Source organism: Chryseosolibacter indicum (assembly GCF_018598585.1).
GTDB classification, from domain to species: Bacteria; Bacteroidota; Bacteroidia; order Cytophagales; family Cyclobacteriaceae; genus Chryseosolibacter; species Chryseosolibacter indicus.
The window spans coordinates 1-115,343 of sequence record NZ_JAHESD010000003.1; the positions used below are offsets into that span (position 1 = coordinate 1).

A 115,343-nucleotide genomic window follows, 5' to 3' on the forward strand; every position below is an offset into this window, starting at 1 on the left:
TCTCCTTTCAGTGCACGGGTTAGGTTTTCTGCCTCACGCGTCATTTGCAGGTTTAGCTTCTGTAGGTTTTCGAGCTGTTCTCTTAAAGCTGAATTCCTGGTAAGGTTATCTTTATGCGTTTCTTCGACACGCTTTTCAAAATCCTGAATTTTTTCGCCCAATGGCTTAAGAAGATCAAAAATATTAGACTTGTTCTGCTCGGTAAACTTCTTGCTCTTCTCTTCGAAAATTTCGTTGGCAAGGTTTTTAAACTGCAAGGTGAACTTATCCTGGATAGACTCAAGTTCTTTCTTCTGGTCCTGTAACTTCTCCTGTAAATTCCTGTAATCTGCTTCTGCGGCAGCGAGCTCGCCATTAAGCTTTAATACTTTTGAATGCTCATTCTCAAGTTGAATTTTAAATTCTGCTATTTGTTGCTGAAGTGTCTTGTTTTTCTCCTGTTCTACAAGTATGGCAGCTATTGAGTTCTGATTAGAGACAGAAAATTTAGATCTAGCAATAATCCATCCCGAAAGTCCTCCGATAAGAGTACCTGCAACCAATAAGATAATTTCCATGTGGCAAAGGTATCCATGCAACTACTTACTGCCAATTGTTTCCGTAAGTGATTATATTTTTCTTGATATTTCTGTTAAGTAAATTAAGTTCTTAAAATGATACTATGAATGTTGTAGGGTTTCAAATGCTTATTTGATAAATTGCCTGTCCGAGAAAAAATTTTGGCAACTTTATGGTAGAAATGATCAATTCAAGCAAAGAGGCGATAGAACTTGAGGAAAGATATGGTGCGCACAACTACCACCCACTTCCTGTTGTGTTAACGAAGGGAGAGGGTGTTTATGTTTGGGATGTAGAGGGTAAACGCTACTATGATTTTCTTTCTGCCTACAGTGCAGTAAACCAGGGCCATTGCCACCCACGTATCATTAGCGCATTGATTGATCAGGCGAAAGAGCTTACGCTTACTTCTCGAGCTTTCTATAATGACAAGTTAGGTATAGCTGAAAAATATATTTGCGATACTTTCGGATACCAGAAAGCACTTTTCATGAATAGTGGTGCAGAAGCCAATGAAACTGCTATTAAGCTCGCCAGAAAATGGGGATACAGGAGAAAAGGAATAAAAGAGAATAAAGCAGTAATTGTAGTAGCGCAGCGCAATTTTCATGGACGCACAACAACAATTATATCCGCTTCTACTGATAGTGCCGCCCGGAAGGACTTTGGTCCTTTTATGCCGGGTTTTGATATTATTAATTATGATGATCTTACTGCCCTTGAAAAAGCATTGTCAAATCCGGATGTGTGTGGTTTATGGATAGAACCAATTCAAGGAGAGGCAGGAGTTTATGTGCCGCAGCAGGGGTACCTGAAAGCTGCGGAAAAGCTTTGTCGCAAGCATAACGTCCTTTTAATGATGGACGAAATTCAGACAGGGCTGGCGCGCACGGGTAAGATGCTTGCATGTGATCATGAAAACGTAAGACCTGATTTGCTCATTCTTGGGAAAGCCCTTTCAGGAGGAACAATGCCTGTTTCCTGTGTACTTGCCGACGATGTGATCATGTTATTATTAAAGCCAGGCGAACATGGTTCTACCTTTGGGGGTAATCCGCTCGCGGCTGCAGTATGCATTGAATCTTTACAGGTAATTAAAGATGAGAATCTTGCGGAAAATGCACATAAGCTTGGCGTGGTGCTTCGTGAGCGTTTACAGAAACTTGCTGAAAAGACAAATCTGATATCGAAAGTGCGAGGCAAGGGTTTGCTGAATGCAATTGTTATTAATGATACCCCCGAAAGTGAAACAGCCTGGAACCTTTGTCTTGGTTTTGCGAAGGAAGGTCTGCTTGCAAAACCTACGCATGGTAATATAATAAGGTTAGCGCCTCCGCTCGTTATTACAGAAGAACAGATTCACGAATGTGCTGATATAATAGAGAAGTGTATACTAGACTTAAAGAAGTAATAGGTGTTTAACTTTACCTGCTATAAATGAAAAATGAGCACCACGTGCTCATTTTTCATTTAGTACTTTCTCTATTCTTACGCCCGCAGCTAATATCCCTTGTAGAGAATCCGTTCGCATAAATTGCTCAAGTCTTAGCCTGTATTTTCCTGTATAAGGAAACTGGTAGTTGTTAATCATCGGAACACGATGATCATAAATATCTCCTAATCCGCTGGTACCTTCTGGCTTTCCGGTTTTTGGGTCAAATAGCGTATGTTCTATAAGTTTTTTATTGAGAACGTTGCCGGTAGAATCTTCAAGGTAATATGTTATAAACAACCTGGAGAAGGGATATGATACGCTGTTCCTGATATTACCATAAATGTTATAAGGAACGTTTTCTTTGATTTCGAACTCGAAAGATGGCTTTACGGCTGTAGGCCATAAGCCGTTATCGAAGTCTTCATTCTTATCATAAACTCTGTTTTTGTCACAGCTCGCCAACAAAGTAACTGTGAAGAGGGTAATCAGTATCGTTCTCATTCCTGGCTTTGTGGTTTATTTGAATTTGGATGAGGCCCATTTCCACCACCTTTTTTCTTCTTCTTTTTCTTCTTCTTCGATTTATTTTTGAACTTCTGATCCATTTTCATCAGGTCGCTGTTCAGTGCCTCAACAGGTGCTTTTTCTTCTGATTCGTCTTTATCAAGGCTTGCTGGCTTTTTGCCTTCCTGGTTCATTCGAAGAATAGCATTAACCCTTTGAATATTTAATGGATGCCATGTATTTTCTTCTCCGTAACCAAACCACATTATCTTACGGAAGATGTCCGTCTTTTGAAGTACGGCGTCGCCCTTTTCCGTAAGTAATGGTCCTTCTACTTTTGGAATATCTTCAAGTGCTTCAATATAAGTTTCAAGCTCATAGTTGAGACAACATTTTAAGCGGCCGCACTGGCCGGAAAGTTTGCTGGGATTTAAAGAGAGATTCTGGTAGCGGGCAGCACTTGTGGCTACGTTTTTAAATTCAGTTAACCATGTAGAACAACAAAGCTCACGACCACAAACTCCTATACCACCCAATCTGCCTGCTTCCTGTCTTAAGCTTATCTGGCGCATTTCTACACGAATCTTAAACTCCCCTGCCAATAGCTTAATCAGTTCGCGGAAGTCAACACGATCATCAGCAGAATAATAAAAAGTTGCTTTTGTATTGTCGGCCTGGTATTCAATATCCGACAGCTTCATGTCAAGCTTAAGATCTCTTATGATTTCGCGGGTACGATATAAAGTCGGTAGTTCACGTTTCTTTACTTCTTCGTACTTCTCAAGATCTTTCTGGTGGGCTATTCTGTAAATCTTTTTGATTTCTTCATTATCCGTGATCTTTTTCTTCTGCATCTGCAGTCTCACGAGTTCACCTTGTAATGATACGTGACCAAGATGGTGACCGTTGGGTACTTCAACAATTACGGCATCGCCGGTTGTTAGATTAAGACCTTCAGTGTTTCTGTAAAAATCCTTCCTTCCGTTCTTAAAACGGACTTCAACGATCTTAAATTTATCTGTAGCTGGCATGTCCATATTAGAAAGCCAGTCGAAAACATTCATTTTATTGCAACCACCCGTGCTGCAGGCACCGTTATTATTACAGCCTGCTACTTTTCCGTTCTTAGTGGTGGTGCCACATGCGCATCCCATTTATGTATTTTTATAGTTCATTAAATCAATTCCTATGTCTTTGCGGAAATACATGCCGTCCCATTGAATCTGTGAAGCTCTTTCGTAAGCAGCTATACGTGCCTCTTCAAGCGACTTCCCTCTTCCTGTAATAGCTAATACTCTCCCGCCATCCGTTACTACACTTTCTGATACCTGTTTCGTTCCTGCATGAAATACTAATGTCTCACTTTTATTACCAAGTCCGTGAATTGCCTTCCCTTTCGAATAGTCGCCTGGGTAACCTCCGCTTACAAGTACTACAGTTACAGCGTATTGAGAATCAATTTCAATCTTCTGAGATTTTAACTCCCCTTTTGCTGTTGCTAAAAGCAATTCTACCAAGTCATTTTTTATTCTCGGCATTACAGCCTCTGTTTCGGGGTCACCCATCCGTGCATTGTATTCAATCACAAAAGGTTCTCCGCCAACATTCATTAGTCCTACGAATATAAAACCTTTATAATCAATTGCCTCACGATTTAAACCTTCAATAGTAGGTTTTACTACCCGGTCCTCTACTTTTTTCATAAAGTCACCGGAGGCGAATACAACAGGTGACACAGCACCCATTCCGCCAGTATTAGGGCCGGTGTCGCCTTCTCCTATACGTTTGTAATCTTTTGCTTCGGGCAGGATTACATAGTCTTTACCATCAGTAAGCACGAAAACAGAAAGCTCGATGCCGTCGAGAAATTCTTCAATTAATACTTTGCTGCTTGCTGCGCCAAACTTCTTATCCAACAGCATTTCTTCAATTACTGCCTTTGCCTCTGTTTGGTTCGCGCTTATAACAACCCCTTTTCCTGCCGCAAGGCCGTCGGCCTTTAAAACGATAGGGGGCTTACAGGTTTTGATATATTCAAATGCAGCCTCAATGTTTTCCGCTGTAAAAGTGGATGCCTTTGCAGTAGGAATTCCGTTACGGAGCATAAACTGCTTCGAGAAATCTTTACTGCCCTCCAGCTGGGCGCCGGTTTTGCCAGGGCCTACAATCAGGATGTTCTTTAGCGATTGGTCGTTCTGAAAATAATCGCGAATGCCATTGACCAGCGGCGCCTCAGGACCCACAATCAATAACTTAATGTCATTATCCTTGCAAAACGATCCTAGCTTCTGAAAGTCATCCATTGCTATAGATACATTTTGGGCAATAAGTGCGGTACCGGCATTTCCTGGTGCAACAAACAATTTGTGGCATAGCGGGCTCTTTTTAAGTTTCCAGGTTAGTGCATGTTCGCGGCCTCCATTGCCGATTAAGAGGATATTCATGTGGTAAAATGAGTTTTTTATGTTTTTGACTCTGCAAATGAGCTGGCTATAGCTGTTTATCCCGCTTGTCGTGAGCTGTTAATACTCATTTAGCATAAGTCAGTATAAGTTGAACCCCAAAGATAACCGCGATTTTGATCTGTGAAAATAACATGTAGGGTTTGGGGGTAATTAAAGGCTGGCAGAAACACAGAAGGAGCCAGATTTGATTCTGACCCCTTCCTGTTTTAAGGTTAATAATCCTTTAATTGGCGTATTCCGATAAGAATTTAATCCGCATTAGGCGTATCTCTTCTTCTGAATAATCAGCGATTGATTCATCATTAAGGGCAGCTTCAAGGCTATCTGTTTCGGCTCCCATGAAGTAATCGTGAATATCATCCTGTTTGCTGCTGTCCATAATCTGATCGATATAGTAGTTCAGATTAAGCTTAGTACCAGAGTAGCAGATGTTTTCTATCTCCGTCAGCAATTCTTCAAATGTAAGCTTGGTAGATTCTGCAATTTCCTCAAGATCTACTTTTCTGTCTATCGCCTGGATGATTGTGATCTTCGTCTTCGATTTGTTAACCGACGACTTTACTATCACTTCACTTGCAGTCTCAATATCATTCTCATCAACATACTTCTTGATTAAATCAAGGAAGTCTTTGCCGAACTTATTTACCTTACCCATACCGACGCCATTCACCTGCGCCATTTCTTCTTTGCTGGTAGGGTAGGTGGTTGCCATCTCCTCTAAAGAAGGATCCTGGAAGATTACATACGGAGGAAGATCTTTTTCCTTTGCAATTTTCTTGCGCAGGTTCTTCAGCATTTCAAAAAGCTTAACATCATAAGCCTTCGTATTGGTATGTGCTTTTTCAATTGACTCTTCTTCTTCGTCTATCTCTGTAGTAAAGTCATGATCACGTGCCAGCTCAATAGAATAAGGGTTCTTCAGGAACTCTTCACCTTTTGCTGTTACTTTAAGAGCGCCAATGTTATCAATGTCCTTTTCGAGGAACTGATAGATGAGTGTCTGACGAATTACTGATTTCCAGAAATCAGCATCTTCATTGCTTCCTTTGCCAAAAACTTCAAGGCCAAAGTGACTGTAGCTTTTAACATACTCGTCTTCGACTCCGCGGATGACATGCACAAGGTGGTTTAACCCAAAGCGTTCATTGGTCTGTTTAGTAGCTTGTATAGCCAGTTGTACGTACTCCATGCCTTCAAAACGCTCACGAGGGTGAACACAGTTGTCGCACATGCCGCAATTCTCCTCTGTGTATTCTTCACCAAAGTAATGAAGTAGTTGTCTTCTTCTGCATACCGGTGACTCTGCATAGTACTCCATTTCTTGAAGAAGGATTCTTGCGTTCTCGCGTTCTTGAACAGGCTTGTCCTTATTAAATTTCTCTAGCTTGTTAAGGTCGTTATGGCTATAGAACATGAGGCAATGGCCTTCAAGTCCATCCCGTCCGCCTCTTCCTGTTTCCTGGTAATATCCTTCAAGAGACTTTGGTACATCGTAGTGAACAACAAAGCGTACATCTGGTTTGTCAATCCCCATTCCGAATGCGATTGTTGCTACAACAATGTCTACTTCTTCATTAAGGAAATCATCCTGGTTCTTCATCCGAACATCAGGATCAAGACCAGCGTGATAAGGAGCAGCTTTAAATCCATTTACATTGAGAAGCTGTGCAATCTCTTCAACCTTCTTTCTGCTTAAGCAGTAGATTATACCTGATTTACCTTTATGTTCCTTCAGGAATTTGACGAGTTGCTTCTTTGTTTCTTTCTTAGGACGAACCTCGTAGTATAAATTCTTTCTGTTGAAGGATGAGATGAATACATCAGCTTCCTCCATCTGCAGGTTTTTCTGGATATCAAGTTGTACCTTAGGTGTAGCAGTTGCAGTGAGTGCAATTACTGGCATATCTCCAAGATTGTGAATCATGGATTTTATTCTTCTATACTCAGGACGAAAGTCGTGACCCCATTCTGAAATACAGTGTGCTTCATCTATTGCTACAAAAGAAACATTTACTTTCTTAAGGAAATCAATTGTCTCGTCTTTATTTAAAGACTCAGGAGCAACGTAAAGTAATTTTACATTGCCATTCATACAATCTTTCTTGAGCTTGGTGATCTCACCTTTGCTCAGGGTCGAGTTAAGAAACCTAGCATTGACTCCGTAAGCATTCATCTGGTCCACCTGATTTTTCATCAGGGCGATCAGGGGAGAAATTACAATGGCAAGACCTGGTTTCATCATAGCAGGTAACTGGTAGCATAAAGACTTACCAGCGCCTGTAGGCATGATTACAAAGGTGTTTTTGCCATCGAGAAGATTACGGATGATAGTTTCCTGATTTCCCCGGAACTGACTGTAACCGAAAATTTCTTTGAGTCTTTCTTTTAGTTTGTCTTTCTCTTCGACCAACATCATTTCTGTTGTGTGTATAATTGTTTTCTAATCTCACGTAGAATGTCTGTGCTATTCCTGCTTTTGAAAATTTCTTGATTTAAAGTCCGATAGTCAACAGCATTCCTCCATCATAAAAACCTAATATTGTATCTTTGTCTGTACACAAAGCTAACTTTGAAAAGGCATTGAATTTACAAAAAAATATTAAAAAAATTGCACGGGCTGTTTTAATAAACGAGGCTCAGGCAATTGAGAATTTAACTCAGTTTATTGACGACGACTTCGAGCGCTGCGTGCAGGAAATATATTCTGCTAAAGGTCGTGTAGTCATAACAGGTGTTGGCAAAAGCGCCATCATAGCCAATAAAATTGTGGCCACCTTAAATTCAACTGGAACACCTTCTATTTTCATGCATGCTGCAGATGCAATACATGGAGATCTGGGCATGGTTCAAAAAGAAGACATTGTAATTTGTATCTCTAAGAGCGGTAACACTTCAGAGATCAAAGTGCTTGTCCCACTTCTCAAACGTAGAGGCGTAAAGCTTGTTGCACTTGTGAGCAATACAAATTCATATTTATCTGAGCAAGCGGATTTCGTGTTGAATGCAACGATTGCAGAAGAAGCGTGTCCTCACAATCTTGCACCTACTACAAGTACTACTGCTCATGTTGCCATGGGCGATGCTCTCGCTGTGTGCTTGCTTGAGCTACGCAATTTCTCTTCCAGTGACTTTGCTGAGTTTCATCCGGGCGGCTCCCTAGGTAAACAATTGTATCTTAAAGTTTCAGATATCTATGTACACCACCAACTTCCTGAAGTATCTCCGGATGCCCCATTAAGGGACGTTATCCTCGAAATTTCTTCAAAACGACTGGGTTGTACCTCTGTTCTAGATGGGAACAAAATTTTACTAGGAATAATTACAGACGGCGATTTAAGAAGAATGCTACAAAAGGGGGAAGACCTTAACAAAATACGCGCTTCAGAAATTATGACAACAAATCCAAAAAGCATTCAAAAGGACGAATATGCGGTAAAAGCGCTTCAGGTTATGCAACAAAACAATATCACTCAACTTGTTGTGATGGATGGGAATAAAGTAGCAGGTTTTATACATTTGCACGACTTACTGAAAGAAGGAATTATATAGAAATATTAAAACTTCATTATAAACATTCTGAGACTTTTATCTTTTGCAAAACGTCATACTATTAATTCGAAATGAATAAAAATTTATATGTTGTGCTCATGGCAGGTGGCGTGGGCGTGCGTTTTTGGCCTTATAGCCGTAATTCAAGACCGAAACAGTTTCTTGATGTTTTAGGAACTGGTAAAACCTTAATCCAATCTACGCTGGAAAGATTTTTACCACTATGCCCCATGGAGAATATCTATGTGGTAACGCACGAAGAACATGCTGCACTGGTGAAACAGCAACTTCCTGAGTTAAGCGATCAGCAAATCCTTGCCGAACCTATGCGAAAAAATACCGCTGCATGTATCGCTTATGCCAGTTATAAAATTTATGAAAAAAATAAGGACGCGATAATTGTTGTTTCTCCCTCTGACCATCTCATCATGAAAGAGAATGAGTTCAGAGATATCATTAAAAAAGCAGTTGATCAGGCTAAAGCACAAGACAAGCTTATTACCTTAGGTATTAAACCCACCAGACCAGAAACTGGTTACGGTTATATTCAATATCATACTGAAAAAAACTTCGCAAAAAAGGTGAAAACCTTCACAGAGAAGCCAGAACTTACATTGGCTAAAAAATTTTTAGAGAGCGGAGATTTCGTTTGGAACGCCGGAATTTTTATCTGGGGTGTTCAGGCAATTGTAAAAGCACTTCAATCTTATACACCTGAAATGGCTGAAGTGTTTGAAGATATTAAGACCAAACTGGGTACTTCAGAAGAGAAGGGAGCAATACAGGCAGCATACCCTCAATGTAAAAGCATATCGATAGATTATGCTGTTATGGAGAAAGCGCAAAACGTCTATGTATGTCTTGGAGACTTCGATTGGTCTGATCTCGGCTCATGGGCTTCTATTCATGAGATCTCTGCAAAAGATGAAAACAACAACGCCATCAGCGCCAATGCCCAGACGTACGATACACGAAACTGCATCATCAGAGGTTCTAATGATAAATTAATTGTAGTACAAGGTTTGAATGGCTACCTCGTGGGTGAGTTTGGTAACGTAGTAATAGTTTGCGAGAAAGATAAAGAAGAACAATTCAGAAGATTCGTGAACGACGTAAAAACAAGACCTAACGCCAACGAATTTATTTAAAGATATATAATTCCAGGTTTTCTATTTTCTCTAATGAGTAGTAATAGAAAACCTGGATTTCCATTTTTACGCTTCTACAGCTTTAGCTTCATTTAATACAAAAGCATTTCCCCAGTCTCTCATAGCTTCGGTAACGGGTAACAACGCTTTGCCTTTATCAGTAAGAAAGTATTCTACTTTTGGAGGAATTTCTGCATAGATCTTTCGCAGAATAATTCCATCATTTTCCAGTTCCCGGAGTTGGGTGGTAAGCATCTGTTTGCTGATGTCTTTCAGCATCATGCTCATTTTTCCGAACCTGTTAATATCGTTATTGATGAGATGAATGATAAGTATCTTCCATTTACCTCCAATAACACTCATAGTTGCTGTAACAGGACAATTAGTAATATTTTCTAAGCTGATTGAACTCATATATTATTGACTATCAGTAATGGTCTGTTTTATCTGACTATATCAGATAAATATAACTACTTACAAATAAAGAACTTACTCTCTACAATTGCAAAGCAAAAACAAACAATGCTTACCATTATGAAAAAGTATGTTATTACAGGATCGATAGGTCACATCAGTAAACCAATTGTTCAAGAGTTAGTAAAACATAACAAAGAAGTTAGTGTGATAACCAGTAACGTTGATCGCCTAGGTGAAATTGAAAAACTTGGAGCGAAAGCCCTTATAGGGTCTGTTCATGATTCTTCTTTTGTTAAAGCTGCCTTTAAAGATGCAGATGTAATCTATACCATGATACCTCCGATATGGCAGACTTCCAACTGGCGTGCTTCACAAGATGAGGTAGCGAAAAATTATGAGGAGGCAATAAAAGCGAGCAGTGCTCAGTACGTTGTAAACCTCAGCAGCATAGGAGCTGATGTTGGAAGTGGTGTTGGCCCGGTTGATGGTGTTGCTGCTTTTGAGAAGAAGTTGAATGCGCTTCCTGTTAAGGTAAAACACCTTCGGCCGTCATACTTCTTTTACAACTTCTTCGCACAGCTAGGCATGACAAAGGGTGCTGGTATACTAGGTGGTAACTTTGGAGATACAGAGAAATTGTTTCTTGTACATACCAATGACATTGCTGAAGCTGCGACGGAAGAACTATTAAATCTGAATTTTAAAGGTAACTCGGTTCGATATGTTATCGGTGATGAACGCAGTGGTGAAGAAATAGCTGATGTATTAGGAAGGGCAGTAGGAAAGCCATTAAAATGGGTTGTGTTTACTGACGAACAACAGAAGCAGGGCCTACTTCACGCTGGTCTCTCTGAAACACACGCAGAAAACTTCACACAAATGGGAAAAGCCATGAGAGAGGGGATCATGCAGGCAGATGCCAGAAGAAACAAACCGGTATTTTCTAAAACAAAGCTTGAAGATTTTGCTAAAGAATTTGCATCGGTCTATAATCAATAGAATAAAAAGGCGGTACTGTCACGTCAGTATCGCCTTTTGTATTTACATAAATAAGTGTTGTTATTTTAATCTGCGTCTTACAACTTCATATACTATAATTCCCGCGGCTACTGAAACGTTTAATGAACCGATCTTTCCCTTCATAGGAATTTTAGCCAGGTCATCTGCGTCTCGCAGCAGCGCATCACTAATGCCATCTTCTTCAGATCCCATAATTAGTGCCACTGGCCCGCTCACATCAATGTGATAAATTTCTTTAGATGCTTTTTCCGTGCAGGCAACAATTTTGATTCCACTATCACGCAGAAGTCTTATTGTTTTTTTAAGATCCTTCTCACGAGCTACAGGCAAATGATTGAGAGCGCCTGCAGAAGTTTTCATAGCATCACTTGTAATTGGCGCGCTACCTTTTTCTCCTATAATGATACCATCAACGCCAGCGCACTCTGCTGTTCTCGCAATAGCACCAAAATTTCTAACATCGGTAATTCTATCCAGTATAATAAAAAGCGGTTCTCTGCCTTCGCTAAAAGCCTTGTCGATTAGATCTTCTACTGATGCATAAGAAACAGAAGACAGCAGGCAAATAACCCCCTGATGATTTTTAGTAGATAACCTTTTTAACTTCTCTGCAGGAACGAACGTGTAAGGTGCCTTTTTCTCTTTGGCTATGTTAATAAGCTCTTTAATTAAGTCGTTAACAAGGCCCGATTGAATCATGATCTTTTCAATCTGTTTACCCGCATGTATAGCTTCAATTACTGCGCGGGTGCCATATATCATATCTGTTTTTTCCATTCTCTAGTGTTGTAGTTTGCTGGCGTAGCGATAAGGTTAGTAGTTAAAATCGGGCATTTCGCCAAAGGTCTACTACTTCATACCAAACTTCCTGAAATTTTTTACTTCTGATTAAAACATAGTTTTCAGGATCAAATAAACTGCTGGACTTAACAAAGTCGAAAGAAACGTTAAAGGCTTCATTCTTGTAACTCCATACTTCGCGATCATGAAACTTTAAGACCTGGTCAGGCACACCAAAGATAATATATATCATCCCTCGGTCTGTCTTCCAGCCCTCTTTATATGAAGTAAAATATTGGTTGGCCAATTCTACTCTTCTAAAATAATTCCTGATAAGTATTTTTGCGCGTTCCGCATCTCCAGTAATGTTCAGTACCGTCCTGTCAAATGCTTTTTTATCGCCATTCGCATTTTCAAGCCTGTCATATTCCTGCTTGGTGCAGATGTAAATAAGAGGTCCTGGTAGATTTTGTATCAAAGAGTAACGCGGGTAATCACTTTCTGATCGTACTGCCAGGCCTTGCGTAGCCAAAGTATCTCTTTGAAAAAGATACAAACCATCTCTATTTAATGAGAAAGTAGCATCCGGTTGAACAGTGAAAACAGAGTCTGATTTCATTTCCCTGGATACCTTCGCCTGTGCTTCTGAAAAGCCAGGTGCAGCAGATGGAAATTTATCGTTATAATAGAATACGTGATAGGGTGAAGCCGTATCCTTTAACGTGACCTGTTGTGTTGGCTTTACAAATTGTTCAGTTACAGGTGCATCCCCTGTTGTTAAATATGTATTTACAGGAAAAGTTTCTTCTAATGATTTGTAAAACAGCCAGGCGCGTTTTAAGGGCTCGTTAATAACGCGTGCGACTAAAATTTTAGGAGCACCTGAAACTGGAAAGGATATTTCGCCATTTATCCCTGTGGTGCTACGTACAGGTTCACTTGAAGTAAATGATAACGCACCTTCAACTTTGCTGCTAAGAGCGTCGCGACCCTGCCATTGAATAGTAAAGTTTTCAATATCATTTGCGTTTGCTGTCTGAAGCTTATAAAGGATCACCCAATTATCGTTTTGTTTTACAGGCTTCAATTGTAAGCTTACTTCAGTATCCGGATTATACAGGTAATTGTAGTTGATATCACGCAAAGCTTGTCCATAAGCCAGGGTGCTAATGAGTAGGAAGGCCACACTTAGACATTTATTCATACTAATTGCAGATTATCGGGCACGAATATCAGGATAAAAGTTTTAATTCAGGAATCCTCTTTACCAAGTAATTGAAATACTATTTTTGCGCCATGGCAAAGATATTCACAACTGAGATTACCAGTGAAAAGATCACTTCTGATAATCCTATTCATCAACGTCTGTTTAAAGCATATGTTGTGGCGAAAGATTATGTTCAGGGCGATGTTTTGGAGGTTGGATGTGGTGAAGGTAGAGGAATAAGCCTGTTGATGGAGCGTGCCAAAAGCTTTACGGCCGTTGATAAGATTAAGCCGGTAATTGATAATTTACAAAAGCAATATCCTTCCGGGAAGTTCATGAGCATGAACATTCCCCCATTATCAGGTCTTGCCGATGATACCTATGATTTTATTGTTAGTTTTCAGGTAATTGAGCACATTGAGAATGATGGGCTATTCCTGAAAGAAATCCACCGTGTTCTCAAGCCAGGTGGTACAGCCCTGCTCACTACGCCTAATCGCAAAATGTCTTTGTCTAGAAATCCCTGGCATGTCCGCGAATACCTCCCGCACGAACTTACTAACCTTGCTTCAAAGTCTTTTAAAGAGGTAGAAATGAAAGGAATCACCGGTAACGAAAAGGTGATGAACTACTACGAGCAAAATAAAAAGTCGGTTGAGAAGTTTACCCGCTGGGACCTTCTCAATCTACAGCACCGGCTGCCTGCCTCTTTGCTGCGTATTCCGTATGAGATCTTAAACCGTTGGAACAGGAATAAACTTCAGACCACCGATAATAAACTGGTGCTCGATATTAAACATGAAGATTATATCGTAGTAGATGATGCCAGCAATGCTTTAGACTTATTATTAGTTGTAAAGAAGTAGAAAGGAATTATTCATCCCACTTCTCATTAACAAACATAATCCAGTTAATGGCGTTATACCTTTCGTGAACAATACCTGCATTTAATGGCAACTCGTATGAGCCATCCAGGTCTGCCTCGCGCAATGCCCAAAGAAGCCGGAATGTTAAATCTGCCTGATCAAGAATTTCAGTTGTAGACCTGATTGTTGCCGAGGTTATAAACCCGGTAGTATCCTGCATAAATGGAGGAAGAAGCGGTATTACCTTGTCGATATTTATTTCACTTACCGGTAATTCCAGTTTATCCGTTTTATCTAGTGCCCAAAGCATAAACCAGATTGCTTCACCCCGCCATAATATTTGTGTTACTTCCGTTTCCGTAAGTTCTTTTTTCTCGAACCATGTTTTCTCCTGTGCTGTGGTGCTTTCCCAAAGTCCTTCTTTTTTAAGAAATAAAATTACGTCCTGCTTCAGGTGGTCCGCCTCAACAATGCAGTTCAGGTAGGTTAGAATTAAAAGTCGTTTTGCTATTTCTTGCGGTGTCCTTAATCTAACAGCACTTTCTTCTTCAAGCGGTGGCAACTGATCAATTAAAGTAATACCCAGACTTCGAAGTATTTGTTCTGTCTTTTCTTTTCTTTCTATGGCAGTCATTAACAGGTTGATCTCCTTTGATTTTTCTAAGGTAGCCATTACCACGGTGTAAAACCAATGATTATTGCCATGCGCTATTGGCGAGTTGAAAGACCTGCGAAATTTCGCTTGAAGGATGTTCAAAGCCACGTTTTGTAGGCAATTATAGTGTTTTGTACTTCTGTAGCTAAAAGTGTATAGGACAACCATCTGTGTAGCTGGCTTGTAGCAAGCGACAACCATGCGATGTTCATTCATTGACCATTCATGATTCGTTCATCAGGCATTCATAAAGCATTCATTGATCGTTCATATTGGTTCATAAACACCCCCTTTTATGAAAGGAACACTAATTCTACAATCCAGCTACACTGAAGCTACCCCTATGGCAGACTTAAAAAACAGGCTGAGGTGACCCATCCATTATTGAAAAAGCAGGCAATCAGTCAATAGAAAAGCAGGTATTTACAGTCGCTACAATAACCATTATTGGTCATTTTCTCTTCAATTCCTTACAGGGATAATCCATTCAGCCACTTAAGGCATAAAATACGGCCATATTTAATAATTTTGTCCATTAACGTTATTACTATGAGAACCCCGCTAATTGCTTTTCTGTGCATTTCGCTATTTCATACATCTTTTGCACAAAAAGCCGACTCATTGCTACTGGTGCAATGGGAGGCTTCTTTAAAGAAATTTAGTGCTGGCAATTACAACGATGCAGCCCTCGGTTTTACACAACTCATTAATTCGGGTTATAGCAATAAAGAAGTTTATGTGAAACGAGGTGTTGCGCTGTATCAGCTCAAACAATTTGATAAAGCAAAGACAGATTTCGATGAGGCTTTAAAAGCACGGATTAATACCGTAGAACTATTCGAATATCGTGGAAATACAAAATATAACCTCGATGATTATTCAGGCGCAGTAGGTGATCTTGAAAAAGCAATATTGATGGGTGCCTCAGCCTATGAGACCCTTGCCAACCTTGGTAATGCAAAATTTAAATTGGAGAACTATAAAGATGCTGTTGCATTTTATGACAAAGCTATAGCTACAGGAAAGGCAGATGCTATTCTCTACAACAACAGGGGTAAGGCAAAGTTTAATCTTCAGGATTATAAAGGATCAGTTCCTGATTTTACCAAAGCGCTTGAGTTAAAGGCTGGATACGAAAAAGCATTAGAAAACCGCGCAGAGGCACGTTATAAAATGCAGGATTGGAAGGGAAGTATTGAAGACTTTGAAAAGATCCTTGCTTCCGGAAAAGCAGACGCTGATGTCTATCAAAAAATAGGAACAGCAAAATATACCTTGAACGATACCAAAGGCGCTGCTGAAGCGCTTGATAAAGCCATACAGAAAGGTGTAAAAGATAAAGACGTGTTTCGTATGCATGGTTTAACTGCGGCACAGTTGAACGATTGTGCTGGTGCAATAAAAAGTCTTACCGCTGCCGCGGGATTAGGAGCATCCGATAAAGACGTTTTTTATCAGCTAGGTGCATGCCAGTATAAGAATAAAGAATATGCGCCGGCTATCGAATCATTAAGCAGGGCCATCAATGCAGGGGCAAATACCAAGGAGGTATTTCTTTATAAAGGTAATGCAGCACTTGCCCAGAAAGATAATGATAACGCTTTACGTGATTTGGAAAAAGCAGTTTCACTCGGTGTTAACGATGTTGAAGTTTTTAAGAGCATTGGTGATATTAAATTTCTAAAGAACGATCTTGCCGGAGCCATAAAAGCGTACGACCAGTCTGTAACACTTGGGGCAAGCGATCCGATTCTGTTCAACAATCGCGGTAAAGCGAAATTTAATCTACAAGATTATAAAGGTTCCATTCCTGATTTCGATAAGGCTTTAGCATTAAAAGCAGATTATGACAAAGCATTGGAAAACAGAGCAGAGGCTAAGTTTAAAATTGAAGATTGGAAAGGTAGCGCTGAAGACTTTGAGAAGCTGATAGCGAAGGGTAGGCCAGAGGTTGAGTTGCAACAGAAAGTAGGCGTAGCAAAATACAAGCTTAAAGATTATAAAGGTGCTGTTGAGTCACTAAATGCTGTGTTGGCCAAAGGCGTAAAAGATAAAGAGGTATTCACCATGTTGGGTATGAGCAACGCCCAATTAGGTAATTGTGTTGATGCTGCCAAGAACTTGTCCAATGCGGTTACCCTGGGTGTTACAGATAAAGATGTGTTCACGCAATTGGGTACCTGCCAGTATAAGAACAAAGAATATCCTTCTGCTATTGAATCGTTAAGCAGAGCGATTAATGCAGGCGTTGCCACAAAAGAGGTTTTCCTGTGCAAAGGAAATGCTGAATACATACAGAAAGATTACGACAACGCTTTGCGCGATCTTGAAAAGGCAGTGTCGTTAGGTGCTGTTGAAGGAGAAGCGTATAAAAACATTGGCGATATCAAGTTTATTAAGAATGATTTTCCAGGTGCCATCAGTAATTACGACAACGCCGTAAAGAATGGTTATAACGATGCCATTGTATTTAATAATCGCGGTAAAGCAAAAGCCAACGGAAAAGATTACCAGGGAGCTGTTTCAGATTATGATAAGGCTATTCAATTAAATGCTTCATACAGCAAAGCATTCTTAAACCGTGGTACTGCAAAATTTGCGCTAAAGGATTACGCATCCACCATTGCCGATCTTGAAAAAGCCAAAGCCACTGAAGGTGAGACTGCTGACGTGTTGAAGATGTTGGGTATTTCTTATTACAATACCAATAAAAAAGCTGAAGCTTCAACCAATCTTGAGAAGGCATTAAGCGCTGGAGAAAAAGATGGTAAGGTAAATTTGTATGCAGGATATCTTCGTTTTGAGAATGCGAAATACAAAGAAGCGGTTCAAGCACTTACGGCAGCCGAAATGGCAGGAGAGAAAGAAGATGAACTTTATCTGAAACGTGGTAAGGCATTCTTCGAAGATAAAAACTATGCTGGTGCTATTATCGATTTAGAAAAGTCGGCAGTAAACAATAAGGCCGATCTTTCTGCTTACGAAGCATTGTCTCTGGCTTACATAAACTCGCAGAAAGAAAAAGAAGCAACACCGCATCTAGAGAAAGCATTTTCACTAAGTACCAAGAATCCTGAAATACTTTTTCAGCTCGGTAACGTGCGCTTCAAACAGAATAATTACAATGGTGCAATAGATGCGTATGACAAAGCAATAGCATCCGGAGCCAACAACGAGATCATTTACAACAACAGGGGTAAAGCCAAGCTTAATGCAGGTATGGTTAAAGAATCTATTCCTGACTTCGATCGTGCATTAGGTATTAAACAAGATTATACACAAGCTTACCGAAACAGAGGCGCAGCAAAATTCAAACTTCAGGCGTATGCTGATGTAATTAATGACCTCGCCATTGTTGTATCGAAGGGAGAGGCGTCTGCTGACGACTACGCTATGCTTGGTACCGCGAGATATAACACCAAAGATTTTACAGGTGCCATTCCTGATCTTACCAAAGCAATAGAAGGCGCTACAAAAAATAACAACGTGTATGTGCTTAGAGGTAATGCCTACTTTGAATTAAAGAATTACGAAAAAGCCCTACCTGATTTCACCAAGGCAATAGAAAGCGGAATTACCTCTGCTGATATGTTATTTAAGAGGGGTGCTACACGGTATTACCTGAAGGATTATAAATCTGCATTACCTGATCTTGATAAAGCCATTGCCTCCGGTTTTAAACAAGCCATTGCATTTGATATGCGTGGCTACTGCAAGTACGACGCGAAGAACTATGCTGAGGCAGTTAACGATTATAACCAGGCGCTTGTGTATGACGATAAGCTCTCAACAGCTTATTTCCACCGAGGTGATGCCAAGTTTGTAACCGATAATATTGCAGGTGCTATTGAAGATTACACCAAGGCAGTAACACTTGGATTAAAAGATGCTGTACTGTTTAATAACAGGGGCAAGGCCTACTTTAAGCAAGAGAATAATGCTGCCGCCATAACCGATTTTACAGAAGCGATTAATAGAAATCCGGAATATCTTAAAGCGTACGACAACAGGGGTCAGGCGTATTTCAAGATCAATAAATATGAAAATGCCATCAATGATTTCAGAATGGTTGAAAGACTTTCTGAAAAGCCAGATGCTGCCTTATATCGCGTTCTTGGCGATGCTTACTACAATACCAAGAAGTTTACACCAGCGCTCGACTATTATGATAAAGTTGTGGCTGCGGGCGTAAAAGACAAAGAGGTATATCTGAGAAGAGGATTAATGCAAATTGAAGTTGAGGAATTTGAGCAAGCCATTGTTGAGTTTGATAACGCATTGAAAGCAGGAGAAAGCAGTGTTCAGCTTTTCCTTAACAAAGGAAGGGCACATCTGGAACTAAATGATACAAAGGCGGCACTTGGTTCCTTAAATAAGGCTCTTGATCTAGATCCTAAAAACATCAATGCCTATTTTAATAGGGGACTTGTGAAAGAAAGTCTTGAAGATTATGAAGGTGCTATTGTTGACTATAACAAAGTGATCAGTGCTAATCCGAACGATGCCGTTGCATACTATAATCGTGCTACCTGCAAGGCAGGAACAGACGACTACGGCGCCGGAGTATCCGACATGGATGAGGCTATTAAACTTGATCCTAAGAATGCATCTTACTACAAGCAAAGAGGGAATTTCTATTACCAGATAAACGAAAAAGAAAAGGCTTGTTTCGATTGGAGAAAGGCAGTTGAGAACGGAGATGCAAAAGCGCGCTTCCAGATTGATAACTACTGCAAGTAATAAGATAATAAAGCAACAGAGCGTAAGACTATTCAATTTATTGCAATGTAAAAGCTTCTGAATTGAATAAGCTTTTTATAAGAGAAGTACATGTTGTCATCTCTTTATCTGTGTAAGTGAGCTATACAAGATTCATCTAAAATGGCCTGTCTTATGAAACTCTTATTCTTACTACTAATAATGGGGAGTTCATCGATCGCCTCTACAGAAAAAGAGATGAAAGGAAGAGTAGTGGGTGTTATAGATGGTAATACGTTGGAGGTTATTGATGACAAAGAAGAAAAGCAGAAGATTGTATTGGCAGGGATTGATTGTCCTGACGCGGGGCAGGAGTATGCAAAGGAAGCAAAAAGATTTTTAGAAAAACTGGTGCTACGTCAGGAGATCACCTTTACAATAGTTGGAAAAGATAGATTGGGAAACAACTTGGCTGTATTAAAAGTTAAAAGAAATGTTGATCCCCGGGTTGAACTACTTAAAGAAGGGCTCGCCTGGACAGCCGAAAGAAATCCACTTCCTGAACTGGAAGCGTACCGGCTTGAAGCCGAAAAAAATCAAAAAGGTTTATGGAAAGAAGAAAATCCCACACCTCCGTGGCTCTATAGGCGACAGCAGTCTATGATGGAAGCAAAAAGTAATTAAAACACGTTGTTCTCTTATTTCAAACCGATTATATAGCTGCTTATCGTGATAATTCAACATCTTGATAAGTTTTACATAATATTTCTATTGCTCAATGGTTATTAAGGTAAAATACTTCTTTAGTTATGCGCTTAGTGGCTGTATTGTTATTCTTGGTTATATCAACTGCTTCTTTCAGTCAGTCTAAAAAGAAGCGAGGAGATGGAGATACAAATGCTCCAAACAGTTTAAATCCATCATTCCCAACAGAGCAATACGCTCCGAAAAAATCGACCAAGAAAAAATCAAAAGGTCCTACCTACGAGTCGGAGCAGCAGTTTTATGAACGTATGGCTCGTCTTGAAAAAACGCGCAAGAAGAATGAGAAGTTAATGGAGAAACCACAGTACAGTAATCCGCTTTACTTCGGTCATAAACGCCCGCCAAAAAAACACAAGGCGGGTAAGCTCAAGTATTGTAAAGAATGTGGCATCAGGCACTAACATCAATAGCAATATCATTGTAATTTCATGCAGTGAATATTGCATCCTATATTGAACATACCAACCTCAGTCCTGTATTATCCATCAGTGACATCGACAAGCTTGTTGAAGAAGCAATACGGTTTTGTGGGCGTATGCGTTCCGCCATTTTGGGTACGCAGAGCCTTTCGCGAACGGGGTAATGCAAAAATTTTTCTCGTCACTGTAGCCGGGTTCCCGCTAGGCTATAACATGACGGAAACTAAGCTTGATGAGATTAAACGTGCAATCGATAACGGGGCCGACGAGATCGATGTTGTTTGGAATCTGACTTCCTTCAAAACAGGTATCCCATGGACTAAAATCGAGATAGCCAAGTGTGCAAAATTAGCACACGATCATGAGCGATTATTGAAAGTAATCATTGAGACTGCTTATCTTTCACCATCAGAAATAGAAGAAGCCTGCAAATTATGTGCAGATGCCGGCGCAGATTTTGTAAAAACTTCCACCGGTATGGCACCTGCAGGCGCAACTGTTGAACATGTTACATTGATGAAGAAAGTACTACCACCATCCGTCGGCATCAAAGCATCCGGCGGTATTCGAACTTTTGATCAGGCAGCGGCGTTAGTAAAAGCAGGTGCCTCCCGGATAGGTTCTTCATCTGGAGTATCTATACTTAACGAGACAACCAACCCTTTAAAATAAACAACATAATGAGCCAGATTCTAGAGCATGTTTTCCCGGTGGAAAACACAATTCCTGAGCAATACGAAATTGCTGAACCGCTCGATCAGCGTGAATACCTGATCAACGGTGAATTAAAAATTTGGAATGGAAACTTAAATCCTGTTGCAAGCCCTGTATTTCTGAAGAAGGGAAATGGATATGAACAAAAGATCATAGGAAGTACACCGCTTCTCACTTCTAAAGAATCACTTGAAGCATTAGATGCCGCGGCAAATGCATACAACCTTGGGCAGGGTCTTTGGCCTACCATGAGCGTGACGGAGAGAATTGAGCATATCGAAAATTTTCTCGCTGCCATGCGCAAGAAAAGAACAGAAGTAGTTAAACTATTGATGTGGGAGATAGGCAAAACACTAAAAGATTCTGAAAAGGAATTCGACAGAACCTGCGACTACATTGTTGATACCATTAAGGCTTATAAAGATCTTGACAGAAACTCAGCAAAGCTTGTAGAAGAGCAAGGCTTCATGGCGCAGATAAGAAGAGTTCCGCTAGGTGTTGCGTTATGTATGGGGCCTTACAATTATCCGCTTAACGAAACGTTTACAACACTTTTCCCTGCATTAATTATGGGAAATACAGTTGTATTTAAGCCTGCAAAATATGGTGTGCTGCTCATACGTCCTTTGCTGGAGGCATTCAGAGATAGTTTCCCTCCTGGTGTAATCAATATCATTTATGGTCGTGGAAGAGAAACCGTTGGTGCTTTAATGGAAAGCGGAAAGATAGATGTATTCGCTTTCATCGGAACCAACAAGGGGGCCAATGACTTAAAGAAACTTCACCCTAAACCACACCGCTTAAAGTCGATCTTAGGGCTTGATGCTAAAAATCCTGCCATCGTATTAGAGGATGCGGATATAAATAATGCAGTAACAGAATGCATTACAGGATCACTTTCTTTCAACGGACAGCGTTGCACTGCCCTTAAGATTGTCTTTGTTCATAAGAGCATTATTGATTCTTTTATTCAGAAATTTAATGCGGAAGTTAAAAAGCTGAAGCCAGGGATGCCCTGGGATTCAGGTGTGGGATTAACACCACTGCCAGAACCAGGAAAGGTAGATTACCTTCGAAATCTTGTAGAAGATGCAAAGAATAATGGTGCAAAGGTAGTAAACGAAGGTGGGGGAGAATACCTTAACTCATTCTTCTACCCTGCGGTACTTTATCCTGTAAATAACAAAATGAAGATTTACTACGAAGAGCAATTCGGTCCGGTTGTGCCAATTGTTGCCTTTGAGAATGATGATGAGCCAATCAATTACGTCGTTAACTCAAACTATGGTCAGCAGGTTAGTGTGTTTGGCACGGATTCAAAAAGGGTAGCAAAATACGTCGATGCATTTGTAAACCAGGTAGGAAGAATTAATCTTAATTCTCAAAGCCAGCGCGGCCCTGATACTTTCCCTTTCAATGGAAGAAAAGATTCGGCCGAAGGAACGCTGTCTGTAGCTGATGCACTTCGCGTATTCTCGATACGTACTTTAGTTGCTACCAAGAATACAGAAGCAAATAAACAAATGCTCGGAACAATTATCCGCAATAGAGAGTCAGCCTTCTTAAGCACGGATTATATTATTTGATATTAATTGTTTTACAGATCCTCTGTTTCTAATAACATGTTAGTGCAACAGAGGATCTTTTATTTTTCACCTCTATGATCAAATCTGTTTCTATACAGGTCACAGGAAAAGTACAAGGTGTTTTCTTTCGTGCGTCAACAAAGGAAAAAGCAGATGAGCTCGGTGCCAAAGGTATTGTTCGCAATGAAGCTGACGGAAGTGTTTATATTGAAGCAGAGGGAGAGGTTCGCGTTGTAGACACCTTTATTGATTGGTGTAAAAAAGGTCCTCCGCGAGCAAAAGTAAATGAATGTCTGGTGAAGGATATACCACTACAGAACTTCAAGGATTTTACTATTCAACGTTAACGATACTGCTGATATCAAGCACCACATTGTAATGATGAAAGGGCTTGTATTGCTGAAAAGGCGAGTCTATTTCAAACTGGATAATATTATTTAGATTAGGAATAGTACAGATTTTATTGCTGGTAACGTCGCTTAATATCACACCCCATTCTGTTACCAATACAACTGCATTAAAATTTACATCCCACATGTTGCCCATGAGGCGCGTTCGTACGCTTATGTCTGGTTGCTTATCTTTTAAATCGATGAGTAATCGCTTAAGCTCCAGAACCGATATTGTATCTTGCTCATGTTTCATTCGGTCGTTACTTAAACGGCGCAAGGTAACCGTTTTCCTTCTAAGATAAACGCATAAACTTTCTCTAATGAGGTGCGGGAATTGTTATTTGTATATTTCCCATTGGTTTTGAGCATTTTTATAATATCCTAAACCGTTACTCATTTCATGTATTTCCTTGCCATCTGAAGTAGTGTAGGTCTTTTTCTCGTACACACCAATTCCGTTATTTTCCATAGTTAAAAAACGGATCAATGCCTGAACGGTCGGTGCTACATCACTCAACCATTGGTCATCCATTTCACGAACAAAAGCCTGACTCATAATTTTCCTTTATTTAAAACTACATCAACGCTAGAAAAATAATTCGAGGAAGGAACCAAAGCAAGATTGAAAAATCAAATGTAAACCAAATCGCAACAAACAGTTTGATTATCCTCTTCCGAATCGCAATATTTGATTCTTAGTACTGTCGTATGCCTGAAACAAAAAACGGGAAGTTCTCTTCTGTTTTCTTAGTCGTAATTCTAACATTAATCTGGGGAACCTCTTTTATACTTATGAAACGAGGTTTAAAAGTTTACTCGGCAGGCGAGGTTGGCGCCATTCGTGTTGTAAGTGCCAGTATATTTCTTCTGCCATTTGCCCTCACACGAATCAAAGAACTTAACAAAGATCACTACTGGAAACTCTTGTTGTCGGGCTTGCTCGGTGTTTTCTTTCCTGCCTTTCTTTTTGCTACAGCTCAAACGAAAATGGATAGTGCAATCACTGGTATTCTCAATAGCCTCACCCCGATTTTTACCATGATCATTAGCGCGATAGTATTCAAGCAGGTTTTTAAAAAACAAGCACTGGTAGGAATTATCATTGGCTTAGCAGGGTCTATCTTACTGATTATATCAAGAACAGGTGGCCAGATTGGCGGTATTAACTTATATGCAATCTTTGTTATCATTGCATGTATTTGTTACGGATCTAACGTCAATTTTATAAAATTCAAGCTTCCTGATTTAAAAGCGCTCACCATCACATCGCTGTCTCTCATGCTTATTGCGCCTTTAGCGCTCATCTATCTTTTTGCTTTTACGCCTTTTACTACAAAGCTGTCCGCTCATCCAGGCGCTGTTGAGGCATTAGGGTTTCTCATTCTTTTGGGCCTCATGAGTACGTCTATAGCCACCATCCTCTTCAACAGACTTATCAAAATAAGCACCCCGCTTTTCGCAAGTTCCATCACTTACCTTATTCCTATTGTTGCGGTTATATGGGGTTTGCTCGATGGCGAACAATTGGCAATGGGGCATTTTATTGGCATGATTGCCATTATTGGGGGTGTTTACATAGCCAATAAAAAATAGAAAAGTACGTTTAGACTGCAAAAACCAAATTCTTTACAGCAATTGAGTGTTAAACTTGTTGGTATTGCTTTTTTTGTAAGCAGCTTATACGCTTTATGTATTTCCCTAAATTCTTTAGGCTATGGCTTTTTTGGCTGGCAGTTCTACTGTCCGGGCCTTCCTTTGCCCAAAAACGGGATACGGTAAGCAAAGACGATTCGGTCCGGGTTAAGTCGGACACAACAAAGGCCGGACAGATCATCAACAATATTAAAGACAGTAAGGTCTCGAAACGCCTAATCAAAACCATCACCAGAAAGCAATCGCGAAATCCTGGTGCAACCATAAAAAGTGAAGAATTCTTTATTCCTTACGAGGGAAAAATCATCAGAAAAATCATTGTCCGTCAGGTAGGTTTCGATAAAACCATTACCGATACAACGCGGAATATCAAAAACACTATTTCAAAGATTGCGAATAAGCTTCACAGTAATTCCAAAGATTGGGTTATCAAAGACCATCTTTTTATTAAAGAAAACCGCCCGGTAAATCCTTACAAGATGGCCGACAATGAGCGTTACATCCGTGATCTCGACTTCATTCTCGATGCCAAGCTCTTTATTGTACCGCTCGACCATACCGATGATTCCGTTGATGTTATTGTAATGACAAGAGATGTCTTCAGTGTCGGCGGTAGCTTCAATCCAAGCGGTCCCACCAAAACACGGTTCAGGCTATATGATGTTAACATGTTTGGCTGGGGCCAGCGCGTGCAATTTACAGGACTGGTTGACGAAGGCAGAAATCCTCCTTTTGGTTATGAATTTCAATATCGCAAGAATAGCATTGGTGGAAGTTTTATTACTGCAACGGGTGGGTACACGCAATTGAACACCGGCAGCAGCTATGGCCGGGAGGAAGAAAAAGCGTACTACCTCAGGCTTGAACGCCCACTGGTTTCTCCGTATACCGAGTTAGCGGGCGGTCTTGAGATAAGTCGCAACTGGTCTAGTAATCTTTATAGCGTCAACGACTCTGTTTTCAGGCAGTACACTTACCTGGTAAAAGACTTTTGGATTGGATATAACATCGGTGCAAGGTCAAACATCAGAGACAGAAACAGGCATTTCATCGCCATTAGAACATTCGATCAGGTTTTTACCAAAAAACCGCTGCAGAATCAGGAGACGTTAAACCCTATCTATAATAACCGCACTTTCGTGCTTGGCGGTGTTACTTTCTTTAAGCAGAACTTCTATACAACCCGTTTCATCTACGGTTTCGGTAGAACGGAAGACGTTCCCTACGGTCATACCATGTCCATGTATTTCGGATGGTCACGAGAATTGGGTTTAGAGAGGCCATACCTTGGATTTGAGGTAAATAAGTCTATTGTCGATAGGCGAGGTCATTTCTATAACGTCAATTTCCGGGGAGGAGGCTACAATAAAAACGGTCTTGAAGATGTATCACTGCTGCTTTCCGGGTCTGTCTTTAGTCGCTTGTTTAGTTATAAAAACTTGCTCATCCGGCAAACCCTCGGTGGCGATATAACTTATGTCTTCAATCAAAAAACTGCGCTTCCGCTGGATATAAATGCCGAATTTGGTTTGCAGGGTTTTAATGTAGATAGCCTGTGGGGTACAAAAAGATTTCATATCAATAGTGAAACGCTTGTCTTCACCCCATTAGAATTCCTCGGCTTTAAAATCGCTCCCTTTACCTATGGCGAAATGGCATTTCTCTCCCCTGAACATAAAGGTCTCTTAAATAGTAAACCGTACTTTGGTTTAGGTGGCGGCTTGAGAACCCGAAACGAAAACCTGGTATTCGGTACAATAGAACTGCGATTTATGTACTACCCAAGATCACTTCCCGATCTTACAAATTTCAAAGTCAGGCTTAGCAGTAACCTGCGTGTTAAGTACAGCGCAACTTTTGTTAAACCACCGTCACTGGTGCAGTATAATTAACGCCATCACTTCAACTCTCAGTAATACCTGTAATGTAAAATCAACCCCTCGAATGCCGTTACATTCAATACCTCATACCTATTTTGCTATATTTGATGGTTACTACCTGCTATGAGAAAAATATTTGTTATCAGTAGTGTAAGTATTACACTGCTCATTATTGTCTGGTCCTTATTCTGGTTGCCTGCATTTGGTTGTCTCGTTATTGTGGCACCCTTTATTGTTATGGGCGTTCAGGATATGGTGCAAACAAAACAATCCATCAGAAGAAACTTTCCCTTGGTAGGAAGGTTGCGTTATGTCTTTGAAGACTTGCGTCCTAAAATTCAGCAGTACTTTGTTGAATCCGATACAGATGGCGTACCCATTAACAGAAACGATCGCTCTGTAATATATCAGCGCGCTAAAAAACAAATCGATACTACACCTTTTGGAACGCAGCTTAACGTATATTCTGAAGGATACGAATGGATGAGCCATTCCATCGTACCTATCGACTTCCATAAAGTTGATCACCATCCGCGTGTTACAGTGGGCAATAAAGATTGCAAACAACCGTACTCAGCAAGTATTCTTAATGTTTCGGCCATGAGCTTTGGCTCGTTAAGTGGTGCAGCCATAGAAGCACTGAATGCCGGGGCTAAGCTGGGAGGCTTTGCGCATAACACTGGCGAAGGTGGCATCAGCCCTCCGCATCTTAAATACGAAGGAGACCTCGTGTGGCAGATCGGAACAGGTTACTTCGGCGCTCGTGATATGGAAGGAAACTTCTCTGATGATGCTTTCAGAAAGAATGCCTTAAGACCTCAGGTGAAAATGATAGAGCTCAAACTCTCACAAGGGGCAAAGCCTGGCCATGGTGGTATTCTTCCTGCTAAGAAGAACACGCCGGAAATCGCAGCCATACGTTTGGTAAAGGCAGGCACTACGGTTTTCTCTCCACCATTTCACAGTGCGTTCTCAACACCCAAAGAGCTCATTCACTTCGTTGCTAGAATGCGAACACTTTCAGATGGCAAGCCCGTCGGCTTTAAACTTTGCGTCGGCAGAAAGAGCGAGTTCATATCCATTTGCAAGGCAATGGTTGAATTAGATATCTATCCCGACTTCATTACTGTAGATGGTGGCGAAGGCGGCACAGGTGCTGCGCCTCCCGAGTTCTCCAACTTCGTAGGTATGCCTTTGCTGGAAGGGCTGGCGTTTGTTGATAACATGCTCAAAGGATTCAACATACGTCATCATATTAAGTTAATCGCATCAGGGAAAATCCTTACGGGATTTCACCTCATCCGTGCAATGGCCCTCGGTGCTGACATGTGCAACAGTGCTCGCGCTATGATGATGGCCCTCGGATGCATTCAGGCGCTGGAGTGTAATAAGAACACATGTCCAACCGGAGTAGCTACACAAGATCTTGAACTGGTAAAAGGTCTGGTTGTTGATGATAAAAAAGTAAGGGTAGCCAACTTTCATAAACACACCATCGAAAGTTTTGTTGAGCTTATGGCCGCTGCAGGTATCGATTCACCAAACAAACTGAATCGCCATCAGATCAACAGGAGAGTATTCATGAACGAGATCAAAACCTTCGAAGAGATCTATCCTTCTATACCACCAGGCTCTATGTTGGGCAGTACTATACCCGATAGATATCAGAAGTCTTACGAGTCTGCTAGCGCTGAAAAGTTTTAAATATTTTTGAACAAATAGTTAGAGAAGGCTTTCCATATGGCAAGCCTTTTTTATTACTTTTGCCAAATACTAAAAAAACCTGTGCTAAGAAAATTCTTTCCATTAGACAAGAATTACATCCTCGAAGAGGCACAACTCTCTTTACAACAATCACTTCTTCAATACCTTGTTGACTTCGTGAAGGTAGAATATCTCCTCCGCCATAATCCTTTGGGTATTGTTGATGAAACAGCACAGAAAATTCAGCAACACACAGGTGAAGATTTCAGACACCTCAACGAGTTCTACCTCACTACCATGGGTATCTTTCGCTATACCTTTTATAGCGATAACCAACTCGAGTTTCTGTTCGATGGATCGGATGACTTTAAGAAGTATCAGCGCGAATGGTCGACACAGTTCAAAAAATGGACAAAGGAGTTTTGTAAACATCCTAACTTCTTAAGAGCAGTGCTCGATCTAACAGTCTTCTATCCAACGGATAGCCCTTTCCTGATGGTTGATAACAGGATGAACGTGTTCATCAGCGAATTCTTTTCTATTAAAATCCACCCTCAGAAGGGCATAGTAAGACGCACAGCCTGAGGCCTACTAGTAAGTAGTTAGTTCCAACTTTATTTTTTACCCATTTCTTTCTTTATCTTCTGCTTTTTCGTATCTTAATAAGCTTCCCGTGCCTTTTCTAGGTATTTACAATTCCGACCTTAAATCTGCGTTAAGCTTGCTGCCCAAAGAGAGCACCGAGAGTCCGGCAAGAGAGGAAAAAGAGTGGAGAAATGAACCAGCTAACCCATCCCTACGGCGCACGAAGGCCTTCCTTGCCTTAAATAAATTATAACTAAAAAGCTTTTGACACTATTTGTCAAAAACCTCATCCATATTGCCTGAAAAACCCAGATATATATGGCTACACTTCAAACAAATACGTTGCTCAAAGGTTTCAGCGGTTCTATAGGCAAATTCGTTATAAAACGGGTAGGCAATAAAACCATACTTACCCATAAACCAAGGCAAACTGGCAAGCAAAGCGAAAAACAAAGGCAGAACAGGTTAAAATTTAAGGCAGCATCAGTCTATGCCAAACACCTTTTGCAAGACCCACAGAAAAAAGCCTATTATTTGAAAAAGGCAAAGAAGCTCAATTTAACGAACGCATATACCGCCGTCATTACCGACTACATGCGTAAAGGTGAAATCAAAGAGATCAGCACCAAATCAAATGCAAAGAAAGGAGGTACAGTAAAGGTTAAGGTGTTTAAAAAGCATTTTGCTATCAATAAGGTTAGCGTTTCTATTTATAATGAACAAGGTAAGTTCGTGGAAACAGGGATGGCCATCCGCAAGGGAATAGATGAATTCTTCTTTACTCCATCAACGACACAAACGCTCTTGAAGGACTATACGGTCAAAGCCATTATTGAAGATCACGGTTTAAATAAAGTAGAAAAGCAAATTACCTTGGCGGGATAAAGAAGTTCTATCTCCGGCGCAAAGCATCACATTTGCGTACAGGTAAAAGCGTGCTTTGGGTACTGCCTTAAGTACCGATTATAGATTGATACTTCATTGAAAGAAAAGTGAACTACGCACTCAGTAGCACGTTGCTGTAGTGCCCTGTTACTTCATCCAGTATGGTTATCACTTCCTCAAAACTATTGGCTTCAACCAATCTTATTCTGAAAGGCTTGAATTCCGGTATACCCCTGAAGTAGTTGGTGTAGTGCTTGCGCATTTCAAAGATACCCAGCCTGTCACCTTTCCATTGTATAGAAAACTCGAGGTGTTTTCTTGCTGCACGCACGCGCTCCGATATCTCAGGAGGAGAGGGGCGCACGCCATGTTTTAAATAATGCTTGATCTCGTTGAAGATCCATGGGTAACCAATAGCAGCTCTGCCAATCATAATGCCATCAACACCATATCTGTTCTTGTATTCTACGGCCTTCTGCGGACTATCAATATCTCCGTTGCCGAAGATAGGTATGTGCATCCTCGGGTTTTCTTTGATCTTCCCGATCAAAGTCCAGTCAGCAGACCCCTTATACATCTGTACCCGGGTTCTCCCGTGAACAGTAAGTGCCTTTATTCCGATATCCTGTAAACGCTCCGCTACTTCAAGAATGTTCTTCGTGTTGTCGTCCCATCCCAGCCTGGTTTTAACCGTAACAGGAAGATGGGTGCACTTCACAATCTCCTCCGTCATCTTCACCATTTTGGGTATATCCTGAAGTAAAGCCGCCCCTGCGCCACGGCACGCAACCGCTTTCACCGGGCACCCATAATTGATATCAATAAGATCAGGATTAACTTCCGTCGCTATCTTGGCCGACTCAACCATGTTTCCAATGTCACCGCCAAAGAGCTGGATACCGATAGGCCGCTCGTATTCAAAAATATCAAGCTTCTGCCTGCTTTTGGCTGCATCCCTGATAAGCCCCTCGGAGGATATAAATTCGGTATACATCAGGTCTGCCCCTCCTTCTTTGCATACTGCCCTGAACGGCGGATCACTCACATCCTCCATCGGAGCCAGCAGCAGCGGAAAATCTCCTAAATCAATATTGCCAATTTTTGCCATATTTGCCCTACTTCTCCCTAATTGGTATCGGAGAAGTTACAAAGTTAGCCATTTCCCCGAACATGCTGGAAAATGAATTGATGAACCGCCGTGAGAGACACCCTGTGATCTCCTTGCTAATGATTTTAATCCTCGTAGGCTTGGGCTTTATTGTTATAGGTCCTATGATCGGTTTTTTCCTGGCCCTGCCCTTCTATTCTGGTAGCATAACTGATATGGTAAATAGCCTTCAAAGTCCTGCCGCCGATCCGGCAATAAAAATACCATTATACATTGTTCAGGCATCGGCTACTTTTTTTGGTTTAATAGTCTGCCCTGCATTGTTCCTTGCAGCCGAACGCAGATCCGTTGTCGACTTCTTTCGTAATTATAAGGTAGACTTTCTTCCTGTTGTTATAACAGTCATTGCTGTTATTGTTTTTATGGCGGTTAACTCTGTATTTATAGAATGGAACGCCAATGTTCATTTTCCGGAGTTCGCTAAAGAATTCGAACAATGGGCGAAAGAAAAAGAAGAACTGGCAGCAGAGATGACTAAGTTTCTCACCAAGTTCGATTCCGTTGGCGAAGTATTGATAGCACTTATCGTTATTGCTGTTATTCCCGCTTTTGGCGAAGAGATCGTATTTCGAGGAATCATCCAGAACCAGCTTTTAAGGGCAACCAACAACATTCATGTTTCCATCTGGTTTGCAGCATTCCTCTTCAGTGCTATTCACTTTCAATTCTTTGGCTTTGTTCCCCGCTTATTACTAGGTGCCTTATTTGGATATTTCTATTATTGGTCGGGTAGTTTGTGGTTTGCTGTTATCGCCCACTTTGTAAACAACGGTTTCTCGGTGCTGGCCATGTACTTTTACCAGCAGGGTACGGTAACTTACGATCTTGAAAGCCCGGAAGCCTTGCCGATCACTGCAATTATTTTTAGCGCTTTACTAACGGTTGCACTACTTTATTATTTTTACAAGTATTTCGAAAACCGACAATCCATCACTCAACTATAACCGTGACAGAAGCTATCCGCAAATACAGTAATCTTACCCAAAGGATTATTACAGGCATCTTAGGTGCAGCAGGTATTATCACAGCAGTTTGCCTTGGACCGTGGACATACTTTGCTGTCTTCTTTATCATCTGCCTGTTCTCGCTGCTAGAGTTTTATAAGCTTGCCGGTCTTGATGGTTTTGTTCCTCAAAAGGCACTGGGTGTCTTCTGCGGCATTCTTGTGTTCACGCTCTCCTTCCTCATAGAGATGCAGATCATCTCATATCGGTATTATTTTCTAATATTCCCCCTCGTAGCATGCGTATACATCGTCAAGCTTTATAAAAAATTCGAGAGAAAGCCTTTTACCAATATTGCATTTACCTTTCTCGGTATTTTCTACGTAGCCATACCCTTTACGCTGTTAAATATTGTTGTCATGGATCAGGGTAACTACAACTTCGAAATAATCTTCGGTTGCCTTTTTATCCTTTGGGCTACTGACACAGGGGCATACTTTGCTGGTTCTTACTTGGGCAAAAGAAAGCTCTTCGAAAGAATTTCCCCTAAAAAGACTTGGGAAGGATTTGTTGGCGGGGCCATTCTCGCGCTCATCTTCGCCTATGGTATTTCAGTATACTTCCATACCCTTTCCCTCTGGCAATGGCTAATAGTAGGAGTAATTATTATTGTGGGAGGTACCTTTGGAGACCTGGTAGAATCTTTATTAAAACGCAGCATAGAAATTAAAGACTCAGGAAGTGCATTGCCAGGCCATGGCGGTTTTCTGGATCGGTTCGATGGTCTGTTAATTTCTGCTCCCTTTATTGTTGCCTATCTCGAAGTTTTCTGATCTTTAGTGTAAGATCGTTTACTTCAATTTATGGCCTTCTATCACCAACTCAACCTTTTTTTTGATAAGAGAAAAGACTACGGAGCCATATTTCTGCGTCTTATTATTGGCTGGCGACTCATAGATGGCACACAGGATAACATCTTGAGCTGGCATAGAATGATTGAATTTAAAGACTTTTTACAGCAACATGGTGTCAGCTATCCCTTAATGGCAGCCTGGGTTTCTGTTTATGCTCAGTTCATTTGTGGTAGCCTCTACATTTTAGGATATCTGACAAGACTTGCAGCTATCATTATGATCATAAACTTCCTGGTGGCCTTATGGCTTGTACATATTGGTACTACTTTTCAACAGTCTTTTGATGCGCTAATGATGTTGTTTGGATCGGTATTCTTTCTTTATTATGGTGCCGGAAAATTATCAATAGATAATCTTCTCGTAATGCAAAAGAAAAATTAGGAATACTATCTTTAGCAGAATTTACTTGCATAAATAAATTAGGTAAAGGATAAAGAACTAGTTTTGCAACCGTTTTAACGTACACTTTTGAAGTTTTAACCAGCGTTATGGCATAAAATTGTTGGTTAATAAAAACTGAGAATATCATCAACTATGGCATACATCGAACCCGCTCCGCTTAAAGACAGAGAAAATCCATTTGAAGCAATGATGTCACGTTTTCATGTGGCATCCCAGATATTAGGATTAGAAGATGAAATCTATAACGTGTTGAAGAATCCGGCCCGCCAGGTTATTGTTTCTTTACCCGTAACTATGGATAACGGAACCATCAAAGTTTTTGAAGGATACCGCGTTATTCACTCTACCATTCTTGGTCCTTCTAAAGGTGGGATCAGGTTTGATCCAAATGTTAACCTGGATGAGGTAAAAGCACTGGCAGCATGGATGACCTGGAAGTGCGCTGTTGTAGATATTCCTTATGGAGGAGCAAAAGGTGGCGTAGCGTGTAACCCACGCGAAATGTCTGCAGGCGAAATAGAACGCTTAATGCGCGCTTATACACAGGCTATGGCCGATGTATTTGGTCCTGATCAGGATATTCCAGCCCCAGATATGGGTACAGGCCCTCGTGAAATGGCCTGGCTGATGGACCAGTACTCAAGAATCCAGGGCATGACTACCCATGCTGTAGTAACTGGTAAACCAGTAGTACTTGGTGGTTCTTTAGGAAGAACAGAAGCCACAGGCCGTGGTGTAATGGTATCTGCCATGGCAGCAATGGAAAAACTAAAGATCAATCCTTATAAGGCACTTTGCGCAGTACAGGGTTTTGGAAACGTCGGTTCATGGGCGGCGCGCTTACTACACGAGCGTGGTTTAATCGTACAGGCTGTTAGCGATATCTCAGGCGCTTACTTCAATGAAAAAGGTCTTGATATAGATGCTGCGATTAAGTACCGCGAAAACAACAAAGGCTCTCTTGAAGGCTTTGGTGGCGCTGAAAAGATTTCCAATGAAGATCTGCTTACCTTACCGGTAGATCTGTTGGTTCCTGCTGCAACGGAAGATGTAATTACAAGCAGTAATGCGCCTAACATTAAAGCAAAGCTTATCGTAGAAGGTGCAAACGGCCCAACATCATCTAAGGCTGATAACATCATCAACGAAAAGGGTATCGTCGTAGTACCGGATATTCTTGCCAACGCCGGTGGTGTAACAGTAAGTTACTTTGAGTGGGTGCAGAACCGCCTGGGTTATAAATGGACTGCCGATCGCGTGAACCGCAGATCTGACAGGATCATGAAAGATGCATTCAGTAATGTCTACAAAATATCACAACAATACAAAGTGCCCATGCGTATCGCTGCCTACATGGTAGCAATCGATAAGGTGGCAAAAACATACAAGTACCGCGGAGGTTATTAATAAACTCCTTGTTAAAAATGGTAAGTGCCAGGAAATTTGAAGATACTCGAATTCCCTGGCACTTGCTGTTTGTAAACCCTTAACCTTAAACTTTTAACCTTTAACAAAACTCAGAACCTCGAACTCAGAACTTCAAACTCAGAACCTCCATCTTCGAACCTCCAACCCACAGTTTCCCAATTGATCTTTCCTGTAGCAACATTGTATTCGCCCTCTTTCAATCAATTCATTACATCATTGTTATTTAGCCTTCAGAATATTTAACTTTACCGTTTAGAAAAATATAATTTTAAAACCTTACCATAGTTTATTGTCATGAAAATCCACCGCGAAGGCCACCTGGTTCTATTTGTTTTACTGCTCGTTCTATTTGGCCTCAATTGGGTTGTATTCTATTACTTTCCGCAGAGTCCGCTGGTACAGAATTCTGCCATTCTGGTTAGTGTGATCTTCTACCTGCTTATACTTCAGTTCTTCCGTAACCCAATATTTCAGATCACGCAAAACACTAAACATGTACTTGCTCCTGCTGATGGTAAAGTCGTTGTTATAGAAGAGACAATAGAGCCTGAACATTTAAAGGATAGACGAAAGCAGGTTTCAATTTTTATGTCGCCTGTTAACGTACACGTTAACCGCATGCCTGTAGGTGGTAAGATCAGTTACTTTAAATATCATCCCGGAAAATATCTTGTAGCATGGCATCCAAAATCAAGTACTGAAAACGAAAGAACAACAGTAGCTGTGAAGACGAATGATGGTGTTGAAATTCTTTTCAGACAAATCGCAGGAGCACTTGCGCGAAGAATTAAGTTTTATGTGAAAGAAGGGATGGAGTTAGAGCAAGGCCAGGAGTTTGGTTTCATTAAGTTCGGCTCACGCGTAGATGTTTTTCTTCCCCTCGATGCAAAAGTCACTGTTAAAATAGGAGATATTACCAAAGGCGGACGAACAATAATTGCTGAGCTTTGATAGTGTAGCACATCCGCAAACTAACATACGTTCTCTTGCTTCCAGTGTTAAATTTTCTTTAACGATTAGCATAGAAAAAATAAGTTTCTTATCTTAGATGAGAAACTTATTTTTTTAACATCCTAACTATCCGCATATCGCATTTATTCTACGCTTAATCACTTTTTAATTTTTTATTTATCTCCTGACTTATGAAGGCGTCTTCAATTAAATTCTCTTCAGCACGTGCTGACTTTTTCTCTACGCTTAATCAGCGTGTGAATGACTATTTCAAAACAAAGAACATCACAAGGTATGCAAATGCTGAAATGAAGTTTAAAACACTTTTCATGTTTGCCTTATACTTCACACCCTATCTGCTTATCATGTCAGGTGCTATTGCAAATATTTGGGTAATGGCAGCATTGTGCGTTGTAATGGGCACAGGTATAGCAGGAATAGGATTATCCGTTATGCACGATGCTAATCATGGCGGATATTCAAATAAAAGTTGGGTAAATAATCTTCTTGGTTATTCCTTAAATCTGGTAGGAGGTAATGCTTTTAATTGGCGTGTACAACACAACGTATTACATCACACTTATACCAATATACACGATCATGATGAAGACATTAGTCCACGTGGCGTTCTTAGAATGTGTCCCCATGGTGAGTGGAAACCGATGCACAAGTTTCAACATGTCTACGCATGGTTCCTTTATGGCTTAATGACACTTGTATGGGTTATTGCCAAAGACTTTGTAAGAATCGTTAAATACCATCGTGAAGGTCTGGTAAAAAAACAAAAAGCAGATATCACAACGGAGTGGTTAATCCTTATTGCGACCAAAGTAATTTACATCGCTTATATTTTTGTATTACCTGTTATGGTACTGGACATCACATGGTGGCAGGCGCTCCTGGGTGTTGTTATCATGCATTATGTTGCTGGTTTTATTCTGGCAGTTATCTTTCAGCCTGCTCACGTTATAGATGGCACTGAGTATCCCCTTCCAAATGATGAAGGAAGAATGGAAAATAGCTGGGCTATACATCAGTTACATACAACTACAAATTTCGCGAATAAGAACAGAATCCTGTCATGGTATGTGGGTGGCTTAAACTACCAGGTGGAGCACCATCTTTTTCCAAACATTTGCCATGTGCACTACAGGGATATTTCATATATCGTAAGACAAACAGCGAATGAATTTGGGTTACCCTATAAATCAGAGCCCACTTTCATTGGTGCATTAAAGTCTCATGCAAAGTTGTTAAAGAAGTTGGGAAGAAAACCTGAGCCGGAACAACATAGTGTTGCCGTTGCAGCATAGAAAGAATCTTCAATCAATGTGACGGACGACTGACTCAAAAGTTACTGACAGTATTCTTTTGAGTCAGTCTCTTTTTACGCAAGGTGTATTATATCAGAAGAATCGTATCCCTACCTTTCCTCCCCACCACATCTTCAAATTAAGATCATTTCCAAAATCCCTGTCTGAGATTATTCGTGGCTCAAAGTCGGTAAATAGTGAAGGGTATAGATCGTAAGTAGTGTCTGTAATGTGACCATTTAAAGTAGCGCCTGCAGTTATAGAAAACCACTTCGTGGCTTGCCAGTCTACTCCAAGGTAGAACTTATTAAGGAGGTTTATCTTTTCAACCTTGTCGCCAATCATAATCTGGTTTGCAGTCAGATCAAAATTTAGATAGAGTTTGTCAGACAGGCGGGGGGCTGTTCCTATACCATATCCAAACGTATATAAGGTTGAATCATCACTAAAGGTATTAGGTCGCGCACCTGCTGTAATAATGTTGTAGAGCTTTCTTACACCAGTGCGAAAAGCAACATTCACATAAAACACTTCATCAGCTGAAATTTCTAGTTTATGATACCCACTTGAAACAAAACTGAGGAGTCCAAATGTTATTCCCTTTACACTGTCAGCAAAATTCAGGAGTCCTACCTGGCTTCCATTGACATGTTTTCCGTAATTAAATAAACCCGAAACCTGAGAGCCTTTTATCGTACGGCCATTGATGTTAAATAGCCCTGCTACCTGCGAACCCCTGGAATTCCTTCCTGTAAAGTTCCATAGTCCTGCTACCTGTGAGCCACTTAAATCGCGTGCTGTAAAATTAAACAAACCTCCAATTTGCGAACCTTTGTGATCATGCGCTGTAGCATTAAAAAGACCTGCTAATTGAAAAGGTCCTGAATCTTTCGTGGCTATGTTATAAAGACCTGCAACCTGTGGTCCCTTGTGATCACCCACAGTAATGTTACCCAACCCCCCAAGATGAAACCCACGGGATGATCCCTTGTTCATGTTAATTAGTCCACCAATGGATATTGTTTCAGAAGAGTTAAAGTTTACGTTGAGAAGCCCGGCAATTTGCACGGCATTTGTAAAACCGTAATTGGTATTAAATAGTCCGGCTATTTGTACACCGTTCACAGTACCGCCAACAACATTGTAAAGTCCTGCTATCTGCCCAAAACGCACGTCTCCTCGGTCTATGTTAAATAAACCTCCCAACTCAAACTTTTGAACGCCTAACGAGTATCCTCCAAGTATGTTAAAAGAGAAGTCGTTGATTACGTTTCCGCTTAAAGCATGATTGGTACCAATAAAAGGAACAAAGGACATTTGCATTGTCCTGTAAATAGTATCCTTGATATTTAATAATTCAGGTCTGTTTGGATTCAAAAGCTTCGGTTTTCTTAAAGCAGAAGCAGGTTGCAGAGAATCTGATTTAGCTAGTTTCTTAGTAAGCAGGAAGTTTAAATTCAGAAACCGTTTTATCTTGGCTTCTACGCTATCAGCCAATGTGGTGATCTTATTTTTATTAACTTTTATCGGAATGTTAAGGAGCCGTTGCCTACCCGAGACTACCGCTATAACAGTGTCACTATAGTTTTCTTTGTTAACAGAAAGTTTAATATCAGTAGAAGGTCTTTTATCAACCTTCAGTTCAAAATAACCATAGGAGTCTGTTATCGTTGAGGTAAGCGTTACAGGGTCATAGATAGTTGCATTTTTAATACGCTCCCCGGTAGCCTCATCAATGACATAACCCGCGAAGGTGTCTTCATCTTTTTTTTTCGAACTACCTTTGGCCTTCGTTAAGATGAGGTACTTCGATCGCACCTTATAGTCTACGGTTCCTTCAAAGATCTCATCCAAAATCTGGCGCACAGTCTGATTTCTGAAGCTGTAGGAGATGGCTCTGTCAGCATCCACCACGGACGTATTATACGAGAAAGTAAACCCGCACTGGTCTGCTATCTTTTTAAGAGCTTCATCAAGTCGCTCCTGGTTAAGTGTAATCGTTACTTTTCGTTCAAGAAATGGCGTGTTGTTTTGCGCCAGGCCCGAATTGATTACCAGAAACAGCGAGAGGAGTAAGAACTGGTATTGCTTCATAATATGTTAATCACCGCATCCCGAGCCTTCCAGTAAAATACTATCACCCGATACTGTCACTGTAGCGCCCAATGTTTCAGCAATAACATGGGCAATCTCATCAATACTCTCGTTGTTAAAGGTTACTGTAAGATGACATTTTTTTAACGCCCCATTCACAAAGATCTTCTTGTTATAAACTGAATTAAGGGTTTCAGTAACGGTGACTAACTCAGTGTCACTAAAGATGAAGAACTTGCTCTTATAAGAAATTGCATTTGGTTCAGGATTTTCTATCGTGAACTCCTTCGTCACTTTGTTATACACACCCTTTCCATTCGCCCTTAGGTAAACACCTGAATCTTTTGGTGAATAAAACATGACTTCACCTTCTTCAACAACAACTTCTATAGTCTTAGAATCAGGATACGCTTTAACATTAAAGGCAGTTCCGATGTCCTTAATAAATACGCCGTCTACTTCTATGATAAACTTCTCGTCGTTTTTGTGTTTGATATTAAAGTAAGCTTCACCGTTCAACTTTACATTGTGTGTATTCTCTTTCTTGTTGAAAGAGTATGCCAGCTTTGTTTCCCGGTTAAGAAATACATTACTGCCGTCTGGCAATGTATCGGTCTCTGTTTCCTTGTCAGTAATAACTTCCAGCGTCTTGGTATTAAATGGCGAGAAGGTACGATAAGCGAAGAAGCCGATACCCAGTGCAATGAGAACGCTCGCAGCTATTTTAAAGATGATACCGAAAGAACTACCTGTTGGCTTCAGTTCTACTACTTTTGTATCACCTGGTTTCTGTAACTTTCCCCGTACTTTATTCCAGGCCGCGTCCGTATCAAACTGTTGCAGTTCTTTGATACTTGCAGCTTTGGTATAAATCGTTGCAATCTGGTTAAAGTATTTCCGGTTAGATTCGTTTTGCGAAATCCATCCTTCAACAAAGCGCGCCTCATCCGCTGTAGCCTCACGTGCCAGGTACTTTCCAATTAAATCGTCAATATCGTTGTATATCTTTTCCACTATTAATTCAAAAGTCCGTTCATTAAAAGGAGAATAATCGGTAAGTAGTCTTTTAACTGCTCCCGCATTATTTTAAGCGCCTTACCCATGTGGTTCTCTACTGTTTTTATTGAGATGTTTAGCTGGGTAGCAATTTCCTGGTATTTAAGCTCTTCAAAACGACTTAATTTAAAAACAAGTCTGCATTGTTCAGGTAGTAAGGATATGGCCTCGTGTATACGGCGTTCAAGCTCGTCAGAAGAAATAGCTTCCGCTACAGCCTCAGATCCGGGATTTGTTAAGGCTAATTCTTCGCCTATATACTTTTGTTTGATCTTTTGATGCTTGATTACATTTAAACAAGCATTGCGTACCATAGCATAAAAGTAAGACTTTGGAGATGTGCGGATATTTAAACCCTCCCGCTTCTCCCAAAACGATAGAAAGGCACTTTGAACAATCTCTTCAGCCTCTTCCTTATCCTGAAGAAACGTGAATGCATAATTGCACAGGGGTTGGTATAATGTCTTAAAATACATCTCAAAAGCTGTTATATCGCCTTCGGCCAGTGCTATTAAAAGGTCTTGCTCGGTTAATTCCACCAACTTTTGAAATTATTGGCGCAATTTACACGGTTTAGGCGTTTTAGATATGACAACCCAAGGGTCTTTTACCCCTATTAAAGAAAAATTAATTTATAAACTGCCCCACCCAAAAGGGGTTTTCCGCTTTTAGACTTAAAAATCCTTCTTTTTTAACTAAAATCTCATTGTTTACAAGTTCTGCTTCACCTTCTGTAACAGATATCCCATTGCCTTTAATTTTAAGATGAGCATTTTCAGGAAACCACTTTTTAAATGCTTCCCTGGCAAAAGACCATTTTACAACACCATTAATTAATGATGCTTCCATCTGATCAGCTATTTCCTCGAGTTCTTCTAAATAGTAAGCAGTATTTTTTGCCCATATATTAACCATATACTGTCGCTGTGAGACAAGAAAATATATGGCGGTTGCAAGTTCTTCAGTTTTGGAAGGTGCTTTTAAAACCTTTACCGGACTTTGATGCCAAAGTTCCTTTTCAAGGTCATTAGGGTTTGCAGTAGAGGTAATAATAACATCCGCTTTAATCCCGCATTGCAGAACGGAGTCTAACTCATCGTGAAGTACAATGATCTGAGGAGCCCATTCAAGGAAATCACCCACCTCATCAATATTCTTTATCGGCGATGCAATTATAAGCGCCGGTTCCTGACCTTCTTTTACAAAATGATGCGATGACATGTTTAAAAATACACTTTCCCCCTAATTCAAAATAATTAAATTGCGGTCAAAGAATTTGTATGCTATCAGCTGAAGAATGTTATAAAATATTTGATCAGAGTATTCTTGATTATCATAAAAAAGACCACGTTGATACCCCAATTAATAATCCTTATCCGCAAGGAAGTTTTGAGGCGCTGTTATATGTAAAAAACTGGATTGATACCGTTCAGTGGCATCTAGAAGACATCATCCGGAAGCCAGATATCAATCCTGTAGAAGGACTTCAGATAAAACGAAGAATAGACAAGTCTAACCAGGATCGCACAGATACCGTTGAACGGATTGATGACTTCTTTCTGGAAGAATTCAAGAACGTTGTACCTAAAGCGGAAGCCAGAATGAATTCAGAAACCCCTGCTTGGTTACTCGATAGAATGAGCATCCTTATGCTGAAGATCTATCACATGAAAGAGCAGACTGAACGCAAAGACGCAAGTGCTGAACACCTGGCAACCTGCAATGCAAAACTTGCTGTCCTTATGGAGCAAAAAAATGACATGCGCCTGGCTTACAACGAGCTAATTGAAGATATCGGAAATGGGTACCGGAAGTTCAAAGTTTACCGGCAGATGAAAATGTATAATGATCCTTCCCTGAATCCAATGCTATACGCCCAACAAAAGGGTAACTGATACCTTAGGTATCGGCGTGTTCATGGTAAAAATTTTTGCTACCTAAACTGTTTCTGTGTCGTTAAAGAAAATTCTCATTGTAAGGTTCTCTGCTATGGGAGATGTGGCCTTGCTGGTGCCGGCAGTAAAGTCACTGACTGCCGCGCATCCTGATGTAGAGGTTACTGTAGTTACACGTCCGAAGTTTGCTCCATTCTTTTATGATCTGGAACGTGTAATCACGTTCCCTGCAGACATCGATTATACCTACACAGGTATCTTTGGAATGCGTGACCTGTTCCGTGCATTGGTTAAAAAGGGCGATTACGATCTGTTTATAGATATGCACAGTAACATTCGTACTGTCATTCTCAGAACCCTTTTTAAAATGTTCGGCACAAGAGTGATTGTTTTTGATAAAGGAAGGAAAGAGAAAAAGGCATGGGCAAGAAAAGACAACAAGATTACAAGGCCTCTGATCCATACTGTAGAGCGTTATCGCCGTGCTTTTGAAAAAGCAGGTTTTCCATTCACACTGCTGAATCCACCTTATTTTTCTTTAAATGATTCTCTGTATGCTGCAGCTTCCGATTGGCTGACACAAAAGAAACTGCAGAAAAATGAGAGATGGATTGGCATTGCTCCGTTTGCAATGCACGTATCCAAAATATGGCCTGTGGAGAACTATGCTGAAGTAATAAGGAACATATTGGAAAGAACGGATGCTAAGTTTTTCATGTTTGGAGGAGGAGAAAAAGAAGTTAGATTCTTTGAGTCACTCCAAAAACAATTTCCGGATAAGATAGTTATTGCAGCAGGTGTGCTTAAACTTCGGCAAGAGATGGCGCTTATGCAGCAACTTGATCTTATGCTTTCGGTGGATTCGTCCAATATGCATCTGGCAACATTGGCTGGTATTCCTGTACTTTCTATTTGGGGAGGTACTCATCCCGACGTAGGTTTTGGTCCTTTCAAAAAGGGTGCTGATAGTGTTATGCAGATTAGCAGAGATGAGTTGCCATGCAGGCCTTGCTCAGTCTATGGAAGAGAAACATGTCCGGTTGGTGGCTTTCCATGCCAGACAAGGATAACTGCAGCAATGGTGGCGCAAAGAATACTAGGAAGATTAAACAATTGATTTTGAATGTCAAATAGAATAGATACAGTAATATTCGATTTAGGTGGAGTTTTAATAGACTGGAACCCCAAATATTTATACAGGAAAATCTTTAAAACTGAGGATGAGGTTGATTGGTTCTTAAATAACGTATGTACAAGTGAATGGAATGATCAGCAAGACGCAGGTCGCTCTTTTGAAGAAGCCACGAAAGAACTGCTCACCAAACATCCTGAGTTTGAAGAGCCTATCACAGCGTGGTACGGGCGTTGGCAGGAGACTATCAGAGGACCAATAACAGAAACCGTTGACATTCTAAGAACCATTAAAGACTCAAAAAAATACAGACTTTATGCTCTCACAAATTGGTCTGCCGAAACCTTTCCATGGGCATTAGAAACGTTCGAGTTTCTGCATTGGTTTGAAGGTATTGTAGTCTCCGGAATAGAGAAAAGCAGAAAGCCTTTCCCAGAATTCTTTCAGATACTTTTTGATCGGTATAGTGTCGACCCTTCTTCTTCCATCTTTATTGATGATAACATAAAGAATATTGAGGGTGCGAATGATATAGGCCTTCCAAATATTCACTTTCATAATCCTCAACAATTAAAGGCAAACCTGAAAGAACTTGGTGTCCTTACCTAGAAGCGAGTAAGGGCAGGGGTCTATCCTGCTGCTATTTCATGGAAGTTGTTTTCGTTGAAATAATTTTCGCTTATCTCCATGATTTTAAGAGCATCAATAGATTCAATAGAATGAATCATTTGCTGGTAATAGTTATTCGGAAGATTAGATAGGTAAATCGTTTTGATTTTATCAGCGTGAGCAAAGGACGTTGTAATCTCTGATTGTAAGCTTCCAATAAAGTGATTTCTCGCAGTGTTCAACTCACTGGTCGAAATGCTGTTTTCCCGCATTCTTTTAAACTCCTTTCGGATTTCGTCAAATGCCAGCGATACATTCTCCTTGTTTACATCAGCTCCAACAACGATAGAACTCTCTTTTTGAAACGGCTGAAGAGAGCAGTAGATACCATAGGTAAGGCCCTTCTCTTCACGGATGTTCTTCATCAGTCTCGATCCGAAATATCCCCCAATTATGTGAGATACAAAAACAGCAGAAGCATAGTCAGGGTGACTCCGTTGAATTGCCTTGCATCCTACTCTTAATGAAGATTGCAAACTTCCTTCCTTCTCAATATGCTGGCGAAAAGGACTTACTGATGTTACAACATGTTCGGTTTTCTCTTCTGCTTTTGTTACAAAGGTTGCAAACTTGCTCTCAATAAGGGAGGTGCTTTCTTCACTGATTTTACCTGAAACAAAAATGCTTATGTTTTTAAAGAAAGTCTGATAGTGCTCCGTCAGTTGCGCTCTCGTAAGGCTATTAACATCATTTTCTTCAATTTCCCTTCCATAAGGGTGTGATTCACCAAAAACGGTTTTCCTAAATGCTTTCGAGGCAATAAAGCTTGTCTTCTCAAGATTAACTTTGAGGTTTTGATTAAAAATTGCTTTGTTCTGGCTTAATTCCTTTTCAGGATATGAAGGTTCCGTAATGATCTCTACTAAAAGATCCAGAACAGGGGCAAGATATTGCGTGAGCCCATAGATGGATATGGATACGAAATCTAAACCGGGATGTATCTCAAGATGAGCTCCATACCGATCAAATATTTGAGCTATTTCAAAACTTCCTTTTTTATTGGTGCCTTTATTTAAAAGGTTTGAAGCAAAATGGGAGCATCCGGTATATTTTTCAAACCATCTTCCAGCTTTAAAGATGAGTTCAACTTTTATTACTTCCTGTTCTCCGCCTGAAATAAAAAATATGTCAATACCGTTAGGTAGTGTTTTTTTTACAGGTTTTAAGAGATCAAAAGAAGTGCTGCGAGCAAATGGTGGAGGTGTTTTCCTGTCAAGCATCTAGTCAGTAATAGATTCTTCTCTTTCTATATCATTTTGCGGAATCAACAACATAATTGTAAACCTTAGCGTCTCAGCTAAAGGATGTTCACGCTTGTTTGTAGGTACTATGTATGCTGCATCAATTCCGAAGTTGTCTCTTCTAAATCCAACTCCTGCTGTGAGGTACTTTCGGTTTCCTTTATCTTTGGCTTCCAGAAAATACCCTAAACGAGCAGCAAAGGTTTGGTTATACCAATATTCAATACCTAAAGATGTCATAACTTCACGAACCTCTTCTTTCACACCATCTGGTGCATCAGTAAATGAACCGAATAACCCGCTGAGTAGGGTTTGGTCCCTGTCCACTGTAGGTACCATAAGTTTGTTAAAATCCAGGAGGAAGGTAAGAGTATTATAAATGTCTAGTTGGGTTGTGTAAGCACCACCTATCCGAAGGTTTGTCGGGAGAAAGTCTTTGTTTGAATTATCAGTGTATGAAAGTTTCGGACCGATGTTCGAAATCTGCGCACCTAGAGAAAGCGTCGAATTTTTAGTGCTATTGGTAAAGGGCTTGGTGTAAAAGACTCCGATATCGGCGGCAGCCGTGTTGCCAGCTTGCGCATCAGAGCCGGTAAAAGCACCGGTAAGATTGGAGTGTATAAATCTTCCTGTTATACCTACGCTCAAGTTTTGTGATAGTAATCTTGAATATGTAACATCAAATGCGGCCTCTTTTGGGTTAAAGTCACCTAAAGAGACATTGGCAACGTCTCTGAAGTTGATCTCACCTAAGTCAAAGTATTTAAACCCTACGGCTATTGCTTCTTCTTTGTTTAATTTATAGAATCCCGTAAGGGAAGAAATCCACATATCATTGATTATTTTTCCTAACCATGGTGTATAGCTTAAGCTTCCCCCGTACTTTCTATCGATGTGAACTAGCTTTCCTGCATTCCAGTATGCTGCATTGGCATCTGGAGAGCTTGCTACCCCGGCATCGCCCAATGCAGCATGGCGTGCATCAGGAGTAATAGCCAAAAAGGGGACTGCTGTGGTAATGGCACGATCCGCTCCTATTAATGTTGCAGGTGTTGGGTTTGGAGGGTTTGTTGGAGGTGTGCTTTGAGAAAAAACCTGACCTGTACAAATTAAAGTCAATAAGGGGAGAAATATGGATCGAAGGTTCATTATTTATTTTTCAAACGCTTAAAGATAATCAATTCAATATAATAAGTTTTGTAACTTGCTCCGATTTGGAACCATTGGTTAACGAACGAACAACCAGGCGTGCTAAGTATAACCCAGCCGGTAGTTTTTTATCCTGATTTCCTGAATTATCCATTTCATACAGATCTACACGATATTGGCTATCAAATACTGGAATTTCTAGGGTTTTTAACAAATTTCCTGTCGGTGCATATATAAATAAGTGTGCCTTGATATCATCTCCAGGGCGATTATGGGTGAAAAATAGAGTGCTTTTAGTATTAAATGGGTTAGGATAATTACCAAATGTTTCAATGCGGATAGATTCTCCGTCAGTTACTATAAAATCAACGGAACTTTGTGCAGGATTATTAAAGACATCCCAAGCTTTAATTGTTATAGTATGCTTTCCTGGTGCCAAATTCTTTATTGGATACCGAAGCCAGCCTGTGGTATAATCATCAGTATTTGATACGAAATAGGAATTAAGTATAAATGTTTCCACATCAATATCGAGGGTTGCTAGAAGTCCATTACCAATCCCATAATCAGAGATGTTAATTCCATGCTCATCAGAAATTTTAGCAACCAGGTAAGTATTTGGTGTTACAATGCCTCCATTAATGAATGTGCTATCTCCCATAAATGCTTTAATTTCAGGAGGGGTATTATCCGTTGTGGTATTTGATTCTGACCCACCAATTTTAAAGGTTTTTGAAGAACCATTGGCGTCTGTGTTATTGGCTGCATCAGATGCGTACAAGCTCAACCTTCCTTCATGTACGGAGTACGATATGTTTTTAGGAAGAAAGAATTCCAAAGTAAAATCGCCATCCCTTACACTTGCCTTTCCTCTGAAAAGAGACGTACGCCACTCTTTAAATTTAAAACCCGTACTTCGCCCTACTGTAACTAACTCTGTTTCTTTATCAAATAGGGTTGCCTCTAAAAGGCCATTGAAGGAGGTTAACTTCTCGCCTGATACATTATCAATCTGCCCTTTTACAATAACCTTAGATAGCGCCTTGAGTGTGTCAGATCCACCTTGCGTTTGTATGGAATTTACTTTTATAGTATTTGGTGGAAGTGCCAATGTAAGGGATGGGTCTGCAAGCAAAGAAAAGTTTCTGTTGAAGACGCCACTCGTGCTGTTGTTTTTGGTATTTCTGAACACCTCTCCCAAGGATGGATAGCCGTTGTTATCTCTCTGGAAGAGCGATTCGTAAAAAGCTTTATTCAGCTCAAAATTAGTTTCCGCATTTACCGGTCTTGTGGTAGTAACCATGCCGATTGCACCTGCTTCTTTTTTTATAACACAAAGCTCAGCGCTGGACCGAATCACAGGATGATCATTACGCCCAAATTCACACGTCGCAGTTACTAAAAACGGATATTGCTTGTTTTCAAGTTTGAGGATAAGTTCATCAGTAAGCACCTGCTCGTCCGCCCATACTCTGTCAGACCCGTGTCCTGTATAGTTTACAATTAACGCACCGCGATCAAAAGCCCTTATAATATCTTCGGACATTTTGGGTGTAATCTCTCCATTAGCGCGAAGTGTCTTTGGGTAAGTACCCATGAAAATCTTCCGCGTATCAAAAGAAGGCTCGAGTGTGCCTATTATTGTTGTAAGATCGTCTGCTTGTTTCTGATGTAAATTGGTGTAATTGTCCTCGCCGTTTCCATCATCGGCAACGAAGACAAGTTCTTTTCTCCAATATCCTAATGTTTTCTTATTCGAATCGTATTGAATGATTTTGTCTACAACATCTCTGGCTTCCTCTATAGTTGTCACAGGTAATCTGCCTACTCCAATATCTAAAGTATGGTCTTGTGCCGGGCTTTCCTGCCATTCACCTTCGTTGTCATCCATAAAAGTGAAGTAATCATCCGATGAGTATGTTTGCAGTGGGTGCAAAGAGTTACGAGACTCATAGGTAGGAACAAAATTGGTATTGTCGTTGGTTATACTTTTATAGTCATACGATCCCTTGCCGAATAAGAGTAGCGCTTTTAGAGTCGCTGTGTTTCTCTTGTAAAGATCGCGAACAAAATCACGTATAGCAGAGACATCTTGCCTGCCTGACGAATACTCGTTATATATCTGTTCAATGGTTACTACATGCACACTCCAATTGCTAAAGCTTTGTCGATGTGCGGCTAGCCTGCTTGCTTCATTAAAGAAGTTTGGATGTGTAACGATAATTAGATTTGGGGTTGATAAACCATGAAGGTTTTGGGGCGGAACTTTTGATTCAAGTTTCGGACCTTCAACATCTGGGGTAAAAGCAATAAACTTCTTTAAATAATCAGTACTTGTTATAAAGTGAGCTGTATTGCTGTTTAGTTGGTAATCCTGTTTTTTCACATTAATGGGGTCGGAAACATCCCAAATAGAAAGACCGGTTTTAGCGTTACCAATCTCAAAGCCTGAAATTGGGTTTTCAATACTGACAGCGGAACTAAAAATAATCTGCTTGTCACTCATTGCAAGTGATCTCTTAAAGCTGACTAAAACAAAGTTCAAAAAACCCTTTGATGTTGCTAAAGGTTTAATGTATCGGTAGTTAATTTCCTGGTCATTCCGGTTTGAAGCTCTTGTCCGCGTTTCGTTAATGGCGAACGTGTCGCGCTTAACCTGACCTTTAAGGCCATATTGAAAATTTGAAGATGGAATAGCTGGAATTAACTGCTCACCTATCTGCGTCCCGTTGACAAAGATCTCGAACGATGAGGTTTGAGCCGATTGGCCCATCACCTCTGAAAGAATTTTTATATCACTGCCGGGGATAATATTTTTTATGGGAAGGCTTAATTTTAAATCTGCTGATACCGCGAAACTCTCTCCATACCACTCTCTTCCTGATTCAAGTATGTTATACAGATCATTTTCATGGTAGTAGTAATCATTAAACTCATTTATGGTGGGAGCGTTAGTATTTAGATTTTCGCTGGTGTGAATGCGCTTACCATCTTTATCGGTAATACAGATAAAGTAAAAATTTTTGTCGCTGTATATATTGTTCTGGTAATGAAAAACTTCTTTCGTGATATCTAGCGTAGCTTTATCAGGTCCTTCAGCATAAAACAAGATGTAGTCTTTACTGTCAAACTTTCCATCTTCTTCTCCTACAACCTGGATGGCAATTTCATTTAAGTCAACTGGCCTTACGGCATTGTTGAGTTGAGGTAACATTCCTCCGCTATTTCCAAAGATGCTGATCTTCTTGGGATTAACGGCGCCGACGTTAAAACCCATGGTCTTTAACTGATTATAGGTTATTTTGTAAACACCGTCTTTCTGAACAGAGACCTTATACCAATTGCCGGAAGCAAGAACTGATTGCGAATATCCTGAATGTGATACAATCAGAAGAGCCAGCAAGCCCAATAGCAGAATGCAATAGTTCCTTTTCACGGTTAAGGTTTCTACGCTTTAATACCCTTTGAAGTTAACGACAAAAGAATGTATAAAATTATGATTAAAGGTATCGCCAGGTTCTGAAGAATAAGGAGTAGTAGTGCTGAAAGGATGAGAAAGATAAATCTTATTTTGTTGTCCTGCCAGCTGAAATTTTTAAACTTAAGCGCAAAGATTTCTATTCTTGACACCAGTAGCAGGGAGAAAACTATTGTAATAATGACCAGTGTAACAGGTTTGAAGAGCCAGCCTCCTACTTTATCCTGAATGAGTGGTAATGAAGAAATAAATAATGTGTTGGCTGGTGTATTTAATCCTTTAAAGGAATCTCTTTGTGTTTCATCTACATTAAAGATTGCTAACCTAAGCGCTGATAGAATTGCAATGAGAAAAGCTACATAAGGAAGTGCAGTGTCAGGGGCAGCTTCGCCGAGTAGTTTATACATTACCAGCGCAGGTAGCACGCCAAAGCTTACTACGTCTGCAAGAGAATCAAGTTCTTTGCCGATTGATGAGGAAACTTTTAACCCTCTTGCTACAAATCCATCAAAAAAATCAAATATGCACGAAGCCCACACAAAATAAGCAGCAGGGATATTTTTGTTTTCAAAAAGTAGAACAATTCCAAAGCATCCGGAGAGAAGGTTGCAGCACGTTAAAAAATTCGGGATATATCTTTTCATCTTAAAAAATGTGTACAGGATTAATTCGAGTAGGTAAGAGCGCAGAATGGATTGGTTCTTTTTTCGAAGCCTATGGTAGTATCTTGCCCGTGACCAGGATAAACCTTTGTTGTGTCGGGTAAGGTAAAGAGTTTTTGATGAATACTTTGTATAAGCGTATCATAATTACCTCCTGGTAAGTCCGTTCTTCCAATGCTATTGTAAAAAAGAACATCTCCTCCTATTAATATTTGTTCCTTTTCATTGAAAAAGGCAATATGGCCGGGTGCATGACCAGGCACAAACAGAACCTTGAGTGATTGATTTCCGAAACTTATAGTATCACCTTCATTTAAAAATCCATCAGCTAATGAGGGCTGGTATTGGTGAAATCCATAAGCTGGCGCGTAAGCTTGTACAGCTTTCAATGTAATCTCGTCTTTCTCATGGATCAGGAGTTTAACTTTGTATTTTTCCTTTACAAAATAGTTACCCAGCACATGGTCGACATGGCAATGGGTGTTAAGTAACATTTTAACGATTAAGCCCTTATGTGCAATAAACTCTTCCAGTTCATATTGCTCGCTTTTGTCATAGCAGCCAGGGTCTATAATGACACACTCCTTTGTTTCGTCATATAAAACGAAAGTATTCTCTTGTAGCGGATTAAATACAAAGGTTTCCAGTTGCATCATCAATTGTTTGTGATCCCAAAAATAGGTTGGTTTTTTTGATCCGGGTAATTTTATTTGATTACAAACTTACTTGTTATTAAGGTTTTGATCTTATCAATTTTGCTATCTGCGAAGTAGCTTGTAAATCGTGAGCGAATATTAACGCCGTTTAATTAACAGCATGAGACAGACGTTATCGGTTGACTACATTATAGTCGGTCAAGGACTGGCGGGTTCAGCTTTAGCTGTTCATTTAATGAAAATGAACAAAAAGTTTGTAATTATAGATGGGCCGACCCCAAATTCAGCTACGCGCGTGGCCGCAGGCCTTTTTAATCCTGTCACCGGTAAAAACCTTGTAAAAACATGGTTAGCTGATAAAATCTTCCCCTACCTGCATACCTTTTATCCCGAGGTGGAGAAAATGACAGGCAAAAAGCTCTTCTATTCAATGCCTCTTTACCGGCCTTTTGTAACAGTTGAAGAGCAAAATGAATGGATGGGGAGAAGTACTGATGAGACGTATAAAGACATTATCGACAAAGTCATAACCAAACCACATTTTACGGGAGTGCATGACCCACTAGGAGGGCTGCTGTTAAAACAATGCGGATTTGTTGATACCCAGGCATTTCTCGAAGGGGTGCGAAACGAAGTGTCATTAAGAAATGGAATCCTTGATGTGACATTTAATCATCAGAATCTTGTAATTCGGGATAATTTGGTGTGCTATGATCACATAGAAGCTCCCTATATTATTTTTTGTGAAGGTGTCAATGTGTCGGCGAATCCATGGTTTGATCGATTGCCGATAAGATCATTAAAAGGGGAGACGCTTACCGTCCGGTGTTTTTTGGAGGAGAATAATTTTATTCTCAATAGAGGTGTTTACCTTGTGCCTATTGAGGATGAGAATGTTTATAGAGTTGGGGCAACCTATAATCTTCAGGATAAGACGCCGACAGTTACGATGGCTGGAAAATTTGAGTTGGAAGAGAAACTAAACGAGCTTGTAGCTGCTCCTTATGAGATTACAGGTCAGGCCTGGGGTTTCAGGCCGACTACGGTAGACAGGCGGCCAATCATGGGGAAGCACCCTTATTATAAATCACTTGTTATTTTTAATGGGTTAGGTACAAAAGGCATTAGTTTGGCACCTTATTTTTCGCAACATCTGATTCAATGCTTAGAAAATGCCACCCCTTTATATAAAGAGGTAGATGTTGCTCGTTATAAATTGTTATATTGAGTTCCCTAATATTTATATGTTTTTCAGAAGAGGAATTTTTACTGCACTTATACTTACTATACTCACTGCTTCTATATCAAAAGGACAATACGCTCAGGAAACTTTTGGGAAGAACAGGATCCAATACCGGCAATTTAACTGGCAATATCTTAGCGGGGAAAACTTTGATGTGTATTACTATGATGCCCGAAAGGTAGTAGCTCAAAACGCTCTCGAATTTCTTGAATCAGAATTTGACCGGATAACTGACCTTATTGGATATCCGCCTTATTTTAAGACAAAAGTATTTATCTATAACTCACTGTCTGATCTGCGGCAGAGTAATGTAGGGCTTAATCGCAACCTGTATACCGTTAATGGCGAAACAGAGTTTATAAAGCCATATGTGGAAGTTGCTAATATGGGAACCGTACAAGAGTTTAAAGAAGAGCTATTGCTTCGTATTTCTGAATTGATGGTTGATGAGATGATGTTTGGTGGCTCTCTCAAGGATATATTCCAAAGTTCTATTCTTATGAATCTGCCTGATTGGTTTATTGATGGGGCTTCATTATATGTAGCGAAAGGTTGGAGTGCTGAGATGGATGATTATATGCGACAGCTAATGAGAACTCGCAAGGCAAAGAAGATCACGAGACTTTCCGATAAAGAAGCCGCTCTTGCAGGACAGTCTGTATGGAATTTTATTGCTGAAAAGTATGGAAAGAGCAGTGTAGGTAACATTCTTAATTATACGCGTATTACGAGAAACGAAGAGAAGAGTATCCAGATTACCTTGGGGGTTAGTTTTAAGCAGTTGATTAATGAGTGGCATAAATACTATGCTGAGCAGGAGAAGAAGGTGTCAGAGTCTTATGTTATTCCATCTGATTCAACTTCTTTTATCCGTCATCAGAATAAAACTACGGTATATACTACAGTAAAGATAAGTCCTGATGGAAAGTACATCGCTTATGCAGAGAATGACCGTGGTCGGTATATTGTAAAGGTACGGTCACTTTCAAGTGGTAGGGAGCGTACAATAATTTCAGGAGGTAGCAAGGTAATTAAGCAACGTGTAGATTACAGGCAGCCTCTAATTAATTGGGCTGATGCCAATACACTCGGCGTTATTGGTGTAAAACATGGAGAGTATGTTTTCTGGCTTTACGATTTAAGTACACGTTCAAAGATACCACGTGAGTTAGACAGATTTAGTAACGTAAGAAGTTTGAATTTCTCTGATAATGGACGGCTGGCCATCTTAAGTGCTGATTTTGAAGGGAGAAATGATTTGTTCCTCGTCAGCTCTCGGAGAGATAGGGTAAGAAGATTAACCAATGATTTGTATGATGATTTGGATCCAAGCTTTATTCCGGGTACGAATAGAATTGTATTTAGTTCAAACAGAACCAGTGATTCATTACGTACAGCCACAACTCCTGAGTTCGCGCAGATGAAGGATACTTATAATCTTTTTGTTTTTGATTTAGATACAACCAAAACTACGGTTGCCAGAGTAACAAATACAGTAAGTAAAGACAGCGAGCCATTGGCTATTGATAATGATAATTTCTATTATCTCAGCGACCAGCGCGGTATTGTGAACTTATTCAAGTACAACCGCACGAACGGAATTTACTCTCAGATCACAAATTTTAGCACAAGCATAATTGGGTACGACATCAATTTCAATAATAACACTTTTGCTTATGTTGCTAATAAAAACATGAAGCAACGTGTTTTTGTAGATCGAGGCTTTAATGCTTCGCGCCAGGTGTTCACACCTGCTACGAGAAGAAAAGAATTGCAGCAGGCAAGGGTAATACGCGAAAAGAGAAAGCAGGAAGAGAATAAGAACATGAGCATCAAAGATCTGCTTAACGCCCGTTTAAAGGAAAGCCAGCAGCAACAGGATACCGCTACCACTCCTTCGACTCCTGTAAAACCACAAGTGCCTGATTCTTTATCAGCGACCCAGCCGGACACAGTAATTACCAATACGAACCCTGTTGATACAACGAAAAACACAGGCGTTGTTAATACCGATAACTATCAGTTTGAAGAGAGCGCCAAAAAGGAGAATGTTGTAAGTACTGATAATTATAAATTTGAGGATGACGTTGTAAAACAAAATCAGCCGAGTGAGTCCTTCCTTACACGTTACATGAAGGCACGTGAAAAGAGTAAGATACTTGGTCCTTTTCCTTATGAAACAAAGTTCAGTGCTGATAACCTTGTAACTTCTCTCGTAATGGATCCCCTTAGAGGCTTAGGGATACTCCTGGAGACGCAGATGAACGACATGCTTGAGAACTATAGATTCAACGGTGGCATAATGACAACGCTTGATTTACGCCAAGGGGATGTGTTTGCTGAGTTTGAATATTTACCTCGCTTTATTGACTTCAGTGCAAGGTTTGATAGGAAGGCGGTACGTTGGGAGACTTATGAGGGTGATAAAGTGTATAAATATACATTACATAGATTGGAGATAGGGGCTTCGTTTCCCTTCACCGATAGGATGCGATTAACTTTCAAGCCATTTGGTCAGATTGCATCTTCAGTAAGTCTCGGCGAGAGACCTTTCCCTTTAAATCCTCCTTCAGCTGATCCAACAAACCATTATTACGGTGGTTTTAAATCAGAACTGGTTTATGATAATTCAGTAAGCACCGGCATGAATTTAATGGAGGGCACACGGGGTAAGATTAGTTTCACCCACACCCAGGGAATCGATAATGCAGAATATAGCTTTAGTCGTGCCTCAATTGACTTACGTCATTATCAGCAGATATATAAAGAAATAGTATTTGCTGTGAGGGGATTTGCAGGAACATTCTTCGGCAACTCGCCTAAGAAATTCTTGCTCGGTGGTATGAATAATTGGTTATTCAATAAAACGTATTATAAGGGTGTTACCAGCGAGGGTCAGGCAAATCCGCTGGGTATAGAAGGAGAAACTCAAGACATTTTGTTTGTAGAGTATGCTACAAATCTTCGCGGCTTTGATTATGGTACTTTATTCGGAAACAGTGCGATGTTATTAAATGCTGAGTTAAGAATTCCGTTGGTGCGCGCCCTTACGAATGGTCCGGTTGCTTCTAACTTTTTCAGGAATCTTCAGTTTGTTGGATTCTATGATATAGGAACAAGCTGGTCCGGTAAGCCTCCTTTTACAGAGGGCACCAGCGTGAGTTATGACGTGATCAATCAGGCACCGTTTAGTGCTAGAATCAAAAATTATCTTAATCCATGGTTGCAGAGCTACGGTGTAGGGGTGAGAACTGTGGTTTTCAGCTACTACCTGAAGTTTGATTTTGCATGGCCTATTGAAGACTATGAGGTTGGTAAACCAAGAGGTTTCCTGACACTCGGATTTGATTTCTGATTATTACAAACATTTTTCGATCTTGCACGCTTTACCAAAAGAAGCACTTAATGATTAAATCTATGACGGGGTTTGGCCAGGTATCAGTTAATGATGGCCAGACTCAAATGCATATTGAAGTTAAAAGCCTTAACTCTAAGTTTCTTGATTTAAACCTCCGCCTTCCTAAAACCTTCTCTGAAAAGGAAATGGAAGTAAGGAACATGATCAGTGAAACACTGGAACGGGGTAAGGTTTCTGTTACAATCGAGTATGAAAGGCTTGCAGATAACTCCATTAAGCATACCTACAACGAATCATTATTTGTAGCTTACTATAATGAGTTGAAGAAACTTGCTGATAGAGTTGTTGCTCCATACGAAGATCTTTTTCAATTAGCGCTTACTTCGCCTGACGTAATCAAGAGTAATTTGAGCGAAGGTGTAAACGAAGAGGCATGGAAGCAAGTCAAAGGACTGTTACAGCAAGCATTGGAGCAATGTGATAAGTTTCGTGTGGATGAAGGCAAGGTATTGGGCAATATGCTTAAGAACTGTTGCATCTCCATTGAACAAAACCTGGATAGTATAAAGCAATTAGATCCTAAAAGGGTAGACAGGATAAGAGAACGTTTAAGGAATAATGTATCTTCTTTTTTAGGTGAAGAAGGTTTTGATCCTAACAGACTCGAGCAGGAGATTATTTTTTACATCGAGAAGCTGGATATAAACGAAGAGAAAGTTAGGCTTAAATCGCATCTTGATTATTTTATCCATGCGCTTAAAGAGCCACAATCGAATGGTAAGAAGCTAGGTTTTATTGCTCAGGAAATAGGAAGGGAGATCAATACCATTGGTTCAAAAGCCAACGACGCTGAAATTCAAAAGCATGTGGTGCTGATGAAGGAAGAGCTTGAGAAGATCAAGGAACAACTTAATAATATTGTATAGGCAGTTGTTGCCTATATAAGTTTTGCCAGGGTGCTGATGTACCTTTCAGGTACTTCTCCTTTTACTGCAGTTTGGTAGTCGGTATAGCTGCAGGGAACAATGCTGTTTCTTGCATAGCGTTCACGGCCATTTGCATAAGGTACTTCCATCCACCATTTTTCGCTTAGCTTACTTTTGTAGAAGGAAATTGTTTCCGGTTCTACAGGCATAGAGACGGTATACTTTAGGAAGTCGTTGCTCTTGAAGTTCGATTCATTTTTCCTGCAATAATATCCTTCGATAAAGTACCAAACCATAGTGGCTACTACAGAAGCGGTTTTCTTGTGTACATCATCAAAGGAAGGGTTGTACTCGTAGAACCCGATAGAGCTGAGCTTTTCATTTAGTCCCGCATACCAACAGATCTGGCACGCTTCTTCTCCTGTTAAACCAAACGGCTGTGCTAATGCATTGCCCGGTGCATCCGAAGAGCGAATTGCTGTGATGTCGAAGGAAAGCATGTCTGCATTTCTGATGGCAGGTTCTATTTCCTGTATGTTGGTTCGTAATTGTCCTATTCGGAATGCTTCAAAGTAGAGCTTTTCAAGCACTGAAACAGACAAAGGATCAATGAGGTAAGACTGATAAGCGAGATGGGTGTAGCTAAAGAGATAGTTGGGCTCGTATAATAATACTTTATGGATATGATGCCTGCTTGGGTTGTTCTCACTTCTGTCTTCAAGATCCAGCATGGCATCAACGTTAAGAAAGCTTACGAGTTTTTCAAGTGTTTCGTAGGCTGCATACTGGCCGTAGTCCAGATCGTGGGAGCCTCCGATTATGAGAGGCAACACGTTATTCTCAAGAAGCATCCGGCACACTTCGCTTAGCCTTACATAGGTCTCATCAAGGTCGTGGCCGGGGTTGAGATTTCCTAGATCTACTATGCGGTAATTTCCTGTCCCCTTTTTTAGCAGATATAGTTTTTTACGGATTTCGTCTGGGCCGTTTGCTGCGTCGTCATTTGCTGCATTTCCCCTTGATTCCTTTACGCCGATTATCGCTATATGAGCTCCTCTATAGTCTGGCATCTTTTCCGTGAAGGCTCTGATGCTTTTGTAAAAACTGGTAGATGAGGAGATGTTATTGTAAACAGATTCGTCTATCGGCGAAAAGAATATTGTTAAATCCATAGCTAATTCTGTGTGAATATAAGTGATGATTTTGAAACGCAGACATCTGATGTAATAATTGACAGTCATAAAATAAAAAGAGGCGTTGTGTGACGCCTCTTTTATTATCGTTGCCGGGATTAACTACCGTGTAAATTTGTAGGCATAGGTAACAGACAACAACCAATCTGCAAATGCAGCGTCACCATGCCTTGGCTGGCCTGTTATTGCTTGAGTTTGTTTATCAGTTAAACTCTGGGTTCTGTTTCTGATAAGGGCTATAGGGAAGTTAACAGCGAAAGAATGTGTTTTATGGGTTAATAATAAGTTCGGTTCTACGGATAAAATATAACCTGGTCTTCTGAAGCCATCACTGTCGCCTATTAAATCTTCAACCGGAATACCTTCAACTCTACCCGCTACTCCAGCTGACAGCATTTCATTGAAAACGTAGTGTCCTCCTATTCGAGCAAAATATTGATCTACTACTGACATGATCGCCTCATTTGCATAAAGTGGATTGAGAGTTTCTCTGAATGTTCTGGTGCCATTGGTATTTCGTGGATTAAACATGTACATCGAGTTTAGATATACATTGAAGCTTCTTCCAAGCATTTTCGAGTAGTTCAATTCAGTAATGATTCCAAGGCCGCCATCTCCAGGTTGAATAGATTGGTCGACTGGTCTTAACTGAGGGCCGTCCACCGTATGGAAATAATCTTTTGTATTGTAGTCACCAGTAGGAAGTTTTAATCCCAGTCCAAAAGTTAAATTGCTTGAGTGACTAAAGTTTAATCCATAATATCCTGTCAGCCGAATATCGCCAATGCCACTTGATTGTGAATGGTATCTATGAACTCTATCATGTTCGTATAGTGAAGAGCGGTCGATGTAAATGTAAGGGATGGCTGCTGCAAAGCTGAAATTCTTATTGTAACGATAGCTGATGCCTGCAATAATGGAGTTATCGTTATTAATTACTTCGGTGTGCTTTTCAAGTCTTTCTTTTTGTTCTTCTTTACCTTTAAAATGACGGAATGATCTGAAGTATCTGTAGTTCAACGAAAACTGCCAGCCGCGTTTCGGCATGGAGTCGTATTCCAAAGAACATGACGACATATTCTTAACAGCAACGCAACCTTGCGCTGAGGCGTGGAGCGAGGCAAAAGATAAAGCAATACACATTGCAAATACGTATAGTAATTTCATAGAAATCGGTTTGGGTAGTTAGTAAATAGTTAAATAGAGTAAGTTATCATTGATCATTATGATCAATGAATTAGTAGTACTAAAAGGAGGAAACCGATCTATGCTTTAGGCGGTGGTGCCAGAACAGATAGAGAAGCAGATATTACTTCTTCATGTGAGAAACTAAAGGTAAGATTTAAACACCATGTGTCTGATGCAATTAATGCAAGATCAGACCCTGATTCAAAGTCTTTAAGAAGTTTGCCGAAAAAGTTAAGGGCTTTCTTTGCGGTCCCTGGAAGGTCGTTGGAAAGGGATACATAGTCAGTCATTGTATCCATCAATTGTTTTTCCTCATGATCTTTATAGCAGATCACGTAAAGTGTATCGTTTTGAAGTTTTTGCTTTACCAGTTGATAGAACTCGCCCTGATGCTCGAATTTACCATGTACCCTTTCAAAACCTCTGGGATGCATGGGGTAGGGGATGGTAAGGGGTATCTTCAATTCAACAGTTTGATCTGCTGAATAGTCCTCCTGATCCAACCTTGAATTAAGTTCAGCATTGGCCTGATAACGAAGTGCCCAAAATACCAGATAATAACCTCCGACATTAAAGAGGAAGATTACCAGAAATAGTATTGAGAAGGACCGTTTCAAACGTTATTGTCTTTATTAGGACGATATTAGAAGATATTTAATGAAAAGTCAAATCGAGAAAATAAAACAGCCCCTTGGGATTAGGGGCTGTCAACTTTAAACTTTACTAACTAAATATTAAGCTACTGAAAGGGAGCGGGTCTGGATATTTGAAAGCGGTATAAAAGCGGCTTTAGGAGCCAGGATGATTCCAACACCTTCAATCTTCGACCAGTGAAGCAACTTCTCTAAAGTTACCTTTCCTACCATGTATTGCTTGCCTTGCGATGCATAGCCAGACTGAAGTTCTTCAAAGTCATTTCCGGTAATAGGTGTGCCTTCATCAAAGCTTACAAACGCTTCTGTGATCAGCTCATTAGAGAAGGTGAGGCCATGTGCCTGTTCAAGCTTCTTGTACTCATAGCTATATTGGTAGGTAAGAGCAGAGATATCTGAAAGCACAGCTGAACCAGTCGGGTAGCTACCCGCTCCTTTTCCGATAAAGACTTGCTTCTCGGCAAAAGCACCTTGCACCTGCACGGCGTTGTATTCATTTCTTACAGACGCCAGAGCATTGGTTGGATCAATAAACTGCGGTGCAACAAATCCAAAGATCTTGTCACCAGATTTAAATGCGCGTGCTACCAGTTTAATGTTGTATCCGTTTTCCCTTGCAAACTTAAGATCAAGATCAGAGATGCGGTCTATGCCGATGTTGATCACATCTTCAGGTTTTACGAATACGCCGAATGTATGTGCTATGGCAATGACTAACTTAAATTTAGGATCATACCCTTTCACATCCAAGCTCGGGTCGCTTTCTGCAAAGCCCAATTCCTGTGCTTGCTTTAAAGCTTCTGTGTAATTTTTATTTTCTTCGAATACTTTAGTAAGAATAAAGTTGGTAGAGCCGTTGAATATACCCTCAATACTTTGAATCAGATCATTGTCATAATACTCTTCAAGATTGCGGATGATGGGAATACTTCCACATACGCTTCCTTCATAAAGCACGGGCTTCCCGTGTTTTTTCTGAAGATTAAATATTTCTTCGAGGTGTTCGGCCAGCATCTTTTTGTTTGCCGTTACTACAGCCTTTCCTTTTTCGAGAGAGGCTTTTAAGATTTCAAATGCAGCGTTGGCATCATCAATCAACTCAACAACAATATCAATATCCAGATCGTTAAGTATTTCATTTTTATCGAAGGTGAAGAAACTGTCTGGAACGGGGCGAGCCTTGTTTTTAGTTTTAACACACACCTTTTTGATCTCGGCTTTTATGCCTTGTGTTTCGTGAAGTACATGGTATAACCCTTGGCCAACACATCCGAATCCAAACACACCTAATTTTAATTTCTTCTTCATATCAGAACTTTAACAGAGACTTTTTTTAAATATTGGTTTATTAACTTTTTGATTTGCTCCAATTCTACAAGAAAGCCATCATGTCCATAAATAGAGGTGATGGCATCAAACTTGGCTTTGGGTATATGTTGAGAAAGATATTTTTGCTCGGCAATAGGGAAAAGAATATCGCTCTCAATACCAATCACCAATGCTTTTGCTTTAATCTTTTTCAATGCTTCATCAGCGCTACCGCGATTTCGGGCAACGTTATGGCTATCCATCAACTTCGATAGTATCCAGTAGGTAAAGGTATTGAAGCGGCTTGCCAGCTTCTCACCCTGGTATTGCTGATAGGTTGACGCGCGGAAGGCATCGATCTTCTCGTTGTTCTTTTCGCTTTGTGTTTCGCCATAAGTGTCGTAGTGGCGATAGGAGATCATGCCAATGGCACGCGCTGCCTTTAAGCCTTCAATGCCGGCACGTGCATCATTTTCTTTCCAGGTAGGATCGGCCTGTATCGCCATACGTTGGGCTTCATTAAAGGCAATACCCCAAGGCGAATGAAAAGCGTTACACGAAATAGGAATGATGTGTTCAAATACTTCCGGTTGAAGGATGGCCCACTCCAGTACCTGTTGCCCGCCAAGCGAACCTCCAACCAACGCATAAACGCGGTCGAAGTTTAATTCCTGACGAAGCAGATCAAATGCCCGCACTACATCACGATGAGTAATGGTTGGGAAATCATGGTAATAAGGCTGACCTGTTTTTGGATTTATTGATAATGGGCCCGTAGAACCATAGCAACCGCCAAGCGTATTGGCACAGATAATAAAATGACGCGACGGATCAAATGGACTATTCCCAGTGAAGAGCTCCTTCCACCAATCCGTGAAGTCAGAATTACCAGTAAGCGCATGACAAATCCAAACTACATTGTCGCGCTCGGGGTTCAATCTTCCCAGTGTGGTATACTTCAGTTGAAAGCCGGGTAACGAGTCGCCGGCCTCCAGAGTGAAGTTGTGATTATAATGAAATGTATGATCTGTTTTCTCCATAATTATTCGTCCTATCCAGGGGTGGAACCAGTAAGACGCGAGTACCTAGGCTACCAATTCTCCTGCAAACACTTTTTCAAATGCTTGGTGAAAGTCTGTTTTAATATCTTCAATGTGTTCTATGCCTACTGACACACGCAACAGATTGGGTAATACCCCTGAGGCTATCTGTTCTTCACTGCTCAATTGCTGATGCGTAGTGGCAGAAGGTTGTATGATAAGTGTTTTTGAATCGCCCAGGTTGGCAAGGTGGCTCACCAGCTTCAGGTTGTCAACTACTTTGGTGGTGTGTTCTTTAGTGCCTTTCAGGGTGAAAGAAAGTACAGCGCCAAAGCCATTACGCAAATACTTTTTCGCAAGCTTATGATAGGTGCTGCTTTCAAGACCCGGGTAGTTAACATTCTCAACTAATGGATGTTTTTCTAACCACTGGGCTAGGGCAAGCGCGTTATCTACCGAGCGCTGAACACGTAGTGATAAGGTTTCTAATCCCTGAAGGAAAAGGAATGAATTGAAAGGACTTAGCGCTGGCCCAAGATCACGAAGACCTTCAACACGGGCACGTATAATGAAGGCGATGTTGGGTAAGCCAAGCGGATTACCTTCGCCAAATACTTCCCAGAATTTTAATCCATGATAACCTTCTGAAGGCTCTGTAAACTGCGGAAACTTGCCATTGTCCCAGTTGTAATTTCCGCCGTCAACAATAACACCGCCAATAGAGTTGCCGTGTCCGCCTATCCATTTGGTGGCAGAAGCTACCACAACGTGTGCTCCATGCTCAAATGGCCTGAAGAGATAGCCTGCAGCGCCAAACGTATTATCTACAATAAGGGGTAGATCATGCTTCTTCGCTAGTGCTGCAATGGCTTCAAAGTCAGGTATGTTAAAGCCCGGGTTACCTATTGTTTCAAGGTAAATAGCTTTTGTTTTTTTGTCGATAAGCTTCTCGAACGATTCAACGCGATCACCTTCGGCAAAGCGTACTTCTATTCCTAATCGTTTAAAAGCAACTTTAAATTGATTGTAAGTGCCACCGTACAGTAGCGAGGTGGATACGAAATTATCACCTGCCTGAAGAATATTGCTCAGGGCAATGAACTGTGCAGCTTGTCCTGATCCTACAGCAAGCGCACCCACGCCTCCTTCAAGTGCTGCAATTCTTTTTTCAAACACATCATTGGTAGGATTCATGATGCGTGAGTAGATGTTGCCAAATTCTTTTAGCGCAAAGAGGTTAGCGCCATGTTCTGAATCTTTAAAAGTAAATGATGTTGTTTGATAGATAGGTACGGCACGTGAACGTGTTGTTGGATCTATTTCCTGGCCTGCGTGTAGCTGTAATGTTTCAAAACGTAAGTTTGACATGATGTTGAATTTTTTAAGTGTGAATGAAATAACTACTGATAGAAAATGACGAGACAGCAAGACCTATGTTGCCCTGTCACAAGGCAGGTCAATACTGTTTGTTGCCGAACGATGAAAGAATCGTTACTTAGCAATCGCAGTTGCAGCAACAACAAGGCATACACATGCACATGTCGTCCTGCTCGCAGCAGATTTCAGACGGGTTAAAGAATTCAGAAGCGAAAGCACATAAGTCATACAGACCTAGTACTACTGACTCGATTGATTCGATGATTTTTTTCATTTATTAATCGGTTTATATATCCTGACCCGGATTTTCCGAGTCAGAGTCAGGATTTAGCACCTTTTCCCGTTCGTGTCGGGAGGGTTGCTAGTGCTTCGCAGAGCCTGTCTCTCAGCACTTCTTTATAAATCGATAAAGCAGGTGTGCTTCTTTCGACTTGATATTACAAACGTAGAGCCTGAAAAGATGGTTTCCAAATCTCAACTAAAATATTTTTTCGAATAAATACCCGCTTACGTTTGTTAGTCAGGGTTTAGGTTTTGGCTCGATGTTCTGGGGTTCTGCGTTATGAGTTAGTTTAGGTTCGCGATGTTGATTAAGCTAAAGGATTTAGACGCTCTTGGAAATACTTATCCTATTTGTCTATTTTACATTATGTATAATTAAAGTCCCTCTTTTATCTTGTTGTGTTACTATGTATATCAACAACAGTGTTTGCAGATAGTGGTGATTCCGTTAATACAACCATTATAAGAAATGGCATTGGTTTAGGTTCTGCCATTGCTGTAACGATATCATGGTCGAGAAACAAATCTATTCTGCTCGCTGTAATTCATGGTATACTGAGCTGGTTCTATGTTATCTACTACGCTGCCGTGAGGGAAAATGAGTAGGGTTATATTATTACTTCTTTCACTACCTCATTCCATGCATAATCTTCGATAGTTGCTTTAATCTTGTAGTTAGGTTTTAATTCAACCGAAGAGGGCATTATAAAGACAAACTCATCTATTCCCTTTCGCATAGCCAAGTTTGTAATAATAGGCTTGTCGCAATCATTACAAACAGTAACACGCACTTTGTTAATCGCGAAGTGTTTCTTAAACACTTTAACCTTAATGGTGTGCTCTGCCTTGCCCTGCTGTTTGCTGGTGTTTATCTCCTTAATCTCGCCCTTACGCTTATAGTCGGTGATCACAGCAGTATAGGCATTGGTTAGATTCAGCTTCTTTGCCTTTTGTAAATAATACGCCTTTTTCTGCGGATCTTTTAAGATTTGCTTTGCGTAGGCAGATGCTGCCTTGAATTTTAGCCTGTTCTGCTTTTGTTTTTCGCTTTGCTTGCCTGTTTTTTTAGGTTTATGCGCCAGGATGGTTCTGTTGCCTACTCGTTTTATTACGAATTTCCCTATAGAACCGCTAAAACCTTCAATTGGTGATTTTACACGTAAGGTTGCCATGATTATCTTTTTCAGACAATATGAGGTAGGTTTTTGACAAGTAGTGTCAAAAGAAATCTCGCCGGAATTTTTTCTTGCCTTCCCATGGCATAAGGACTTACAACAGAATGCTTGCTAAGGCTTAGCTTCGCCATAGGGATAGGCTAACTGGTTCATTTCTCCACTCTTTGTGGACTCTTGCCGGACTCTCGGTGCCCTTGCCGACGGAATTTAAATAGGATTAAGAAAATGGATTTTGGTCCCTGTAAAGGAATATCAGGAAGGAGGTTTAAGATACGAAAAAAGGGGGGAGGAAGGAAGAAGAAGTTGTTGTTATTTTACTGATATAAAGTCCCCTGTTACGCATACTTCTTCATGATCATAATTTGTCCTGCATGGTACAGGTCATGGTGAATGATGCCGTGCAATAGAGCGTAGTATGTGTATTTCTGTGTGCCGTCGGGGATGATGTCTGTAAGTCTTTCTGGTGGGAATGATCTGATTGCTTCTATAAGTTGTTGTTGTGATGCTTCAAGTTTATCAAGTTCATTATTCAAGTCTGTGACGTCAGGAAAGTTTAACTCTGGGGATACTTTGTACGCTGCATTGCCTTTAAGTTTTTCAATCGTAAATATTCTCCAGGCTGTCATGTGTGCGATAAGGGTTATGATGCTGTTGGAAGCAGCGATGCTTTTAGTTGCAAGCTCTGGTGTAAGATCTTTGAGTACTTCTTTTACAGTAGGTCCATGCCATGCGTCACCACTGTAGGTCCTGTTGAGCAGCTGGATGATGTTTTCAATCTCTGTTTTCATAGCGCTGAATTAAATAAAAAATCCTCAGCTCGTTGCTGAGGATTTCTATCAATAATTTATAATGGCGTTCTAATTAAGTAAGCATGCCACCATCTACCTGAAGTACTTGTCCGGTAATATATGACGACATATCTGAAGCAAGGAATACACACGCATCAGCTACATCTTCAGGTCTTCCGCCACGCTTCATGGGAATAGCATCGCGCCAGCTCTGAATTGTTTTCTCATCAAGTTTTTCGGTCATTTCAGTTTCTATGAATCCAGGGGCAATGGCATTGCAGCGTATGCCTCTTGATCCTAACTCAAGGGCAACTGATTTTGTAAAGCCAATGATGCCTGACTTTGAGGCTGCGTAGTTTGCCTGGCCCGCGTTTCCTTTAATACCAACTACGGATGTCATGTTGATGATTGAGCCACCTTTTTGTTTCATCATTGGCTTAGTAGCTGCCTTTACTGTATTGAAACATGACTTAAGGTTTACGTTGATAACACGATCCCAAGCTTCTTCATTCATACGAAGCAGCAGGTTATCCATTGTGATACCGGCGTTGTTAATGAGGATATCAAGGGTGCCGAACTCGGCGATAACATCGTTGATTAGTTTATCTGCCTGAACAAAATCAGAAGCATCAGACCTGAAGCCTTTGGCTTTAATTCCTTTCGCAGCAAGCTCAGCTTCTAATGCCTGGCCTTGTTCTACACTGGATAGATATGTAAAAGCAACATTGGCACCCTGCTCGGCAAATCTGAGGGCAATTGATCTGCCTATACCTTTTGAGGCTCCGGTAACAAGAGCATTTTTTCCCTGGAGTAATTTCATATAATGCAGTAAGAGTATTAAAATAATGGTCTTTTTATAACCTTTTAAAACGGGGCAAAAATAACAATTCATTTGTGAAAACAGCGTAGCAGCATTTGTCGTGGCCCTTTAATTTGTTTTGCATCAGCATTTTAAGTTCCCGAAGGTGTCGAAAAATGTGGTCTTAAATTCGACTTACTTTAAGTAAAGCTTATTTTTTATTACCGATCTGCTTTTATCTTTGGCAGCGAATTTAAAAATCTACACTATGTCAAAATATGATCTGATCGTAATCGGTAGTGGTCCTGGCGGTTATGTAGCAGCCATCCGTGCTTCTCAATTAGGTATGAAGGTAGGTGTTGTTGAAAAAGCGGAAATTGGTGGAATTTGCCTTAACTGGGGATGCATACCTACCAAGGCATTGTTAAAAAGTGCAAATGTTTTTGAATACATAAAACATGCTACGGATTACGGTATAGAAGTAAAAGACTTTAAAGCTGACTTACCTGGAATGGTAAAGCGAAGCCGCGAGGTAGCTGCCAGTAACAGCAAGGGGGTTCAATTTCTTTTCAAGAAGAATAAAATTGATCTTATTGAAGGTTTTGGTAAGCTAAAAAAAGGTGGCAAGGTAGAGGTAGATGCCGCAGGTAAGAAGACTGACTACGAGGCTAAGCATATTATTGTAGCTACAGGTGGAAGGTCGCGCGAGCTTCCTGCTATGAAAATAGATGGAAAGAAGATCATCGGTTACCGCGAGGCGATGGTGCTCGACAAAGCGCCAAAGAAGATGCTTATTGTAGGATCAGGAGCTATTGGTGTTGAGTTTGCGTATTTCTATAATGCAATTGGTACTGAAGTTACTATTGTTGAGTTCCTTCCAAGAATTGTGCCTGTTGAAGATGAAGAAGTATCCAAGACTTTAGAGAAATCTTTCAAGAAGTCTGGCATTAACATCTACACCAACTCAGAAGTAACGAAAGTAGATACATCTGGTGCAGGATGTGTATCAACTGTAAAAACTCCAACTGGTGAAATTAAAATAGAATCCGATATTGTTCTTTCAGCTGTAGGTGTTGCTACAAACCTTGAAGGCATAGGACTTGAAGAAGTGGGAGTGAAAACTGACAGAGGTCGTGTAGTAGTAGATGATTTCTATAAGACAAACGTACCTGGCGTTTATGCGATTGGTGATATTGTAAAAGGCCCTGCATTGGCTCACGTAGCTTCCGCAGAGGGTATTATTTGTGTTGAGAAAATAGCAGGACAAAATCCTCAACCATTGGATTATAACAACATTCCTGGTTGTACGTATTGCTCTCCTGAAATTGCTTCAGTAGGTTATACTGAAGAAGCGGCGAAGAAGGCTGGCTATGAAATTAAAGTAGGGAAGTTTCCTTTTAGTGCATCAGGTAAAGCTAAAGCTGCAGGCGCAACAGATGGCTTTGTAAAAGTTATCTTTGATGCGAAATATGGAGAGTGGTTAGGCGCTCACTTTATTGGTGCTAACGTAACTGAAATGATTGCTGAAGTGGTAGCTGCGCGTAAGCTTGAAACTACAGGTCACGAAATTATAAAGTCTGTTCACCCTCATCCAACCATGAGTGAAGCGATTATGGAAGCAGCAGCTGCTGCTTACGGTGAAGTGATACACTTATAATAGTTATACAATACATTTAAGAGGAAAGCCTCTCGTAATTGCGAGGGGCTTTTTCTTTGGTTAGCGGTTCAATGGTTTAATGTTTTGGGTTCTGTTTTCGGGGTTGTGAAGGTTGAAGGTTAAAAAAAAGCGCATCAGTTAGAAACTGATGCGCTTTCTTGAGATTTGTCTTTTTACTAGTTGTTGGTTTAGAAATCCTGTCTATCAAATCCGCCTCTGCTACTTTGGAAAGCTTGGGCGTGTTTGGTGTAGACATCTTCGATTTTCTTGGCAAGATCGGCTTCTCCGTTAGCATACAATACACGTTGGAGTTCTCCTAGTAACATAAGGTTGATCTGGAATTCGCGACCAAATTCACCTTTGTCTATGTAGTAGGCAGCGGTCTCATCAAAGCGAGGAGACACGGTATTGGCAATTTTAAGTGCCTTGTCTTTCTCGCCAACATCAAAAAGAAGTTCAATCATTCTCACATTAGTGAAATCGTAGCGAATTCCCTTGTCCGGCATCTTAGTCAAGCTATACAATAACACTTCACGCGCTTTTGCTTTGTCTCCTTCTGCTATCAGTGCTTCAGCAACAGAATTCAGACTGCTCCGATGGTTCTGAACAAAGCTTCTGTAATCTTGTGTGTAATAGATGGTAGAGTCATCCAGGTTTCTGAACTGGAATTTCTTCATGATGTTCTCATAAGCTACCGCTGTATTTACAAGCTCCGTTTCGTTGCTAGGGTTGAATACAGGGAGAATTCTGTAAGTGTTACCTTCCTGAACTACGTATCTGCTGAGGTCAACATTAAACTGCGCCAATGATGTGTTGTTGACGTATAGAGGTCTTTCCCAATCTGCAGTAGCAAGTACATCAAGCATGGCAAGATCTTTCTTTTCAAGTCCACCACCTTTAACACGCAGGCGCATTTCAGGTACGATAAGACTGTCGAGGTTTTTAGGAACTATACCGAGTTTTCTCACTTTGTCAACATCTACTTTCAAGATTAGCTCACGTGTTGGAACAACGTTGGCTGTAGGATACATGCGTAGCCCTTTATGATCTTTCTTAACCAGGTCGAGGAACTGCTTCAGATCTACGCTTTTAATTTTTGCATCGTAGAAAGGAAGATAATCGTTTGGCCCACCCTGACGATAATTCTGCGGTGTAAGGGTATATGGAAGTGGTTTCGACTCATACGTCTGGCGCATGGTCTGGTTCACATACCAGTCAGTATTATAATAACTTAATACAATCACGCGCATATCAGTACGCACGCCTTCAACTTCCTGTGAGTACCAGAGCGGGAAAGTATCGTTATCGCCCCCGGTGAACAATACTGCATCAGGAGCACATGACTGTAGATAATTTATTGCTGAGTCAACCGAGAAATACCGTTTAGAGCGATTGTGGTCATCCCATCCGTCTTTTGCCATAAGAATAGGAGCGCTGAGGCACAGAACAGTAGCAATCATACCTGCGGTTTTCAGATTTCCCGTAACTTTCTTCAGCCAATCGGCGAGTGCAATCACGGAAAGCCCGATCCAGAAAGTAAAGGCGTAATAAGATCCTGTATAAATGTAGTCTCGTTCGCGTGGTTCAGTAGGAGGTGAGTTGAGATAAACTACAAGGGCAACTCCTGTGAGGATAAACAGCAAAGTGATTACAACAAAGTTCTTGGTGCTGTTTACAGACTGGTAGAAGATTCCGATAAGGCCCAGTATAAAAGGAATCATAAAGAAGTTGTTTCTTCCCTTGTTCTCGGCCAGTGATGGTGGTAACTTCTCAAACCACTGCGATGGTCTCAGCCAGTCAGCATTCTGAATATCGCTTTCCCTCCCTGCAAAGTTGAACATGAAGTAACGTATATACATCCAGCCGATCTGGTGGGAGATCATAAAAGAGATGTTGTCAGTAAACTTTGGTCTTTCGCCTTCGCGCAAGCCCAAAGTTTCGCGGTATATTTTCTGATGGTCAGGATCAGTACTCCAGATCCTTGGCAGTATAGTTTGTTCTTTAGCATCGTATTTGTAAGAGATTCGTTTATCAGCGATTTCGTATTTGTCTTTCCCTTTAACATATACAACCTCACCTTCATCGTAACCAACAACCTGCGCGGTAAAATACTGACCATATAGTAAAGGCCTACTTCCATATTGCTCACGTTTCAGGTAACGCACAAAGCTCATGATATCAGAAGGATCGTTTTCGTTAATAGGAGGGTTTGCATTTGACCGGATAACCACCATGGCATACGAAGAGTATCCGATAAGGATAAAGGCTGTAGCCAATAAGAAGGTGTTCAAAAGAGGCTTTTGGTTCTGCTGCGAGTAACGAATACCATAAATAAGCGCCCCTAGTAACAGCAGAGCAAAGAAGATGGCTCCTGAACCAAATGGAAGTCCTAATGAATTCACAAAGAAGATCTCAAAGTTTCCTGCCATAGAGGGCAGTCCAGGAATGATAATGCTATTGATAAAGAAGATGATGAGCAGGCTTACAAGCATGGCAGCGATAATGCCCCATTTACCTGGTTCATACTTCTTAAAGTAATATATAAGTGCGAGTGCCGGAATTGTAACGAGGTTGAGCAAGTGAACACCAATGGAGAGACCCATCATGTAGAAGATCAATATTAACCATCGGTTGGCTTTTGATTCATCCTCTATAAGCTCCCACTTCAGCATAGCCCAAACCACAAAAGCAGTGAAGAATGATGACATTGAGTAAACTTCGGCTTCAACAGCGGAGAACCATTGTGAGTCAGAGAAAGTATAGCAAAGTGCGCCGACAATACCTGCTCCCATTAATACCCATGTTTTATCAGGAGTGAGGTCTGTTTCACTTTTTATCTTCATTAGTTTACGCCCAAACAGAACGATAGACCAGAACAGGAACAGGTTGGTGAAGCCTCCGGCAAGTACACTGACGAAGTTGATCCAGTAAGCAACCTGAGAGGTGTCTCCAAAAGAAAGAAATGAAAATAGGCGACCCAGCAGGAGGAAGAAAGGTGCGCCGGGTGGGTGGGGAACCTGTAGTTTGTAGGAAACGGCAATAAATTCACCTGCATCCCAATAGCTTGCTGTAGGTTCCATTGTCAGCCAGTAGGTGATCAAGGCTATTGCGAAGATGATCCAGCCAACGAGGTTGTTAACCTTTTGAAAATTATGGTTCATGATTGGTTTTTATTCGTATAAAAAACTTGAGGCGCGAAAATAATGAGGATTTATCAGATTTAGGTCAGAATTTCATTTAATGGCCGATTCAGCTTGTAAAAAAACGTTTATTTATAAACGGTGATGTAAAACAATAGCCAAAGGGCAAAAAGCAGAATGTAGGAGCATGCAACTATTATCCAGACATATTTTTTATCTTTTTGTGCATAGAAATCAATACCGTTAACAAGTATAATCCAATAAATGACCTCGAATAAATTAAGGGCACGCAATGGATATGCATAACGCTTATCTAACGAATAATAATCAGCAAAGTGCATGAGTGAAAAGGGATAAAACGCACGGATATCGTGGTAGGAAGGATCTGTTTCAATGGTCATAAACCAAACAATCTTCAGGATTTCAGGTATTAAAAACACGAACTCCGCACTGATTACTACACCCCAACATTCTTTATAGGTTACTTTATAGCCAAACATGAAGCATCCTACCCATATTACGAAAGCTATAACTGTAAACTTCCATAGGTAAACTATGGGTATTGATATGTATTTTAGTGTGTTTATCAGTTGAAGAATGCTGCCTTCGGGTTTATCCTGAAGGAATTCAAAAGCTGCAGTTTCATTTTCAATGAATGAAATCTTAATAAAAAGAAGCAACAGGGTTGCAAGGCAAAGTAACAAAAAGAGTAATCTTTTGCTGGCACCAAATAATGATTTAGTTTCGTTTTCAGTAGCAGAGTTTATCACGTTAGTCGTTTTTACATGTATATGACCCAACAATCAGGTAAGGTTTTCAATAATACCAAGATTCAATTTACCTTTCTCAAACCTTCTGTTGTTACTATTGTTGGTTTATTTCTCTTAGTCGTTCCTTTTAAGCTTAAAGCACAGAACGCAATAAAAAAAGATACGACTATTATTCTTTTGTCGGACTTTAGGGTTCAGTTGGAATGTACCCAGGCTTTAAATGACTTGTATAATTTCAAATTTGATAATGCCGAAGCCAAGTTTCGGTCCTTAAAAACGGAGTATGGATGGCATCCATTGCCATATTTTCTAATGGGCCTTATCGAGTGGTGGAAGATCATGCCTAATACCAGCGATAAGTCCCACGATGATACGTTTCTCGTTTACATGGACAGTACCATTAACGTGGCAGAACGGTTATATGACGATTACCCGGCAAACAAGGTAGAGGCGGCTTTTTTTCTTGCGGCGGCTTACGGGTTTAAAGGAAGGTTATATTCCGATGAGGAGAGAAAGCAGTGGCGAAAAGCTGCATCGGCCGGAAAGGATGCGCTTGCTTATCTGGATGAGAGCAGAGGTTATCACAATTTAAGTCCGGAGTTATTATTCGGAGATGCGCTCTATAACTATTTCTCTGTATGGGTACCTGAGAATTATCCCGCACTAAAACCGGTATTGTGGTTTTTTAGAAAGGGAGATAAAGCACTTGGCTTAAAGCAGCTAAAGGAGGTGTCGTATAATGCGTTTTATACGAGAATAGAAGCCATGGTGTGGCTGATGCGCATTCTTAATAGCTACGAGAATGACCAGTTGCAAGCATTTCAGATCAGTAAGTACCTCAATGAAAACTATCCTGATAACCCATTTTTTCACCGTTATTATGCTCGCATGCTTTATTCAATGGGGCGTTTTGGAGAAGCTGAAATGGTTTGTAAGGATATTCTGGCAAGGATAGATAACGGCATGCTTGGGTATGAAGCCACCAGCGGTAGATATGCGGCTTTCTTCCTGGGTCAGATTTATGAGAACAGGAAGAATCTTGAAGAATCAAAAAAATATTACAAGCAGTGTCTTGCCTTCGCAGAACAGATAGATGCTACGGATTCCGGATATTATCTTTACTCCTTAATTTCTCTTGGAGAGATAGCAGAAAAGCAAGGCGACAAAGCTGAAGCAAGAAAGTATTTCAAGCAAGTAAAAGAAAATGCGAATCGCAAGGATGAAGCTTTTAAAGACGCCAAGAAGAGGTTAAAGAAATTGGAAAAAGGAGATTAAATAACTCACCTGTTTGGAGCTTCGTGATCTTATTGTTACACCTGTAGTAATAGTGTTTGTATACGTTGCGGCTTATATAATAAGGCCAGCTGTAACAGATGCACTTACTAAAAGGTATTTTATTCCTGCCCTGACGGTAAGGATCATTGGTGCTCTAGCCTTAGGTATGCTATACCAGTTTTACTATGGTGGTGGGGATACATTTAACTTTCATACCCATGGCAGTCGTCATATATGGGACGCCTTTACAGAATCTCCTCAGAAAGCATTTAAGATGATTTTTGGAAAGACGGGCGATGTAAGCGAGGTCTATAGATATGCTTCTCGTATTCCGTTTTTTAACGATAACAGTTCTTATACTGTTATTCGAATAGCAGCATTTATTGATTTGTTTACCTTTTCAACCTACTCTGCAACTGCGGTCTGCTTTGCTGCTTTTGGTTTTACAGGAAGCTGGATGTTGTTTTTAACGTTTTATAAAGAAAGACCAGAGTTTGTAAAACTTATTGCCATTGCCACGTTGTTTGTTCCATCTGTTTTCTTCTGGGGGTCTGGCCTATTAAAAGATACCATTACCCTCGGGGCACTTGGCATTGCAACCTATAACGTTCAGAAGCTTTTTATACATAAAAGGTTTAGCATTACAGCACTAATCACCCTCATGCTCTCCTTGTATGTTACTTATGCTATAAAAAAATATATTCTTCTGTGCTTTTTGCCTGCTGTTTTACTTTGGGTGTATGCAAGACAACTGGCAAGTATTAAATCAGTAGTTTTAAAAGCCTTGCTGTTACCTTTTATAGGAATTTTTATTGTCGCTTCTGCATATCTTACCATCAGCCAGGTGGGTAAGGATGATCAGCGATACAATCTTCAAAAGCTTGGCAATACCGCTATGGTAACCGCCTATGACATTGCTTATCAGACAGGACGTGATGCAGGGAGTACTTATACCTTAGGTGAGTTAGATGGTTCTTTAGGGAGCATGATACGCCTTGCTCCTCAGGCTATCAATGTTTCTCTTTTCAGGCCGTATTTGTGGGAGGTAAGAAATCCTCTAATGGTAATGTCAGCCATGGAGAGTGTTGCACTTTTGGTATTAACTATTTACGTTTTCTACAAAAGCAAAGGTTTTGTAATCAAGTCACTGCTCAATGCAAATGTGTTGTTTTGTCTTGTGTTTAGCATAACATTCGCATTTGCAGTAGGAATCTCAACCTTTAATTTTGGAACCCTTTCCAGGTATAAGATTCCGCTGCTGCCCTTCTACCTGCTTGCATTAATATTAATTTACGCTCAGGCAAACAAAGAAAGAAAGTTGTTAGTATTTGAAGGTACAGAGTAGCTGCTGATTACTTTTTGTCTTCCTTCTTTTCCGATTCTAAGTCGAAGTGCGCGGTCCTTAATTAGTAACTCAAGATATGTCTTCCATTCATTAGCAGAGGAAGCAAGAAAGCCATCGATTTTGTGATTGATGATTCTGGTATTTACTCCTACAGGGGACGCAATTGTAGGTATTTCCATTGCCATATACTGAAGTGCTTTAAATCCACATTTTCCATTAGACCACTCATCGTCGGGCAAGGGCATAATACCAATATCGAATTGATAAAGGTCTTCGATTTCAGTGTTAATGTTCCATTTTTTGAATACTAATGAATTGAGACTCAGATCAGGAGGTCGATCTGCTATAACAACCGTTCTTATCTGCGGAAATTCATCTTCCAGGATTTTTAACATACGTTCAATTTCTTTCAGGTATTTTAATGTTGAGTGAGAGCCGGTCCAGCCAATGGTAATGGCTTCTGTTGGGTGTTTTTTATAGAGGGAAGGATTATGAAGATTAACAGTGTCTATTGTTGTAGGGTTATAAATAACATTTGGGTTAAACTGCAAGGCGTAGTTACAGAGGTAGTTATTTCCACAGCTCACTTTGTAACTCCATCGACAAATAGAAGAAACCTTACTTCGCCATTTTAGTACTCTAAGAAGGCGAGACTCATTCTTTCTGTCGGTTAACCAAATTGCATCGTCGAAGTCGTAAATAATCTTTCTTCTGAAAAGCCTTGCTATCAGCCATTCAAAAACAGGAGGGCCGACAGGAGTGGCTTCACGATGAATGAAGACAAAATCATATTTAAAGAGGATAAATAAAATGGCAATCCTTTTCATAAAGCCGCTTATGAGCGCGAGTGCTTTTAAATGCACGTTCCCTGGCTTAAAGAAAAGTTGCCAATTTTTATTTGTGAGAAAACTTTGAACCTCATAAGTGATACCTCGTTGGTGAAGAATATTAAAGTACTGTTCGAACCGGAACCGCTGAGAAGGTGACTCTTTTAAGGGATAAGGTACAAGGAAAAGGATTTTCATATTCTTTGACACAAAAGTCGTTATTCTGATTCTATTTTTAAGAATTTAAATCAAAGATGGCAGAAGGTATTGAATATGTTATTGAGTCTTCAAGGCGAAGGATAATAGACTTGAAGGAGATATGGCAATACCGGGAGCTATTCTATTTTTTCACCTGGCGCGATATAAAAGTTAAATACAAGCAAACAGTGCTCGGCGTCATCTGGGTTGTTTTACAGCCGGTATTAACAGTGGCAATCTTTTCCTTGTTCTTTGGGCGTGCTCTCAATGTACCTTCAGCAGGTCTTCCTTATCCTGTTTTTGTTTTTTCCGGACTGTTGTTATGGAACGTGTTCTCGGCTAGTATTAACACTGCCGGAAATAGCATGCTTACACATGCGCCGATTATAAAGAAGATTTATTTTCCAAGAATTATTATTCCTGTATCATCTATACTCGTGGCGCTGGTTGACTTTTGTATTGCATTTATAGTTTTCTTGATGGTATCGGTCTACTATCATGTAAAGGTAGACTTTGTAGAACTTCTTATCTTCTGGCCATCTGCTATATTTCTTATGCTCTCAGGGAGCATAGGCATTAGCTGTTGGCTTGCTGCGCTAAGTGTAAAGTACCGTGACTTTCGTTTTGTAATACCTTTCGTTTTGCAGATAGCCTTATTTGTAAGTCCGGTTATCTATCCTGCCTCTGTAATAGGTAATAGTTTATTAAATTATGTTTTTGCGCTGAACCCTATGTATGGTGCGATTATGTTTTTCAGAGCTCCTATTACATCAACGCCGTTAGAAAATATACTGGTTTTAATAAGCGTGATTTCAACATTGTCTTTTTTGGTGTTAGGGATCTACTATTTCAAAAAAACAGAAGCCTACTTTGCTGATATCTCGTGAAACCTATCCTTGAAATACAAAACATATCAAAGCGCTTCCAGATTAATCATCAGGGCGTGCCTTATCTCAGTTTGAGGGATAAGCTTTCAACACTTTTTAAGCCTGCAGGAAAGAAGGAAGACTTTTGGGCTTTGAGAGATGTATCTTTTGAAGTCTATCCAGGGGAATCAATTGGTATTATAGGTCGAAATGGTGCAGGTAAATCAACACTGCTTAAAATACTTTCAAGAATTACGCCGCCTACCTCAGGACGAATAGTTAGTCGCGGTCGTATAGCGAGCTTGCTAGAAGTAGGCACTGGTTTTCATCAGGAGTTGAGTGGCCGTGAGAATATCTATATGAACGGCTCTATTCTCGGGATGAAGAAGCGCGAGATTGATAAGCAGTTTGACAATATTGTGGATTTTTCAGGAACAGAAAAATTTTTAGATACCCCACTTAAGCATTACTCTAGCGGCATGCAGCTTAGATTGGCATTTGCAGTTGCCGCACATCTAGAACCTGAGATCTTAATCATTGATGAAGTACTGGCAGTAGGAGATGCAGAGTTTCAGAAGAAGTGTTTGGGTAAGATGGAGGACGTGAGTAAGAGTGGCAGGACTATTATTTTTGTTAGTCATAATATGGAGAGTCTCCGGCAACTCTGCACAAGAGGGTTGTTATTAAAAACCGGTGCACTAGAAATTAATAGTGATATTGACTCAGTAGCTACAGCGTATTTAAAAAATAGGGATTCTCGGAGTCAATCAATGTCGTCTGTAAAATCCGGAATCAGTATAGAGGAGATACAAATCTATGATGATGAGGGCCGTTCAATAGAGTCCCTGACAACTTATCAGTCGATAAGAATAGAATGTCATTTCATTAGTAACGTTAATAGGGATGATGTCACTTTTGCTATTTGTTTTGATAACATATACGAAAAGAGAGCCACAACCTTATGGTCTTCTTTTCAAAACAAAAAATATTCTGTTAGTCCTGGAAGGTTTAAAGTAGTGTTTGAAATACCTTCTCTTCATTTGGTACCAGGAGAATATAGTATGGTTTCTTATATAGAAAGCAGGGGAGTAGAGATTGAGAGGATTGATAATCTTAGAAGAACCATAGTGTCGTACGGGGCAAAGGATTTCTCCAGCATTCCGTCAATAGTCCATGGTTCTTATCTTGAAAATTTTACTGTTCAAATAGAGAAAGATGTTAAAGAGTATTATTAATAATGTACGTGGCTTTACGACCTTAAAAACCAATGAGGAATATATAAAGCCTTTTATTAGTCCAGACTACCAACAAATTAACGTTGCAAGACTTAAGCATTTAAATTCTTTAGGTTTAGATCTTGATAATAAATCTGTTTTGGAATTTGGCGCAGGTATTGGTGACCACTCTTTCTTTTATTTAACGAAAAATTGTAAAGTATTCGCGACAGACGGCAGGAAGGAACTTGCCGATTATATATCAAATCGTTTTGGTATTCCTACGGACGTTGTGAATGTAGAGACAGAACTTGAAAAACTTCATTCTTATACACAATATGACATTATTCATTGTTATGGATTGCTGTATCACATCAATAATCCTTCTGTTTTTTTGGAAGCAATTAAAGATAAATCAACAACGCTTTTATTGGAAACTTGCGTTTCTTCTGATGGTGTATTAGAGGGAGAAAATTTTGTTGAAGAAGATTTAGATAATCCTACTCAAGCTGTTTCTGGAGTAGGTTGTAGACCAACACGTTCGTGGATCTTTAATAAACTGAAACAATTATATCCTTTTGTGTACATGCCTATATCGCAGCCTGAGCATCATCAGTTTCCGGTGAATTGGGAAAATTTGAAGGACGAAGGTGGCTATATCAGGGCTGTATTTATAGCTTCTAAGAAAGAGATTGCTTCTCCCATGCTTTCGAGAGAATTTATGAAAAACTATTCTTCCTAAGTTCTAATTTTTTGAAATGAATTTTATAAAAGCTATTAAAGGTATTGTTAGGAAGAATGATGTGGCGCATCCTTCGAAAAATAGTGTGCTTGATAAAATTGACGAACTGTTAAACGAAGAAGTAAATATAATATTTGATATTGGCGCTCATCATGGGAGGTTTGCTGCGCAAATTGCTGCGCGTTTTGCCAGTGCAAAAATATATTGTTTCGAACCTTCTCCTGATTCATTTAAAACGCTAAAGCAAAATCTGAATTTGGAGAAGTTCGCTCTTGTGCAAGCTGCATTGTCAGATTTTACAGGTTTAGCTGATTTCTATATTAACGAATTTGATGAGACTAATTCGTTACTTCCTTCTAAGACTACCTTTAGTGCTATTGATAGATTAACAACAAAGAAAGAAGTAATTAGTGTCAGGGTATCAACAGTAGATGAGTACTGTAGGGAGCAAAATATTAGTGCTCTTGATGTATTAAAAATCGATGTACAAGGGAATACCTTAAAAACACTGCGTGGGGCAGAATATCTCCTGAGGACGAAGAGAATAAAGATTATTTATTGCGAAGTAGAGTTTTTGGAGATATATGAGGGTCAGTCTTTATTTCATGATGTGACTTTATGCCTGCAAAAATTTGGGTACTCTTTGTATTCTCTTTATAATATTCATTATGATATTAATGAGAGGATTTCTTGGGCAGATGCTTTATACTGTATTAATCAAAAATGATTCGGAATATTATCAATAGGATAAAAAAATCCTCAGAACTCAATAGTGGTATAGTTTCACATTCTCAATGTGGCGAAGATCTTATTATCAATTACATTTTTACGCTTAGAGGTGTAGTAAGGCCAAGCTATATCGATATAGGAGCGAATCATCCATATGGTCTTAGTAACACAGCTTTTTTCTATAAAAAGGGAAGTAGGGGGATTAATATAGAGCCAAATCCCGATCTGATTAAATTATTTCATAAATACAGAAGGAAGGATATAAATCTGAATGTAGGGATTGGCAATAGGGACGCAGTGTTGGAATTTTATGTTTTTGAGGATAATACTTTAAGTACGTTTTCTGAGGAAGAGCATTTAAATCTAATTAAAGCTGGTAAAAGACTTAAGGGTAAAATTCAAGTTGAAGTAGTGATGATTAATAGGATAATTGAAAAATATTGTAATAATAGATTTCCTGATCTGTTGTGTGTAGATGTAGAAGGGTGGGATTTTGAAATAATTAAGACAATTGATTTTACTTATACATCACCGAAGGTAGTATGTGTTGAAGCTGCCGAGTATTCTCCTATTGGTGCTGGAGAAAGGCGAACTGATCTGATAAATTACATTGAGAGTAAAGGTTATTATGAATACGCCAATACTAATTTAAACTCTATACTTGTAAGAAAAGATTTTTGGTACAATGTATGAAGGATTCAACTCCTTTTATTTCGGTAATTATTCCTGTCTATAATGGTAAGGCAACACTTGACGGGTGCTTAAATAGTATTGTCCTTCAAACTTTTAAAGAAATTGAAATAATTGTTGTTAACTCCTTATCTACTGACGGAACCGATGAGATAATCGAGTCGTATAAAGAGCGTTTTGATTTTATTACCCATATACAAGAAAAAGATAGCGGAGTGTATGATGCAATGAACAAAGGTGTAGCATGCGCCAAGGGAAGTTATTTCTATTTTCTGGGAAGTGATGATGTTCTATTTTCCCCTACAGTTTTTGAAACTGTGGTTTGTAAAATAACTGAAAAGAATATGCCTGATATTTTATATGGTAACGTTTTACTAGGCGATAGTAACCTCATTCATAATGGTGAGTATAATTTGTGCAAACTTTATGATGTTAATGTTTGTCATCAAAGTATTTTTTACAAAAAGAACATTTTCAATTCATGGCGTTATGATTTACGATACCCTGCCCTTGCTGACTGGTATTTCAACTTCAAATGTTTTACCAATAGGTCGTTAAGTATTGTATATTCTAATGTCCTTGTGTGTAGATATGCGTTAAACGGACTTAGTAGTTTTACTGTCGATCCATTGTATGGGGAGAAGCATGATCTGTTTATTGGTTTAGCTAAAAACTTCTTTTCTCATGAGTACTATAAATTGAAAAAGTATAGTACTGATTCTCGAAGTGTCAAAGGAAAAATAAAAGCGCTTTGCTTTCATATTCTGTACACGTTGTTCTATTTCCATTATAAGTTAAGCAACTGAAAACCATGGATAATTCAGCGTCTGTTTTATTTTATAATGTTTACATTAAGAACAATTGGAGAGAAGTAACAAATAATTTGTTGAAGGATGTTCCACACTCTGACATATATGTTAATGTAACGATTGATTGGTTTGATCTTTACAAGTTGGTTAGTCCATTACTTTTTTTTCGTAAGCATCCTAAAGTTAAAAAGATCTTTGTTACCGTTAATAGCGCCAAATTAGCTGAAGTTCGTGGATTTGTTAAGCTAAAAGAGCGTGTGTCTCTAGGGGATTATAAGGTACTGACTTACATGCATTCAAAAGGCGTTTCTAAACCAAACAACGCAAATGTCAAGGATTGGGTGGAGTTAATGAGATTTTTTATTGTTGATAAGTATGATTTAACCATGGAGGTTTTTAGTAAGGGGTTTGATCTATATGGGGTTAATCTTGGTGTATACAATGTTAGCTCAGAAAAATATGGGCCTTATAAGTTTTCTTCCTTTCATTATTCGGGAAACTTCGTGACAATAAACTTGAACACCTTGAGAGACATGTATTATAGGACCAATGTAGATATGGACTATTTTGGGGTGGAAGCTTTTTGGGGAAAATTAACAAGCGTCGAAAAGGCTTTTAATGCACATGATTCGTCACTGCTGATTTCCAATCACTATAATGAAAGGTATCCTTCCAGTTTTTATAGATAACGTGTTGAAATTCATGTATAACATTTTAAGAAATATAGTGTGGTTATATAGAAGGCTTGTCGGTATTACTAGCGATGATCTTTCAAATAGATATCATAAAAAAAGAAGTAGTCAGTTGATAAATGAATACTTAAGCGTTCATGACAAGAAATTATTACAAATAGGGTGTCAAAGTCATCCTATGGAGGGGTGGTTGAATGTTGATTTGGAGCCAAAAAGCGACTCAGTAGTTTACATGGATGCTACTAAAACTTTTCCTTTTGCTGATAGTACATTCAATTTTATTTTCAGCGAGCATATGATTGAGCACGTAACCTTTAATGAAGGAGGGTTTATGTTATCTGAATGTTATAGAACTTTAAAGCCTGGTGGTAGAATTAGAATCGTTACTCCTGATTTAAAATTCCTTATTGAACTATACAGCACAAGTAAAAGTGAACTCCAAAATAGATATATTTCTTTCAGTAAAAGATACTTTAAAAGTGAAGTTCCGTCAATTGATACTGTTGTTATTAATAATTTTTTTAGGGACTGGGGACATAAATTTATTCATGATGAGAAGTCTTTAAGGCATATTTTAGCTGGGATTGGTTTCACCCATATAGACCGTTTGGAGATTAATGAAAGTAAATCGCCTGAGCTGCGAAATATTGAAAAGCATGGGATTGAAATTACTGAAGAATTTAATCGACTTGAGTCGATTGTTATTGAAGCGGTAAAACCTTAAGCTGGTAACTTAACATGGCGCAAGTTTCAATACTAATCCCAGTGTATAATGCAGAACCTTTTCTGGCTACGGCTATTGAAAGTGTATTGAAGCAGACCTATGAAGATTGGGAGCTTTTGATTCTCGACGACTGTTCGTCAGACAATAGTTACTCCATTGCTTCATCATACAGTCTACTTGATAGTAGAATTACTGTCAGACGTAATGATAGAAACATGGGAATGGTTGCTAATTGGAATTCAGGTATCTCCCAACTTACTGGTGATTTTTTTATAAAGCTTGACGCTGATGATTACTGGCATCCTGAAATGCTAAAGGCTTCATTAGATGTACTGACACAGTATCCGGATGTAGCATTAGTTTTTACAAACTATTGCAATGTGGATAGGGAAGGTAAGGAGATAGATGGAACAAGGAGTGAATTGCCCCTATTTGTGATTGACCAACCTTTTTCGTGTATTCCGCTGGTGAAATTAGGGAGCGCTCATATGTTAAAGTTTCCAATTTTGCGACAAGGTCTTTCTTTGTTAAGGAGGAGTGTTTTTGATAAAGTAGGTGTATATAGTTATCTCTTGAGCAAAGAAACCGAAGCATCATCTGATACAGAGTTTTATTTCCGTGTTGGTTGTCATTACAACTTATACTGCATAAATGCTGTTTATTATTATTATCGGTTGCATACCGATTCTATCAGTAAACGCGATTACATTTCAGGTAAACAGGATTTAAAATTATACGAAGTAAAAACAGCCATTAATGATTATTATTATAAAAATCATGCAATTACTGTAAGAGAATGGAGAGCTAATAAAATTGACACCGATTTTAAGTATAGAACCGCTAGAATAAACGTCTATAGGAATAGTAAAAAGTTCCTCGATTTGATTGGCCTTTTGTTGGATACATTTTTCGAATACCCGGAAAAAACGGTAAGGTTTTATGTACAGAGATTATTGATGAGAGAATAGCACTATGATAAAGGTAGGTATATGTGTTTCTTATGATTGGCAATTATTGAAGAATTCATTGCCACTTATTTATAAATTATCTGATCTTATTTGCTTGTCTTTAGATAAAAATAGAAGAGCTTGGACAGGAAAATCTTATCAATTTGATAACGAATCTTTTTTTCAATTTGTAAAGGATATTGATGTCGATCGCAAACTTATAATTTACGAGGACGATTTTTCTTTGCCTAATAATACCGCGATGGAAAATGATACCCGTCAAAGAAATTTAATGGCTGAAAAATTAGGAAAGGGTGGCTGGCACATACAGATAGATAGTGATGAATATGTTTTAGATTTTCAAAGTTTTGTTCGAATCTTAAAAAGGATAAATACGAATCCGTCAGGTAATGAAAAGCCTTTAAACGTCTGCATATCTTATATTCCATTGATTAAGAAGTTATCTACGGGATACCTATGTGTTGACTTCAAATCAAAGCTACCAGAGATGGGACCTATAGCAACAAATGTTCCTTCTTATGAGCGCGCACGTAATAATGGACATTTTAACATTATCACCTCTCAATATGCTGTACATGATACTTGGGCCAGGTCAGATGATGAACTTTATTTTAAGATTAATAATTGGGGACATTCCAGCGATGAATTAAAAGAAAAAGAAGTTAGGGATAGTTATTATAAACTCTGGAAATCGTTGGACGAGTTTAATTATAAATACATTTCTAATTTTCATCCCGCTGTATCCGATGTATGGCCCGCGTTAAAGTTTGTTCCTTGTAATGATATAAAGGAATTGCTAATAAATTTCAACAAACCGTATTTTCCTCTTCGATCAAGTCAATTACTCTTGAGGAATAATAGAAATGTTGCTCGGCTAAAGGCAGTTCTAAGCAATTTTTTTTAGCTTGAAAAATGGATGTTTCAGTTGTCATTGTAAACTACAATACTTTCGAGTTAACTCGAAATTGTATTCAAAGTATACTGCACCAACAAGCGGCGTCGAATTTCAATTATGAAATTATACTTGTTGATAATGCATCTAATGAAAGGAACCCTGAAGAATTCAAGCAGGTTTTTCCATTTATTACTCTAATTAAAAGTGATAAGAATATAGGGTTTGCAGCAGGAAATAATTTAGGAATAGAACAGGCAAAAGGTGATGCTATCCTTCTTCTTAACAGTGATACCATTCTGGAAAATGATGCGATATCGATTTGTTATGATTATCTAAAAAAGCATAATGAAGTTGCAGTTGTTACTGGCAAATTAATGTATCCTAACGGTGATGTGCAAAGTAACTGTCAAAGATTTCCATCTATAAAATACCAACTTTTTGAAATATTAAGGTTACAGAAAATTTTGAGAAGCAAAGCAGGTCATATCTTGTTTGGATTCTTCTTTGATTATAACACACGTGCATTTCCAGATTGGGTCTGGGGTACTTTTTTCATGTTCCGGAGGAGGATTATAGAACAGTTGCCAGAGAAAAAATTGTCTGATTTGTTTTTTATGTATGGCGAGGATATGCAGTGGTGCATGGAATTTAGGCTCTTAGGTTACGAGATTTGCTTTTTGCCTGATGCTAAAATTATTCATTTGATGGGAGCAAGTGGAGGAGCAAAGAACGAATTAATTAAGCAAAATTTACGAGTGTTTATGAATCTGTATTATTCCAGTTGGAAGAGGATTGTTATTAAGTCACTTAACTTTCTACTTGTAGGCCGTTATGAATTTTAGTGCCAGCGTTATTATTCCTACCTACAACGGAGCAAATAAGATCAAGAATCTCCTGAAGAGCTTGACGCAACAATCTTTGAAGAACTTTGAAGTTATTGTTGTGATTGATGGATCAACGGATTCGACACTTGAAGTCGTCCGTTGTTTTGACGGCGCTTTTTCGAATCTTAAAGTTCTTTCTCAGGAAAACGGTGGAAGATCTGTGGTGCGAAATAGAGGGGCTAAAGAAGCAGCAGCTTCTGTTCTTATTTTTTATGATGATGATATGATTCCAGCACGTGACTCAATTCAAAAGCATTGTGAATTTAATAATTCTTGCATGGGACTGGTATGTGGCGATCAAGCTGAAATATATGATCCCAAAAATAGCGATATTCAGAATTATAAAATTGGGTTAACAAAAAAGTGGACTGATAAGTATAAAGAAGGTTTAAATAGGATGGATTTGCAGAACCTTTTTTTTTCTGCCTCTAATTGTTCGGTAAAAAAAGAGTTATTCTTTAGGCTTGGCGGGTTTGATGAGCGGTTAACAGATGCTGAAGATTTTGATTTTGCCTTTCGTGCAATTGAAAATAACATAGACGTATATTACGATAAGAGTAATAAAGCTGTTCACAATGATTTTATCACAGCCCGAAGTTATGTTAAAAGACAGAGACAATATGTGGCTGCTAATAAGAAATTACTGTTGATTCATCCTGATAGAAAAGGTAAAGTATATACAAAGGCTAATTTTTTTAAGAGGATCATCTATTGGTTTTTTGCTTCATCACATTTGATAAGATTAATAGATGCACGGAATATTTTAATGTGTCTTCCAAAATGGTTTCGTTATAGAATTTATAACATTATTATTCAAAGTTTGTCTTATGAATATCCCAACGTTCCTATATAGATGAAACAAAAAAAACTAGTCTATATCGTTTCTGAGGTAAATAAGTCACTCCATTTCGAATGGATTGCTTCTTCTCTGAAAGAGAATTACCAACTTTTATTTATTTTAATTGGCGCTCCTAAGTCCGAACTAGAGAAATTTTTAAAGAACCAAGATATTGTAACATATTCACTAGCTTATAAAAACAAGATTGATTCTATAAAGGCTTGGATAAAAGTATTTAGGATACTTTTTTTTAACAGACCAGATATTGTTCATACCCATCTTTGGGTTGCAAATTTAGTTGGATTAACAGTGGCGTATATTTTAAGAATTAAGAAGCGAATTTATACCAGGCACCATGCGACTATTCACTATGACTTATATCCTTCTGGGTTAAAATGGGACAAGCTTAATAACTTTCTCGCGACGGATATAATCGCCATATCCAAAAATATAGAATTGATATTAACACAATGGGACAATGCAAAAAGAGACAAAGTAGTGCTGATTCCACATGGTTTTGAAATGTCCTATTTTCAAAATGTCAATATAGATCGTATTGAAGTGATTCGTGAAAAGTATCAACTTAGTAAGGATAGACATCCAATTATAGGAGTGATTTCAAGATTTACTGAATGGAAGGGAATTCAGTTTATTATACCAGCCTACAAAAAAATACTATCCGCATTTCCAGAATCCCAACTTATACTTGCTAATGCACACGGCGATTATGAAGAAGAAATAAATGAGCTCCTTAAAACTCTTCCTTCGTCATCCCATGTAAAGATAAAATTTGAAAATGACCTGGCTGCTTTATATCATGTTTTCGATATTTTCATTCATGTTCCTGTTAATTCGCATGCTGAAGCTTTTGGTCAGATATATGTAGAGTCACTCGCGGTAGGTATTCCAAGTGTTTTTACTTTATCAGGGATTGCTTCGGAGTTCATAAGACATGAAGAAAATGCACTTGTTGTAGACTTCGAAAACGAAGTACAAATCTATGATAGCGTGTATAGGTTAATTGTTGATCAGCGCCTCAGAAAAAAAATTACTACCAATGGACTTAATTCAGTTTCTCAGTTCTCCTTTGAGAAATATACTGATAATTTAAATAAACTGTATTTAGGAGTATGAGTCCTTTGGTGTCTATAATTATTCCAGCTTACAATAGTGAAAGATATATTGCGGATACGCTAGACTCCGTACGATCACAAATAGTAGACAATTATGAAGTTATAGTGGTTGATGATGGTTCAACCGATAATCAGAAGTCTATTATCTTGAATTATGTTAAAGCGGATAATAGATTTAAATACATCTTTCAGAATAATAAGGGAGTTTCTGCTGCACGTAATGCAGGGTATTCAATATCAAAAGGTTTTTATATAGCTTTTCTTGATGCCGATGATGTATGGATGCCCGATAATTTGGGTAAGAAGATCAATAAATTTAAAGAGAACAATTTTGGTCTTGTACATTCTAATGCTTTAATGATAGATGACAAGTCGAATGAGCGAGAAGGAATAATTTTAAAAGGTAAAGAGGGATATCTATTAGATGATTTGTTACTATGGAATGGAACTCAAATTCCTGGACCGAGTAGCATATTAGTTAAGCGAGAGGTATTGGAGGAAGTAGGTTTATTTGATGAGAATTTATCGACCTCTGCAGACCAGGATTTTTTTTTCAGGGTTGCCGCCAAATTTAAGATCGGTAGGGTAAATGAAATCACATGGAAATATAGGTGGCATGATCATAATATGCATAAGAACATTTTGTTGATGGAGCGTGACGTTCAATACGTATATAGAAAGGCTTTAAAGTTGAATTTGTTTAAAACAAATTTCTTTAAGCGTAAGTCTTTCTCCAATATGTATCTGATCTTAGCTGCAAGTTGGGTCGGAGATGGAAAAAATTATTGGAAAGGTGTGTGTTATCTTTTAAAGTCAATAGCAACAAATCCTTTAGTTGTAATTCATATAATTAAAAGAATCTATATTAGAATCGTATCTCGTTAAAATTGATGTTATTAAAGTATGTGTGGTATCACGGGTAGTATTTCGAAGAAGAAGTTAGATAGTGATATCATTATGCATATGACAAATGCATTGATACATCGCGGGCCAGATGCTCAAAATATTTTTATAAATAATTCTGCTACGGTAGCATTAGGTCATACGCGGCTGAGTATAATTGATCTTTCTGCCGGAGCAAATCAGCCATTTAAATCGGGAGATGGAAGATATGTGATTGTTTTTAATGGAGAAATTTATAATTACAAAAGTGTAAAGGCCGAACTAATTAGGGACAATGGAAGTTTAAATTTTAAAACTGAGTCTGACACAGAGGTCATTCTTTACGCTTATGCCAGGTGGGGGAGTAAAATGTGTTCGAAGCTTGAAGGGATGTTCTCTATTGTGATCTATGATAATTTTGAGGAACAGCTTTTTATCTGCCGCGATCGACTTGGTAAGAAACCACTTTACTATTATCACGATTCTTCGTGCTTTGTTTTTTCTTCTGAAATTAAATCTCTTCTCAAGCATCCTGTTGTGAGAAAGAATATTTGTATTGATAAAGAGACAATAGGAACATTTCTTCATTTAGGGTATATCCCTGAACCTTATACAATTTACACAACAATTAAGAAATTCCCTTCCGGACATTTTTCAATATTGAGTAGTAGTGAATTAAGCTTAAAGACAGAGATGTTTTGGGAGGTTGAAAGTGATGTTGTTATAAAGCCGAATGAGTGGAGCGAACAAGCCGCAAAAAAAGCCTTACTAAATTCTCTTGAGGAAGCAGTAGAGAAGAGAATGATTAGTGATGTTCCTCTGGGAGCATTTTTGAGTGGCGGAACGGATTCTTCTTTAATTGTTGCTATTGCGTCAAAATTGTGCAAAGACAAACTTAAAACATTTAGTATAGGTTTTAAGGATCCTAAGTTTAATGAGCAGGAGTATGCTACAAGGGTAGCTAAAAAGCTTAACACAGAACACTATGCATATGAACTTGACGAGCATGAGGCTGTAAATCTCCTTGAAGATTATCTAGTCCATTTTGATGAACCTTTCGCAGATACCTCAGCTGTTCCCACTATGCTTGTTTCTAAGCACGCCAGAAAGGAAGTAAAGGTAGCTTTAACAGGTGATGGAGGGGATGAGTTATTTTCAGGTTATGGTTCCTATGATTGGGCAATGCGGTTGGCAAATCCACTTGTACATTTAGTTCAAAGTCCGCTTGGTACTTTATTTAACGCTATTGGCTCTGATCGATTGAAAAGAGTTTCCCGTATGCTGGAAAATGTAAAGGATCAACAGAGGCAGAGTCATATATTTTCGCAGGAGCAATATTTTTTTTCCGAGAAGGAATTAGTTAGTGAGTTACTTCAGGAATCTACAAAAAGGTTTTATAGAATAAACTATCACTCAAATTTCAAAAGCTTAAATGCTGCTGAAGAACAGGCACTGTTCGATATTAAATATTATCTAAAGGATGATCTTTTGGTAAAGGTTGATCGAGCTTCTATGTACTATGCTTTAGAATGTAGAAGTCCTTTTCTTGATCAAAAAGTAGTTGCGCTTGCATTGGGTCTTCCCTATGGGTTTAAAAGGAAAAATGGTGAGCGTAAATGGATATTAAAAGAATTGCTTAAAGATTTCTTACCTGAGGAATTAGTATACAGGCCTAAGTGGGGATTCAGCATTCCACTGGCGAAATGGATGAAAGGAGAGTTGTCGTACCTATTGGAAAAATATTTGACAAAGGAAGTTATTGAAACGTGTAATGTTGTAAGGTATGAGTATGTTGAGCAGATTAAGAAAGACTTCAAAGGTGGTCATAATTACCTTTATAATCGATTGTGGGTTTTAATTGTTATGCATAAATGGTTAATTGAAAATGGAGTTTGATAATAAATCATCTGTCTTATACTTAACCTATGACGGACTAACAGACCCGCTCGGACAATCACAAATCCTACCTTATTTGTGTGGTCTTTCTAAGGAGGGATATAAGATCACTATTATAAGCTTTGAAAAGAAAGACCGTTTTCATGAAAAATACAACCAAATTAAAAATCTTTGCAATGCGCATAATTTAAATTGGCGGCCATTAAAATATCATAAAGCTCCGCCAGTTCTTTCTACGATTTACGATCTATTAAAACTTAGAATAACTGTAGGTTTTTTCTTAAAACGAAATAACTGTGATATTCTACACTGCCGAAGTTATCCAACATCATTAATTGGATTATGGGCAAAAAGGAAATTTGGTGTAAAATTCATCTTCGATATGAGGGGATTTTGGGCTGATGAACGCGTAGAAGGAGGTTTGTGGAGTTTGAAAAATCCTTTAACTTTTTTGATCTATAAATTTTTTAAGAAGAAGGAGGCGACTTTTTTAAAAGAATGTGATTCGGTTGTTTCACTTACAACTGCCGCAAAAAAGTACTTAGTGAGAGAATTCGATATTCCGGAGCAAAAGATAATTGTAATTCCATGTAGTGTAGACTTAGATCTTTTTGATCCTGCCAAAATATCATCAGTTGAGAAAAGTAATTTACAAAAGAAATTGGGTTTGTCGAGTGATGACTATGTATTGTTATACTTAGGGTCCTTGGGGACATGGTATATGTATAATGAAATGGTTGAGTTTTATGAAGTATTTAAAAAACGTAATCCCAAAGCAAAATTCCTGTTTCTAACGCCTGATCAGGATAAGGTTCAAAGAAGAGATGGTTTTATTGTAGCTACGGTAAACCGGTCAGAAGTACCTTTATACTGTAGTATCGCTCATGCTGCTATCTTTTTTATTAAACCCAGTTTTTCGAAAATGGCATCATCGGCTACAAAGTTAGCGGAAGTGATGGCAATGCGATTGGAAGTTGTTACTAATCCAGGGTGGGGTGATATTGATGAATTTACAAAACACGGGCTTAGCATTTTATTGCATAAAGAAGGAGCAGTTATAGAATTGGGTAATACTAGCCCTTTGGCAATAGATAATAATAGAAATTATATTTTGAACGAAATGTCACTCAAAGGAGCCATTTCTAAATATCTTTCTGTTTATAATACATTGTGTAATAAGAACTAATAATGTGTTGTAATTTGTGAGGTTACTAAATAAGACGACCAAATATATAAACTATAAGGCCTCCAGGTAAAGCGAGTTAACGGCGATCGATGAAGCAATCTCTGATTTCTATTGGTATTATAATTCAATTTTTGGTTCCTTTTGCTCTAAAAGGGCAAAATGTATCGGCGGACTTTGAAATCAAATCAGAGGGTTGTATAGGAGAAACAATACAACCTAGTAACCTGTCTACAGGGGCGGTTTATTATGAATGGGATATTTGCCAGGGAGATCTGCAATTAGTTCCTTCAGGAAACGTGATAGGAAGTGTGTCTGGTACTAGCGTGGCAACCGGAACGGATATAGTTTACAATGAAGGAAAGACATTTGTTTTTATTGCCAGCAGAGATAACCATTCGATAATCAGATTGGAATTGAATGATGATCAAAGTAAGATTATTAGTTCAACAATAATTTCCGGAGTTGCGGGTATAAGCTCTCCTGTTGATATTAAAATTGTCACTGATAATGGTAAGTGGTATGGATTTATCTATAACGAAGGCTTAAATACTATTTGTCGACTAGATTTTGGAAATTCATTAACAAATGTTCCTATCAGTGCTGTACCTATTATTAATTCTAAAACTTCAACCAGTAATCAAGGGCTTGATTTAATAAGGGATGGTGGGTTTTGGTACATTGCCTATACTTTTAATTCAAAAGTTGGTGTCATCAAGCTCAATACAATTGAATCTATACCTTCAGTAGCTGATCAATTTCTTTCCGATAACCTCAGCGGCAATCCATTGGGTGATATTAAGGCAGTTCTTGATGGCGAAAACTTATATGCGTTTACTATTTCTTACGGACAAAATGCTTTATTTAAATTATCATTTGGAAATCAACCTTTAATAGCACCGCAAATAACAGACTTATCATCAAGTCTAATTCCATCGTTAAACTACTATGGCATTGATGTAGGATTTGATGATGGACAATACAACATTTTCACTTCTACACTTCAGGGAAGTATAATAAGAATATTACAAGGTGAGACACTTTCCCAAGCTGTTGTAAAATATGAATCATTAGGGAATCTCGGCGTTTTTACGAATACTGTAAAAAATAGACTAGTAAAGATAAAAGGACAATGGTGCAATTTTAGTATTGATTATACTAATGGTAATTTGTTTAAAGCAACTTTTCCCAATCCTCCTTGTGAAAACCCAATTTTTATCACAGATCAAGTGCCAACATTTGATTTTAAAGATTCTGGTAAAAAAACCATCACCTTATCAGCGTATGATAATAACGGGTGGGTAAGTGAGAAAACTAAATTTTTATCTATCTCTTCCTTACCTGCTCCGGATTTAGCTCTTCCCACTTCTGGTGAATATTGCGTGGGAACTCAAATTGAGTTTTCCTATACAAGTAATCAACTTATTCAACAACAAAGTTGGAACTTTGGCGATGGAACAACCAACAATGCTTCAAGCGTGTCTTACACTTATTTGAATAAAGGAAATTATACAATTAGATTAAATGTTACTGCTGAAAATAATTGTAGTAATGTGATTTGGAGATCCGTTTCGATTTTTGATGCCCCCGCACCTGACTTCACTCTTCCTACAAACAATCCCCTTTGCACAAGTCAACAGCTAATTTTCAATAATACCTCTGCCTATGATCCTGGTTCTTCTCCGCTATGGCAGTGGTTAATAAATGGTGAGCAGGTATCGACTAGTGAAGACCTGAATTATGCCTTAGAGAGTACAGATCCAAAAGAGATAAAACTTGTAGCTTCTATACCAGGTTGTTCATCAGAAACAACTAAAACAATTAATACTATTTACGAAGGTCCTTCTGCAAGCTTCAATCATGTAGGTAATTGCGAAGGAGAAGAAATCAGATTTACAAATACCTCTCACAATGCTCCTGATCAGTTAGTAGATTACCAATGGAATATAGCAGGTGACATAACATCAGATGTTGATCCTGTTCGTGTTTTATTCAATGGTATCTATAATGTATCGCTTACTGCTAAATCTGCTAATGGTTGTGAGAATTTGGTGGTACATGAACTTATTATAAACTCAAACCCCGTAGCCGACTTTAGAATTTTAAATTCGCTGATTTGTAATAACAGTCCTACTGATTTTATAGATCAAACACTCAACCCTGACACACCACTCGCTACATGGAAGTGGAATTTTGGAGATCAGCAGACATCAAATTTGCAAAATCCAAGATACAGCTTTACTAACGCTGGAGATAACATTGTTTCATTGGAAGTAATTGCAGCGTCGGGCTGTAGCAGTAGAATTCAAAAAATCATTAATGTAAAGCCTTCACCAGATTCAGTCTTTATATTTTCGCCTACATGTCGAAATATACCAGTTTCATTTAATGGGCCTGGTGCTTCCAATATTTTGGCGTGGACATGGGAGGTTGCTGATAAAATCTATTCAACGAAGGATGTAACACATACATTTCGCAACCCGGGAGCTTACCTCGCGAAACTAACAACAAAATCAACTAATGGTTGTGAAGGCGTACATACCGAAAACCTGATTGTGCCTGTGCCTTTGGAGCCATCGTACCAGGTAATAAAAAACTGCGTTGATCAGCCTGCTACTTTTAGCGACTTAACATCTGGTGCAGATCCTGTTGTCTCAAGAGAATGGTTAATAAATGAAAACGTTAAGCTAAATGGCAGTTCTGCAAATCATACTTTTAAGAACACAGGACAGCAACAAGTACAATTTACTGTAACAGCAGCCTCTGGATGTACCTACATTTTAAGGAATACTATTGATGTTACTTTGTCTCCTAAAGCATCATTTACAACTACACAAACAATTGGAGCGCCACCTGCTGAGATCGCTTTTACAAACACCTCTCAAAACGCATCTCTAAGTCACTGGATTTTTGGTGATGCGATAGAATCAAATGAAACCTCCCCTTTACATGTATACACAACAATAGGCAATTTCAGAGCAAGATTAAGGTCTTATAATGAGCAGGGCTGCGAAGATTTTGCTGAAAGAAGTATTACAATATCTCCTCCTTCTCCTAACGTTTCAATAAAGGCTATTACCACTACTGAAAATCCTGACGGGACCATGAAGATATTAATTACACTCGATAACGAAGGTAACACCGTGCTTAAAGATCTGCCTGTTGATATTGATGTTTCTGGTAGGCTTAATCTACGTGAAGTAGTTAAAGGACCTATATTGCCCTTGTCGCGTTACAATTTAAGTTTGTCATATGGCCTTCAAAAAACTGGATTAGAGTTCCTCTGCGCTCAAGCAGCGTTGCAGGGAGATGAGGATAGTCAGTTTAATAAGACCTGTATTCAACTAGACACTGATTTAATATTCTTTCCGGCTTTCCCTAATCCAACATCAGAGACGCTTAATGTAGAATGGATTTCAGCCGATGCAAAAAGTATTAAGCTGTCCCTATTTAACGCATTGGGTGTTGAGTTGTCGGGACGAGTGATAGAGTCGAAGAAAGGTTTCAATAGCTTATCGTTTAAGGTTGAAAGTCTTCAAAACGGGATTTATCTCCTTGTATTAAAGGCAAATAACTACCAATCAACCCAGAGAATTCTTATTTCGAAATAAAACTCTGAATAAGTTAGCTGCGGTAAAATTCTTTCTTTTATTTTTGCCCAAATAAAATTTGGTAACTCATTAACTGATACAATAAATATGCTGTCGGGCCTACTAAGATCATGAGTCAAAACACAGACATTTGATTGAAGTAACGAGAGTAAATAAAATTCAAAACGCATGAAATCAAACATTAAGCTAGACGCAACTGATCGTAAGATTCTTGAAATTCTTCAGGCAAATTCAAATATTACCAATGCCCAGTTGGCAAAAGAAATAGGTCTCTCACCAGCGCCTACGTTAGAAAGGGTTAACAAGCTGGAGACCTCGGGAGTGATCAGAAGTTATCATGCTGTTATTGATCCAGCTAGTGTAGGACTTGGCGTAAGTACATTTGTTATGGCAACATTGAAAGGGCATAACAAGGAAAACATCGAGAAGTTTATAAAGGCAATTAAACAAATTGATGAAATAGTAGAGTGCCATCATATTACCGGGGCAGGTGATTTTATACTTAAGATTGTGTGTGCTGATATTTCTGCTTATCAGCAATTAATGCTTGAGAAAGTTTCTAATATAGATGTGGTTGATAGCCTTCAATCTATGGTGATACTTTCAACATTTAAGGATAGCAAGTCAATGCCTATACCTCAATAATAACCATACGACTATGGTAATGGAGAAATCGTTGATACTTGATGCTCCCCAGATAAAGCAAAAGATCCGGAGAATGGCCTTTGAGATTTATGAGCATAATTTCAAAGAAAGAAGTATCGTCATTGCCGGAATTGCGGGTCAGGGCTATGTCTTAGCAAAGTTGCTTGCAAAAGAAGTTGAAGCCATATCTGAAATAAAGATTGTTCTTGTTCAGGTTTGGGTAGACAAAGAAGCCCCTCAACAAAGCGACGTGAAGCTTGACTGCGAGTTAAAGGAGCTTAAAAAGAAGTGTATCATTCTTGTTGACGACGTGTTGAATACGGGGAGAACTTTTGCTTATGGTCTAAAGCCTTTTTTAAATATCGCGGTAAAAAAGATAGAGATCGCGGTATTAGTAAACCGAAGCCATACATTGTTTCCGATTTATCCTCAGTATACCGGTTATGAGTTAGCTACCACACTTACTGAACATGTTGAAGTAGTGCTCGGGAAAGGTAGCGCAGTTTATCTTAAATAATAATAATCCATGTCTGTACATAAAGCCGAGAAAAAGAAGATCACAACGCATCAGTTGCAGGAGATGAAGAACCGGGGCGAGAAGATTGCAATGCTTACTGCTTACGATTATAGCATGGCAAAGATTATTGATGGGGCAGGCATTGATGTGATTCTAGTTGGTGACTCCGCATCTAACGTTATGGCTGGACATGAAACTACACTGCCTATTACTTTAGATCAGATGATTTACCATGCGGCTTCTGTAATAAGGGCAGTAAACCGTGCTTTGGTAATAGTAGATTTGCCATTTGGAACCTACCAAGGGAGCTCTAGTGAAGCACTAAGATCTGCTATCCGTATTATGAAAGAGGCAGGTGCTCACGGCGTAAAACTTGAAGGTGGTAGTGAAATCAGGGAGTCGGTAGAGCGGATTCTAAGCGCAGGAATACCTGTAATGGGCCATTTAGGGTTAACCCCTCAATCTATTTATAAGTTTGGTACCTACTCTGTGCGCGCAAAAGAAGGGGCGGAAGCAGCGAAATTAATAGAAGATGCAAAGCTCTTGAATGATATTGGTTGCTTTGCATTGGTACTTGAAAAAATCCCTGCTGAACTGGCGAAAAGAGTATCAGCATCCATTCAGATACCTACAATAGGAATTGGAGCTGGCCATGATACAGATGGGCAAGTGCTCGTTATGCAGGATATGCTTGGAATTACTAAAGAGTTTCAGCCAAGGTTCTTAAGAAGATACGCAGACCTTCATGCAACTATTACATCGGCAGTTTCTAAATATGTTGCAGATGTAAAAGCTGTAGATTTTCCCAATGACGAAGAGAAGTACTAGTTTTATTAGTGCTCTTATTGATTTGCGTCACATACGGAAATAGGGGTAGCGTCTTCAGCTTCACCAAACCATACAATTCCATACTCTTTGTAAAGACCAACGCCAACAGCTTTCCAGGTAGCCTTTGCCCACATGCCTTCATTGATAATTAGCGGATTGTGTGAAGGGCTCTTTTGCCACCCTTTCAAACCTTCTTCTGCTGTTGCTCCCCTTGAGCTGTAGTAGGCAATTTCATATCCTGCGCTGTTGTAGTCAGCAATTTCCTTTGGCTTATCCCACATGCACTTAGCCTCTTTGTGGTCGTTTGTATAACAGCAAGATGACCATTTTCCTTTCTTTGACCAGCTATGAGGATTGCACTTATTCTCCGGATCGAATTTGTAGTTATTAGCCAGGTCCTTCGCATGGGTTTGCGCTACCAAGCTTAATTTCGCAGAAAGTGGAATAGGAGGCAGGCCTTTTGACTTTCTATAGGCCATCATGATGTCGTATAATTTCTTCTCCTCGGCGCTAACACATAAGTCAGGAGCGCTCAAGGAAGACTTGTTTGCAGTAGTTGATGCTTGGAGAAGAAATAGTATAAAGACCAGGGATATTGATTTCATATCATTTAAGAACAGGCAATAAAACGTTTGTAAGAGATAAAAAGTGCGGTTTCAATAAAAACTTGTTAAAAATGCGCCGACCATTGAAATTTTAAGCTCAGGAATTAAGGAAATTCTTTAATTGTGATCAAATCCTGATTAATTTTCGGGGCTTTTTAAGAAGCATTGTCTTCAAAACCTATAAAAAATTTTAGAAAATGAGCGATCAAAAAATCAGCATCAGCAATGGTAAGTTGGTAGTTCCTGATAATCCAACACTCCCCTTTATTGAAGGTGATGGTACAGGTGTAGACATCTGGCCTGCCTCCAAACACGTTTTCGATTCAGCAGTAGAGAAAGCCTATAAAGGCAAGAAAAAGATAAACTGGAAAGAAGTTTTGGCGGGTGAAAAAGCCTTCAACAAGACCGGGAACTGGTTGCCTGAAGAAACGCTCAATATATTCAAAGAATACCTTGTAGGTATTAAAGGTCCGCTTACAACACCTGTTGGTGGCGGTATCCGTTCTTTAAATGTAGCGCTACGTCAGGAGTTAGATCTTTATGCATGCGTTCGTCCTGTTCGTTGGTTTAAAGGTGTTCCTTCTCCTGTAAAAGAACCACATAAAACGGACATGGTTATCTTCCGCGAAAACACGGAAGATATTTATGCAGGTATCGAGTTCCAGGAAGGTACTGAGGACAACAAAAAGTTTTTAAAGCTTTTTGCTGAAGCTTTTCCTAAGCCTTTCAAAAAAATACGCTTCCCAGAAACCTCAGGTATTGGTATTAAGCCAGTATCTAAAGAAGGTACAGAGCGTTTAGTACGTTCAGCTATTGAATATGCCCTTCAACACAAGAAGCCGAACGTGACTCTGGTTCACAAGGGTAACATTATGAAGTTTACAGAAGGTGGTTTCCGCGATTGGGGATATGCTTTAGCGAAAAATGAATTTGGTGCTAAAGATCTCGATGGCGGACCATGGCAAGTCATTGAAAAGGATGGTCATAAACTAGTCATTAAAGATGCTATTGCAGATGCTTTCCTTCAGCAGATTCTTTTAAGACCAGATGAATATTCAGTAGTAGCTACTCTAAACCTTAACGGTGATTATATTTCTGATGCCCTTGCTGCTATTGTAGGTGGTATTGGTATTGCGCCTGGAGCTAACATCAATTATAAAACCGGTCATGCTATATTTGAAGCAACACATGGTACAGCACCTAAATATGCAGGACAAGATAAAGTTAATCCTGGCTCTGTAATTCTTTCTGGTGTAATGATGTTTGAATACATGGGCTGGCAAGAAGCTGCCGACCTAATAATTAAAGGTTTGGAAAATGCAATTTCGACCAAGAAGGTAACATACGACTTCCACCGTCTTATGGAAGGAGCTACGCTTCTTAAGTGCTCTGAATTTGCAAATGAAATAGTAAAGGGAATGTAAGACCTTTTTGTCTTACCTTAGTAAAAAGAAAGGCTGTCAAACGACAGCCTTTCTTTTTACCATTTTATAAGCTTATACAATAAATTACCCTTTAATGGCTAACATTTTAATAGCCGTAATTGCAGCCTCCTCGCCTTTATTGCCAAGCTTGCCACCAGCACGCTCAAGTGCTTGTTTTTTATTAAGAGTTGTGAGTACGCCAAAAATTGCAGGCTTTTTTGTTTTGATGTTAACTTCTGTAATACCATACGCAACAGCCTGGCAGATATAATCAAAATGAGGTGTGTCACCTTGTATTACACAGCCAAGACATATTACAGCATCAATATCCTTTCTTTCGGCCATCCACAAAGCACCAAGCGTTAATTCGTAACTGCCAGGTACATTCTTTCTTACAATGTTGGTCTTCTTTACACCATGGGCTAATAGAGATTCAACTGCGCCATCGTAAAGCGCTTCTGTAATTTCTTCATTCCATTCGGCAACAATAATGGCAAACCGCTTTCTTGAAAGATTAAGCTTTGTATTGGCCGATCCCGATTTTAAAACTCCTGGCATTTAATATATTATAGGTTGATGAATAAAAAAGGGATAGACAAGCTATCCCTTTTCAATAGTTAATACCTGATTATGAATTTCCTTCTAACCTTGCTTTGAACTTCCTTGCATTTTGGAATTCAGCAGATTGAAAATATTCATTGATGATTTCATCATAAGCCTGTATCGCTTTGTCGTTCTGATTGCTTTTTTCGTAAGCAAGAGCTGCCTTCATTAAATAAGAAGGTGTAAAATATTTGTTAGGTTTATAATCAGCAGCTTTTTGATAGTATTTAGCCGCATCCTCATATTTACCTTCTTCCATATAAGTATCCCCTACTAAGCTATATGCACGCGCCTGCACGAGAAGATCGTTCGAGCTGTAATCCTGAAGATATAAACGTGCTAATTCAAATTTACCTTGTTTAAGATAACATGCGCCAGCATAGTAGTGAGCAAGGTTAGCAGCATCTGTAATGCCGTACTCGTCTATAATATCTCTGAAGCCTAGGTTATTTCCATCGCCGTTAAGGGCAAGATTTAAACTGTCAGACTCGAAGTAGTAGATCGCCTGAAACATTTCGCGCTGTGCTTCAGCGTTCTGATTGTCTTTATAATACTGAAATCCAAAATAGCCGCCAACCAGCAATGCAATAGCGACAGCAACTCCAATAACGGTTTTGGGATTTCTTTCTGCCCAGGTTTCAGCGCCGTGCAATCTGTCTGCAAGTGCCTCAGGACTTTCTAGAATTTCACTTCTGTTTTCTACCTTCTTAGCCATTGTTTTTAAATCAATCCCCAGCTAGTCGGGGAGTGGGCCGCAAAATTACGAATTGTATTGTTCTAATCAAAAACGAAACCCACCCGGTTGGGTGGGTTTTTATAATACTCTTAATCAGTGATGTAAGGATAATCTTGTTGTGCGTAAATATCTTTAAGCGCTTCGGAAGGATCAGGATATTTTGATTCTTCTGCAAACTGCACGCTTTCTTCTACCGCCTGATGCACACGCTGATCGATTGTCTCGATCTCCTGCTCAGTAGCATATTTTTTATCCAAAAGAACTTTCTTCACTACTTCAATTGGATCGCGTTGCTTATATTCTTCTACTTCTTCTTTTGTGCGATATTTAGCAGGGTCAGACATTGAGTGGCCTTTGTAACGATATGTACGGAACTCCAGTAACGAAGGTCCTTCACCATTACGGGCACGTTCTGCGGCTTTAGCTACTGCAATGTGAACCGCCTCAACGCTCATGGCGTCAACTGGCTCAGACGGCATATCGAACGCTTCACCTAATGTATATAATTCAGTTACGTTAGAACTTCTTCTTACAGCTGTACCCATGGCATAACCGTTATTCTCGATTACAAAAATCACCGGCAATTTCCATAACATAGCAAGGTTAAGCGCTTCGTGAAAAGCACCCTGGCGAACAGCACCATCACCCATGTAGCAAATACATAGATTGCCGGTTTTGTTATATTTTTCAGCAAACGCTATCCCTGCACCAAGTGGAATCTGGCCACCTACAATACCGTGGCCTCCAAAAAATCCCTTCTCCTTATCGAAAATGTGCATAGAACCACCTTTGCCTTTAGAAATGCCAGTTTCTTTGGCAAATAATTCAGCCATAACAGCTTTAGGGTCGGTTCCTAAGATAAGCGGGTGAGCATGGTCGCGATAAGCTGTAATCCATTTGTCACCTTTCTGAAGCGCAGAAGCAGCACCAGCCGCGCACGCCTCCTGGCCTATATATAAATGACAAAATCCTTTAATTTTTTGCATTCCATAAAGCTGGCCGGCACGTTCTTCGAACTTTCGCATCAGCTGCATATTCTCATACCAGAACAGATAAGTTTCCTTAGAAAACTCTCCTTTGCCACCTTTTGTGGCCGACTCAGTCTTAGCTTTGGTTGTAGTAGGCATATTCCTAATTTTGAACTGCGAAAATAAACCCCGAACGAACATTCGCCAAACTTTCGATGTAAATAGTGCATGCAAATACAAACACTCCAGCTTATTAACTTTAAAAATTATGCAGAAGCAAGGCTGGACCTATCTGAAAAAATTAACGTTCTGGTTGGGAAAAACGGTAGCGGAAAAACCAATCTACTCGATGCAATTCATTTTTTGTCGCTTACAAAAAGCGCTTTTACATCGGCTGATAACTACTGTATTAAGCAGGGAGAGCAGTTTTTTTCAATAAAAAGTACATTTTCTCGAGGTAATACACATCACGAACTGCTTTGTGCCGTTCAGTCAGGCGCAAAAAAAGTATTTCGTGAAGATGCGAATGACTACCCGAAACTAAGCGATCACATTGGTAAATATCCTGTTGTTTTAATTGCACCAGATGATACCGCTCTTGTAAAAGAGGGTAGCGAGGAGCGGCGAAAGTTCTTCGATAGCATGATAAGCCAGCTAGACAAAGCTTACCTGGAGGCACTTATTCAGTATACCTATGCTATTAAACAGCGAAATAGTTTACTAAAGATGTTTGCCGACACACATTCTTTTGATGGTCTGGCGCTTGAATCATACGACCGCATGCTGGTAAGATCAGGAAACACGCTATATAATAAGCGCGCTGCTTTTGTTGGTGAGTTTGTAACTGTATTTAAAAGGTATTATGATTTTATTGTTGATAATGAGGAGGTGGATTTGCGCTACAACAGCGAATTAAAGAATACCTCTTTCGAGGATGGACTATTAAAGAATAAACAAAGAGACCTTTACCTTCAGCGAACCAGCTTCGGAGTTCACCGCGATGATTATCAGTTTACATTAGGTACCGGAGATCTGAAAAGACTCGGGTCGCAAGGTCAGCAGAAGTCCTTTATTATAGCCCTTAAACTGGCCCAGTTTGAGATTATCAAAAATGCAAAAGGCATTAAGCCCATTCTTTTATTGGATGATATATTTGATAAGTTGGATGACGCAAGAATTGGTAAATTGCTCGAATTAATTAGAAATGAAGAATTTGGTCAGTTATTTATAACCGATGCCCGGCCGGATAGAACAGCGGCATTGTTGGATCAGATTCATGTTTCAGCCACTATGTTTAATGTAGATAACGGATCAATAAGGAAATTATGAGCGGTAGAGATTCGAAAGGAGAGTTTAAATCATTGGGAGATGCCATTCGCGAGTTGTTAAACTCCTACCATCTTACCTCAAAGTTTGATGAGGCCAACCTGATAAACTCGTGGGAGCGGATTGCCGGAAAACCCATCGCCTCCCGCACCAAAAAGATCTTTATACGCAATAAGGTGCTTTTTGTAGAGCTGGATTCACCATCCATGAAACACGATTTCTCCCTCCATAAAAACCAGGTGCTCGAAATCTTTAAAAAAGAGTTTGGTACAGGTATTATTGCTGATATTATAGTAATGTAAGATCCTTCTAAGTCTAATGTAGGTTGGAAGTAGGTTCGATGAACGTTCGGTCTAGGATCGATAAGGGGCCTTTTTATCGATCCTACGTTGTTTTTACGCTGAATCTAGATTGTTTCTTCGATGAATCTATTCCGAAGGTATGAGGTTGGAGCATCGACTTAATCCCCAACATTGTGATTAGGAAGAAGGAAGTATAAACTTCTGGTATCAATGGCTCTGTAAGCATTAGTGAGCCAATCAGCCATTAGTAACCCATCAGAGTGCCTGGGAAATGCCTGCGATTAATCTATGGTATCCTTCGGTCAAAATGCTTCTGACCAAACATCACCGAAGGCGCCCAAGGGGCATCCAGGAAGCAATCTATCGCTATTCTATTGCTCGACAATATGTTAATTTGATTTTGGCAAAAAACAGCTACCGAAGAAAAATCTGAATGGGTATTCAAAATGTAACATTGAAACATTATTTAAAGAGTCAGAGTGGATGCCTTTTACCATCCAGGACCCCGACTTGGATGATTTAGAAAAACTCTTTTTTGAAAGATTTATAAAAATCTAAGAAAATAGATTGCTTATGTTTTGAAAACGTAGAAAAGCGTATAATTTTGCACTCCTGTTTTTCAAGGACGAGTCCTTAAAGCAGGGCAAAGTTCTTCGTTTTATTGAAATTATTGAGGGGGAATACCAAAGCGGCCAACTGGGACAGACTGTAAATCTGTTGTCTTATGACTTCATAGGTTCGAATCCTATTTCCCCCACATATTTCGTTGGAGGTTCAACGTTAAAAGTTATAAACACACTTTGCCATTGAACTTGTAACAAATGAATGCGGGAGTAGCTCAGTTGGTAGAGCGGCAGCCTTCCAAGCTGCAGGTCGCGGGTTCGAACCTCGTCTCCCGCTCTAATAAAATAGTCAATGGTCATCGGTCATTGGGATTGCCATTGACTGACCATTGACTTAAAGCTGTTGTAGCTCAGTGGTAGAGCATCCCGACCTACGTCGGGAAGGTCGATGGGTAACAATACTTAATCTGCCGTTGTAGCTCAGTGGTAGAGCACTTCCTTGGTAAGGAAGAGGTCGACAGTTCAATCCTGTTCAACGGCTCATGGCTGGTGATAAGAAAGTTGATTGATAGCGTGGATCTTCCGACGCATATCGGGAAGGTCGCCAGTTCAATCCTGGCTCTAAAGCGATGAAAGGATGACCAGCTTAGAGAGCGGAAATCAACAGCGAATGTTGACTGGAAGGGTCTGCAACTTAGACTTAGAAAATTTTGAAATAGCCGAATACAGTGCCTAGCGAACACTATTTAGTATCGGCAAATTTCAACGAATAACCCTTATTCGAAAGGCTTACAATGTTTAGGGTGTGCTCTTCTTCTTATACGAAGAAAGACTTGATAGTAAACTCAATTAATAACTATACACTTTAAACTTAACTGGGATTTTCAAATATGGCTAAAGAACAATTCGACCGTTCCAAACCACACGTAAACATTGGAACTATCGGTCACGTTGACCACGGTAAAACTACACTTACCGCTGCTATCACTCAAGTATTAGCGAAAAAAGGTCTTGCTGCTGTTCGTGACTTCTCTTCAATTGACAATGCTCCTGAAGAAAAAGAACGTGGTATTACCATTAACACTTCACACGTAGAATACCAAACTGAGAAACGTCACTATGCTCACGTTGACTGTCCAGGTCACGCTGACTATGTGAAAAACATGGTTACTGGTGCTGCGCAGATGGACGGTGCTATCCTTGTAGTGGCTGCTACTGATGGTCCAATGCCACAAACTCGTGAACACATTCTTCTTGCTCGTCAGGTAGGTGTACCTGCACTTGTTGTGTTCATGAATAAAGTAGACTTAGTTGACGATCCTGAGTTGTTGGATCTTGTAGAAATGGAAGTTCGTGAACTTCTTTCTTCTTATAACTTCCCTGGCGATACAATGCCTGTAATCCGTGGTTCAGCTCTTGGTGGCTTGAATGGCGATGCAAAATGGGTTGCAAAAATTGAGGAACTAATGAATGCAGTTGATGAATTCATTCCAATTCCTGTTCGTCTTGTTGACAAAGATTTCTTGATGCCTGTTGAAGACGTGTTCTCAATCACTGGTCGTGGTACAGTTGCTACTGGCCGTATCGAGCGCGGTGTGATTAAAACTGGTGATCCAGTTCAAATCCTGGGTATGGGTGCTGAAAACCTTACTTCTACTATCACTGGTGTTGAAATGTTCCGTAAGATCCTTGACAGAGGTGAAGCTGGTGATAACGTAGGTCTTCTTCTCCGTGGTATTGAAAAAGAACAAATTAAGAGAGGTATGGTTATTTGTAAACCTAACTCTGTAACTCCTCACGCTAAATTTAAAGCAGAGGTTTACGTTCTTTCGAAAGAAGAAGGTGGTCGTCACACTCCATTCTTTAACAAATACCGTCCTCAGTTCTACTTCCGTACAACTGACGTAACAGGTGAAATTATGCTTCCTGCAGGTGTTGAAATGGTTATGCCTGGTGACAACATCTCAATTGAAGTACAATTGATTAATAAAATCGCTATGGAAAAAGGTCTTCGTTTCGCTATCCGTGAAGGTGGCCGTACCGTAGGATCTGGTCAGGTAACTGAGATTCTTGACTAATATCTAAAAGCTTGAACTAAAAGCAGAAAGCAGGGTAATACCACTTTCTGCTTTTTAGTTTAAATGAGCAGCAACAGGGTGATAATGAAGGAGATAAAAACTTTGTACTTTTTTCATTCTGTTTTTTGCTTTTCAAGCTTTTCCCTTACCTTTGCAGTCCTTTTGGGCTGAGGTATACGGGTGCGGCTCAGGGGATTGAGTAGTTCCCACTAAAGCACTAGAAAAACAGCAAAAACAGGGGTGCAACTCAGTTTCGACAGAACCAGTCAAAAGGAGTTAACCAGATAAAAACAAACGGGTGTAGCTCAATTGGTAGAGTAGCGGTCTCCAAAACCGTTGGCTGGGAGTTCGAGTCTCTCCACCCGTGCAAGAAATCATACCAGGTTAAAAGCCTAGGTAATAAAAAAAGAGATCGATGGAGAAGATAAAAACCTATATCGCAGAAAGCTGGGACGAAATCACTAACAAAGTGACGTGGTCTAAATACAGCGAGCTTCAGGGTAGTGCTATGCTTGTATTAATAGCATCTTCAATTTTTGCGTTGGTTATTGGAGCGATCGATTGGATTTTCAAATCAGGGTTAACTTGGTTTTATAACGAATTTTAATCTTCTGCCGCATGGGTGAATTAAAGTGGTACGTACTCAGAGTCGTTAGCGGCCAGGAAAAGAAAGTTAAGTCTTACCTGGAGACTGAGATCGAACGCTCTAAACTGACGGATTTTATTCCTCAGGTTCTGATCCCATCCGAGAAGGTGTATGAAATGAGAGGTGGTAAGAAAAGGGTAAGAGAAAGAAATTTCTTCCCTGGGTACGTTCTCCTTTCCGCAGATTTAACAAATGGTGAAGCATATCACGCTGTGAATAATATCCCAGGTGTTATTGGCTTCTTGGGTGGTAGCGGAGGTTCTTCTAAAGAACCTGTATCTCTACGTCAATCAGAAGTGAATCGAATTCTTGGTAAGGTTGATGAGATCGACGAACATGAAGTGAAACTTGAGACTCCTTTTATTAAGGGAGAATCTATAAAGGTAATGGATGGTCCTTTCAGCGGGTTTACCGGAACAGTTGAAGAGATCTTTGAAGATAAGAAAAAGCTCAATGTTATGGTTAAAATATTTGGCCGTAACACTCCAGTAGAGTTGAGCTACATGCAAGTAGAAAAGTTAGAATAACGATATTTTTGAGCTAAGCGAATATGGCAAAGGAAGTTACAGGTTATCTGAAATTACAGGTAAAAGGTGGTGCAGCAAACCCTGCTCCTCCAATCGGTCCTGCATTGGGTTCTAAAGGTCTTAACATCATGGACTTTTGTAAGCAGTTCAATGCACGTACACAAGACAAACCAGGTCAGGTGTTACCAGTTTTAATTACTATCTATAATGATAAGTCTTTTGACTTTGTAATTAAGACACCTCCTGCCGCTATTTTGATTCTTGATGCTGCAAAAAAACAAAAAGGCTCTGCTGAACCTAACCGCAATAAAGTAGGATCAATCACCTGGGATCAGGTAAAAACAATTGCTGAAACTAAAATGCCGGATCTTAATGCATTTAAAGTTGAATCTGCAATGAAGATGATTGCAGGTACAGCAAGAAGCATGGGAATTACAATATCAGGTACAGCTCCTTGGGCTAATTAATAGTTACAACAATGGCAAGAATTTCAAAAAACAGAAAAGCTGTTTTAGCAAAATATAACCTGGAGAAACAATACTCTCTGGATGATGCAGCTAAAATGTTGAAAGATATCACTTTCACAAAATTTGACTCATCAGTAGATCTTGATATTCGCTTAGGTGTAGATCCTAAAAAATCAGATCAAATGGTTCGTGGTGTGGTCTCGTTGCCACACGGTATCGGAAAAACTGTACGTGTACTTGTACTTTCCACGCCGGATAAACATCAAGAGGCAAAAGATGCAGGTGCTGATCACGTAGGTTTAGATGATTATATCCAGAAAATTGAACAAGGATGGACAGATATTGATGTTATTATCTGTACACCAACGGTAATGGCAAAAGTGGGTAAACTAGGTAAAGTGCTTGGTCCTCGCGGTTTAATGCCAAACCCTAAATCAGGAACTGTTACGCTTGAAGTTGGTAAAGCTGTTAAAGAAGTAAAAGCAGGTAAAATCGACTTCAAAATTGATAAACAAGGTATCATCCATGTGGGCATTGGAAAAGCTTCCTTCTCGGCTGACAAGATCCGGGACAATGCTGCAGAAATGATCCAAACTGTGGCAAAGCTTAAACCTGCCTCTGCGAAAGGTGCATACTTCAAGAGTATCACTATTTCGACAACAATGAGTCCGGGAGTGGCTGTAGACACTAATTCAATTGCTGGTATTTAAGAAATAGAAACATGACCAGAGAAGAAAAAGCACAGATCATAGACGAACTTGCAGAAAAGTTTGCTAATAACAACCACTTCTATATCACAGATGCTACTGGTTTTACGGTAGCGCAGGTGAATAACTTTAGAAGGCTTTGTTTTAAGAGTGGTATTGAATACCGTGTGTACAAAAACACACTTATTCAAAAAGCACTTGAAAGACAAGATGGAACGGACTTCTCACCTTTATTCAAGACATTGCACGGTTTCTCAGGAGTAATGTTCTCTAAAGAAGTTGGTAATGCTCCTGCTAAAGTAATTGATGAGTTTCGTAAAAAGGTACAAGGCAAACCCGTACTGAAAGGTGCTTCTATAGAAACCGCCCTGTTTATTGGGGATGAGAACCTTCAAACACTTGTTGCGCTTAAATCTAAAAATGAGCTCATCGGTGAAGTTATTTCGTTGCTTCAATCTCCTGCTAAAAATGTTATCTCTGCTCTACAAAGCGGAAAACATACTGTTGCAGGTCTTGTTAAAGCACTCGAAGAACGTGCAAATAAATAATTGTTGAACCCTGAATATTTTAAATTTTACAAAAATGGCTGATATTAAAGCTCTTGGAGATCAACTTGTTGAACTCACCGTTAAAGAAGTTAACGAATTAGCTTCTTATCTTAAAGAAACTTACGGTATCGAACCTGCGGCTGCCGCTGTAGCTGTTGCTGCACCTGGTGCAGGTGGAGCTGGTGGTGGCGCTGCTGCTGCTGAAAAAACTAACTTTGATGTAGTATTGAAAGCACCTGGTGCTAACAAACTTCAAATTGTTAAGTTAGTAAAAGAACTTACTGGTCTTGGCTTGAAAGAAGCTAAAGATATGGTTGATGGTGCTCCTAAGACTATCAAAGAAGGTTTACCTAAAGATGAGGCTGAAAATCTTAAGAAGCAACTTACTGAGGCTGGTGCCGAAGTTGAGTTGAAGTAATCTTCTTAAAGACGAAGAGTACCGTCTAACAGCTTCGGTTAGACCCTGGCTCTGTATCTGGTTAATTTCAGAACAGGCGGGGTCTATCCCTATTTATGCACTTTGGCATATTGTACTCGAACTTTGTAAAGACACATTGTGTTGTGTCTCTGCATGTATATAGGACACAAATTTTTGTGCCACTCATGTCCGGGATTTAGAACCTAAAACGAAACAACCTTGGCAAAGAAGACTAATAATGGTAGAATCGACTTCTCAAGAATTGAGAAGATCCTTGACTACCCTGACTTTCTGGATCTCCAACTCCAGTCATTCAAAGATTTCCTACAAATAGAGACTCCTGCTGAAAAAAGACAAAACGAAGGTCTTTATAAGGTTTTTGCGGAAAATTTCCCTATCAGTGATTCCCGTGAAAACTTTGTTTTGGAGTTTGTTGACTATACTATCGATCCTCCGAAATATGATGTCGATGAGTGCATCGACAGAGGATTAACATTTTCTGTTCCTCTTAAGGCGAAGTTAAGACTTACCTGTAATGATGAGGATAACGAGGACTTCGAAACTATCGAACAGGAAGTGTTCCTTGGCAATATTCCATACATGACAGAGAAAGGTTCGTTTGTGATTAATGGAGCTGAACGCGTTATCGTATCGCAGCTTCACCGTTCTCCAGGTGTGTTCTTTGCTATGAGCAAGCATACCAATGGTACGAAGCTGTATTCAGCACGTATTATTCCTTTCAAAGGATCATGGATTGAATTTGCTACCGATGTGAACGCTGTAATGTATGCGTACATCGACCGTAAAAAGAAATTCCCTGTAACCACGTTGCTGCGTGCGATTGGTTATGGTTCTGATAAAGATATTCTTGATCTCTTTGGATTGTCTGAAGAGGTTGAGGCAAATAAAAATACACTTAAGAAATTCGTAGGCCGTAAGCTAGCTGCGAGGGTGTTGAAAACATGGACTGAAGACTTCGTGGATGAAGATACTGGTGAAGTGGTTTCAATTGACCGTAACGAAGTTCTTTTAGAGCGCGACCATGTAATTGAAGCTGAAGATGTAGATGTAATTCTCGATTCAGGGGTGAAGTCAATTATTCTTCACAGAGATGACATTAACATCACAGATTATAACATCATATTTAACACATTAGCGAAAGATACATCTAACTCTGAAAAAGAGGCAGTTGAATATATCTATCGTCAGCTGAGAAATACTGAAGCTCCCGATGAACAAACAGCTCGCGATATAATTCAGAGCTTGTTCTTCAGCGAAAAGCGTTATGATCTGGGTGAAGTAGGCCGTTACAGAATCAACAAAAAGCTTGGTCTTGACTTAGGTTACGATCAACGCGTGTTGACCAAAGAAGATATCATCCTTATTGTAAAATACTTGATTGGTCTTATCAACTCAAAAGCAGTAGTTGATGATATCGATCACCTTTCTAACAGAAGGGTAAGAACAGTAGGTGAACAGTTATACGCACAATTTGGTGTTGGTCTTGCCCGTATGGCAAGAACTATCAAAGAAAGAATGAACGTTCGCGATAATGAAGACTTTAAGCCTGTTGATCTGATCAACGCGCGTACATTGTCTTCAGTGATCAACTCATTCTTCGGTACCAACCAGCTCTCTCAGTTTATGGATCAAACCAATCCATTGGCCGAGATTACGCACAAGCGCAGAATGTCTGCCCTTGGTCCTGGTGGTCTTTCCAGAGAGCGTGCAGGTTTTGAGGTTCGCGACGTACACTATACGCACTACGGACGTCTTTGTACAATTGAAACTCCGGAAGGTCCAAACATCGGTCTGATCTCTTCACTTTGTGTTCATGCAAAAGTGAATAAGATGGGCTTCATTGAAACTCCTTACAGGAAAGTTGAAGAAGGTAAGGTAAAAGTGAAGGATCCTGTTGTGTTCTTAACGGCAGAAGAAGAAGATACTAACTATATCGCACAGGCAAGTATTCCTATTAAACCTACCGGTGAGTTTATCGACGAGAAGATAAAATCCCGTTACGAAGGTGACTTCCCTGTGGTGGAGCCAAAAGATCTGAAGTACATGGACATTGCTCCTAACCAGATTGTGTCTGTGGCAGCATCGTTAATTCCATTCCTGGAGCATGATGATGCAAACCGTGCGTTGATGGGTTCAAACATGCAACGTCAGGCTGTGCCTTTGATCAGGCCTGAGGCTCCTATTGTAGGAACTGGCCTTGAAAGACAAGTAGCTCTTGACTCACGCGCTCTTATCCTTGCAGAAGGAGACGGTGTTGTTGAGTTTGTTGATGCTAAGAAAATCGTAGTTAAGTATGATGTTACAGATGAGCAACGTCTTGTAAGCTTCGACGACGAATACAAAACCTATAGTCTGGTAAAGTTCAGAAGAACGAACCAGGATACTTGTATAAACTTAACTCCACTGGTAAGAAAAGGGGAGAAACTTGTTAAAGGACAACCTCTTTGCCAGGGATATGCAACACAGAATGGTGAACTGGCGCTTGGTCGTAACCTGCTGGTAGCTTATATGCCGTGGCAGGGGTATAACTTTGAAGATGCTATTGTAATCAGTGAACGCGTTGTTCGTGACGACATCTATACTTCTATTCATATAGAAGAATTTGAACTCGAGGTTCGCGATACGAAACGTGGGGAGGAAGAATTAACTTCTGAAATTCCAAACGTAAGTGAAGAAGCGGTTAAACACCTTGATGAGAATGGTATCATCCGTGTTGGTGCCGAAGTAAAAGAAGGTGACATTCTTATCGGTAAGATTACTCCGAAAGGAGAAACTGATCCGACACCGGAGGAAAAACTTTTGAGAGCAATCTTTGGTGACAAAGCCGGGGATGTGAAGGATGCATCACTTAAGGCGCCTCCATCTTTAAAAGGCGTGGTAATCGACACGAAGCTTTTTTCAAGACCGAAACGTGATAAAGATGTTCGTACCAAGTCTAAGAAAGAGCTCGATGCACTTAAGAATAAGTACAGCAAGCAGCTTACTGATCTTCGTGAAGAAATGATTAAGAAACTTACAACATTGTTAAACGGAAAAACGAGCAATGGTGTAAAGCATAAGTTTGGTGATGAGTTAGTAAGTAAAGGTGTGAAATTCTCTCAAAAGGTGATTGACAACAATCTCTTCCCTGATAAGAATATCTACCGCGATGAAAGCAATTACAATGTTCCTGAAGAAGTGAACTTAATTGCTGACGTGAGCCTTGAAAACTGGACAACCGAAGAGCATACGAATGAGCTTGTTGCTCAGACAGTGAAGAATTACTTGTTAAAGCGTAATACTTATGCTGGTGAATTTAAACGCGAGCGCTTTACGCTTGAAGTTGGTGATGAACTTCCTACAGGAATCGTTCAGCTTGCTAAAGTTTACATTGCTAAGAAGCGTAAATTGAAAGTTGGCGATAAGATGGCAGGTCGTCACGGTAATAAAGGGGTTGTGGCAAGAATTGTTCAGGAACAAGATATGCCGTTCCTTGCTGATGGAACACCGGTTGATATTTGCTTAAACCCGCTTGGTGTACCTTCTCGTATGAACCTGGGGCAGATATATGAAACTGTTCTTGCGTGGGCAGGACATAAGCTAGGTAAGAAATACGCTACGCCAATTTTTGATGGTGCTACACTTGATGATGTACAAACTGAATTGAAAGAAGCTGGTTTGCCAGAGTACGGAAGAACATATCTGTATGACGGATTGACTGGTGAGAAATTCGATCAGCCAGTAACAGTAGGTATGGCTTACATGCTGAAACTTGGTCACCTTGTAGATGATAAAATGCACGCACGTTCAATCGGGCCTTACTCGCTTATCACACAGCAACCGCTTGGTGGTAAAGCACAGTTCGGTGGACAGCGTTTCGGAGAAATGGAGGTTTGGGCAATCGAGGCATTCGGTGCATCTCATATCCTTCAGGAAATACTGACCATTAAGTCCGACGACGTTATAGGTCGTGCTAAAGCATATGAAGCGATTGTTAAAGGGGAGAACATGCGCAAACCAAATATTCCTGAATCATTCAACGTATTGGTTCATGAGTTAAGGGGTCTTGCTCTTGAAATCACAATGGACTAACATTCCATATAGGCAGAAGGTAAACTGGAAACAGTGGCCTTCTGCTGACATTAAACTTGAAACTTGAAAAACCTGAAAACTTAAAATATGTCTTTCAGAAAAAATAAAAAGATTAACAACGACTTCTCTAAAATTACCATCAGCCTTGCTTCTCCTGAATCTATTCTTGAGAGTTCACATGGTGAGGTAACACAGCCAGAAACAATAAACTACAGAACTTACAAGCCTGAGATGGGTGGTTTGTTCTGTGAGCGAATTTTTGGACCAGTTAAGGACTGGGAGTGTCATTGTGGTAAGTATAAGAGAATTCGTTATAAAGGCATTATTTGCGATCGCTGCGGTGTAGAAGTTACTGAGAAGAAGGTTAGACGCGAACGCATGGGCCATATTGAATTGGTTGTACCAGTAGCTCATATCTGGTATTTCCGTTCTCTTCCTAATAAGATCGGTTACCTTTTAGGTTTGCCTACGAAGAAGCTTGATCAGATTATTTATTACGAACGTTATGTAGTTATTCAGCCAGGTATTAAGGAAGAAGACGGAGTTAACCGTCTGGATTTTCTTACTGAAGAAGAGTACCTGGATATCGTTGATAAACTACCCCGCGAAAACCAGTTACTCGATGACAATGATCCTAAAAAATTCATTGCTAAAATGGGTGCTGACGCCCTTGAGATGCTTCTTTCAAGGACACGTTTGGATGAGTTGTCTTACGACTTAAGACACCAGGCAGCTACAGATACATCACAGCAACGTAAGGCGGAAGCTTTAAAGCGTCTGAAAGTTGTTGAGGCCTTCCGCGAAGCTCGTACTCGTATTGAGAACAAACCTGAATGGATGGTTATTAAGATGGTGCCTGTAATTCCTCCAGAATTGCGTCCTCTTGTACCTCTTGATGGTGGTCGTTTCGCTACATCAGATTTGAATGATCTTTATAGACGTGTTATTATCCGTAACAACCGTCTGAAGAGATTAATAGATATTAAAGCGCCCGAAGTAATCTTACGTAACGAAAAACGTATGCTTCAGGAAGCTGTTGACTCTCTGTTTGATAATTCACGTAAAGTGAATGCTGTTCGTTCAGATGGAAACCGTGCATTGAAGTCTTTAAGCGATATGCTTAAAGGTAAGCAAGGACGTTTCCGTCAAAACCTACTCGGTAAAAGGGTTGACTACTCTGGTCGTTCTGTTATCGTAGTTGGTCCTGAGCTTAAGCTTCATGAGTGTGGTTTGCCGAAGGATATGGCAGCTGAGTTGTTCAAGCCATTCATTATCCGTAAGCTTATTGAAAGGGGAATTGTAAAAACAGTTAAGTCTGCAAAGAAAATTGTTGATAGAAAGGATCCTGTAATTTGGGATATTTTGGAAAACGTATTGAAAGGACATCCTGTTCTTTTGAACCGTGCTCCAACGCTTCACAGACTGGGTATACAGGCTTTCCAGCCTAAGTTAATTGAAGGAAAAGCTATTCAGCTTCACCCGCTCGTATGTACTGCGTTTAACGCTGACTTTGACGGTGACCAGATGGCTGTACACGTTCCTCTTGGACAAGAAGCAATTCTTGAAGCTTCAATGCTTATGCTTTCTTCACATAATATCCTTAACCCTGCCAACGGTGCACCTATCACGGTACCATCTCAGGATATGGTGTTGGGACTGTATTACTTAACTAAAGGTAGGAAGTCTACACCTGAGTTTCCTGTAAAAGGAGAAGGAAAGAAATTCTATTCAGCAGAAGAAGTAATTGTGGCTTATAATGAAGGAAAAGTTTCAAAGCATGCAATTATAAAAGTAAGAGTTAAGGTACGGGATAAGAAAACTGGTGACCTTCAGTATAAACAAATTGAAACCGTAGTAGGCCGTGTTCTCTTCAATCAAACTGTTCCTGAAGAAGTAGGTTTTGTGGATGAACTGCTAACTAAGAAGAAGCTTCAGACTATTATCTCTGATGTGTTCAAGCTCGCTGGTTTGTCGAAAACAGCAAAGTTCCTTGATGACATTAAGGATCTTGGTTTCCAGATGGCTTATAAAGGTGGTCTTTCAATGGGTCTTAACGACGTTAAGGTTCCATCAGAAAAAGAGAAGCTTGTAGCTAATGCACAGGAAGAGGTTGATTCTGTATGGAATAACTATATGATGGGTCTTATTACAGATAACGAGCGCTATAATCAGGTGATCGATATCTGGACAAGAACAAATACACTTCTAACCAATACGCTGATGAAGCAATTGGAAGAAGATCAGCAAGGATTTAACTCCATCTACATGATGATGCACTCTGGTGCTCGTGGATCGAGAGAGCAGATCCGTCAGTTAGGTGGTATGCGTGGTTTGATGGCGAAGCCTCAGAAGAACTTAGCAGGTTCTGTTGGTTCTATCATCGAGAACCCTATCCTTTCAAACTTTAAAGAAGGATTGGATGTATTGGAGTACTTTATCTCTACTCATGGCGCACGTAAAGGTCTTGCGGATACTGCCTTGAAGACAGCTGATGCGGGTTACTTAACTCGTAGGTTAGTTGACGTTGCTCATGATTTAGTGGTAACAGAAGAGGATTGTGGTACACTTCGTGGATTGAAAGTAACAGCATTAAAAGATAACGAAGATATCGTTGAGCCGCTTTCTGAAAGAATAGTTGGTCGTGTAACAGTACACGCTGTTTTTGATCCTGTTAATGATGAGTTGATTGTTGACGCTAACGAGGAGATAACTGACGAAATCGCTAAGAAGATCGAAGAGACTGCGATAGAAGAAGTTGAGATTCGTTCGCTTCTTACTTGTGAGTCTAAAATTGGTGGTTGCGCTAAATGTTACGGTAGAAACCTTTCTACTGGTAAAATGGTACAGACAGGTGAGGCAGTAGGTGTTATTGCAGCTCAATCAATTGGCGAACCTGGTACTCAGCTTACACTTCGCACTTTCCACGTGGGTGGTACTGCTTCCAATATTGCAGTTGAAGCAAACATTAAAGCTAAGTTCTCAGGTTTTGTAGAATTTGAAGGTATTCG

The 115,343-nt window shown here is 39.7% G+C and carries 101 protein-coding genes, 4 tRNA genes and 1 riboswitch (1 of these 106 running past the window's edge); of the genes, 68 read left to right on the top strand and 37 right to left on the bottom strand.

Annotated features, from left to right (window positions below; all coding sequences use genetic code 11):
• Positions 1 to 557: DNA recombination protein RmuC (gene rmuC / locus KK060_RS01635; RefSeq protein WP_254151660.1), on the bottom strand; the 557-nt coding region annotated here is incomplete at its 3' end.
• A 173-nt stretch (positions 558 to 730) separates the two neighbouring features.
• Between rmuC and rocD the strand changes: the two genes are divergently transcribed.
• Positions 731 to 1,969, top strand: coding sequence for an ornithine--oxo-acid transaminase (rocD, locus tag KK060_RS01640; RefSeq protein ID WP_302179986.1), 1,239 nt, complete (start codon positions 731 to 733; stop codon positions 1,967 to 1,969).
• A gap of 48 nt (positions 1,970 to 2,017) precedes the next feature.
• Here the strand turns inward: rocD and KK060_RS01645 are convergent, their stop codons facing one another.
• The 4 genes from KK060_RS01645 to recQ form a co-directional block, all read right to left on the bottom strand.
• Positions 2,018 to 2,494: a gliding motility lipoprotein GldH gene (locus KK060_RS01645; protein ID WP_254151661.1), complete on the bottom strand. Its 477-nt coding sequence runs from the start codon at positions 2,492 to 2,494 to the stop codon at positions 2,018 to 2,020.
• The gene (locus KK060_RS01650; protein ID WP_254151662.1) at positions 2,491 to 3,651 is read right to left on the bottom strand and encodes a PSP1 domain-containing protein; all 1,161 of its coding nucleotides are present in this window, start codon (positions 3,649 to 3,651) and stop codon (positions 2,491 to 2,493) included. The genes KK060_RS01645 and KK060_RS01650 overlap by 4 nt, the downstream gene beginning before the upstream one ends.
• On the bottom strand, positions 3,652 to 4,941 hold the full coding sequence (purD, locus tag KK060_RS01655; protein WP_254151663.1) for a phosphoribosylamine--glycine ligase: 1,290 nt from the start codon (positions 4,939 to 4,941) through the stop codon (positions 3,652 to 3,654).
• A gap of 244 nt (positions 4,942 to 5,185) precedes the next feature.
• Positions 5,186 to 7,375: a DNA helicase RecQ gene (recQ, locus tag KK060_RS01660; protein WP_254151891.1), complete on the bottom strand. Its 2,190-nt coding sequence runs from the start codon at positions 7,373 to 7,375 to the stop codon at positions 5,186 to 5,188.
• Positions 7,376 to 7,542: 167 nt separating this feature from the next.
• On the opposite strand from recQ, the gene KK060_RS01665 reads away from it, so the two are divergent.
• Both KK060_RS01665 and KK060_RS01670 read left to right on the top strand, forming a co-directional pair.
• On the top strand, positions 7,543 to 8,511 hold the full coding sequence (locus tag KK060_RS01665; protein WP_254151892.1) for a KpsF/GutQ family sugar-phosphate isomerase: 969 nt from the start codon (positions 7,543 to 7,545) through the stop codon (positions 8,509 to 8,511).
• 71 nt (positions 8,512 to 8,582) lie between these two features.
• On the top strand, positions 8,583 to 9,659 hold the full coding sequence (locus KK060_RS01670; protein WP_254151664.1) for a mannose-1-phosphate guanylyltransferase: 1,077 nt from the start codon (positions 8,583 to 8,585) through the stop codon (positions 9,657 to 9,659).
• A 66-nt stretch (positions 9,660 to 9,725) separates the two neighbouring features.
• Here the strand turns inward: KK060_RS01670 and KK060_RS01675 are convergent, their stop codons facing one another.
• Positions 9,726 to 10,073 carry a winged helix-turn-helix transcriptional regulator gene (locus KK060_RS01675; protein WP_254151665.1) on the bottom strand — a complete coding sequence of 116 codons (348 nt, stop codon included), beginning with the start codon at positions 10,071 to 10,073 and terminating at the stop codon, positions 9,726 to 9,728.
• Between the two features lie 120 nt (positions 10,074 to 10,193).
• Between KK060_RS01675 and KK060_RS01680 the strand changes: the two genes are divergently transcribed.
• The gene (locus tag KK060_RS01680) at positions 10,194 to 11,075 is read left to right on the top strand and encodes an NmrA family NAD(P)-binding protein (protein ID WP_254151666.1); all 882 of its coding nucleotides are present in this window, start codon (positions 10,194 to 10,196) and stop codon (positions 11,073 to 11,075) included.
• 60 nt (positions 11,076 to 11,135) lie between these two features.
• Here the strand turns inward: KK060_RS01680 and rlmB are convergent, their stop codons facing one another.
• Together rlmB and KK060_RS01690 are read right to left on the bottom strand one after the other, a co-directional pair.
• A complete protein-coding gene (gene rlmB, locus KK060_RS01685; RefSeq protein WP_254151667.1) occupies positions 11,136 to 11,873 on the bottom strand; it encodes a 23S rRNA (guanosine(2251)-2'-O)-methyltransferase RlmB in 738 nt (245 codons plus the stop codon).
• A 43-nt stretch (positions 11,874 to 11,916) separates the two neighbouring features.
• Positions 11,917 to 13,080, bottom strand: a complete 1,164-nt coding sequence (locus KK060_RS01690; protein ID WP_254151668.1) for a GWxTD domain-containing protein — start codon at positions 13,078 to 13,080, stop codon at positions 11,917 to 11,919.
• 92 nt (positions 13,081 to 13,172) lie between these two features.
• Between KK060_RS01690 and KK060_RS01695 the strand changes: the two genes are divergently transcribed.
• Positions 13,173 to 13,949, top strand: a complete 777-nt coding sequence (locus KK060_RS01695) for a class I SAM-dependent methyltransferase (RefSeq protein WP_254151669.1) — start codon at positions 13,173 to 13,175, stop codon at positions 13,947 to 13,949.
• 7 nt (positions 13,950 to 13,956) lie between these two features.
• Here the strand turns inward: KK060_RS01695 and KK060_RS01700 are convergent, their stop codons facing one another.
• The gene (locus tag KK060_RS01700) at positions 13,957 to 14,622 is read right to left on the bottom strand and encodes a DUF4272 domain-containing protein (RefSeq protein ID WP_254151670.1); all 666 of its coding nucleotides are present in this window, start codon (positions 14,620 to 14,622) and stop codon (positions 13,957 to 13,959) included.
• Positions 14,623 to 15,153: 531 nt separating this feature from the next.
• Between KK060_RS01700 and KK060_RS01705 the strand changes: the two genes are divergently transcribed.
• From KK060_RS01705 to KK060_RS01730, 6 genes are all read left to right on the top strand, one after another.
• On the top strand, positions 15,154 to 19,344 hold the full coding sequence (locus KK060_RS01705) for a tetratricopeptide repeat protein (protein WP_254151671.1): 4,191 nt from the start codon (positions 15,154 to 15,156) through the stop codon (positions 19,342 to 19,344).
• A 153-nt stretch (positions 19,345 to 19,497) separates the two neighbouring features.
• Positions 19,498 to 19,986, top strand: coding sequence for a thermonuclease family protein (locus KK060_RS01710; RefSeq protein WP_254151672.1), 489 nt, complete (start codon positions 19,498 to 19,500; stop codon positions 19,984 to 19,986).
• 125 nt (positions 19,987 to 20,111) lie between these two features.
• Positions 20,112 to 20,468, top strand: a complete 357-nt coding sequence (locus KK060_RS01715) for a hypothetical protein (protein ID WP_254151673.1) — start codon at positions 20,112 to 20,114, stop codon at positions 20,466 to 20,468.
• 87 nt (positions 20,469 to 20,555) lie between these two features.
• On the top strand, positions 20,556 to 21,158 hold the full coding sequence (gene deoC, locus KK060_RS01720; protein ID WP_367397453.1) for a deoxyribose-phosphate aldolase: 603 nt from the start codon (positions 20,556 to 20,558) through the stop codon (positions 21,156 to 21,158).
• Between the two features lie 8 nt (positions 21,159 to 21,166).
• Positions 21,167 to 22,786 carry an NADP-dependent glyceraldehyde-3-phosphate dehydrogenase gene (locus KK060_RS01725; protein WP_254151674.1) on the top strand — a complete coding sequence of 540 codons (1,620 nt, stop codon included), beginning with the start codon at positions 21,167 to 21,169 and terminating at the stop codon, positions 22,784 to 22,786.
• A 74-nt stretch (positions 22,787 to 22,860) separates the two neighbouring features.
• Entirely contained in the window at positions 22,861 to 23,133 is a 273-nt protein-coding gene (locus tag KK060_RS01730; protein WP_254151675.1) for an acylphosphatase, read from the top strand.
• Here KK060_RS01730 and KK060_RS01735 read toward each other — a convergent pair.
• Together KK060_RS01735 and KK060_RS01740 are read right to left on the bottom strand one after the other, a co-directional pair.
• Positions 23,120 to 23,431: a hypothetical protein gene (locus KK060_RS01735; RefSeq protein WP_254151676.1), complete on the bottom strand. Its 312-nt coding sequence runs from the start codon at positions 23,429 to 23,431 to the stop codon at positions 23,120 to 23,122. The genes KK060_RS01730 and KK060_RS01735 overlap by 14 nt on opposite strands.
• 84 nt (positions 23,432 to 23,515) lie before the next feature.
• A complete protein-coding gene (locus KK060_RS01740) occupies positions 23,516 to 23,734 on the bottom strand; it encodes a hypothetical protein (protein ID WP_254151677.1) in 219 nt (72 codons plus the stop codon).
• 152 nt (positions 23,735 to 23,886) lie between these two features.
• On the opposite strand from KK060_RS01740, the gene KK060_RS01745 reads away from it, so the two are divergent.
• The 5 genes from KK060_RS01745 to KK060_RS01765 all read left to right on the top strand — a co-directional run bounded on the left by KK060_RS01745 (position 23,887) and on the right by KK060_RS01765 (position 29,885).
• Positions 23,887 to 24,771, top strand: a complete 885-nt coding sequence (locus tag KK060_RS01745; protein WP_254151678.1) for a DMT family transporter — start codon at positions 23,887 to 23,889, stop codon at positions 24,769 to 24,771.
• A 95-nt stretch (positions 24,772 to 24,866) separates the two neighbouring features.
• The gene (locus KK060_RS01750; RefSeq protein WP_254151679.1) at positions 24,867 to 26,723 is read left to right on the top strand and encodes a BamA/TamA family outer membrane protein; all 1,857 of its coding nucleotides are present in this window, start codon (positions 24,867 to 24,869) and stop codon (positions 26,721 to 26,723) included.
• Positions 26,724 to 26,834: 111 nt separating this feature from the next.
• Positions 26,835 to 28,415 carry an FMN-binding glutamate synthase family protein gene (locus KK060_RS01755; RefSeq protein ID WP_254151680.1) on the top strand — a complete coding sequence of 527 codons (1,581 nt, stop codon included), beginning with the start codon at positions 26,835 to 26,837 and terminating at the stop codon, positions 28,413 to 28,415.
• 81 nt (positions 28,416 to 28,496) lie between these two features.
• Positions 28,497 to 29,000, top strand: coding sequence for a hypothetical protein (locus KK060_RS01760; protein WP_254151681.1), 504 nt, complete (start codon positions 28,497 to 28,499; stop codon positions 28,998 to 29,000).
• 318 nt (positions 29,001 to 29,318) lie between these two features.
• Positions 29,319 to 29,885 carry a hypothetical protein gene (locus KK060_RS01765; RefSeq protein ID WP_254151682.1) on the top strand — a complete coding sequence of 189 codons (567 nt, stop codon included), beginning with the start codon at positions 29,319 to 29,321 and terminating at the stop codon, positions 29,883 to 29,885.
• A 112-nt stretch (positions 29,886 to 29,997) separates the two neighbouring features.
• On the opposite strand, the gene dusB is transcribed toward KK060_RS01765, so the two are convergent.
• Positions 29,998 to 30,993, bottom strand: coding sequence for a tRNA dihydrouridine synthase DusB (gene dusB, locus KK060_RS01770; protein WP_254151683.1), 996 nt, complete (start codon positions 30,991 to 30,993; stop codon positions 29,998 to 30,000).
• A 119-nt stretch (positions 30,994 to 31,112) separates the two neighbouring features.
• Here dusB and KK060_RS01775 point away from each other — a divergent pair, with 119 nt between their 5' ends.
• The 6 genes from KK060_RS01775 to KK060_RS01800 all read left to right on the top strand — a co-directional run bounded on the left by KK060_RS01775 (position 31,113) and on the right by KK060_RS01800 (position 37,005).
• A complete protein-coding gene (locus KK060_RS01775; RefSeq protein ID WP_254151684.1) occupies positions 31,113 to 31,997 on the top strand; it encodes a CPBP family intramembrane glutamic endopeptidase in 885 nt (294 codons plus the stop codon).
• A gap of 2 nt (positions 31,998 to 31,999) precedes the next feature.
• Positions 32,000 to 32,830, top strand: coding sequence for a phosphatidate cytidylyltransferase (locus KK060_RS01780; protein WP_254151685.1), 831 nt, complete (start codon positions 32,000 to 32,002; stop codon positions 32,828 to 32,830).
• Positions 32,831 to 32,860: 30 nt separating this feature from the next.
• Entirely contained in the window at positions 32,861 to 33,292 is a 432-nt protein-coding gene (locus KK060_RS01785; protein WP_254151686.1) for a DoxX family protein, read from the top strand.
• A 153-nt stretch (positions 33,293 to 33,445) separates the two neighbouring features.
• A complete protein-coding gene (locus KK060_RS01790) occupies positions 33,446 to 34,720 on the top strand; it encodes a Glu/Leu/Phe/Val family dehydrogenase (protein WP_254151687.1) in 1,275 nt (424 codons plus the stop codon).
• Between the two features lie 315 nt (positions 34,721 to 35,035).
• Positions 35,036 to 35,692, top strand: a complete 657-nt coding sequence (locus KK060_RS01795) for a phosphatidylserine decarboxylase family protein (RefSeq protein WP_254151688.1) — start codon at positions 35,036 to 35,038, stop codon at positions 35,690 to 35,692.
• A 191-nt stretch (positions 35,693 to 35,883) separates the two neighbouring features.
• On the top strand, positions 35,884 to 37,005 hold the full coding sequence (locus KK060_RS01800) for a fatty acid desaturase family protein (RefSeq protein WP_254151689.1): 1,122 nt from the start codon (positions 35,884 to 35,886) through the stop codon (positions 37,003 to 37,005).
• Between the two features lie 93 nt (positions 37,006 to 37,098).
• Here the strand turns inward: KK060_RS01800 and KK060_RS01805 are convergent, their stop codons facing one another.
• The 4 genes from KK060_RS01805 to KK060_RS01820 all read right to left on the bottom strand — a co-directional run bounded on the left by KK060_RS01805 (position 37,099) and on the right by KK060_RS01820 (position 41,376).
• Positions 37,099 to 39,099, bottom strand: a complete 2,001-nt coding sequence (locus KK060_RS01805; RefSeq protein ID WP_254151690.1) for an STN and carboxypeptidase regulatory-like domain-containing protein — start codon at positions 39,097 to 39,099, stop codon at positions 37,099 to 37,101.
• A 6-nt stretch (positions 39,100 to 39,105) separates the two neighbouring features.
• Positions 39,106 to 40,113, bottom strand: a complete 1,008-nt coding sequence (locus KK060_RS25140) for a FecR family protein (protein WP_254151691.1) — start codon at positions 40,111 to 40,113, stop codon at positions 39,106 to 39,108.
• Between the two features lie 2 nt (positions 40,114 to 40,115).
• A complete protein-coding gene (locus KK060_RS01815; RefSeq protein WP_254151692.1) occupies positions 40,116 to 40,694 on the bottom strand; it encodes an RNA polymerase sigma-70 factor in 579 nt (192 codons plus the stop codon).
• A gap of 88 nt (positions 40,695 to 40,782) precedes the next feature.
• The gene (locus KK060_RS01820; RefSeq protein ID WP_254151693.1) at positions 40,783 to 41,376 is read right to left on the bottom strand and encodes a hypothetical protein; all 594 of its coding nucleotides are present in this window, start codon (positions 41,374 to 41,376) and stop codon (positions 40,783 to 40,785) included.
• A 59-nt stretch (positions 41,377 to 41,435) separates the two neighbouring features.
• Between KK060_RS01820 and KK060_RS01825 the strand changes: the two genes are divergently transcribed.
• Genes KK060_RS01825 through KK060_RS01835 form a run of 3 tightly spaced genes read left to right on the top strand, consistent with a single transcriptional unit; the run spans position 41,436 to position 43,791 of the window.
• On the top strand, positions 41,436 to 42,050 hold the full coding sequence (locus KK060_RS01825; protein ID WP_254151694.1) for a DUF4254 domain-containing protein: 615 nt from the start codon (positions 41,436 to 41,438) through the stop codon (positions 42,048 to 42,050).
• 55 nt (positions 42,051 to 42,105) lie between these two features.
• Positions 42,106 to 43,167, top strand: a complete 1,062-nt coding sequence (locus KK060_RS01830) for a glycosyltransferase family 9 protein (RefSeq protein WP_254151695.1) — start codon at positions 42,106 to 42,108, stop codon at positions 43,165 to 43,167.
• Positions 43,168 to 43,173: 6 nt separating this feature from the next.
• Positions 43,174 to 43,791 carry an HAD family hydrolase gene (locus tag KK060_RS01835; protein ID WP_254151696.1) on the top strand — a complete coding sequence of 206 codons (618 nt, stop codon included), beginning with the start codon at positions 43,174 to 43,176 and terminating at the stop codon, positions 43,789 to 43,791.
• A 20-nt stretch (positions 43,792 to 43,811) separates the two neighbouring features.
• Here KK060_RS01835 and KK060_RS01840 read toward each other — a convergent pair whose 3' ends face one another.
• From KK060_RS01840 to KK060_RS01860, 5 genes are read right to left on the bottom strand one after another with little or no spacing between them, the layout of a single operon-like run.
• Positions 43,812 to 45,071: a M16 family metallopeptidase gene (locus tag KK060_RS01840; protein ID WP_254151697.1), complete on the bottom strand. Its 1,260-nt coding sequence runs from the start codon at positions 45,069 to 45,071 to the stop codon at positions 43,812 to 43,814.
• Positions 45,072 to 46,241, bottom strand: a complete 1,170-nt coding sequence (porV, locus tag KK060_RS01845; protein WP_254151698.1) for a type IX secretion system outer membrane channel protein PorV — start codon at positions 46,239 to 46,241, stop codon at positions 45,072 to 45,074.
• Positions 46,242 to 46,269: 28 nt separating this feature from the next.
• A complete protein-coding gene (porU, locus tag KK060_RS01850) occupies positions 46,270 to 49,677 on the bottom strand; it encodes a type IX secretion system sortase PorU (protein WP_254151699.1) in 3,408 nt (1,135 codons plus the stop codon).
• An 11-nt stretch (positions 49,678 to 49,688) separates the two neighbouring features.
• Positions 49,689 to 50,363 carry a CDP-diacylglycerol--serine O-phosphatidyltransferase gene (gene pssA / locus KK060_RS01855; RefSeq protein ID WP_254151700.1) on the bottom strand — a complete coding sequence of 225 codons (675 nt, stop codon included), beginning with the start codon at positions 50,361 to 50,363 and terminating at the stop codon, positions 49,689 to 49,691.
• Between the two features lie 20 nt (positions 50,364 to 50,383).
• The gene (locus tag KK060_RS01860) at positions 50,384 to 51,037 is read right to left on the bottom strand and encodes an MBL fold metallo-hydrolase (protein ID WP_254151701.1); all 654 of its coding nucleotides are present in this window, start codon (positions 51,035 to 51,037) and stop codon (positions 50,384 to 50,386) included.
• Positions 51,038 to 51,197: 160 nt separating this feature from the next.
• Between KK060_RS01860 and KK060_RS01865 the strand changes: the two genes are divergently transcribed.
• Genes KK060_RS01865 through KK060_RS01875 form a run of 3 tightly spaced genes read left to right on the top strand, consistent with a single transcriptional unit; the run spans position 51,198 to position 56,564 of the window.
• Positions 51,198 to 52,265, top strand: a complete 1,068-nt coding sequence (locus tag KK060_RS01865) for an NAD(P)/FAD-dependent oxidoreductase (RefSeq protein ID WP_254151702.1) — start codon at positions 51,198 to 51,200, stop codon at positions 52,263 to 52,265.
• 16 nt (positions 52,266 to 52,281) lie between these two features.
• A complete protein-coding gene (locus tag KK060_RS01870; RefSeq protein ID WP_254151703.1) occupies positions 52,282 to 55,635 on the top strand; it encodes a translocation protein TolB in 3,354 nt (1,117 codons plus the stop codon).
• A gap of 50 nt (positions 55,636 to 55,685) precedes the next feature.
• A complete protein-coding gene (locus KK060_RS01875) occupies positions 55,686 to 56,564 on the top strand; it encodes a YicC/YloC family endoribonuclease (protein ID WP_254151704.1) in 879 nt (292 codons plus the stop codon).
• An 11-nt stretch (positions 56,565 to 56,575) separates the two neighbouring features.
• On the opposite strand, the gene KK060_RS01880 is transcribed toward KK060_RS01875, so the two are convergent.
• From KK060_RS01880 to KK060_RS01905, 6 genes are all read right to left on the bottom strand, one after another.
• On the bottom strand, positions 56,576 to 57,736 hold the full coding sequence (locus KK060_RS01880) for a formimidoylglutamase (protein WP_254151705.1): 1,161 nt from the start codon (positions 57,734 to 57,736) through the stop codon (positions 56,576 to 56,578).
• Between the two features lie 123 nt (positions 57,737 to 57,859).
• Positions 57,860 to 58,924, bottom strand: coding sequence for a transporter (locus KK060_RS01885; protein ID WP_254151706.1), 1,065 nt, complete (start codon positions 58,922 to 58,924; stop codon positions 57,860 to 57,862).
• Between the two features lie 98 nt (positions 58,925 to 59,022).
• On the bottom strand, positions 59,023 to 59,562 hold the full coding sequence (locus tag KK060_RS01890) for a hypothetical protein (RefSeq protein WP_254151707.1): 540 nt from the start codon (positions 59,560 to 59,562) through the stop codon (positions 59,023 to 59,025).
• 117 nt (positions 59,563 to 59,679) lie between these two features.
• On the bottom strand, positions 59,680 to 60,906 hold the full coding sequence (locus KK060_RS01895; RefSeq protein ID WP_254151708.1) for a homoserine dehydrogenase: 1,227 nt from the start codon (positions 60,904 to 60,906) through the stop codon (positions 59,680 to 59,682).
• Positions 60,903 to 61,946, bottom strand: coding sequence for a homoserine O-acetyltransferase family protein (locus KK060_RS01900; RefSeq protein WP_254151709.1), 1,044 nt, complete (start codon positions 61,944 to 61,946; stop codon positions 60,903 to 60,905). The genes KK060_RS01895 and KK060_RS01900 overlap by 4 nt, the downstream gene beginning before the upstream one ends.
• A gap of 45 nt (positions 61,947 to 61,991) precedes the next feature.
• Positions 61,992 to 63,314, bottom strand: a complete 1,323-nt coding sequence (locus KK060_RS01905; RefSeq protein ID WP_254151710.1) for an O-acetylhomoserine aminocarboxypropyltransferase/cysteine synthase family protein — start codon at positions 63,312 to 63,314, stop codon at positions 61,992 to 61,994.
• A gap of 292 nt (positions 63,315 to 63,606) precedes the next feature.
• Positions 63,607 to 63,728: riboswitch (SAM riboswitch) on the bottom strand.
• A gap of 276 nt (positions 63,729 to 64,004) precedes the next feature.
• Here KK060_RS01905 and KK060_RS01910 point away from each other — a divergent pair.
• Positions 64,005 to 64,211 carry a hypothetical protein gene (locus KK060_RS01910; protein WP_254151711.1) on the top strand — a complete coding sequence of 69 codons (207 nt, stop codon included), beginning with the start codon at positions 64,005 to 64,007 and terminating at the stop codon, positions 64,209 to 64,211.
• A gap of 2 nt (positions 64,212 to 64,213) precedes the next feature.
• Here KK060_RS01910 and KK060_RS01915 read toward each other — a convergent pair whose 3' ends face one another.
• From KK060_RS01915 to fabG, 3 genes are all read right to left on the bottom strand, one after another.
• Positions 64,214 to 64,777, bottom strand: coding sequence for a hypothetical protein (locus tag KK060_RS01915; RefSeq protein WP_254151712.1), 564 nt, complete (start codon positions 64,775 to 64,777; stop codon positions 64,214 to 64,216).
• Positions 64,778 to 65,115: 338 nt separating this feature from the next.
• A complete protein-coding gene (locus KK060_RS01920; protein ID WP_254151713.1) occupies positions 65,116 to 65,568 on the bottom strand; it encodes a DinB family protein in 453 nt (150 codons plus the stop codon).
• Between the two features lie 73 nt (positions 65,569 to 65,641).
• Entirely contained in the window at positions 65,642 to 66,388 is a 747-nt protein-coding gene (gene fabG / locus KK060_RS01925; RefSeq protein WP_254151714.1) for a 3-oxoacyl-[acyl-carrier-protein] reductase, read from the bottom strand.
• A gap of 247 nt (positions 66,389 to 66,635) precedes the next feature.
• On the opposite strand from fabG, the gene lpdA reads away from it, so the two are divergent.
• Entirely contained in the window at positions 66,636 to 68,024 is a 1,389-nt protein-coding gene (gene lpdA, locus KK060_RS01930; RefSeq protein ID WP_254151715.1) for a dihydrolipoyl dehydrogenase, read from the top strand.
• A gap of 188 nt (positions 68,025 to 68,212) precedes the next feature.
• Here the strand turns inward: lpdA and KK060_RS01935 are convergent, their stop codons facing one another.
• Positions 68,213 to 71,185 carry a glycosyltransferase family 117 protein gene (locus KK060_RS01935; protein WP_254151716.1) on the bottom strand — a complete coding sequence of 991 codons (2,973 nt, stop codon included), beginning with the start codon at positions 71,183 to 71,185 and terminating at the stop codon, positions 68,213 to 68,215.
• Between the two features lie 107 nt (positions 71,186 to 71,292).
• Positions 71,293 to 71,934: a hypothetical protein gene (locus KK060_RS01940; protein ID WP_254151717.1), complete on the bottom strand. Its 642-nt coding sequence runs from the start codon at positions 71,932 to 71,934 to the stop codon at positions 71,293 to 71,295.
• Positions 71,935 to 71,955: 21 nt separating this feature from the next.
• Between KK060_RS01940 and KK060_RS01945 the strand changes: the two genes are divergently transcribed.
• Positions 71,956 to 73,209 (top strand): tetratricopeptide repeat protein, encoded by a 1,254-nt coding sequence (locus tag KK060_RS01945; protein ID WP_254151718.1) that lies wholly within the window; start codon positions 71,956 to 71,958, stop codon positions 73,207 to 73,209.
• A gap of 13 nt (positions 73,210 to 73,222) precedes the next feature.
• Complete coding sequence (locus KK060_RS01950) at positions 73,223 to 74,554, top strand: hypothetical protein (protein WP_254151719.1); 1,332 nt, start codon at positions 73,223 to 73,225, stop codon at positions 74,552 to 74,554.
• Here the strand turns inward: KK060_RS01950 and KK060_RS01955 are convergent.
• A complete protein-coding gene (locus KK060_RS01955; protein ID WP_254151720.1) occupies positions 74,506 to 75,579 on the bottom strand; it encodes a glycosyltransferase family 4 protein in 1,074 nt (357 codons plus the stop codon). The genes KK060_RS01950 and KK060_RS01955 overlap by 49 nt on opposite strands.
• A gap of 56 nt (positions 75,580 to 75,635) precedes the next feature.
• On the opposite strand from KK060_RS01955, the gene KK060_RS01960 reads away from it, so the two are divergent.
• From KK060_RS01960 to panB, 20 genes are all read left to right on the top strand, one after another.
• A complete protein-coding gene (locus tag KK060_RS01960; RefSeq protein ID WP_254151721.1) occupies positions 75,636 to 76,466 on the top strand; it encodes an ABC transporter permease in 831 nt (276 codons plus the stop codon).
• Positions 76,463 to 77,680, top strand: a complete 1,218-nt coding sequence (locus KK060_RS01965) for an ABC transporter ATP-binding protein (protein WP_254151722.1) — start codon at positions 76,463 to 76,465, stop codon at positions 77,678 to 77,680. Before KK060_RS01960 ends, KK060_RS01965 begins: the two co-directional genes overlap by 4 nt.
• Complete coding sequence (locus KK060_RS01970; RefSeq protein ID WP_254151723.1) at positions 77,661 to 78,401, top strand: class I SAM-dependent methyltransferase; 741 nt, start codon at positions 77,661 to 77,663, stop codon at positions 78,399 to 78,401. Before KK060_RS01965 ends, KK060_RS01970 begins: the two co-directional genes overlap by 20 nt.
• Before the next feature lie 16 nt (positions 78,402 to 78,417).
• Positions 78,418 to 79,128 (top strand): FkbM family methyltransferase, encoded by a 711-nt coding sequence (locus KK060_RS01975; protein WP_254151724.1) that lies wholly within the window; start codon positions 78,418 to 78,420, stop codon positions 79,126 to 79,128.
• Positions 79,125 to 79,823 (top strand): FkbM family methyltransferase, encoded by a 699-nt coding sequence (locus KK060_RS01980; protein WP_254151725.1) that lies wholly within the window; start codon positions 79,125 to 79,127, stop codon positions 79,821 to 79,823. The genes KK060_RS01975 and KK060_RS01980 overlap by 4 nt, the downstream gene beginning before the upstream one ends.
• Entirely contained in the window at positions 79,820 to 80,626 is an 807-nt protein-coding gene (locus KK060_RS01985; protein ID WP_254151726.1) for a glycosyltransferase family 2 protein, read from the top strand. The genes KK060_RS01980 and KK060_RS01985 overlap by 4 nt, the downstream gene beginning before the upstream one ends.
• A 5-nt stretch (positions 80,627 to 80,631) precedes the next feature.
• Positions 80,632 to 81,318 (top strand): ABC transporter permease family protein, encoded by a 687-nt coding sequence (locus KK060_RS01990; protein ID WP_254151727.1) that lies wholly within the window; start codon positions 80,632 to 80,634, stop codon positions 81,316 to 81,318.
• A complete protein-coding gene (locus KK060_RS01995; RefSeq protein WP_254151728.1) occupies positions 81,287 to 82,045 on the top strand; it encodes a class I SAM-dependent methyltransferase in 759 nt (252 codons plus the stop codon). The genes KK060_RS01990 and KK060_RS01995 overlap by 32 nt, the downstream gene beginning before the upstream one ends.
• Before the next feature lie 14 nt (positions 82,046 to 82,059).
• The gene (locus tag KK060_RS02000; protein WP_254151729.1) at positions 82,060 to 83,013 is read left to right on the top strand and encodes a glycosyltransferase family 2 protein; all 954 of its coding nucleotides are present in this window, start codon (positions 82,060 to 82,062) and stop codon (positions 83,011 to 83,013) included.
• Between the two features lie 4 nt (positions 83,014 to 83,017).
• A complete protein-coding gene (locus tag KK060_RS02005; protein WP_254151730.1) occupies positions 83,018 to 83,917 on the top strand; it encodes a hypothetical protein in 900 nt (299 codons plus the stop codon).
• An 8-nt stretch (positions 83,918 to 83,925) separates the two neighbouring features.
• Positions 83,926 to 84,750: a glycosyltransferase family 2 protein gene (locus KK060_RS02010; RefSeq protein WP_254151731.1), complete on the top strand. Its 825-nt coding sequence runs from the start codon at positions 83,926 to 83,928 to the stop codon at positions 84,748 to 84,750.
• Entirely contained in the window at positions 84,740 to 85,645 is a 906-nt protein-coding gene (locus KK060_RS02015) for a glycosyltransferase family 2 protein (RefSeq protein ID WP_254151732.1), read from the top strand. Before KK060_RS02010 ends, KK060_RS02015 begins: the two co-directional genes overlap by 11 nt.
• Positions 85,646 to 86,764, top strand: a complete 1,119-nt coding sequence (locus tag KK060_RS02020; RefSeq protein ID WP_254151733.1) for a glycosyltransferase family 4 protein — start codon at positions 85,646 to 85,648, stop codon at positions 86,762 to 86,764.
• Complete coding sequence (locus KK060_RS02025) at positions 86,761 to 87,648, top strand: glycosyltransferase family 2 protein (protein WP_254151734.1); 888 nt, start codon at positions 86,761 to 86,763, stop codon at positions 87,646 to 87,648. Before KK060_RS02020 ends, KK060_RS02025 begins: the two co-directional genes overlap by 4 nt.
• 18 nt (positions 87,649 to 87,666) lie before the next feature.
• Complete coding sequence (gene asnB, locus KK060_RS02030) at positions 87,667 to 89,541, top strand: asparagine synthase (glutamine-hydrolyzing) (RefSeq protein WP_254151735.1); 1,875 nt, start codon at positions 87,667 to 87,669, stop codon at positions 89,539 to 89,541.
• Positions 89,531 to 90,727 (top strand): glycosyltransferase, encoded by a 1,197-nt coding sequence (locus KK060_RS02035; RefSeq protein ID WP_254151736.1) that lies wholly within the window; start codon positions 89,531 to 89,533, stop codon positions 90,725 to 90,727. The genes asnB and KK060_RS02035 overlap by 11 nt, the downstream gene beginning before the upstream one ends.
• 89 nt (positions 90,728 to 90,816) lie before the next feature.
• Positions 90,817 to 94,335: a PKD domain-containing protein gene (locus tag KK060_RS02040; protein WP_254151737.1), complete on the top strand. Its 3,519-nt coding sequence runs from the start codon at positions 90,817 to 90,819 to the stop codon at positions 94,333 to 94,335.
• 168 nt (positions 94,336 to 94,503) lie between these two features.
• Positions 94,504 to 94,980, top strand: coding sequence for an Lrp/AsnC family transcriptional regulator (locus KK060_RS02045; protein ID WP_254151738.1), 477 nt, complete (start codon positions 94,504 to 94,506; stop codon positions 94,978 to 94,980).
• A gap of 19 nt (positions 94,981 to 94,999) precedes the next feature.
• Positions 95,000 to 95,497 carry a phosphoribosyltransferase family protein gene (locus KK060_RS02050; RefSeq protein WP_367397454.1) on the top strand — a complete coding sequence of 166 codons (498 nt, stop codon included), beginning with the start codon at positions 95,000 to 95,002 and terminating at the stop codon, positions 95,495 to 95,497.
• Between the two features lie 9 nt (positions 95,498 to 95,506).
• Entirely contained in the window at positions 95,507 to 96,325 is an 819-nt protein-coding gene (gene panB / locus KK060_RS02055; RefSeq protein ID WP_254151740.1) for a 3-methyl-2-oxobutanoate hydroxymethyltransferase, read from the top strand.
• A gap of 14 nt (positions 96,326 to 96,339) precedes the next feature.
• Here the strand turns inward: panB and KK060_RS02060 are convergent, their stop codons facing one another.
• Entirely contained in the window at positions 96,340 to 96,930 is a 591-nt protein-coding gene (locus tag KK060_RS02060; RefSeq protein ID WP_254151741.1) for a CAP domain-containing protein, read from the bottom strand.
• 197 nt (positions 96,931 to 97,127) lie between these two features.
• On the opposite strand from KK060_RS02060, the gene icd reads away from it, so the two are divergent.
• Entirely contained in the window at positions 97,128 to 98,354 is a 1,227-nt protein-coding gene (gene icd / locus KK060_RS02065; protein WP_254151742.1) for an NADP-dependent isocitrate dehydrogenase, read from the top strand.
• Between the two features lie 84 nt (positions 98,355 to 98,438).
• On the opposite strand, the gene ribH is transcribed toward icd, so the two are convergent.
• The 3 genes from ribH to pdhA all read right to left on the bottom strand — a co-directional run bounded on the left by ribH (position 98,439) and on the right by pdhA (position 100,820).
• A complete protein-coding gene (gene ribH, locus KK060_RS02070; protein ID WP_254151743.1) occupies positions 98,439 to 98,912 on the bottom strand; it encodes a 6,7-dimethyl-8-ribityllumazine synthase in 474 nt (157 codons plus the stop codon).
• Positions 98,913 to 98,982: 70 nt separating this feature from the next.
• Positions 98,983 to 99,672 (bottom strand): tetratricopeptide repeat protein, encoded by a 690-nt coding sequence (locus tag KK060_RS02075; RefSeq protein ID WP_254151744.1) that lies wholly within the window; start codon positions 99,670 to 99,672, stop codon positions 98,983 to 98,985.
• 110 nt (positions 99,673 to 99,782) lie between these two features.
• Positions 99,783 to 100,820 carry a pyruvate dehydrogenase (acetyl-transferring) E1 component subunit alpha gene (gene pdhA / locus KK060_RS02080; protein ID WP_254151745.1) on the bottom strand — a complete coding sequence of 346 codons (1,038 nt, stop codon included), beginning with the start codon at positions 100,818 to 100,820 and terminating at the stop codon, positions 99,783 to 99,785.
• Positions 100,821 to 100,889: 69 nt separating this feature from the next.
• Between pdhA and recF the strand changes: the two genes are divergently transcribed.
• The 15 genes from recF to rpoC form a co-directional block, all read left to right on the top strand.
• A complete protein-coding gene (recF, locus tag KK060_RS02085) occupies positions 100,890 to 101,990 on the top strand; it encodes a DNA replication/repair protein RecF (protein WP_254151746.1) in 1,101 nt (366 codons plus the stop codon).
• Entirely contained in the window at positions 101,987 to 102,289 is a 303-nt protein-coding gene (locus tag KK060_RS02090; protein WP_254151747.1) for a DciA family protein, read from the top strand. Before recF ends, KK060_RS02090 begins: the two co-directional genes overlap by 4 nt.
• Positions 102,290 to 102,963: 674 nt before the next feature.
• A tRNA-Tyr gene (locus KK060_RS02095) sits at positions 102,964 to 103,046 on the top strand.
• 70 nt (positions 103,047 to 103,116) lie between these two features.
• Positions 103,117 to 103,189, top strand: a tRNA-Gly gene (locus KK060_RS02100).
• A 132-nt stretch (positions 103,190 to 103,321) separates the two neighbouring features.
• Positions 103,322 to 103,393 (top strand) — tRNA-Thr (locus tag KK060_RS02105).
• A 349-nt stretch (positions 103,394 to 103,742) separates the two neighbouring features.
• Positions 103,743 to 104,930, top strand: coding sequence for an elongation factor Tu (gene tuf / locus KK060_RS02110; RefSeq protein ID WP_254151748.1), 1,188 nt, complete (start codon positions 103,743 to 103,745; stop codon positions 104,928 to 104,930).
• Positions 104,931 to 105,224: 294 nt separating this feature from the next.
• Positions 105,225 to 105,297 (top strand) — tRNA-Trp (locus tag KK060_RS02115).
• A 48-nt stretch (positions 105,298 to 105,345) separates the two neighbouring features.
• A complete protein-coding gene (secE, locus tag KK060_RS02120; protein WP_254151749.1) occupies positions 105,346 to 105,537 on the top strand; it encodes a preprotein translocase subunit SecE in 192 nt (63 codons plus the stop codon).
• 11 nt (positions 105,538 to 105,548) lie between these two features.
• Complete coding sequence (nusG, locus tag KK060_RS02125; RefSeq protein WP_254151750.1) at positions 105,549 to 106,103, top strand: transcription termination/antitermination protein NusG; 555 nt, start codon at positions 105,549 to 105,551, stop codon at positions 106,101 to 106,103.
• 23 nt (positions 106,104 to 106,126) lie between these two features.
• Positions 106,127 to 106,570: a 50S ribosomal protein L11 gene (gene rplK, locus KK060_RS02130; RefSeq protein WP_254151751.1), complete on the top strand. Its 444-nt coding sequence runs from the start codon at positions 106,127 to 106,129 to the stop codon at positions 106,568 to 106,570.
• A gap of 11 nt (positions 106,571 to 106,581) precedes the next feature.
• Positions 106,582 to 107,280 (top strand): 50S ribosomal protein L1, encoded by a 699-nt coding sequence (gene rplA, locus KK060_RS02135; RefSeq protein ID WP_254151752.1) that lies wholly within the window; start codon positions 106,582 to 106,584, stop codon positions 107,278 to 107,280.
• Positions 107,281 to 107,291: 11 nt separating this feature from the next.
• Entirely contained in the window at positions 107,292 to 107,825 is a 534-nt protein-coding gene (gene rplJ / locus KK060_RS02140; protein ID WP_254151753.1) for a 50S ribosomal protein L10, read from the top strand.
• Positions 107,826 to 107,859: 34 nt separating this feature from the next.
• Complete coding sequence (rplL, locus tag KK060_RS02145) at positions 107,860 to 108,243, top strand: 50S ribosomal protein L7/L12 (RefSeq protein ID WP_254151754.1); 384 nt, start codon at positions 107,860 to 107,862, stop codon at positions 108,241 to 108,243.
• Between the two features lie 219 nt (positions 108,244 to 108,462).
• Positions 108,463 to 112,335, top strand: coding sequence for a DNA-directed RNA polymerase subunit beta (gene rpoB, locus KK060_RS02150; protein WP_254151755.1), 3,873 nt, complete (start codon positions 108,463 to 108,465; stop codon positions 112,333 to 112,335).
• Positions 112,336 to 112,422: 87 nt separating this feature from the next.
• Positions 112,423 to 115,343 carry the 5' portion of a DNA-directed RNA polymerase subunit beta' gene (rpoC, locus tag KK060_RS02155; RefSeq protein WP_254151756.1) on the top strand. The gene runs 1,390 nt beyond the window's last position, so only the first 2,921 of its 4,311 coding nucleotides appear in the window; it begins with the start codon at positions 112,423 to 112,425; its stop codon lies beyond the right edge, outside the window.

Coding starts and splice junctions, on each gene's coding strand:
- KK060_RS01885 (WP_254151706.1), bottom strand. CDS start 58,924: ATGAAATTACTATACGTATTTGCAATGTGTATTGCTTTATCTTTTGCC.
- KK060_RS01935 (WP_254151716.1), bottom strand. CDS start 71,185: ATGAACCATAATTTTCAAAAGGTTAACAACCTCGTTGGCTGGATCATC.
- lpdA (WP_254151715.1), top strand. CDS start 66,636: ATGTCAAAATATGATCTGATCGTAATCGGTAGTGGTCCTGGCGGTTAT.
- KK060_RS01900 (WP_254151709.1), bottom strand. CDS start 61,946: ATGGAGAAAACAGATCATACATTTCATTATAATCACAACTTCACTCTG.
- panB (WP_254151740.1), top strand. CDS start 95,507: ATGTCTGTACATAAAGCCGAGAAAAAGAAGATCACAACGCATCAGTTG.
- KK060_RS01895 (WP_254151708.1), bottom strand. CDS start 60,906: ATGAAGAAGAAATTAAAATTAGGTGTGTTTGGATTCGGATGTGTTGGC.
- KK060_RS01800 (WP_254151689.1), top strand. CDS start 35,884: ATGAAGGCGTCTTCAATTAAATTCTCTTCAGCACGTGCTGACTTTTTC.
- KK060_RS01995 (WP_254151728.1), top strand. CDS start 81,287: ATGAAAGGTATCCTTCCAGTTTTTATAGATAACGTGTTGAAATTCATG.
- KK060_RS02045 (WP_254151738.1), top strand. CDS start 94,504: ATGAAATCAAACATTAAGCTAGACGCAACTGATCGTAAGATTCTTGAA.
- KK060_RS01730 (WP_254151675.1), top strand. CDS start 22,861: ATGATCAAATCTGTTTCTATACAGGTCACAGGAAAAGTACAAGGTGTT.
- KK060_RS01750 (WP_254151679.1), top strand. CDS start 24,867: ATGTATTTCCCTAAATTCTTTAGGCTATGGCTTTTTTGGCTGGCAGTT.
- KK060_RS01820 (WP_254151693.1), bottom strand. CDS start 41,376: ATGTCATCGCATCATTTTGTAAAAGAAGGTCAGGAACCGGCGCTTATA.
- KK060_RS01985 (WP_254151726.1), top strand. CDS start 79,820: ATGAAGGATTCAACTCCTTTTATTTCGGTAATTATTCCTGTCTATAAT.
- tuf (WP_254151748.1), top strand. CDS start 103,743: ATGGCTAAAGAACAATTCGACCGTTCCAAACCACACGTAAACATTGGA.
- KK060_RS02025 (WP_254151734.1), top strand. CDS start 86,761: ATGAGTCCTTTGGTGTCTATAATTATTCCAGCTTACAATAGTGAAAGA.
- rlmB (WP_254151667.1), bottom strand. CDS start 11,873: ATGGAAAAAACAGATATGATATATGGCACCCGCGCAGTAATTGAAGCT.
- dusB (WP_254151683.1), bottom strand. CDS start 30,993: ATGGCAAAAATTGGCAATATTGATTTAGGAGATTTTCCGCTGCTGCTG.
- KK060_RS01865 (WP_254151702.1), top strand. CDS start 51,198: ATGAGACAGACGTTATCGGTTGACTACATTATAGTCGGTCAAGGACTG.
- KK060_RS01715 (WP_254151673.1), top strand. CDS start 20,112: ATGCGCTTAGTGGCTGTATTGTTATTCTTGGTTATATCAACTGCTTCT.
- pdhA (WP_254151745.1), bottom strand. CDS start 100,820: ATGCCTACTACAACCAAAGCTAAGACTGAGTCGGCCACAAAAGGTGGC.
- KK060_RS01805 (WP_254151690.1), bottom strand. CDS start 39,099: ATGAAGCAATACCAGTTCTTACTCCTCTCGCTGTTTCTGGTAATCAAT.
- secE (WP_254151749.1), top strand. CDS start 105,346: ATGGAGAAGATAAAAACCTATATCGCAGAAAGCTGGGACGAAATCACT.
- KK060_RS02075 (WP_254151744.1), bottom strand. CDS start 99,672: ATGGCTAAGAAGGTAGAAAACAGAAGTGAAATTCTAGAAAGTCCTGAG.
- rocD (WP_302179986.1), top strand. CDS start 731: ATGGTAGAAATGATCAATTCAAGCAAAGAGGCGATAGAACTTGAGGAA.
- KK060_RS01740 (WP_254151677.1), bottom strand. CDS start 23,734: ATGAGTCAGGCTTTTGTTCGTGAAATGGATGACCAATGGTTGAGTGAT.
- KK060_RS02005 (WP_254151730.1), top strand. CDS start 83,018: ATGATAAAGGTAGGTATATGTGTTTCTTATGATTGGCAATTATTGAAG.
- KK060_RS01970 (WP_254151723.1), top strand. CDS start 77,661: ATGTTAAAGAGTATTATTAATAATGTACGTGGCTTTACGACCTTAAAA.
- KK060_RS01880 (WP_254151705.1), bottom strand. CDS start 57,736: ATGGATTTAACAATATTCTTTTCGCCGATAGACGAATCTGTTTACAAT.
- KK060_RS01775 (WP_254151684.1), top strand. CDS start 31,113: ATGATTTTAATCCTCGTAGGCTTGGGCTTTATTGTTATAGGTCCTATG.
- KK060_RS01705 (WP_254151671.1), top strand. CDS start 15,154: ATGAGAACCCCGCTAATTGCTTTTCTGTGCATTTCGCTATTTCATACA.
- KK060_RS01920 (WP_254151713.1), bottom strand. CDS start 65,568: ATGAAAACAGAGATTGAAAACATCATCCAGCTGCTCAACAGGACCTAC.
- KK060_RS01980 (WP_254151725.1), top strand. CDS start 79,125: ATGATTCGGAATATTATCAATAGGATAAAAAAATCCTCAGAACTCAAT.
- KK060_RS01860 (WP_254151701.1), bottom strand. CDS start 51,037: ATGATGCAACTGGAAACCTTTGTATTTAATCCGCTACAAGAGAATACT.
- KK060_RS02090 (WP_254151747.1), top strand. CDS start 101,987: ATGAGCGGTAGAGATTCGAAAGGAGAGTTTAAATCATTGGGAGATGCC.
- KK060_RS01795 (WP_254151688.1), top strand. CDS start 35,036: ATGAAAATCCACCGCGAAGGCCACCTGGTTCTATTTGTTTTACTGCTC.
- KK060_RS01690 (WP_254151668.1), bottom strand. CDS start 13,080: ATGAATAAATGTCTAAGTGTGGCCTTCCTACTCATTAGCACCCTGGCT.
- ribH (WP_254151743.1), bottom strand. CDS start 98,912: ATGCCAGGAGTTTTAAAATCGGGATCGGCCAATACAAAGCTTAATCTT.
- KK060_RS01945 (WP_254151718.1), top strand. CDS start 71,956: ATGACCCAACAATCAGGTAAGGTTTTCAATAATACCAAGATTCAATTT.
- KK060_RS01670 (WP_254151664.1), top strand. CDS start 8,583: ATGAATAAAAATTTATATGTTGTGCTCATGGCAGGTGGCGTGGGCGTG.
- KK060_RS02015 (WP_254151732.1), top strand. CDS start 84,740: ATGAATTTTAGTGCCAGCGTTATTATTCCTACCTACAACGGAGCAAAT.
- rplL (WP_254151754.1), top strand. CDS start 107,860: ATGGCTGATATTAAAGCTCTTGGAGATCAACTTGTTGAACTCACCGTT.
- KK060_RS01755 (WP_254151680.1), top strand. CDS start 26,835: ATGAGAAAAATATTTGTTATCAGTAGTGTAAGTATTACACTGCTCATT.
- KK060_RS01975 (WP_254151724.1), top strand. CDS start 78,418: ATGAATTTTATAAAAGCTATTAAAGGTATTGTTAGGAAGAATGATGTG.
- icd (WP_254151742.1), top strand. CDS start 97,128: ATGAGCGATCAAAAAATCAGCATCAGCAATGGTAAGTTGGTAGTTCCT.
- KK060_RS02020 (WP_254151733.1), top strand. CDS start 85,646: ATGAAACAAAAAAAACTAGTCTATATCGTTTCTGAGGTAAATAAGTCA.
- recF (WP_254151746.1), top strand. CDS start 100,890: ATGCAAATACAAACACTCCAGCTTATTAACTTTAAAAATTATGCAGAA.
- KK060_RS01645 (WP_254151661.1), bottom strand. CDS start 2,494: ATGAGAACGATACTGATTACCCTCTTCACAGTTACTTTGTTGGCGAGC.
- KK060_RS01790 (WP_254151687.1), top strand. CDS start 33,446: ATGGCATACATCGAACCCGCTCCGCTTAAAGACAGAGAAAATCCATTT.
- KK060_RS02060 (WP_254151741.1), bottom strand. CDS start 96,930: ATGAAATCAATATCCCTGGTCTTTATACTATTTCTTCTCCAAGCATCA.
- KK060_RS01680 (WP_254151666.1), top strand. CDS start 10,194: ATGAAAAAGTATGTTATTACAGGATCGATAGGTCACATCAGTAAACCA.
- KK060_RS02035 (WP_254151736.1), top strand. CDS start 89,531: ATGGAGTTTGATAATAAATCATCTGTCTTATACTTAACCTATGACGGA.
- KK060_RS01735 (WP_254151676.1), bottom strand. CDS start 23,431: ATGAAACATGAGCAAGATACAATATCGGTTCTGGAGCTTAAGCGATTA.
- KK060_RS01785 (WP_254151686.1), top strand. CDS start 32,861: ATGGCCTTCTATCACCAACTCAACCTTTTTTTTGATAAGAGAAAAGAC.
- KK060_RS02010 (WP_254151731.1), top strand. CDS start 83,926: ATGGATGTTTCAGTTGTCATTGTAAACTACAATACTTTCGAGTTAACT.
- KK060_RS01905 (WP_254151710.1), bottom strand. CDS start 63,314: ATGTCAAACTTACGTTTTGAAACATTACAGCTACACGCAGGCCAGGAA.
- KK060_RS02040 (WP_254151737.1), top strand. CDS start 90,817: ATGAAGCAATCTCTGATTTCTATTGGTATTATAATTCAATTTTTGGTT.
- KK060_RS01825 (WP_254151694.1), top strand. CDS start 41,436: ATGCTATCAGCTGAAGAATGTTATAAAATATTTGATCAGAGTATTCTT.
- KK060_RS01650 (WP_254151662.1), bottom strand. CDS start 3,651: ATGGGATGCGCATGTGGCACCACCACTAAGAACGGAAAAGTAGCAGGC.
- KK060_RS01700 (WP_254151670.1), bottom strand. CDS start 14,622: ATGGCTACCTTAGAAAAATCAAAGGAGATCAACCTGTTAATGACTGCC.
- KK060_RS01695 (WP_254151669.1), top strand. CDS start 13,173: ATGGCAAAGATATTCACAACTGAGATTACCAGTGAAAAGATCACTTCT.
- nusG (WP_254151750.1), top strand. CDS start 105,549: ATGGGTGAATTAAAGTGGTACGTACTCAGAGTCGTTAGCGGCCAGGAA.
- fabG (WP_254151714.1), bottom strand. CDS start 66,388: ATGAAATTACTCCAGGGAAAAAATGCTCTTGTTACCGGAGCCTCAAAA.
- KK060_RS01675 (WP_254151665.1), bottom strand. CDS start 10,073: ATGAGTTCAATCAGCTTAGAAAATATTACTAATTGTCCTGTTACAGCA.
- KK060_RS01870 (WP_254151703.1), top strand. CDS start 52,282: ATGTTTTTCAGAAGAGGAATTTTTACTGCACTTATACTTACTATACTC.
- KK060_RS02000 (WP_254151729.1), top strand. CDS start 82,060: ATGGCGCAAGTTTCAATACTAATCCCAGTGTATAATGCAGAACCTTTT.
- KK060_RS01710 (WP_254151672.1), top strand. CDS start 19,498: ATGAAACTCTTATTCTTACTACTAATAATGGGGAGTTCATCGATCGCC.
- KK060_RS01915 (WP_254151712.1), bottom strand. CDS start 64,777: ATGGCAACCTTACGTGTAAAATCACCAATTGAAGGTTTTAGCGGTTCT.
- KK060_RS01835 (WP_254151696.1), top strand. CDS start 43,174: ATGTCAAATAGAATAGATACAGTAATATTCGATTTAGGTGGAGTTTTA.
- KK060_RS01875 (WP_254151704.1), top strand. CDS start 55,686: ATGATTAAATCTATGACGGGGTTTGGCCAGGTATCAGTTAATGATGGC.
- purD (WP_254151663.1), bottom strand. CDS start 4,941: ATGAATATCCTCTTAATCGGCAATGGAGGCCGCGAACATGCACTAACC.
- KK060_RS01840 (WP_254151697.1), bottom strand. CDS start 45,071: ATGCTTGACAGGAAAACACCTCCACCATTTGCTCGCAGCACTTCTTTT.
- recQ (WP_254151891.1), bottom strand. CDS start 7,375: ATGTTGGTCGAAGAGAAAGACAAACTAAAAGAAAGACTCAAAGAAATT.
- KK060_RS01955 (WP_254151720.1), bottom strand. CDS start 75,579: ATGAAAATCCTTTTCCTTGTACCTTATCCCTTAAAAGAGTCACCTTCT.
- porV (WP_254151698.1), bottom strand. CDS start 46,241: ATGAACCTTCGATCCATATTTCTCCCCTTATTGACTTTAATTTGTACA.
- KK060_RS01745 (WP_254151678.1), top strand. CDS start 23,887: ATGCCTGAAACAAAAAACGGGAAGTTCTCTTCTGTTTTCTTAGTCGTA.
- KK060_RS01990 (WP_254151727.1), top strand. CDS start 80,632: ATGGATAATTCAGCGTCTGTTTTATTTTATAATGTTTACATTAAGAAC.
- rplK (WP_254151751.1), top strand. CDS start 106,127: ATGGCAAAGGAAGTTACAGGTTATCTGAAATTACAGGTAAAAGGTGGT.
- asnB (WP_254151735.1), top strand. CDS start 87,667: ATGTGTGGTATCACGGGTAGTATTTCGAAGAAGAAGTTAGATAGTGAT.
- KK060_RS01725 (WP_254151674.1), top strand. CDS start 21,167: ATGAGCCAGATTCTAGAGCATGTTTTCCCGGTGGAAAACACAATTCCT.
- rplA (WP_254151752.1), top strand. CDS start 106,582: ATGGCAAGAATTTCAAAAAACAGAAAAGCTGTTTTAGCAAAATATAAC.
- pssA (WP_254151700.1), bottom strand. CDS start 50,363: ATGAAAAGATATATCCCGAATTTTTTAACGTGCTGCAACCTTCTCTCC.
- KK060_RS01765 (WP_254151682.1), top strand. CDS start 29,319: ATGGCTACACTTCAAACAAATACGTTGCTCAAAGGTTTCAGCGGTTCT.
- KK060_RS02050 (WP_367397454.1), top strand. CDS start 95,000: ATGGAGAAATCGTTGATACTTGATGCTCCCCAGATAAAGCAAAAGATC.
- KK060_RS01960 (WP_254151721.1), top strand. CDS start 75,636: ATGGCAGAAGGTATTGAATATGTTATTGAGTCTTCAAGGCGAAGGATA.
- rplJ (WP_254151753.1), top strand. CDS start 107,292: ATGACCAGAGAAGAAAAAGCACAGATCATAGACGAACTTGCAGAAAAG.